94 protein-coding genes and 1 pseudogene (1 of these 95 running past the window's edge) are annotated in these 114,131 nt (G+C 67.8%); 51 read left to right on the top strand and 44 right to left on the bottom strand.

The features are described 5' to 3' along the window. Together ACFPN9_RS22770 and ACFPN9_RS22765 are read right to left on the bottom strand one after the other, a co-directional pair. Positions 1-61, bottom strand: partial view of a thiamine pyrophosphate-binding protein gene (locus ACFPN9_RS22770; protein WP_197426658.1) — the 5' portion only. The gene continues 1,583 nt to the left of window position 1, outside the view; only the first 61 of its 1,644 coding nucleotides appear in the window; it begins with the start codon at positions 59-61; its stop codon lies beyond the left edge, outside the window. A 73-nt stretch (positions 62-134) separates the two neighbouring features. After that, positions 135-986: a CE1 family esterase gene (locus tag ACFPN9_RS22765; RefSeq protein WP_066722506.1), complete on the bottom strand. Its 852-nt coding sequence runs from the start codon at positions 984-986 to the stop codon at positions 135-137. Positions 987-1,145: 159 nt separating this feature from the next. Between ACFPN9_RS22765 and ACFPN9_RS22760 the strand changes: the two genes are divergently transcribed. Continuing rightward, positions 1,146-1,718, top strand: a complete 573-nt coding sequence (locus tag ACFPN9_RS22760) for a sigma-70 family RNA polymerase sigma factor (protein WP_245282273.1) — start codon at positions 1,146-1,148, stop codon at positions 1,716-1,718. A gap of 88 nt (positions 1,719-1,806) precedes the next feature. After that, positions 1,807-2,448 (top strand): NrsF family protein, encoded by a 642-nt coding sequence (locus ACFPN9_RS22755; protein WP_377817657.1) that lies wholly within the window; start codon positions 1,807-1,809, stop codon positions 2,446-2,448. Between the two features lie 10 nt (positions 2,449-2,458). On the opposite strand, the gene ACFPN9_RS22750 is transcribed toward ACFPN9_RS22755, so the two are convergent. Continuing rightward, positions 2,459-3,241 (bottom strand): class I SAM-dependent methyltransferase, encoded by a 783-nt coding sequence (locus ACFPN9_RS22750; RefSeq protein WP_066722513.1) that lies wholly within the window; start codon positions 3,239-3,241, stop codon positions 2,459-2,461. Positions 3,242-3,448: 207 nt separating this feature from the next. On the opposite strand from ACFPN9_RS22750, the gene ACFPN9_RS22745 reads away from it, so the two are divergent. The 3 genes from ACFPN9_RS22745 to ACFPN9_RS22735 are packed head-to-tail and all read left to right on the top strand — an operon-like array spanning position 3,449 to position 6,433. Next, on the top strand, positions 3,449-4,588 hold the full coding sequence (locus tag ACFPN9_RS22745; protein ID WP_377817656.1) for an ABC transporter substrate-binding protein: 1,140 nt from the start codon (positions 3,449-3,451) through the stop codon (positions 4,586-4,588). Continuing rightward, entirely contained in the window at positions 4,585-5,649 is a 1,065-nt protein-coding gene (locus ACFPN9_RS22740; protein WP_066722516.1) for a FecCD family ABC transporter permease, read from the top strand. The genes ACFPN9_RS22745 and ACFPN9_RS22740 overlap by 4 nt, the downstream gene beginning before the upstream one ends. A 7-nt stretch (positions 5,650-5,656) precedes the next feature. Continuing rightward, positions 5,657-6,433 carry an ABC transporter ATP-binding protein gene (locus tag ACFPN9_RS22735; protein WP_066722528.1) on the top strand — a complete coding sequence of 259 codons (777 nt, stop codon included), beginning with the start codon at positions 5,657-5,659 and terminating at the stop codon, positions 6,431-6,433. 15 nt (positions 6,434-6,448) lie between these two features. Here the strand turns inward: ACFPN9_RS22735 and ACFPN9_RS22730 are convergent, their stop codons facing one another. The 5 genes from ACFPN9_RS22730 to ACFPN9_RS22710 all read right to left on the bottom strand — a co-directional run bounded on the left by ACFPN9_RS22730 (position 6,449) and on the right by ACFPN9_RS22710 (position 12,180). Next, the gene (locus ACFPN9_RS22730; RefSeq protein ID WP_066722531.1) at positions 6,449-6,853 is read right to left on the bottom strand and encodes a DUF983 domain-containing protein; all 405 of its coding nucleotides are present in this window, start codon (positions 6,851-6,853) and stop codon (positions 6,449-6,451) included. Positions 6,854-7,047: 194 nt separating this feature from the next. After that, complete coding sequence (gene lpdA, locus ACFPN9_RS22725) at positions 7,048-8,445, bottom strand: dihydrolipoyl dehydrogenase (RefSeq protein WP_066722533.1); 1,398 nt, start codon at positions 8,443-8,445, stop codon at positions 7,048-7,050. A 165-nt stretch (positions 8,446-8,610) separates the two neighbouring features. Beyond that, on the bottom strand, positions 8,611-9,930 hold the full coding sequence (locus ACFPN9_RS22720; RefSeq protein ID WP_066722535.1) for a dihydrolipoamide acetyltransferase family protein: 1,320 nt from the start codon (positions 9,928-9,930) through the stop codon (positions 8,611-8,613). Further along, complete coding sequence (locus ACFPN9_RS22715) at positions 9,930-10,946, bottom strand: alpha-ketoacid dehydrogenase subunit beta (RefSeq protein ID WP_066722688.1); 1,017 nt, start codon at positions 10,944-10,946, stop codon at positions 9,930-9,932. Before ACFPN9_RS22715 ends, ACFPN9_RS22720 begins: the two co-directional genes overlap by 1 nt. Before the next feature lie 4 nt (positions 10,947-10,950). After that, entirely contained in the window at positions 10,951-12,180 is a 1,230-nt protein-coding gene (locus tag ACFPN9_RS22710; protein WP_066722537.1) for a 3-methyl-2-oxobutanoate dehydrogenase (2-methylpropanoyl-transferring) subunit alpha, read from the bottom strand. A 227-nt stretch (positions 12,181-12,407) separates the two neighbouring features. On the opposite strand from ACFPN9_RS22710, the gene ACFPN9_RS22705 reads away from it, so the two are divergent. Then, a complete protein-coding gene (locus ACFPN9_RS22705) occupies positions 12,408-12,908 on the top strand; it encodes an Lrp/AsnC family transcriptional regulator (protein ID WP_066722539.1) in 501 nt (166 codons plus the stop codon). A 152-nt stretch (positions 12,909-13,060) separates the two neighbouring features. On the opposite strand, the gene phnN is transcribed toward ACFPN9_RS22705, so the two are convergent. Both phnN and nadC read right to left on the bottom strand, forming a co-directional pair. Then, the gene (phnN, locus tag ACFPN9_RS22700; RefSeq protein ID WP_066722541.1) at positions 13,061-15,115 is read right to left on the bottom strand and encodes a phosphonate metabolism protein/1,5-bisphosphokinase (PRPP-forming) PhnN; all 2,055 of its coding nucleotides are present in this window, start codon (positions 15,113-15,115) and stop codon (positions 13,061-13,063) included. 16 nt (positions 15,116-15,131) lie between these two features. Beyond that, positions 15,132-15,965 (bottom strand): carboxylating nicotinate-nucleotide diphosphorylase, encoded by an 834-nt coding sequence (gene nadC, locus ACFPN9_RS22695; protein ID WP_066722544.1) that lies wholly within the window; start codon positions 15,963-15,965, stop codon positions 15,132-15,134. A gap of 449 nt (positions 15,966-16,414) precedes the next feature. On the opposite strand from nadC, the gene ACFPN9_RS22690 reads away from it, so the two are divergent. Together ACFPN9_RS22690 and ACFPN9_RS22685 are read left to right on the top strand one after the other, a co-directional pair. Beyond that, positions 16,415-17,398 carry a TAXI family TRAP transporter solute-binding subunit gene (locus ACFPN9_RS22690; RefSeq protein WP_197426659.1) on the top strand — a complete coding sequence of 328 codons (984 nt, stop codon included), beginning with the start codon at positions 16,415-16,417 and terminating at the stop codon, positions 17,396-17,398. A gap of 49 nt (positions 17,399-17,447) precedes the next feature. Beyond that, complete coding sequence (locus ACFPN9_RS22685; RefSeq protein WP_066722555.1) at positions 17,448-19,361, top strand: TRAP transporter permease; 1,914 nt, start codon at positions 17,448-17,450, stop codon at positions 19,359-19,361. A gap of 9 nt (positions 19,362-19,370) precedes the next feature. Here ACFPN9_RS22685 and ACFPN9_RS22680 read toward each other — a convergent pair whose 3' ends face one another. The 5 genes from ACFPN9_RS22680 to ACFPN9_RS22660 form a co-directional block, all read right to left on the bottom strand. Beyond that, positions 19,371-20,516 carry a formylglycine-generating enzyme family protein gene (locus ACFPN9_RS22680; RefSeq protein WP_377817655.1) on the bottom strand — a complete coding sequence of 382 codons (1,146 nt, stop codon included), beginning with the start codon at positions 20,514-20,516 and terminating at the stop codon, positions 19,371-19,373. Continuing rightward, positions 20,513-21,703: an OmpA family protein gene (locus ACFPN9_RS22675; RefSeq protein WP_066722562.1), complete on the bottom strand. Its 1,191-nt coding sequence runs from the start codon at positions 21,701-21,703 to the stop codon at positions 20,513-20,515. The genes ACFPN9_RS22680 and ACFPN9_RS22675 overlap by 4 nt, the downstream gene beginning before the upstream one ends. A gap of 211 nt (positions 21,704-21,914) precedes the next feature. Next, complete coding sequence (locus tag ACFPN9_RS22670; RefSeq protein WP_066722565.1) at positions 21,915-23,840, bottom strand: adenylate/guanylate cyclase domain-containing protein; 1,926 nt, start codon at positions 23,838-23,840, stop codon at positions 21,915-21,917. Continuing rightward, entirely contained in the window at positions 23,833-24,531 is a 699-nt protein-coding gene (locus ACFPN9_RS22665) for a Crp/Fnr family transcriptional regulator (RefSeq protein ID WP_066722568.1), read from the bottom strand. The genes ACFPN9_RS22670 and ACFPN9_RS22665 overlap by 8 nt, the downstream gene beginning before the upstream one ends. 2 nt (positions 24,532-24,533) lie before the next feature. Beyond that, positions 24,534-25,133 (bottom strand): FecR family protein, encoded by a 600-nt coding sequence (locus ACFPN9_RS22660; RefSeq protein ID WP_066722570.1) that lies wholly within the window; start codon positions 25,131-25,133, stop codon positions 24,534-24,536. Positions 25,134-25,439: 306 nt separating this feature from the next. Between ACFPN9_RS22660 and ACFPN9_RS22655 the strand changes: the two genes are divergently transcribed. The 8 genes from ACFPN9_RS22655 (at position 25,440) to ACFPN9_RS22620 (ending at position 34,394) form a co-directional block, all read left to right on the top strand. After that, on the top strand, positions 25,440-26,270 hold the full coding sequence (locus ACFPN9_RS22655) for an alpha/beta fold hydrolase (protein ID WP_066722572.1): 831 nt from the start codon (positions 25,440-25,442) through the stop codon (positions 26,268-26,270). Positions 26,271-26,384: 114 nt separating this feature from the next. Next, complete coding sequence (locus ACFPN9_RS22650) at positions 26,385-26,783, top strand: c-type cytochrome (protein ID WP_066722574.1); 399 nt, start codon at positions 26,385-26,387, stop codon at positions 26,781-26,783. A 304-nt stretch (positions 26,784-27,087) separates the two neighbouring features. Further along, entirely contained in the window at positions 27,088-28,674 is a 1,587-nt protein-coding gene (locus ACFPN9_RS22645) for an ABC transporter substrate-binding protein (protein WP_066722576.1), read from the top strand. Positions 28,675-28,834: 160 nt separating this feature from the next. Further along, positions 28,835-29,812, top strand: a complete 978-nt coding sequence (locus ACFPN9_RS22640; RefSeq protein WP_377817654.1) for an ABC transporter permease — start codon at positions 28,835-28,837, stop codon at positions 29,810-29,812. A 121-nt stretch (positions 29,813-29,933) separates the two neighbouring features. After that, positions 29,934-30,770 carry an ABC transporter permease gene (locus ACFPN9_RS22635; RefSeq protein ID WP_377817653.1) on the top strand — a complete coding sequence of 279 codons (837 nt, stop codon included), beginning with the start codon at positions 29,934-29,936 and terminating at the stop codon, positions 30,768-30,770. Then, complete coding sequence (locus ACFPN9_RS22630; protein WP_066722582.1) at positions 30,767-32,407, top strand: ABC transporter ATP-binding protein; 1,641 nt, start codon at positions 30,767-30,769, stop codon at positions 32,405-32,407. The genes ACFPN9_RS22635 and ACFPN9_RS22630 overlap by 4 nt, the downstream gene beginning before the upstream one ends. A gap of 81 nt (positions 32,408-32,488) precedes the next feature. Continuing rightward, a complete protein-coding gene (locus ACFPN9_RS22625; RefSeq protein ID WP_066722692.1) occupies positions 32,489-33,778 on the top strand; it encodes an ArgE/DapE family deacylase in 1,290 nt (429 codons plus the stop codon). A 172-nt stretch (positions 33,779-33,950) separates the two neighbouring features. Further along, the gene (locus tag ACFPN9_RS22620; RefSeq protein ID WP_066722589.1) at positions 33,951-34,394 is read left to right on the top strand and encodes an NUDIX hydrolase; all 444 of its coding nucleotides are present in this window, start codon (positions 33,951-33,953) and stop codon (positions 34,392-34,394) included. Between the two features lie 21 nt (positions 34,395-34,415). On the opposite strand, the gene ACFPN9_RS22615 is transcribed toward ACFPN9_RS22620, so the two are convergent. From ACFPN9_RS22615 to ACFPN9_RS22585, 7 genes are all read right to left on the bottom strand, one after another. Next, positions 34,416-36,140 carry a Na/Pi cotransporter family protein gene (locus ACFPN9_RS22615; protein ID WP_066722591.1) on the bottom strand — a complete coding sequence of 575 codons (1,725 nt, stop codon included), beginning with the start codon at positions 36,138-36,140 and terminating at the stop codon, positions 34,416-34,418. Between the two features lie 145 nt (positions 36,141-36,285). Then, a complete protein-coding gene (locus ACFPN9_RS22610; protein WP_066722694.1) occupies positions 36,286-37,353 on the bottom strand; it encodes an ABC transporter ATP-binding protein in 1,068 nt (355 codons plus the stop codon). Between the two features lie 15 nt (positions 37,354-37,368). Next, on the bottom strand, positions 37,369-39,576 hold the full coding sequence (locus ACFPN9_RS22605; protein ID WP_066722593.1) for an ABC transporter permease: 2,208 nt from the start codon (positions 39,574-39,576) through the stop codon (positions 37,369-37,371). A 148-nt stretch (positions 39,577-39,724) separates the two neighbouring features. Then, positions 39,725-40,762 carry an ABC transporter substrate-binding protein gene (locus ACFPN9_RS22600; RefSeq protein WP_066722596.1) on the bottom strand — a complete coding sequence of 346 codons (1,038 nt, stop codon included), beginning with the start codon at positions 40,760-40,762 and terminating at the stop codon, positions 39,725-39,727. A 90-nt stretch (positions 40,763-40,852) separates the two neighbouring features. Beyond that, positions 40,853-41,635, bottom strand: a complete 783-nt coding sequence (locus tag ACFPN9_RS22595; RefSeq protein WP_066722599.1) for an inositol monophosphatase family protein — start codon at positions 41,633-41,635, stop codon at positions 40,853-40,855. After that, positions 41,632-42,654: an inositol 2-dehydrogenase gene (iolG, locus tag ACFPN9_RS22590; RefSeq protein ID WP_245282274.1), complete on the bottom strand. Its 1,023-nt coding sequence runs from the start codon at positions 42,652-42,654 to the stop codon at positions 41,632-41,634. The genes ACFPN9_RS22595 and iolG overlap by 4 nt, the downstream gene beginning before the upstream one ends. Positions 42,655-42,709: 55 nt before the next feature. Next, entirely contained in the window at positions 42,710-43,501 is a 792-nt protein-coding gene (locus ACFPN9_RS22585) for an SDR family oxidoreductase (RefSeq protein ID WP_377817763.1), read from the bottom strand. Positions 43,502-43,890: 389 nt separating this feature from the next. Between ACFPN9_RS22585 and purU the strand changes: the two genes are divergently transcribed. The 5 genes from purU to ACFPN9_RS22560 all read left to right on the top strand — a co-directional run bounded on the left by purU (position 43,891) and on the right by ACFPN9_RS22560 (position 50,644). Continuing rightward, a complete protein-coding gene (gene purU / locus ACFPN9_RS22580) occupies positions 43,891-44,754 on the top strand; it encodes a formyltetrahydrofolate deformylase (RefSeq protein ID WP_066722602.1) in 864 nt (287 codons plus the stop codon). Positions 44,755-44,965: 211 nt separating this feature from the next. Next, on the top strand, positions 44,966-46,753 hold the full coding sequence (locus tag ACFPN9_RS22575; protein WP_066722605.1) for a peptide ABC transporter substrate-binding protein: 1,788 nt from the start codon (positions 44,966-44,968) through the stop codon (positions 46,751-46,753). A gap of 151 nt (positions 46,754-46,904) precedes the next feature. Next, complete coding sequence (locus ACFPN9_RS22570; protein ID WP_066722608.1) at positions 46,905-47,864, top strand: ABC transporter permease; 960 nt, start codon at positions 46,905-46,907, stop codon at positions 47,862-47,864. Further along, positions 47,830-48,768 carry an ABC transporter permease gene (locus tag ACFPN9_RS22565; protein ID WP_377817652.1) on the top strand — a complete coding sequence of 313 codons (939 nt, stop codon included), beginning with the start codon at positions 47,830-47,832 and terminating at the stop codon, positions 48,766-48,768. The genes ACFPN9_RS22570 and ACFPN9_RS22565 overlap by 35 nt, the downstream gene beginning before the upstream one ends. A 25-nt stretch (positions 48,769-48,793) precedes the next feature. Next, entirely contained in the window at positions 48,794-50,644 is a 1,851-nt protein-coding gene (locus tag ACFPN9_RS22560) for an ABC transporter ATP-binding protein (protein WP_156450770.1), read from the top strand. A 238-nt stretch (positions 50,645-50,882) separates the two neighbouring features. Here the strand turns inward: ACFPN9_RS22560 and ACFPN9_RS22555 are convergent, their stop codons facing one another. Beyond that, positions 50,883-51,350 carry an Lrp/AsnC family transcriptional regulator gene (locus tag ACFPN9_RS22555; protein WP_082732760.1) on the bottom strand — a complete coding sequence of 156 codons (468 nt, stop codon included), beginning with the start codon at positions 51,348-51,350 and terminating at the stop codon, positions 50,883-50,885. Positions 51,351-51,511: 161 nt separating this feature from the next. Here ACFPN9_RS22555 and ACFPN9_RS22550 point away from each other — a divergent pair, with 161 nt between their 5' ends. Genes ACFPN9_RS22550 through ACFPN9_RS22540 form a run of 3 tightly spaced genes read left to right on the top strand, consistent with a single transcriptional unit; the run spans position 51,512 to position 54,064 of the window. Beyond that, a complete protein-coding gene (locus ACFPN9_RS22550; protein WP_377817651.1) occupies positions 51,512-52,540 on the top strand; it encodes an ABC transporter substrate-binding protein in 1,029 nt (342 codons plus the stop codon). Between the two features lie 4 nt (positions 52,541-52,544). Then, positions 52,545-53,297, top strand: coding sequence for an ABC transporter permease (locus ACFPN9_RS22545; RefSeq protein ID WP_377817650.1), 753 nt, complete (start codon positions 52,545-52,547; stop codon positions 53,295-53,297). Then, positions 53,273-54,064, top strand: coding sequence for an ABC transporter ATP-binding protein (locus ACFPN9_RS22540; RefSeq protein ID WP_377817649.1), 792 nt, complete (start codon positions 53,273-53,275; stop codon positions 54,062-54,064). Before ACFPN9_RS22545 ends, ACFPN9_RS22540 begins: the two co-directional genes overlap by 25 nt. Positions 54,065-54,315: 251 nt before the next feature. Here the strand turns inward: ACFPN9_RS22540 and ACFPN9_RS22535 are convergent, their stop codons facing one another. The 3 genes from ACFPN9_RS22535 to ACFPN9_RS22525 form a co-directional block, all read right to left on the bottom strand. Next, positions 54,316-55,323 (bottom strand): Lnb N-terminal periplasmic domain-containing protein, encoded by a 1,008-nt coding sequence (locus tag ACFPN9_RS22535; RefSeq protein WP_377817648.1) that lies wholly within the window; start codon positions 55,321-55,323, stop codon positions 54,316-54,318. Between the two features lie 96 nt (positions 55,324-55,419). Then, a complete protein-coding gene (locus ACFPN9_RS22530; protein WP_377817647.1) occupies positions 55,420-57,030 on the bottom strand; it encodes a phosphoenolpyruvate carboxykinase in 1,611 nt (536 codons plus the stop codon). Between the two features lie 207 nt (positions 57,031-57,237). Continuing rightward, the gene (locus ACFPN9_RS22525; protein WP_377817646.1) at positions 57,238-58,047 is read right to left on the bottom strand and encodes a HugZ family pyridoxamine 5'-phosphate oxidase; all 810 of its coding nucleotides are present in this window, start codon (positions 58,045-58,047) and stop codon (positions 57,238-57,240) included. Between the two features lie 131 nt (positions 58,048-58,178). Here ACFPN9_RS22525 and ACFPN9_RS22520 point away from each other — a divergent pair, with 131 nt between their 5' ends. From ACFPN9_RS22520 to trxA, 13 genes are all read left to right on the top strand, one after another. Continuing rightward, positions 58,179-58,880, top strand: a complete 702-nt coding sequence (locus ACFPN9_RS22520) for a response regulator transcription factor (protein WP_066722635.1) — start codon at positions 58,179-58,181, stop codon at positions 58,878-58,880. A 75-nt stretch (positions 58,881-58,955) separates the two neighbouring features. Next, complete coding sequence (locus ACFPN9_RS22515; RefSeq protein ID WP_377817645.1) at positions 58,956-60,755, top strand: stimulus-sensing domain-containing protein; 1,800 nt, start codon at positions 58,956-58,958, stop codon at positions 60,753-60,755. Between the two features lie 7 nt (positions 60,756-60,762). Continuing rightward, complete coding sequence (locus tag ACFPN9_RS22510; RefSeq protein ID WP_067988346.1) at positions 60,763-61,206, top strand: HPr kinase/phosphorylase; 444 nt, start codon at positions 60,763-60,765, stop codon at positions 61,204-61,206. A gap of 109 nt (positions 61,207-61,315) precedes the next feature. Further along, positions 61,316-61,717 carry a PTS sugar transporter subunit IIA gene (locus tag ACFPN9_RS22505; protein ID WP_066722644.1) on the top strand — a complete coding sequence of 134 codons (402 nt, stop codon included), beginning with the start codon at positions 61,316-61,318 and terminating at the stop codon, positions 61,715-61,717. 12 nt (positions 61,718-61,729) lie between these two features. Continuing rightward, entirely contained in the window at positions 61,730-62,059 is a 330-nt protein-coding gene (locus tag ACFPN9_RS22500) for an HPr family phosphocarrier protein (protein WP_377817644.1), read from the top strand. A gap of 227 nt (positions 62,060-62,286) precedes the next feature. After that, on the top strand, positions 62,287-63,687 hold the full coding sequence (gene ahcY, locus ACFPN9_RS22495; protein WP_377817643.1) for an adenosylhomocysteinase: 1,401 nt from the start codon (positions 62,287-62,289) through the stop codon (positions 63,685-63,687). A 409-nt stretch (positions 63,688-64,096) separates the two neighbouring features. Next, entirely contained in the window at positions 64,097-66,577 is a 2,481-nt protein-coding gene (locus ACFPN9_RS22490; RefSeq protein WP_377817642.1) for an ATP-binding protein, read from the top strand. Next, positions 66,574-68,118, top strand: a complete 1,545-nt coding sequence (gene tsaE / locus ACFPN9_RS22485; protein WP_377817641.1) for a tRNA (adenosine(37)-N6)-threonylcarbamoyltransferase complex ATPase subunit type 1 TsaE — start codon at positions 66,574-66,576, stop codon at positions 68,116-68,118. The genes ACFPN9_RS22490 and tsaE overlap by 4 nt, the downstream gene beginning before the upstream one ends. Positions 68,119-68,300: 182 nt before the next feature. Next, positions 68,301-69,020: a nucleotidyltransferase family protein gene (locus ACFPN9_RS22480; protein ID WP_377817762.1), complete on the top strand. Its 720-nt coding sequence runs from the start codon at positions 68,301-68,303 to the stop codon at positions 69,018-69,020. Continuing rightward, a complete protein-coding gene (gene addB, locus ACFPN9_RS22475; protein ID WP_377817640.1) occupies positions 69,013-72,120 on the top strand; it encodes a double-strand break repair protein AddB in 3,108 nt (1,035 codons plus the stop codon). The genes ACFPN9_RS22480 and addB overlap by 8 nt, the downstream gene beginning before the upstream one ends. Then, complete coding sequence (gene addA / locus ACFPN9_RS22470; protein ID WP_377817639.1) at positions 72,117-75,587, top strand: double-strand break repair helicase AddA; 3,471 nt, start codon at positions 72,117-72,119, stop codon at positions 75,585-75,587. The genes addB and addA overlap by 4 nt, the downstream gene beginning before the upstream one ends. After that, complete coding sequence (locus ACFPN9_RS22465; RefSeq protein WP_377817638.1) at positions 75,584-76,240, top strand: DUF1345 domain-containing protein; 657 nt, start codon at positions 75,584-75,586, stop codon at positions 76,238-76,240. Before addA ends, ACFPN9_RS22465 begins: the two co-directional genes overlap by 4 nt. 128 nt (positions 76,241-76,368) lie before the next feature. Beyond that, positions 76,369-76,689 (top strand): thioredoxin, encoded by a 321-nt coding sequence (gene trxA / locus ACFPN9_RS22460; RefSeq protein WP_069053501.1) that lies wholly within the window; start codon positions 76,369-76,371, stop codon positions 76,687-76,689. A gap of 74 nt (positions 76,690-76,763) precedes the next feature. On the opposite strand, the gene ACFPN9_RS22455 is transcribed toward trxA, so the two are convergent. Beyond that, entirely contained in the window at positions 76,764-77,156 is a 393-nt protein-coding gene (locus ACFPN9_RS22455; RefSeq protein ID WP_066722665.1) for a DoxX family protein, read from the bottom strand. A 300-nt stretch (positions 77,157-77,456) separates the two neighbouring features. On the opposite strand from ACFPN9_RS22455, the gene ACFPN9_RS22450 reads away from it, so the two are divergent. After that, the gene (locus ACFPN9_RS22450; RefSeq protein WP_377817637.1) at positions 77,457-79,604 is read left to right on the top strand and encodes a transglycosylase domain-containing protein; all 2,148 of its coding nucleotides are present in this window, start codon (positions 77,457-77,459) and stop codon (positions 79,602-79,604) included. A gap of 4 nt (positions 79,605-79,608) precedes the next feature. Here the strand turns inward: ACFPN9_RS22450 and ACFPN9_RS22445 are convergent, their stop codons facing one another. Continuing rightward, positions 79,609-80,805, bottom strand: coding sequence for a multidrug effflux MFS transporter (locus ACFPN9_RS22445; RefSeq protein WP_377817636.1), 1,197 nt, complete (start codon positions 80,803-80,805; stop codon positions 79,609-79,611). Between the two features lie 128 nt (positions 80,806-80,933). Between ACFPN9_RS22445 and ACFPN9_RS22440 the strand changes: the two genes are divergently transcribed. Beyond that, complete coding sequence (locus tag ACFPN9_RS22440; protein ID WP_377817635.1) at positions 80,934-81,236, top strand: type II toxin-antitoxin system TacA family antitoxin; 303 nt, start codon at positions 80,934-80,936, stop codon at positions 81,234-81,236. A 1-nt stretch (position 81,237) separates the two neighbouring features. Beyond that, the gene (locus ACFPN9_RS22435) at positions 81,238-81,747 is read left to right on the top strand and encodes a GNAT family N-acetyltransferase (protein ID WP_377817634.1); all 510 of its coding nucleotides are present in this window, start codon (positions 81,238-81,240) and stop codon (positions 81,745-81,747) included. 42 nt (positions 81,748-81,789) lie between these two features. Here ACFPN9_RS22435 and ACFPN9_RS22430 read toward each other — a convergent pair whose 3' ends face one another. The 8 genes from ACFPN9_RS22430 to ACFPN9_RS22395 all read right to left on the bottom strand — a co-directional run bounded on the left by ACFPN9_RS22430 (position 81,790) and on the right by ACFPN9_RS22395 (position 90,301). Continuing rightward, entirely contained in the window at positions 81,790-82,533 is a 744-nt protein-coding gene (locus ACFPN9_RS22430; RefSeq protein ID WP_377817633.1) for a M48 family metallopeptidase, read from the bottom strand. Between the two features lie 50 nt (positions 82,534-82,583). Beyond that, positions 82,584-82,781: a hypothetical protein gene (locus tag ACFPN9_RS22425; RefSeq protein ID WP_377817632.1), complete on the bottom strand. Its 198-nt coding sequence runs from the start codon at positions 82,779-82,781 to the stop codon at positions 82,584-82,586. Between the two features lie 137 nt (positions 82,782-82,918). Further along, on the bottom strand, positions 82,919-84,775 hold the full coding sequence (locus ACFPN9_RS22420; protein ID WP_377817631.1) for an OmpA family protein: 1,857 nt from the start codon (positions 84,773-84,775) through the stop codon (positions 82,919-82,921). A gap of 117 nt (positions 84,776-84,892) precedes the next feature. Beyond that, positions 84,893-85,792 carry a polysaccharide deacetylase family protein gene (locus ACFPN9_RS22415; RefSeq protein ID WP_377817630.1) on the bottom strand — a complete coding sequence of 300 codons (900 nt, stop codon included), beginning with the start codon at positions 85,790-85,792 and terminating at the stop codon, positions 84,893-84,895. A gap of 109 nt (positions 85,793-85,901) precedes the next feature. Continuing rightward, positions 85,902-87,614, bottom strand: a complete 1,713-nt coding sequence (locus ACFPN9_RS22410; protein ID WP_377817629.1) for a dipeptide ABC transporter ATP-binding protein — start codon at positions 87,612-87,614, stop codon at positions 85,902-85,904. Next, positions 87,611-88,507 (bottom strand): ABC transporter permease, encoded by an 897-nt coding sequence (locus tag ACFPN9_RS22405; protein WP_066724306.1) that lies wholly within the window; start codon positions 88,505-88,507, stop codon positions 87,611-87,613. The genes ACFPN9_RS22410 and ACFPN9_RS22405 overlap by 4 nt, the downstream gene beginning before the upstream one ends. Continuing rightward, positions 88,504-89,478, bottom strand: a complete 975-nt coding sequence (locus tag ACFPN9_RS22400; RefSeq protein ID WP_377817628.1) for an ABC transporter permease — start codon at positions 89,476-89,478, stop codon at positions 88,504-88,506. The genes ACFPN9_RS22405 and ACFPN9_RS22400 overlap by 4 nt, the downstream gene beginning before the upstream one ends. A gap of 121 nt (positions 89,479-89,599) precedes the next feature. Beyond that, on the bottom strand, positions 89,600-90,301 hold the full coding sequence (locus ACFPN9_RS22395) for a creatininase family protein (protein ID WP_377817627.1): 702 nt from the start codon (positions 90,299-90,301) through the stop codon (positions 89,600-89,602). Between the two features lie 153 nt (positions 90,302-90,454). On the opposite strand from ACFPN9_RS22395, the gene ACFPN9_RS22390 reads away from it, so the two are divergent. The 5 genes from ACFPN9_RS22390 (at position 90,455) to ACFPN9_RS22370 (ending at position 95,607) form a co-directional block, all read left to right on the top strand. Further along, complete coding sequence (locus ACFPN9_RS22390; RefSeq protein ID WP_377817626.1) at positions 90,455-91,006, top strand: MarR family winged helix-turn-helix transcriptional regulator; 552 nt, start codon at positions 90,455-90,457, stop codon at positions 91,004-91,006. Further along, positions 91,003-92,592, top strand: a complete 1,590-nt coding sequence (locus tag ACFPN9_RS22385; RefSeq protein WP_067997514.1) for an ABC transporter substrate-binding protein — start codon at positions 91,003-91,005, stop codon at positions 92,590-92,592. Before ACFPN9_RS22390 ends, ACFPN9_RS22385 begins: the two co-directional genes overlap by 4 nt. Positions 92,593-92,730: 138 nt before the next feature. Continuing rightward, positions 92,731-93,678, top strand: a complete 948-nt coding sequence (locus ACFPN9_RS22380; RefSeq protein ID WP_377817625.1) for an isoaspartyl peptidase/L-asparaginase family protein — start codon at positions 92,731-92,733, stop codon at positions 93,676-93,678. 160 nt (positions 93,679-93,838) lie between these two features. Further along, a complete protein-coding gene (locus tag ACFPN9_RS22375) occupies positions 93,839-94,879 on the top strand; it encodes a ketopantoate reductase family protein (protein ID WP_377817624.1) in 1,041 nt (346 codons plus the stop codon). Beyond that, the gene (locus ACFPN9_RS22370) at positions 94,852-95,607 is read left to right on the top strand and encodes an SDR family NAD(P)-dependent oxidoreductase (protein WP_377817623.1); all 756 of its coding nucleotides are present in this window, start codon (positions 94,852-94,854) and stop codon (positions 95,605-95,607) included. Before ACFPN9_RS22375 ends, ACFPN9_RS22370 begins: the two co-directional genes overlap by 28 nt. Positions 95,608-95,616: 9 nt before the next feature. Here ACFPN9_RS22370 and ACFPN9_RS22365 read toward each other — a convergent pair whose 3' ends face one another. The 3 genes from ACFPN9_RS22365 to ACFPN9_RS22355 all read right to left on the bottom strand — a co-directional run bounded on the left by ACFPN9_RS22365 (position 95,617) and on the right by ACFPN9_RS22355 (position 100,067). Further along, positions 95,617-97,656 carry an NAD(+) synthase gene (locus ACFPN9_RS22365; protein WP_377817622.1) on the bottom strand — a complete coding sequence of 680 codons (2,040 nt, stop codon included), beginning with the start codon at positions 97,654-97,656 and terminating at the stop codon, positions 95,617-95,619. Between the two features lie 77 nt (positions 97,657-97,733). After that, a complete protein-coding gene (locus ACFPN9_RS22360; RefSeq protein WP_377817621.1) occupies positions 97,734-99,074 on the bottom strand; it encodes a UDP-glucose dehydrogenase family protein in 1,341 nt (446 codons plus the stop codon). A 42-nt stretch (positions 99,075-99,116) separates the two neighbouring features. Beyond that, positions 99,117-100,067, bottom strand: a complete 951-nt coding sequence (locus ACFPN9_RS22355) for a UDP-glucuronic acid decarboxylase family protein (protein ID WP_377817620.1) — start codon at positions 100,065-100,067, stop codon at positions 99,117-99,119. 382 nt (positions 100,068-100,449) lie between these two features. On the opposite strand from ACFPN9_RS22355, the gene ACFPN9_RS22350 reads away from it, so the two are divergent. From ACFPN9_RS22350 to ACFPN9_RS22325, 6 genes are all read left to right on the top strand, one after another. Then, positions 100,450-103,464: a glycosyltransferase family 4 protein gene (locus tag ACFPN9_RS22350; protein ID WP_377817619.1), complete on the top strand. Its 3,015-nt coding sequence runs from the start codon at positions 100,450-100,452 to the stop codon at positions 103,462-103,464. A gap of 87 nt (positions 103,465-103,551) precedes the next feature. Further along, entirely contained in the window at positions 103,552-104,544 is a 993-nt protein-coding gene (locus ACFPN9_RS22345; RefSeq protein WP_377817618.1) for an FkbM family methyltransferase, read from the top strand. Position 104,545: 1 nt separating this feature from the next. Next, on the top strand, positions 104,546-105,379 hold the full coding sequence (locus ACFPN9_RS22340) for an ABC transporter permease (protein WP_377817617.1): 834 nt from the start codon (positions 104,546-104,548) through the stop codon (positions 105,377-105,379). Further along, complete coding sequence (locus tag ACFPN9_RS22335; RefSeq protein WP_377817616.1) at positions 105,376-106,677, top strand: ABC transporter ATP-binding protein; 1,302 nt, start codon at positions 105,376-105,378, stop codon at positions 106,675-106,677. The genes ACFPN9_RS22340 and ACFPN9_RS22335 overlap by 4 nt, the downstream gene beginning before the upstream one ends. Next, complete coding sequence (locus ACFPN9_RS22330; protein WP_377817615.1) at positions 106,677-107,972, top strand: ABC transporter ATP-binding protein; 1,296 nt, start codon at positions 106,677-106,679, stop codon at positions 107,970-107,972. Before ACFPN9_RS22335 ends, ACFPN9_RS22330 begins: the two co-directional genes overlap by 1 nt. 303 nt (positions 107,973-108,275) lie before the next feature. Next, entirely contained in the window at positions 108,276-109,259 is a 984-nt protein-coding gene (locus ACFPN9_RS22325; RefSeq protein WP_377817614.1) for a GDP-mannose 4,6-dehydratase, read from the top strand. A gap of 23 nt (positions 109,260-109,282) precedes the next feature. Here the strand turns inward: ACFPN9_RS22325 and ACFPN9_RS22320 are convergent, their stop codons facing one another. The 5 genes and pseudogenes from ACFPN9_RS22320 to ACFPN9_RS22300 all read right to left on the bottom strand — a co-directional run. Further along, the gene (locus tag ACFPN9_RS22320; RefSeq protein ID WP_377817613.1) at positions 109,283-110,188 is read right to left on the bottom strand and encodes a glycosyltransferase family 2 protein; all 906 of its coding nucleotides are present in this window, start codon (positions 110,186-110,188) and stop codon (positions 109,283-109,285) included. Next, positions 110,185-111,108, bottom strand: a complete 924-nt coding sequence (locus ACFPN9_RS22315; RefSeq protein ID WP_377817612.1) for a glycosyltransferase — start codon at positions 111,106-111,108, stop codon at positions 110,185-110,187. The genes ACFPN9_RS22320 and ACFPN9_RS22315 overlap by 4 nt, the downstream gene beginning before the upstream one ends. Before the next feature lie 363 nt (positions 111,109-111,471). After that, positions 111,472-112,803: a glycosyltransferase family 4 protein gene (locus tag ACFPN9_RS22310; protein WP_377817611.1), complete on the bottom strand. Its 1,332-nt coding sequence runs from the start codon at positions 112,801-112,803 to the stop codon at positions 111,472-111,474. Positions 112,804-112,826: 23 nt separating this feature from the next. Next, complete coding sequence (locus tag ACFPN9_RS22305; RefSeq protein WP_377817610.1) at positions 112,827-113,732, bottom strand: glycosyltransferase family 2 protein; 906 nt, start codon at positions 113,730-113,732, stop codon at positions 112,827-112,829. 28 nt (positions 113,733-113,760) lie between these two features. Continuing rightward, a pseudogene (locus tag ACFPN9_RS22300) lies at positions 113,761-114,131 on the bottom strand (hypothetical protein); the annotation flags it as partial.

Here is a 114,131-nt window from a genome sequence, read left to right as displayed (position 1 = left end):
CGCCCGTCAGGCCGGCCGCGCCGGCCGAGGTAGGAACGGGCGGCGGGGTCTGGATCGTCATGCAGGCAACTCCTCGCGGGCGACACGCCCAGGGCGGCGGTTCAGGCTGACAATCGTGGCGCAGCCTCCCGGGGTTACCGCTTCACGGAAAGGTGATCGGGTCGCGGCCCCTCGCCGCCCATCGTCAGCCGCCAGGCCCGCTCGATCCAGGCGGGATCGACGACATGGCCGCCCGGATGCAGGCAGAGTTCGAGAGGCGCCGTTCCTGCCGCATTCAGCGGCAGGCAGGCGAGCGCGTCCGGGCCGGTGGCGAAGTCCGCCACCGCGACCGCCCTCGCCTGCGGATCGAGAATGGCGAGGCTGCGGAAGACATCCCCCTGGCGGTAGCCGCCGCGCAGGGCCCGGCCGGCGAGCGGCACGGTTGCGTCGGCCGTACCGTGGGTGTGGATCAGCGCCGGCCGCGGCCCGGCGCAGGAGGCGGGCAGCGGCTCCCAGAAGGCGCCGGCGACGGGCGCGAAGGCCCGGAAACGCTCGGGCATGCGGCAGGCGAGATACCAGACCATCGAGCCGCCCTGCGAGAAGCCGCTAGCCATGATCCGGCGGGGATCGATCGGGAAACGCGCGGCGACGTCGTCGAGTACGCGGCCGACAAAGGCGAATTCGTCGCGATGACGGCCCGGCGAGCCGGGATAGGACCAGGTGCGCCCGGCGCCGTCGGGCGCGATCAGGGCGACGCCGAGCCGCGTCGCGAGCGCCCGCAGGCCGGGATCGGCCGCCGTCTCCTCGGCCGAGCCCTGCCAGCCATGGAAGTACATCAGCGCCGCGAGAGGAGCCGCAGGAGCCGCATCGGGCAGGACCAGCCGGTAATGCCCGCCCTCGACCTGGCAGCCCTGCTCGCCCGGGCAGGCCTCGACCGGATCGGCCCGTCCGGGGCCGGCCAGAACAAGGCCGGCGAGAACGAGCCAGAGCGGCCAGCGGCTGATCATCGATCGGCTCCATGGCCGGCCCGCCGATCGCCGGCCGCGCCCGAAACCGACGCTAGCGGCGTTCGGGAGCGACCGCGAGGCCCGCTCGCCGGCTTGTGAGCGGTGGAAAAGCCGTGCAAGGAGAAGATCTGCCTCCCCGTTCCGGACCCCTCACCGCCCGTGTCGCTCGACGATTTCGAAGCCGTGCTGCACCCCGCCTTCATGGCCGGGCTTGAGGGCGACGCCGGCGCCTATCGCCGCTTTCTCGACCTGATCGGAGGGCGCCTGCGCGGCTTCCTCCGCGGCCATCTGGCCCGGGCCGGCCTCGCCGGCGCCGAAGAGGCGGAAGACGTGCTGCAGGAGACGCTGCTGGCGCTGCACCTCTCGCGGCATACCTACGACCCGGCCGTGCCGGTCTCGGCCTGGGCCCATGCGATCGCGCGCTACAAGCTGATCGACCATCTGCGGCGCTCCGGCCGGCATCGCGGTCATCTGCCGATCGACGACGAGGCGCTCGCGCAGCCGGAACCCGGAGGCGCCGCCAGCGACGCGAAACTCGATGTCGAGCGTGCGCTCGCCGCCCTGCCGGAACGCACGCGGACGCTGATCGACCGCGTCAAGCTGCAGGGCGGCAGCCTCGCCGAGGCGGCGCAGGCCACCGGCATGACCGAAAACGCCGCCAAGGTCGCGCTTCATCGCGGTCTCAAGGCGATGGCGAAGGTGCTCAGCCGCCGCGGCACGCGGACCCCATGATCTTTCTTCCCCTGAGCCGCGTAACTTTCTTGTTCCCGCCTTCGAACTCCTTGAACCGCAGCAGGCCCCCGCAGGTTTCGACAGCGCCATGAAAACCGACGATCTCGTCACCCTTCTCGCCAGCGATGCCGGCCCCGTCGCCAGGGCAGGCTTTGCTCGCGCGACGGGTTTGACCGCGCTGGCCGGGCTCGCCGCCTGCTCCGCCGCCGTGCTCTGGATGTTCGGACCGCGGCTCGACCTGGCGGCGGCCGTGATGACGCTGCCCGTTCTCGCCAAATTCGCCCTGGGCGCCTCGGTGGCAGGGCTCTCGCTCATCGCCTTCCAGCGCAGCCTGCGGCCGGGGCGGGCGGCGGGAGGCCTGCTCGGGCTCGTCCTGCTGCCGGTCGCGGCCGTGCTCGCCTGGGCGATTGCCGTGCTGGCGACCCAGCCGATGCCGGCCTGGCCGGCGCTCCTGCTCGGGCGCACCTGGTCCGCCTGCCTTGTGCTGGTCCCGCTCTATGCGCTGCTGCCGCTGGCCGGGCTGTTCGCCCTCGCCCGCCGCGGCGCGCCCGTCCGGCCGCGGCTGACCGGTCTCGCAGCCGGTATCGGCGCGGCGGGGCTGGCCACGGTCGCCTATGCGCTGCACTGCCCGGAGGATGCGGTGCCTTTCCTCGCCACCTGGTATCCGCTCGCGATGGCCGTGGCCGGGGGGCTCGGGGCGCTCGCCGGGCCTCGCCTGCTGCGTTGGTGAGCCCTGCGCCTCAGGGCTTGCGGGCGGAGACGATGAACCGGTCCTGGCTGGCGCGCTCCAGCCGCTGATGCAGCGGCATGAAGCGCCCCTGCGCCCGGTGGATGGCGCGCAGGTCGCGGTCGATCACGACATCGACGAAGCCGGCCTCCACCAGCAGCCGCGCGATCTCCTCCGGCCGGCACCCTCCCGAGAAATAGACGCGCGAGACGATGTCGTCATGCGTCGCCTTGTAAGGCGGCGGCGGCTTCGGTGCCGAGACCATGCGGGCGAGCTTCGCCAGCAGGCGCAGCACCTTGCCGTTACCGGGGCGCGGATTGGTCATGTCGACATCGACGATGGCGACGCGGCCACCGGGCTTCAGCACGCGATGCCATTCGCGGAAGGCGGCCGGCGGGTCGGGCAGCGTCCAGACGAGATGGCGTGTCGCCACCGCGTCGTAGCTGTCGGAGGCCTCCAGCGTGTCCTCGGCGTCGCCCGCATAGAGGCGGATCGGCTTGCCGACCGTCTTGGCCCGGGCACGGGCGAGCATGGCCTCGGACAGGTCGAGCCCGGTGACGGCATAGCCGAGATCGGCCAGCAGCAGGGAGATGACGCCGGTGCCGCTGGCGAGGTCGAGCGCCTTCGCGCCCTGGGGCGGAAGGCCGAGATGGCGCGCGAACAAGGCGAGCCAGGCCTGGCGCTCCGCGACCGAGAAAATCTCGTGGCCGGGCATGGTGTCGAAGGTTTCGGACCGCATCGACCAGAAGTCGCGGATCTCGTCCTTGAGGCTGAGATTATGGTGCAGGGTCGTCATGGCCGGCACGTCCGATGCAGGGCTGTCGGCTGCGAAAACCACGGAAACCCGGGCACCGCAAGCTGTTTCGGCGAAATCAGCCAACTCCAATACGATTACTGCCGAAAACGCTATCGCCGATTTTGTTTGCAATAATTCTAAAAGATAAGACTTGACCCTTTACTGGCGCGGACATACGGACCCGGCCACTTTTCCCGGAGAACGCCCATGTCCCTGCTGCGCGTCCTGCTCGCTGCCGCTACGGTCGCCACCTCGCTATTGGCCGGCGGCGCGCCCGCCCTCGCCGACAAGGTCATGGTCACCGACGTGCTCGGCCGCAAGGTCGAAGTCGAGGCGCCGGTGCAGCGCGTCATCCTCGGCGAGGGGCGCCAGATGTATGTCGTCGCCGCGCTCGACAAGGACGATCCCTTCAAGCGCGTCGTCGCCTGGCGCGACGACCTACCCAAGGCCGATCCCGACAGCTACAAGCAGTATCTGGCGCGCTATCCGCAGGTCGCGAAGCTCCCGAGCTTCGGCGGCATGAAGGAAGGCGCCTTCGACATCGAGCAGGCGATCGCGCTCAAGCCCGATGTGCTGTTCCTCAACATCGAGGCTAAGGTCGCCAGCGACGAGGCGAGCCTGGTCGAGAAGTTGGCCGCAGTCGGCATCCCGGTGGTCTATGTCGACTTCCGCGAGAAGCCCTTCCAGAACACCGAGCCGTCGCTGCGGCTGATGGGCAAGCTCTTCGGCCGGGAGACGGTCGCCGAGGACTTCATCGCCTTCCGGGCCGCCGAGATCGCCCGCGTCACCGACCGTCTCGCCAAGGTCCAGGGGCTGAAGCGCCCGCTGGTGATGATGGAGCGGGCCGGCGGCTACAGCGACGATTGCTGCATGTCCTTCGGCAACGAGAATTTCGGCAAGATGGTCGACATCGCCGGCGGCAAGAACTTCGCCTCGGACCTGATCCCGGGCACCTTCGGCACGGTCAATCCCGAGGCCGTCGTCGCCGCCAACCCCGACGTCGTGGTCATCACCGGCGGCAACTGGGGCGCCTATGTGCCGGGCGGGGCCTGGGTCGGCCTGGGGCCGGGCAGCGACCTCACCGAAGCGCGCCGCAAGCTGGCGGGCCTCGCCAGGCGGCCGGCCTTCAGCCAGACCAAGGCGGTGAAGGACGGGCGCGTGCACGCCATCTGGCACCAGTTCTACAACAGCCCCTACCAGTTCGTGGCGATCCAGGAGATCGCGACCTGGCTGCATCCAGAGCTGTTCAAGGATCTCGATGCCGAGGCGACGCTGAAGACCCTGCATGAGCGCTTCCTGCCGCTGCCCTACCAGCCGGGCTACTGGGTGACGGTGGAGCGCAAGTGAGCGCGGCCGTCGCAGCCACGGCCCGGCCGGCCCGGCTCGCCTATCGCGCGCTGACGCTGCGGCGGCGGCTGATCCTGCTGGCCATGTTCGGCCTGCTGCTGGCGAGCTTCGTCGTCGATCTGATGCTGGGCCCGGCGCGCTACGACGCCGGCCAGGTGCTGCGCACACTGATGAATCCCTCCGAGGCTCCGGCCGCGTTGCGGGTGGTGATCTGGGACATCCGGCTGCCGGTCGCGCTGATGGCGGTCGTCACCGGGGCGGCGCTCGCGATCGCGGGCGCGCAGATGCAGACGATCCTGAACAACCCTCTCGCCAGCCCCTTCACGCTCGGCATCTCGGCGGCCGCCTCCTTCGGGGCGGCGCTGGCGCTGGTCTTCGGCGTGGCGCTGGTGCCCTTCGCGATCGACTACATCGTGCCGATCAACGCCTTCATCATGGCCATGGGCGCGGCGATGCTGATCCATGTGCTGAGCCAGCAGCGCGGCGTGACGACCGAGACGGTGATCCTGCTCGGCATCGCGCTGGTCTTCACCTTCAACGCGCTGCTCTCGCTGCTGCAGTTCTTCGCCTCCGAGCAGGCGCTGGGCGCCGTCGTGTTCTGGACGATGGGCTCCCTGACCAAGGCGAACTGGCACAAGCTCGGCATCACCACGGCGGTTCTGCTCTTCACCCTGCCCTTCTTCCTGCGCCGGGCGTGGGCGCTGACGACGCTGCGGCTGGGCGACGACAAGGCGGCGAGCTTCGGCATCGATGTGCGCCGCTTACGGCTCGAGATCATGTTGCTGGTCAGCCTGCTCGCCGCCGTCCCGGTTTCCTTCGTCGGCACGATCGGCTTCATCGGGCTCGTCGGCCCGCATATCGCGCGCATGGTGATCGGCGAGGACCAGCGCTTCTTCCTGCCGGCCTCGGCGCTGGCGGGGGCGGCGATCCTCTCGGCCTCCTCGGTGGTCTCGAAGTCGCTGATCCCGGGGCTGATCTTCCCGATCAGCATCGTCACCGCGCTGATCGGCGTGCCGTTCTTCTTCAGCCTGATCATGGCGAGCCGGAAGCGCTCCTGGTGAGGTCCTGATGGTCCAGCTCTCCCTCAGCGGCGTCGGCGTCGCCTATGGCAAGCGCCGCGTCCTCAGCGACGTCGATGCCGCCGATCTGCGCGGCGGCGAGGTTGTGGCGCTGATCGGCGCCAATGCCGCCGGCAAGTCGAGCCTGTTCCGGCGCATCGCGGGGCTCGCCGCCGGGGACGGTACGGTCACGCTCGGCGGAACCAGCCGCGTCGCCGGCCGGACCACGCCGCAATGCTGCTACCTGCCGCAGGACACGGCGGTGAACGCCGTGCTCACGGTCTATGAATCGATCCTGCTCGCGCTCAAGCAGGGCGGGGCCTGGTCGGTCAGCGACGAGGAACTGCGGCGCATCGACGGCGTGCTGCGCGACCTTGAGATCGAGGACCTCGCCTTCCGGGGCCTGGGCGAGCTCTCCGGCGGGCAGCGCCAGCTCGTCTCGATCGCGCAGACGCTGGTGCGCGAGCCGGACGTCCTGCTGCTCGACGAGCCGACCAGCGCGCTCGACCTGCACCGGCAGTTCGAGGTCCTGAGCCTGGTGCGCCGGCTGGCGCGCGAGCGCGGCATGCTGGTGCTGATCTCGATCCACGATCTCAACCAGGCGCTGCGCTTCGCCGACCGGGTGATGGTGCTGGCGCATGCCCGGCTCGTCGCGATGGGCGATCCGCGCGCCATCGTGACGCCGGCCCTGCTCGACGAGGTCTACGGCGTGCGCGCCCGCGTCGAGACACTGCCGGGCGGCGAGCCCTATGTGCTGGTCGAGGGCTCGAGCCGGCAGGCGGCTTGAAGCGGCCCTCGCGCGTCAGGTCCGCGACGGCGGCAGCGGCTCATCCGGCCGGGCGAGGCGACCCTCTTCCGCCTTGTGGACATATTGCGACGCCACCAGCCAGCCCTTGAGCGGTTGCAGCGGCGGAATGCAGGTCAGCAGGATCAGCGGCAGCGTCGTGACCAGATGCACCCAGGTCGGCGGCTGGTAGGCGAGTTCGAGCCAGAGCGGGAAGGCCACAGCCGGCACGCAGACAAACATCATCACAAAGAAGGCCGGACCATCGGCCGGATCGGCGAAGGAATAGTCCAGCCCACAGACCTCGCAGGACGGCCTGATCTTCAGGAAGCCGTCGAAGAGATGGCCCTTGCCGCAGCGCGGACAGCGGCCGCGCAGACCGGTCTGCAGCGGCGACAGGGTCGGCCAATGTTCGCCGGACATCTCGTTCTCCTACGCAGTGCCGCAAAAATGGGCATAGACCCGAGATGGGCGCCATCGCCGCCGAAGGCAATCGTCGTGCGCGCATCGCGGGGCTGCATCATGCAGGTCAGACCGTCGAGATCACGGGAATTGACCACGAAGGGGCCCAAGATGGCCCCTGACGCATGCAAACGAGACGGTTTGCCGCAGCCGGCTCAGATGTGGATGGCGTGGCCGAGCGCCTTGAGCGCCGCCTCCTGGAAGCCCTCGCCCTGCGTCGGATGGGCGTGGATCGTGCCGGCGACATCCTCCAGCGTCGCCGCCATTTCCAGCGCGAGCCCGAAAGCGGTGGCGAGCTCGGAGACGCCGCAGCCGACGGCCTGGATGCCGAGCACCAGCCCGTTCTGCGCCTGGGCGACGATGCGGACGAAACCCTGCTCGCCGTCGCGGGTCATGGCCCGGCCATTGGCGGCGAAGGGGAACTGGCCGATCCGTACCTCCTGCCCTGTGCGCCGCGCCTCCTCGGGCGAGAGGCCGACCGAGACGATCTCGGGGTCGGTGAAGCAGACGGCGGGGATGGCGCGCTTGTCCCAGGCGCGCGGCAGGCCGGCGGCGATCTCGGCCACCATCTCGCCCTGTGCCATGGCACGGTGCGCCAGCATCGGCTCGCCGGTGACGTCGCCGATGGCGAAGATGCCACGCATCGAGGTCTCGCAGCGGTCGTTGATGCGGATGAAGCGGCCGTCCCGATCCAGCACCAGCTCCTCCAGCCCGAGGCCTTCGGTGGCCGGCGCCCGGCCGACGGTGACGAGGATTTTGTCGGCGGGGATGCGGCGCTCCTGCCCGTCGGCGGTCTCGACCAGCAGCGCGTCGCCCGCGGGCGCGATGCCGCGCGCCTTGGCGCCGAGCAGGACCTCGATGCCGAGCGCGGTCAGCCGCTTCGCGACGGGCGCGGTCAGCTCCGCATCGTAGAGCGGCAGGATGCGGGCTTGCGCCTCGACGATGGTGACCTTGCTGCCGAGCTTGGCGAAGGCGATGCCGAGTTCGAGCCCGATATAGCCGCCGCCGACGACGGCGAGACGCTGCGGGACTTCCGCAAGGGACAGCGCCTCGGTCGAGGAGATCACCGCCCCCCCGAAGGGCAGGAAGGGCAGCTCCACCGGCACGGAGCCGGTGGCGATGACGACGCGCTCGGCACGGATCACCTTCGGGCCGGTTTCGGTCTCGACCACGACGGTCTTGCCGTCGCGGAAGCGGGCGCGGCCTTGGACGATCTTGACCTTGGCCTTGCGCAACAGGCCGCCGACGCCGTTGTTGAGGCGGCCGACGATGCCGTCCTTCCAGGCGACAGCCTTGGCGAAGTCGAGCGCGGGCGCACCCCCCGTCAGGCCGAAGGGCGTCCGGCCGGCGGCGGCGTGGGCGGCCTTCTCGTACTCCTCGGCGACATGGATCATCGCCTTGGAGGGGATGCAGCCGACATTGAGGCAGGTGCCGCCGAGCTTGCCGGCCTCGACGATGACGGTGTCGAGGCCGAGCTGCCCGGCGCGGATGGCGCAGACATAGCCGCCGGGCCCGGCGCCGATGACGAGCAGCTTGCAGGTGATCTCGGTCATGGGCGGCCTCTCCGGTGCCGGGTCCCGGCGTCATTCGATGCTCCGTCCGTCATTGCGAGCGAAGCGAAGCAATCCAGGAGCGGCAGCACTCGACGCCCCCCTGGATTGCTTCGCTGACGCTCGCAATGACGGGGAGCGGAGTGCTTGACGAACATCCGCACCGCATCAGACATCGATGAACAGCGTCGCCGGGTTCTCCAGCAGCTCCTTCAGCCGCTGGACGAAAACCGCCGCGTCCCAGCCGTCGACGACGCGGTGGTCGAAGCTCGACGACAGGTTCATCATCTTGCGCGGGACGAAGGTCGTGCCGTCCCAGACCGGGCGGACCATCATCTTGTTGACGCCGACGATGGCGACCTCCGGGTGGTTGATCACCGGCGTCGTGGCGATGCCGCCCATCGCGCCGAGCGAGGTGATGGTGATGGTCGAGCCGGTGAGCTCGTCGCGGGTGGCGGTGCCGTCGCGGGCGCGCTCGGCGATGCGGTTCAGCTCCAGCGCGCAGCCGAAGATGTCGCGCGCCTCGGCATGCTTCACCACGGGCACCATCAACCCGCCCGGCGTCTGCGTCGCGATGCCGAGATGGATGCCGGCATGCTGGCGCACGATGCCGGCCTCGTCGTCATAGAGCGCGTTGAGATTGGGCTGCTCGGCCAGCGCCTTGACCATGGCGCGCATCAGGAAGGGTAAAAGCGTCAGCTTCGGGCGCTCGGGCGTCGGCTTTCTGTTGAGGACGGCGCGCAGATCCTCCAGCGCCTGGACGTCGACCTCCTCGACGATGGTGATGTGCGGGATGCGCGCTTTCGACAGCGCCATCTTCTCGGCGATCTTGCGCCGGAGGCCGACGACCTTGACCTCGCTGACGGCGCTCTTCTCCGCGAGGCCGGGCTTGCGCTCGGTCTCCGGTCCGCGCAGCAGGAAGGCGTCGAGATCCTCGTGCAGGATGCGTCCGGCCGGGCCGGTGCCTGCGACCTGGCGCAGATCGACGCCGGCCTCGCGGGCCTTGAGCCGCACCGCCGGAGACGCCAGCGGCGTTTCGCCCGGCGCGCGTCGCGGCAGGGCCGGAGCGGAGGCGGAGGCGCCCGCCAGCGCCTTGGCGGGGCGGGGCACGGTCATGGCCTGAGGGGGAGCGTCCGCCGTCTCGGGCTGGCGGGGCGCCGGCGCGGCCGGCGCCTGTGCTGCGGGGGCCTCCGCAGTCTGTTCCGGAGCGGCGTCCTCGGCCGCCGTTTCAGTCGCCCCGCCCTCGCCCGCGACTTCGAGCCGGACCAGCGCCGAGCCGATCGCGACCGTGTCGCCGATCTCGGCGCCGATCCAGGTGACCTTGCCGTCGACGGGGGCCGGGATCTCGACGGTCGCCTTGTCGGTCATCACGGCGGCGATGAGATCGTCCTCGCGGATGATGTCGCCGATCTTGACGTGCCACTCGACCAGCTCGGCCTCGGCGATGCCCTCCCCGACATCGGGGAGCTTGATGATGCGCTCGGCCATCAGCGGCTCTCCATGATCTCGCGCAGCGCCTGGCCGACGCGGGCGGGGCCGGGGAAATAGGCCCATTCCTGGGCATGGGGATAGGGCGTGTCCCAGCCGGCGACGCGGCGCACCGGCGCCTCGAGATGGTAGAAGCAGGTTTCCTGGACGAGCGCGGCCAGCTCGGCGCCGAAACCCGAGGTCAGCGTCGCCTCGTGCAGCACCATGCAGCGGCCGGTCTTGGCGACGGAGGCCGTGATGGCGTCGAGGTCGAGCGGGACGAGGGTGCGCAGATCGATGACCTCGGCATCGATGCCGGTCTCCTCCGCGACGGCTTCCGCGACATGGACCATCGTGCCGTAGGTGAGAATCGTGCAGGCGGAGCCCTCGCGGCGGATCGCGGCCTTGCCGAGCGGGAGGACAAAATGCCCCTCGGGCACCTCGCCGAGCTCATGCTTCGACCAGGGCGTGACGGGGCGGTCGTGGTGGCCGTCGAAGGGGCCGTTGTAGAGGCGCTTGGGCTCGAGGAAGATCACCGGGTCGGGGTCCTCGATCGCGGCAATCAGCAGGCCCTTGGCGTCGTAGGGGTTGGACGGCACCACGGTCTTCAGGCCCGAGACATGGGTGAAGAGGGCTTCCGGGCTCTGGCTGTGGGTCTGGCCGCCGAAGATACCGCCGCCGGTCGGCATGCGGATCACGATCGGGCAGGTGAAATCGCCATTCGAGCGGTAGCGCAGGCGCGCCGCTTCCGAGACGATCTGGTCATAGGCCGGATACATGTAGTCGGCGAACTGGATCTCGATGCAGGGGCGCAGGCCATAGGCCGCCATGCCGATCGCCGTGCCGACGATGCCGGCCTCGCTAATGGGCGCATCGAAGCAGCGGCTGACGCCGTATTTCTGCTGGAGCCCATGAGTGCAGCGGAAGACGCCGCCGAAGAAACCGACATCCTCGCCATAGACGACGACGTTCTCGTCGCGACCCATCGAGACGTCCATGGCGGAGCGGATCGACTCGATCATCGTCATGCGCGGCATGGCGTCAGACTCCGAGTTGCTGGCGCTGGCGGCGCAGATGCGGCGGCAGCTCGGCATAGACGCCCTCGAACATGTCGCGCGCCGAGGGCTTGCCGCCGGAATGCAGCGTGCCGAAGCGCTCGGCCTCCTTCTGCGCCGCGATCACCGTCTCCAGGATCTCGGCCTCGGTCTGCTTGTGGCGCTCCTCGCTCCAGGCGCCGATCGCGATCAGATGCTCCTTCAGCCGCAGCAGCGGGTCGCCGAGCGGCCAGCCGTCCGACTCCTGCTTGGGGCGATAGGCGGAGGGGTCGTCCGAGGTCGAATGCGCGCCGGCGCGGTAGGTGACGTATTCGATCAGCGTCGGGCCGAGATTGCGGCGGGCCCGCTCGATCGCCCATTGCGCCACGGCATAGGTGGCGAGGTAGTCGTTGCCGTCGACGCGCAGGGCCGGAATGCCGAAACCGAGGCCCCGCGCCGCGAAGGTGCCGGAGCCGCCGCGCGCGATGCCCTGGAAGGTCGAGATCGCCCACTGGTTGTTGACGACGTTGAGGACGACGGGGGCCTTGTAGGTCGAGGCGAAGACGAGCGCGGCGTGGAAATCCGATTCCGCCGTCGAGCCATCGCCGACCCAGGCGGCGGCGATCTTCGTGTCGCCCTTGATCGCCGAGGCCATCGCCCAGCCGACGGCCTGGACGAATTGCGTGGCGAGATTGCCGGAGATCGAGAAGAAGCCGTGCTGCTTCGAGGAATACATGATCGGGAGCTGCCGCCCCTTCAGCGGGTCGCGCTCGTTGGAGTAGATCTGGCACATCATGTCGACGAGCGGGTACTCGTCGGCGATGAGAAGCCCCGCCTGGCGGTAGGTCGGGAAGTTCATGTCGCCGGGCCGAAGTGCGATCCGGAAGGCGCAGCTCACCGCCTCCTCGCCGGTGTGCTGCATGTAGAAGGAGGTCTTGCCCTGGCGCTGGGCCATCTGCATGCGGGCGTCGAAGCTGCGCAGCGTCATCATGTGACGCAGGCCCCGGATCAGATCCTCCTGGCTGAGATCGGGCACCCAAGGGCCGACCGCCTGCCCCTCGCGATTCAGCACGCGGATGATCGAATAGGCGAGGTCCCGGATCGCCTTCGGATCGACGTCGACCGGCGGGCGCTCGACCGAGCCGGCCTTGGGGATCACGACATGGGAGAAATCCGGCTGCTCGCCCGGGCGGGAGGCCGGCTGCGGCACGTGAAAGCGAAGGGGTGTGTCGGTCATGCGCTCCGTCCCTGATCCGCCATATCGTCCGGTCGGCCAGCATTCCGCCGTCCGGCCCGGACGGCAAGCCGTCCGTGTTGGCGGGGCTTTGGTCGCGAGCGGCGACGCATCCCTCTTGGCGTCAGGCTAGCGCGGGGCTCGCGGAGATTCCTGTCGAAATCAGTTGCGTCCGGAACCGTCTGCGGAAATATCTTCCGACTTCTACCCACAGTGCAGGATGATGTTCCGTGATACCGCGCAACCGCCGGAGCGATGAACCGGACGCCACCGATCTGCGGATTCTCTCCGCCCTGCAGGAGGATGGCCGTCTGACCGTCAATGCGCTGGCGGAGAAGGTTGGGCTGTCGCCCTCGCCCTGCTGGACGCGGGTGAAGCGGCTGGAGGAGAGCGGGGCAATCGAGAAATATGTCGCCGTGCTCGACCAGAAGGCGCTGGGTTTCGGCAATGTCGTCTTCGTCGAGATCACGCTCGACAAGCATGACGACAAGATCCTCGATCATTTCGGCGAAGCGCTGACACGGATTCCGGAGGTGGTCGAGGCCTATCTCGTCACCGGCGAATACGATTACCTCGTCAAGGTCGTGGTCAGCGGCACCGACCATTACGAGCGCTTCCTGCGCGAGATGCTCTACCGCATCCCCGGCATCCGCCAGACGCGCACGACCTTCGGCCTGCGCACGCTCAAGCGCGCGATCTCGATCGATCCGTTGAAGATGCCGCGGACTTGAGGGGATTGAACCCGCCCCGACCCGCCAGGTCGTCCCGGGCTTGACCCGGACCCATTCCGGAACCTCTCCGTCAGCGCTCCGGAATGGATCCCGGATCTCCGCTGCGCTGCGTCCGGGATGACGCGCGTTCGGGTCGGACAAGAACGTGCCCGCTATCCCAGCACGAACCCCTCATCCGCAGCCGCCAGCGCCACCGCCGCTTCGAGGTCCGGCGCGGCGGCGGCATGGATGGTGAAGAGCCCCTCGCCCGCCGTCACATCGTCGCCCACAGCGCGCAGCAGGTCGATGCCGGCGCTCTTGTCGAAGGGCGCGCCGGCGCGGCGCGCGATGCCGGCGATGCGCCAGCCGTCGATCTCGCTGATGCGCCCGGCGCGGGTGGCGCGCATGGTGTGGCTCAGGGCGGCGGGCTTCGCGACGATGTCGCGGCGTCCCTGCGCCGCGACGATGCCGTCCAGCGCCGCGCGCGCCGCGCCCGAGGCCAGGAGTTCGGCCGCCCGGGCGCGACCCGCTACCGCTGAGCCGATCGCCGGGTCCCAGGCCAGGATGCGGCCGGCGAAGTCGAGCGCCTTCTCGCGCAGATCGGCCGGGGCCTGCGCATCGCCCTCCAGCACCCAGAGCACGTCGCGGACCTCGAGCGCCGGCCCGATGCCCCGCCCGATCGGCCCGGCGCCGCAGGTGGCGACCGCCTCGACCTGCAGGCCGACGGAACGCCCGACGCTCTCAAACAGCGCGCCGAGTTCGCGTGCCTCCGCCTCGCTGTGGAGCTTAGCGCGGCGGCCATAGGGCAGGTCGACCACGACATGGGTCGAGCCGGCGGTCAGCTTCTTCGAGATGATCGAGGCGACCGACCAGCGGTTGGAATCGATGCCCAGCGGGCGCGTGATCGCGTTCATCACGTCGTCGACGGCGGAGTGGTTGAGGCGGCCATTCCAGGCGATGCAGGCGCGCGCCTGGGCCACCGTGCGGCGGACATCGTCCTCCGTCAGGTCGACCCTGGCCAGAACCTCCATCGCGTCGGCGGTGCCCGCGGCCGAGGTGATGGCGCGCGAGGAGGTCTTGGGCATGGCGAGCCCATGGGCGGCGACGATCGGCGCGACGATCAGCGTGATGCGGCTGCCCGGAATGCCGCCCATCGAGTGCTTGTCGACGACGATCGGCTCGTCCCAGCGCAGCGGCGTCGAGAAGCCGGCGCGGACGCTCGCCAGCGCCGCGACCTCGGCATCGCTGAGCGAGCGCGTCGCAGCGACGAGGAAGGCGGAGATCTCGCCCTCCGGGTAGCGACCCTCGACGATGTCCCGAAGCAGCATGGCGTAGTCGGCGGCGCCGAGTTCGGCGCCCTGGATCTTGGCGCGCAGCGCATCGCGGCTGTGCTGCGGCGGGGTGCGTGTCAGCGTGATCTCGCTGCCTTCGGACAGGCCAAGCTGCGCGAAGGCCTCGCGCGACAGCCCGATCTCGTGAGGCTCCAGCAGCCAGCCGGCCTCCACGACGTTGACCCGCGCGCGGATGCTGCGGCGTGTCCCGTCCGCGGCGATCGGCCCGGCGACGTCGACCTTGCCCGGCCCGTCGAAGTCCGCGACGCCGATCACGCTGTCGCGCGGCAGATAGGCGATGCTGTCGCGCCAGCCGTCGATCGGGACGGGCTTCAGGGACAGGCGGCGTGTGGCGGCGTCGATGGCAGCGAGGAAATGCTCGATGCCCTCCTCGACGGTGCCATCGTTGGAGACGGTGATGGTCTCGATGCCGTCCGGCCATTGCGGCGGCTTGCGGGCGAGCCGCGCGGCGATGTCGTCCGCCGTCTCGCGTCCTCGGGAGGCGAGACGACGGGCGAGCGTCTCGGGGGAGGCGGTGACGTTGATGATGATCAGCCGCGGCACGGCGCCGGCGAGCGTCTCCAGCACCCCGCGCGAGCCATTGGCGACGATGTGCCGGCCGGCGGCGAGTTCGTCCCGCAGCGAAGCGCGCAGCCCGTAATGCAGACCATGCGCCTGCCAGGACACTAGAAGGCCGCCGGCAGCCGCGAGCGCCGCGAAGCCGGCCTCGTCGATCGCCTCGTGATCCTCACCGCCGGCATCGGCCGGACGGGTGATCAGGCGCCGCGCGAAGCCGAAGCGCTCGCCCTGCACCAGGACCCGCCTCGCCCCGTCCATCAGGGTATCCTTGCCGGCCCCGCTCGGCCCGACGACGACGAAGAGGATGCCTGGCCGCATGGAGGTTTCGTCGCCTTCAGGCCTCGTCGAGGCCGATATCGACGGCGGGCGCCGACTGGGTGATCTTGCTGGTCGAGATGTAGTCGACGCCCGTCTCGGCGATGGCGCGGATGGTCTCGTAGCGGATTCCACCCGAGGCTTCGAGCTTGGCGCGGCCGGCGACATAGGCGACCGCCTCCTTCATCTCCGGCACCGGCATGTTGTCGAGCATGATCACGTCGGCACCGGCGGCGACGGCCTCGCGGACCTGCTCCAAACGGTCGCACTCGACCTCGAGCTTGGTCAGGACGGGCAGCTTGCGCCGCGCGCGCTCGACCGCCTGGGCGATGCCGCCGCAGACGGCGATGTGGTTGTCCTTGATCATCACGCCGTTATCGAGCCCGAGGCGGTGATTCAGCCCGCCACCGCAGGCGACCGCATGCTTCTCCAACATGCGCAGGCCGGGCGTGGTCTTGCGGGTGTCGATCAGCCGGGCGTTCGTGCCCTTGATGATGTCGACATAGCGGGCCGTCTCGGTCGCGATGCCGGAGAGCCTCTGGACGATGTTGAGCGCCGTGCGCTCGGCGGTGAGGATGCCCTGGGCCGGCCCCTCGACGAGGATCAGCGTCGCGCCCTTCTCGACGCGGTCGCCATCGGCGGCCTCGACCTTGACCGAAAGCCGGGGCTCGTAGCGGGAAAAGACGCTGGCGGCGACGTCGATGCCGGCCAGCACCATCGGTTCACGGGCGTTCATGCGGAAGGCGCCGGTCTCGTCCGGCTCGATCATGAGCTGGACCGTGAGGTCGCAGGCGCCGATATCCTCGCTCAGCCAGAGGTCGATCAGCCGCTGCGTGGTGAAACGGTCATACATGCTCAGCCCCTGCCGCGCGCTCCGCCCGCCTTCGCGGGCATCGCCATGGGAGCGAATAGCATGGATGGCCCGATCTCATGACTGTTTGCACACCAACGATGCGAAGTGGGTTCCGACGTGTCAAGCAGGGATTCGGTGACAGGCTGATGACGGCAGGGGGCTTGATGGGTGAGCCCGCGAATTCGGCGTACCAAGCCCAGTTTTCGTCTGAGAGTTGCAAATTTTTGCTGCAGCGCACGCCCTGTTTTCGATCGTCGGACAGCATTGACAAGCCATATGCACACCAACAAACTCATCCTCGTGCTACGCAAGACAGCATTCGACAAGGCGGCTTGAAGCCGCCGGGGAACGGCAGCTACGTCAGATCGTCGGCCGATCCGATCGGCCGGCACCATGCGGTTGCGCGGCCCGCCTGCGGGCGCGCCCGACACGAGGCCGGGAGGGTGACCATGAAGAGACTGGGATTGGCATCGCTGGTGGCGGGTGCGCTCGCCCTTGGCGCGGGTCTTGCGGCGGCACAGACCGCTCCGGCGAAGAAGATCACCCTGACCGGCGGCTCGGTCGGCGGCGCCTGGAGCGCGATCGGCAACGCCATCGGCGAGACGATCCGGCGGGAATCCCCCGGCGTCGCCTTTGGTTACGAGCCCGGCCGCGAGGCAGCCAACATCCAGCTCGTCTCGACCGGCAAGGTCGAGCTCGGCATCGCCCACGCCCAGCTGGTGAAGCGCGCGCAGGCCGGTGAGGAGCCTTTCAAGGCGCCGGTCACGAACCTCCGCGCGATCGCCCTGATCGACCCGCAGGCGGCGGTGCAGATCCTCGTCCGCGAAGATGCCGGCATCGAGAGCTTCGAGAGCATCCTCGCCGCCAAGAAGCCGGTCCGCGTCGCGCTCAACCAGCGCGGCACGCTGATGGCGGTGACCGGCGAAGAGGTGTTCAAGGCCTATGGCATCAGCGCCAAGGACATCGAGTCCTGGGGCGGGCGCATCCACCATGTCGACTACAATGCCGGCCTGGAGATGATGAAGAACGGCCAGGCCGACATCATCATCAACATGCTCGCCTTCCCGTCGGGGCAGATCAACAGCGCCACCCGCGAGATGAAGGTCAAGATGCTCGGCATTTCGCCGGAGGCCAGCGCCAAGCTCGGCGCGCTGCTCGGCACGGCGCCGATCACCGTGCCGGCCGGGACCTACGCCTTCCAGCCCGCGGCGGTGTCGACCATCACCGGCAGCGTCGTGCTCTTCGCCTCGGCCGAGATGAAGAACGAGGATGCCGCCCTGATCGCCGACGGGATGATCAAGCATTTCGACTATCTGCGGCAGGCGCATGCGATGATGGCCCGGCTCGAGCCGGTCAACCTGACGCAGACCGCGCCGCTGGCGCTGCATCCCGGCGCCGAGGCCGCCTATCGGAAAGCCGGCCTGCTGAAGTGAGGCCCGCAGCGTCGCTCCCGTTCCACCGCCGAGAGAACGAGGTGTCGCCATGCTCGCCCTGCTGAAGCTGATCGCACCGGGACGGTCCCGCCAGCTCGGCACGCCGGAGCAGTGGACGGTGCACGTCATCGGCGTGTCGGCGGCGGTGCTGCTGATCGCAATTTCCTTCGGCTGGTACATCAAACGCGAGATCGCCCTGTTCCTCTTCCTCGGCGCGGTGCTGTCGCTGGCCTTCCTGACGACGACGGCCAATCCGCTGCGGCCGACCGGACGCTCCACCCCCTCCTGGTGTCTGGTCGCGCTCTCGCTAGGGTCCTGCGGCTATTTCGTCTGGATGCAGCCGGTGCACGAGATGCGGCTGCCGATGATCGACGAACTCTCGACCGCCGACATCGCCGCCTCGATCGTGCTGATCGCGCTGGTGATGGAGGCGACGCGGCGCTGCATCGGCATGATCCTCGTCGTGCTGGTCGCGACCTTCCTGGCCTATGCGATCTTCGGCAACCGACTCACGGGCTCCTTCGCGCATCGCGGCTTCAGCACGCAGGAGATCGTCGACCATCTCGTCTTCTCGACCAACGGGCTGTTCGGCCCGGCGCTCGAGGTCGCGGCCTTTCTCGTCGTCGTCTTCGTCGTCTTCGGCGCGTTGCTGGACCGCATCGGCGGGGCCGACTTTTTCTACGACATCGCCAACAGCCTCGTCGGCAAGCAGGTCGGCGGGGCGAGCAAGGTCGCCGTGGTCTCGTCGGGCCTCTACGGCTCGATCTCGGGCTCGCCGACGGCCGACGTCGTCACCACGGGATCGTTCAGCATCCCGCTGATGATCCGCACCGGCACGAGCCGGACCTATGCGGGCGCCATCGAATCGGCGGCCTCGACGGGCGGCGCCCTGTTGCCGCCGGTGATGGGCTCGGCCGCCTTCCTGATGACGGACTTCACCGGCATTCCCTATGCCACGATCGCGCTGTCGGCGCTCATCCCGGCCCTGCTCTACTACCAGTCGGTGTTTCTCGCGGCGCATTTCAAGGCGCATCGCGACGGGCTCCAGCCGATGTCGGAGGGCGAGACGCCGTCGATCCTCGCCGTCTTGCGGCGCGACTGGGCCTATCTCGTGCCGATCGGCCTGCTCGTCTGGGGCGTGCTGAGCCTGAACCGGCCCGCCTTCGCGGGCGCGCTCGCCTGCGCCGCCCTCGTGCCGGTCGCCGTGCTGCGTCACCCTGATCCGGTCCGGCTCGTCAAGACGCTGTTCTTCGGCCTGAGCGACGGCATGCGCGGGATGATCGGCGTCGGGGTCGCCTGCGCCATCGCCGGTCTCGTCGTCGGAACGCTCTCGATGACGGACCTCACCGGCAAGATCAGCTCCGGCCTGTTCCACATGTCCGGCGGCAGCCCGATCCTGACCATCCTCGTCTCCGCCTTCGTGATCATCGTGCTCGGCATGGGCATGCCGACCCCGGCGGTCTATGCGCTCTCGGCGGTGCTGGCGGCGCCGGCGCTGATCGCGCTCGGCGTCGCGGTGCTGCCGGCGCATCTCTTCATCGTCTACATCGCCTCGATGTCCGCGATCACGCCGCCGGTGGCGGTGGCGGCCTTCGCGGCGGCCTCGATCGCCAAGGCCAATCCGGTGCTGATCGCGGTGGTCGCCTGCCGGATCGCGATGGTCGCCTTCCTCCTGCCCTTCGTCTTCATGTACCAGCCGGCCCTGCTGCTGATCGGATCACCCGCCCAGATCCTGATTTCGGTCGGCACCGCGATCCTCGGTGTGCTGGCGCTCAACGCGGCGATCGAGGGCTACTTCATGATCAGGCTGGACGGGCTGAAGCGGGTGCTGCTGTTTCTCGCCGGCGTCGGCCTGTTCCTGCCCATCCCGAGCACCGAGATCGCAGGCGCGCTGCTGCTGTCGGCGACCACCGCGTGGCTCTGGTCGACTCGCCGGTCGGCGCCGCGCGCCCGTCCCGCGTGACCGTCGCGCTCAATGGCCGAGGTCGCGCGCGACGCGAAATCCGGCGACCTGATCGCGGATGCCGGGCTCGCTGACGATCCTTGAATCGAGCCTCCGCGCCGCCGGCGGATCGGCCCAGGAGCCGCCGCGCAGGATGCGCCCCTCCTCCTCGCGGCAGACCGGCGGCGGGAAGGGCTGGCCCGGCACCGAAGGGTCGGGCGGGCAGGTGTCGACCCATTCCCAGAGATTGCCGCTGAGATCGGACAGGCCCCAGGGGCTCGCCGCGAAGCGGCCGACCGGCGCCGTGGTGCGGAAGCCGTCACGGCAGGGGGCAACCGTCCAGGAGGGCATCGCCTGCTTCGCGGTCTCGTCGGCGCCATTACCGATGGCGCAAAGGCGCGCCGGATCGGCCATGTCCTTCGCCGAGGAAGCCGCGACATGGTGCCATTCGGGGTCGGTCAGCAGCCGGTAGCGCTGGCCGGTGCGCTTGGACAGCCACGCGACATAGGCTTTGGCATCGCCATGGCTGACGCAGGCCACGGGCTCGTCGTCGCCCTGCGGGTAGCCGGGATCCTGCCAGGACAGGGTCGGATCCAGCTTCCAGACCGGCGCCCGGACATGGCAGCCGAGATCGACGACATGGCCGGATTGCTGCATGAAGGCCTTATATTGCGCCCGCGTCACCTCGAAGCGGCCGACGGCGAAGGGCTGGGCCAGCGCGACCTCGACGATCCGCGGCGTCGTGCCCGTCCGGAGCTCCATGCGGACATCGCCTTCGGGCACCGGCACCAACTCCGGACAATCCGCGCAATCGCGGAAGCCCTCGCCGCCGCCCGGCTTCAGCCAGATCCGCTGGCCGCCCGCGGCGAGATCGACGAAGCCGAGCTGCGCCAGCCGCGCCGTGATCCGGGCCTTCTCGACGCCAGCCGCCAGAAGCTCGAGCAAGGCGGCCCGGTCGGTGGTGGCCGCGATGCGCGCGGCCATGTCGGCGCCGGCATCGCGGGGCGGGGCCACAGGCGCCAGCTTCAGCGTGGGCAGGGCCGAGGCGGGGCCGGGCTGAGGGCCCGTCTGCGCCGCGACCGGAGCCGCCAGTGCCAGGCCCGCCGCAGCGACTGCGACTTCGAGAAGGGCCCGCCGGCCTGCCGCCGGCGCTGGGGCGGAGGGCCGGGCGGTCATGCGCAGGGCGCGGTCTTGAACTCGACGCGGCGGTCGACCGCCGTGCTGGCATCGTCCCGCGGCAGGCCGACCAGCGTCTCGCGGAAGCCGACACCGGTGGCCCGCAGCCGCTGCGACATGCCCGGCGCCTGGGAACTCATCAGCCCGGCGATGCGCTCCGCCCGCTCGCGGGAGAGCCTGTCGTTGAGGGTCTCGGGGCCGGTGCGGCTGGCATGGCCGACGACCTCGAGGCAGACGCCGGCCCGCGTCGCCCGCATCGCGATCTCGCGCAGCCAGGCGGGGTAGCTCGCCGAGAGCTTGCGGTCGGCGTTGAAGGCGGTGGAGTTCGGCTCGAACAGGAACTTCACGCCGAGCCGGCCGAGGCTGAAGCCGCGCTCGACCATCTGGCCGAAGGTCTCATCCGCCGCGCCGGTCTCGCCGAGCGCGGCGTAGGAGAGGTAGAGCCCGTTCAGCACGCGCAGCTGGTCGCCGCCGGGCTGGGCCTGCGCCTCGCGGTAGAGATCGCGGGCGCGGCGATGGTCGCCGGCCTCGTAGGCCGCGCCGGCCTCGCGGATGCGGGCGGCCGCACCGAGCTGGTCGAGATAGGCCGGCGAGACCGGCGTACCCGGCTGCGAGCGCTGGCAGGCCTCGATATAGGCGCGCGTGGCGGCATCCAGCCCCCAGACCGGCGAGTCGGCATGGGAAGCGGCCGGTGCGATATCGACATCGCCGACGGTGGAGCGGGCGACGCTGCGGGCATAGACCGTCTTGGCCTCGCGCTCGACCAGGGCGAAGCAGATCCAGAAGGCGTCGCGATCACCGCCGGGCTGGCCGGCATTGTTGATGGTGTTGAAGGTGCCGATGAAGACGAAGCGGGCCTTGGCGACATTCTCGGGCGTGAAGGCGAGGACCTTCACATGGGGATAACGCTCGGCCACCAGTTCGGCGATGCGCCGGTCGAAGCCGCGCGTTGCCGCCGACTGGATGCCGGTGATACCGTCGATGAGGGGGTCGATGACCATCGTGACCTCGCCGCCGCCGGCGGGGAGTTTGGCGAAGAGATCGGTCGCCGCCTTCATGAACGCCTGTTCGAGCGGCAGCAGAGCCGGCGCCCGCGCCGCGGCGACGGGGTGGGCGATGGCGGCAGGGGCGCTGCCGACCGCGGCGAGCCCGAGCATGACGGCGGTGGTGACGGAACGCAGGGTCATGCGGCGGCTCCGGCGAGGCCTGTCGCCGCCCTGCTCCCCAGCCGGATCGCGACGAAGGTCGATCGAGTGCTGAACCATAGCGTCAACTCCTTTTTCGGGACAATCCTCTCCATGCGGTGAGGATCGGCATGAGCTGATCCTGCGCCACTCTCGGTCCGATGACTGTTCCAGGCGGAACAGCGACCGGGCGGACGCTGCGGCAGCCGCCCCGTCAGGCCGGCGAAAACACCGGGACGGGGCCTATTCCCCGCAGATCGACCTCGGCGAGCCGCCGCAGCCGGACGGGATCGCAGCGTGCCGCCGCGGCCGGACCGACGCAGATCGACGAGCCGAGCTCCTTGTTGAGCGCCTCGAGCCGCGCGGCCATGTTCACCGCCTCGCCATGGGCGGTGTAGTCGAGCTTGGCGCCGAAGCCGACGTCGCCGACGATGGCGAAGCCGGTCTCCAGCCCCTGCCGCGTGCGGCCGAGGCCGATCGCGGCGGCGGGACCGCTCGCCCGGTACGCTTCCGTCCAGGCGAGAATCGCGACGGCACAGTCCAGTGCGCGGCGCGGATGGTCCTCGAGGTCGAGCGGCGCGTTGAAGAGTGCGTGGACCGCGTCGCCGACGAGCTTGTCGACCATGCCGCCATGCTCGCCGACGATGCGGGTGACGCCCTCGAAATAACCGTCCAACACCGCGACGAGCTGTTCCGGCCCGGCCTCGCGGGTGGTGCGGGTGAAGCCCTCGATGTCCGTGAAGAGGGCGGTGACCTCGCGTCGCTCGCCGCTCAGCCTGAGGCTGTTCGGGCTCGCGACGATGCGCTCGACCACGCCCGGCGCCAGATGCTGCTCGAAACGGCGGCGCAAGCGGCTCTCGCGCCAGCGCGCTTCGGAAAATCCCGCGAGCGAGGCGGCGAGAAAGGCCAGCAGCGCCGCCGCCACAGCCGGCGTCGGATCGATCAGCCAGTCGGCGCGGGCGAGAAGAGCGCTGCCGAGGATGAGTGCGGCAACCAGCATCGCCATCGCGAGGGCTGCCGGCAGCGGGCCGAGGCGACGGGCGACGACGACCGCGCCTGCGATGGACAGCACCGCCAGCGCCATCTCCCAGAGGGTGGCCCCGGCCGGCCGTAAGGGGACGATGCCGGCGGCGAGCTGGCGCAGGGCCTGGAGCTGGAGAAGGGCGGAAGGGGTGAGCGGATCCTGCGCGCTCGCCCGCAGCGCCCCGAGTTCGGGCGCGCTGCCGCCGATGACGACGACGGCTCCGGCGAGCGAGGCGAGATCGGCCCCGCCCTGCAGCAGGGCCGAGGCGGGGATGACGGGAAGCGGGGCTGCCACAGGCAGCAGCCGCAGCATCCCGTCCGGCGGCAGGGGCCGGCTGACCGCGCCGAAGGTCAACCGCGGCGGATCCGCCGAGAGCAGATAGCCCGAGGCGCCTGCCGCCACGCGTGCGGCTTCCAAGGCCAGCCCGGGCCGCAGCTCGCCGCCCGCTCCAACGAAGAGCGGGACGCGCCGCACCAGACCATCCGCGTCGCCCGGCAGGGACAGCGTGCCCGCGCCCGCCGCGGCCGCCGCGAGCCTCGGTGGCGGGCCGCTCGCGCCGGCCTCTCGCCAGAGCCCATCCAGCGACACGCCTTCGCGCAGCAGCACCGGCACCGGCGCGAGCGCATCGGCGCCGCGTGGATCGAGCACCCAGCCGAGGACGACCGGGCCCGCGGCGATGGCGGTGGCGAGAGCCCGATCTCCGTCCGTCAGGGTGGGGGCGAGCGCGGCGATCTCGGCGCGGCCGGTGGCTTCGGCGAGCCGGCGGGCGAGTGCCGCCGGCGAGCGCTCGTCCTCCCCCGCCAGCAGGATGTCGATAGCGACGGCGGCGGGCCTGGCGGCCGTGACTTCCGCGACCAGTCGCGCCAGCGTCTCGCGGGGCCAGGGCCAGGGGCCGACCGCATCCAGGCTCGTGTCGTCGATGGCGACGAAGGCTATACGGGTCTCGGGCGTGGCCGGGCGCCACGGGGCACTCGCGTCCAGCGTCAGGTCGAAGACGCGCTCCCGCAAGCCGTCGCGCCAGGCGGAAGGCGCCGTCTGCGCCAGCAGGAGCACGGCCAATCCCGCCAGCAGGCCGGCGAAGACGGGCCTGGACGGCCGCAGCCGGCTCTCAGCCATCGCCCGTTCCGGCCGCTCGGGCGAGAAGATCGGGGTCGCAGAAGAGACGGTCGGCCGTGCGGCGGATGGCGCCGGCCTGTTCGAGCGCGCCGAGCGCCGCATTCACCTTGGGCCGGCTGGCACCGAGCAGCTGCGCCAGCTCGCCCTGCGAGAACGCCACGTCGAGCGGCACGCGCTTGCCGGGCGCGGCACGGCGCCCGGCGAGCCCCACCAGCAGGAAGCGCGCGAGCCGCGCCTCGATCGGGTAGAGCGCGATGCCTTCCAGCTGGTCGGTGGTCTGGCGCAGGCGGCGGCAGAGGAAGGCGATGATCCCGGCCGAGAGTTCGGGATGGCGCGCCCTGAGCTGGTCGAGCGCCGCCCGGCGCAGGGACAGGGCCAGGACCGGCGTGATCGCCACGGCGTCGGCGCTGCGGGTTCCGCCATCGAGAACCGCGATCTCGCCGAGCAGTTCGCCGCGCGCGGCGTGGCGCATGCTGAGCTCGCGGCCTTCCTCGGTCGTGACGGACAGGCGCACGCGTCCCTCCGCAACGAGGAGAAGACGGTCCCCCGGCTCGCCGCGGGCGAACAGCATCTGGCCGGCCTCGAAGCGCTGCTCGCGGAACTCGGCGGCGCAGTCGAGCAGCGCCTGCGGCGGCAGCCCGGCAAAGAAGCCGGCCTCGCCCAGCATGGCCGCGATGGCGGAGGACTCCATCGTCAGGCGATCTGGGCGAGCGCGGCCGCGATGCGCGCCTCACCCCAGCGCCGGGCGGGCGTCGGCGCGGCGCCGCGGCGGGCGATGTCCGTGCCCTCGCCCGCCGTCAGCACGACCTCCCGGCCAGCGGCCCGCACGGCAACCTCGCCGCGCTCGACGAAGACGCCGAAAACGCCGTTGCTCGGGCCAGCGAAGAAGCGCGTGCCACGCACCGCGATCAAGCCATAGGAGGAGCGGATGCGGATCCGCCCGGCCTCGCTGCCGGGTGCCTTGTCGACCAGGAGCGCACCCGCGCCCAGGCTGATGGTGCCGCCGGCATCGACGATGAAACGGTCGATGGTGATGCGGGTGTTCTCGCCGAGGCGCAGATCGGTGGCCCGGCCGAGGCGAAAACCGGCGCGGGCGCCCTCGCCCGTCTCGACCCGGTCGCCGACGAAAACGGGGCCGTCGGTCGCGAGTCTGCGCCGCGTCTCGCGGAGCTGGGCCATCGCGTCCCCCCGCAGATCGGTCACCAGCCCGGCGGTCGGCGCGCGCTCCGCCGTGGTCTGCGCCAGGGCAGCCAGCGGCAGGCCGCCGAGGCCGAGCAGGGTGGCGGCGCGCATGAGTCGGCGGCGGTCCAGAGCCCCTTCACCCGACCCCGTCGCTCCATCCCTGATCCCAGCCATGACGCCCGCCTTTCCCGCCCGCGATGCAGTTGCCCATGCCCGATGCTCCACGGTCAAGCGGAGGAGCATGGGACTGACCGATATCCTATCGGTCGCCGGGGGGCGAAGGCTGGTTCATGCGGCACTGTCCTGCGCCGACCGCGTCTCGCCCCTGCCGTCGCGACCATGGCGGTGCCCGGTCGGCTGCGCCATCCTTGGCGCAATGCCGGGCCGCAACGCACCGGTCGAGAAGGAGGTTGCCCCATGACCGCTCACCAGAGCGACCTGCCCGCCCCGGCCGGCTTCGATGTCCGCACCTCGGATGGCGCCGTGCTGAGCGCCTTTGTGGAAGGCCGCGGCCAGCCCCTGCTCCTGGTCACCGGGTTGGGCGGCGGCGCGGCCTTCTGGGCGAGCATCGCCGAGACGCTGGCTCGCTCCTTCCGCGTCATCCGCTTCGATCAGCGCGGCATCGGCGCCAGCACGCGCGGCAGCGACGCCTGCAGCATCGAGACCCTCGCGCGGGACTGTCTGGCCGTACTCAACGAGGCCGGGATCGACCGGGCCGTGGTGCTCGGCCACTCGACCGGCGGCTGCATCGCTCAGACGCTCGCGCATCTCGCCCCCGAGCGGGTCGGCGGGCTGATCCTGAGCGGGAGCTGGCTAAGGCCGAACCACTATATGGCCGGCTATTTCGGCGCGCGGCGCGAGATCATCGGAACGAACCCGGAAGCATACGCTGCCACCTCGGTGCTCTGCGCCTATCCGCCGGCCTGGATCGAGGCCAACTGGCATGTCTACGAGGCGGCACTGGCGGCCGCGCCGCTGACCGCCGTGCAGCAGGAGGTGATGCGCGAGCGGATCGATGCGCTGCTGGCCTTCGACGGCCGCGATCAGATGGCGGCTCTGACCGTTCCGGTGCTGGTGCTGGGCGCCCGCGACGACATGATCGTGCCCGCCTTCCTCCAGGAGGAGATCGTCGCTGCCCTGCCCGGCTGCGCCAAGACGATGCTCGATACCGGCGGGCACCTCTTCCCGGTGTCGCGGCCGGATGCCTTCACCGCGACGGTGGCGGACTGGATCAGCCGTCTCGCCTGAGGGAACCGGATGCTCCGCGTCGAATTGGCCCCTTAGCCGAGCGCCCTCTTTGGATTATGCCAGTTCCAGGGTTCGGCCGCTCGCCGACCCGCGCCGCAAGCCAAGGATACCCGCATGCACGCTCTCGCCCGCCTCGCCGCCCTGTCCGCGCTGTTTTCGCCCGTCCTCCTCGCCGCCCCGGCTTCAGCGCAGGATGTCGCCGCCGGCGAGCGCTCCTGGAACAAGTGCCGCGCCTGCCACCAGATCGGCGAGGGCGCCAAGAACATTGTCGGCCCGCAGCTGAACGGGCTGTTCGGACGGACCGCGGGCACGGTCGATGGCTACAGCTATTCGGCGGCGAACAAGAACTCCGGCATCACCTGGGACGAGGCGGTCTTCGCCGAATACATCAAGGACCCGCGCGCCAAGATCCCGGGCACGAAGATGGTGTTCGCCGGCATCAAGAACGACAAGGAAATCGCCGATCTGACGGCCTTCCTCAAGCAGTTCGGCAAGGACGGCAAAAAGCTCTGAGACACGCTTCGCGGCCGGCGATCCGCTCGCCGGCCCCCGCATCCTGCGCCCGGCGGCCATGTGCCGGGCGCAGTGCCCGGCACGGTCCTTTCCCCGATTGTTTTCCCTCCGGGCCGTCGCGCGCAACATCGTGCGAAAGCGGCCGCACGCGCCCCATCATGGCCCGTAACTTGAAAGCTCTCCCGCGCCACCGCACGGGCCGATGGCCTGTGCGACGGCTGCATGCTGTGTTCTAGTCGGCGCCGGACGGAGTCTGAGGGGGCTCCGCCACGCGCGACGGCGTGACGTACAAAGGGAGAGATCCATGACGACTTCATCAGTCCTTCGGGGGCGGCTGGCGGCCGCCACGGCGCTCGGCCTCATCGGCCTCGTGAGCGCGGGCCTGCCGGCCCTGGCTCAGACACCGAAACAGGGCGGGACCGTGCATGTCGTCGTCCAGCCCGAGCCGCCGATGCTGATGCAGGGCCTCAACCAGAACGGCCCGACCAACATGGTCGCCGGCAACATCTACGAGTCGCTGCTGCGCTATGACGAGAAGCTGCAGCCGCAGCCTTCGCTCGCCAAAAGCTGGGAGATCTCGGCCGATTCGAAGGTCTACACCTTCAAGCTCCAGGAAGGCGTGAAGTGGCATGACGGCAAGCCGTTCACGGCCGACGATGTCGTCTTCTCGCTCGACAAGTTCCTGCGCGAGGTGCATCCGCGCTGGCGCCCGATCGCCAACAACCAGGTCGAGAAGATCGAGAAGGTCGACGATCTGACGGTGCGGATCACGCTGAAGCAGCCCTTCGGCCCGCTCCTGCTCTCGCAGGAAGCCGCCGGCGCGCCGATGATCCCCAAGCACATCTATGACGGCACCGACTATCGCGCCAATCCGGCCAACAACACGCCGATCGGCACCGGCCCCTTCAAGCTCAAGGAGTGGAAGAAGGGCTCCTATATTCACCTCGTGAAGAACGAGGACTACTGGCAGAAGGGCAAGCCGAACCTCGCCGAGATCTACTGGCAGATCATCCCCGACGCGGCTGCGCGCGCCGTCGCCTACGAGACCGGCAAGGTCGATGTGCTGACCGGCGGCTCCGTCGACGTCTATGACGTCGCCCGCCTCTCCAAGCTGCCCAACACCTGCGTCACCACCAAGGGCTGGGAGATGTTCGCGCCCCATGCCTGGGTGACCCCGAACATCGCGCGCGGCGGCCCGCTCGCCAACAAGCAGTTCCGCCAGGCGATGATGTTCGCGATCGACCGCGAATTCGGCCGCGAGGTCGTCTGGGGCGGCCTCGGCAAGCTGCCGACCGGGCCGATCTCCTCCAAGACGAAGTTCTACTCGCCCGACGTGCCGAAATACGGATTCGACCCGGCCAAGGCGAAGGAACTGGTCAAGGCCTCCGGCTACAAGGGCGAGCCGCTCAAGATCCTGGCGCTGCCCTATGGCGAGGTCTGGAGCCGCTGGGCGGAAGCCATCAAGCAGAACCTGACCGATGTCGGCATCAATGTCTCGATCGAGACCACCGATGTGCCGGGCTGGACGCAGAAGGCCAGCAACGGCGATTTCGATCTGACCTTCAACTTCCTCTACCAGCTCGGCGACCCGGCGACCGGCGTGGCGCGCAACTACATCTCGACCAACATCGTCAAGGGCAACCCCTTCGGCAACCAGGGCGCCTATGTGAACCCGGAGGTCGACAAGCTCTTCGCCGAAGCCGCGATCGCGCCCACGGATGCGGCCCGCCAGGAGCTCTACACCAAGGTGCAGAAGCTGCTCGTCGACGAGGTGCCGGTGCTCTGGCTGCTGGAGATGGATTTCCCGACGATCTATCGCTGCAACGTCAAGAACCTCGTCACCACCGCGATCGGCGTGAACGACGGCTTCAAGGACGCGTGGAAAGAGTGATCGGGGTCGCCCCCTATCGGGTGATCACGCGCATCTCGTCATGGTCGGGCTCGTCCCGACCAACCACGGCTTCGTCGACCGAGGATGGTGTTCAAGGCGTGGATGCTCGCCACGAGGGCAAGCATGACGGCGAGAGCCTATCCGTCCGGACCATGACTGCATGAACCTCCTGCACTTCCTTTCCAGCCGGCTGGCCAAGGGCGTCCTGACGCTGCTCGCGATCGCCGTGCTCAACTTCTTCCTGATCCGTGCCGCGCCGGGCGATCCGGCGCAGGTGCTGGCCGGCGAGGCGGGGGCGGCCGATGCGCAGCTCCTGGAACAGCTGCGCGAGCGCTTCGGCCTGAACGAGCCGCTGCTGACCCAGCTCTGGATCTATCTCAAGGGCTATCTGACCTTCGATCTCGGCTTCAGCTACCGGCAGCAGCAGCCGGTGCTGACGCTGGTGCTCGACCGGCTGCCGGCGACGCTGCTTTTGACCGGCGCGGCCTTCCTGATCTCGCTCGGGCTCGGCGTGGTGATGGGCGCGCTGGCCGCGCGGCGGGCCGGGCGCTGGTCGGACAGCCTGATCACGACGCTCTCGCTCGTCTTCTATGCGACGCCGCTGTTCTGGATCGCGCTGATGAGCCAGATCGTCTTCGCGCTGAAGCTCGGCCTCGTCCCCAATGTCGGCTACGAGACGATCGGCGCGAACCATACCGGCCTGGCGCGGGCGCTCGACATCGGCCACCACCTGATCCTGCCGGCGCTGACGCTCGGCCTGTTCTTCACCGCGCTCTATGCGCGGATGATGCGGGCGTCGATGCTGGAGGTGGCGGGCGCCGATTTCGTCAAGACCGCGCGCGCAAAGGGGCTTTCGCCCGGCATCGTCTCGCGCCGCCATGTGGCGCGCAACGCCATCCTGCCCGTGGTTACGCTGGCGGGGCTGCAGGCGGGCCAGCTCGTCGGCGGCGCCGTGCTCACCGAGACGGTCTTTGCCTGGCCGGGCATCGGCCGGCTGATGTTCGATGCGCTGGTGCAGCGCGACTATTCCGTGCTGCTCGGTGTCTTCTTCATGTCCTCGGCCATGGTCGTCGGCTTCAACATCCTGACCGATCTCATCTACCGGATCGCCGATCCGCGCATCGAGGCCGCGTCGTGATGGCGCCGGCCTCTCCGTCATGGTTGGGCTTGTCCCGACCATCCACGCCTTCGCTCGTCGAGGCCTGTGTTCAAGACGTGGATGCTCGCCACAAGGGCGAGCATGACGGCGAGGGCTGCCCATGAACTTCCTCAAGCGGTTCTGCCGCAATCGTGGCGCCGTATTCGGCCTCGTCATCCTGCTCGCGGTCGTCGCCTTCGCGCTGCTGGCGCCGACGCTCTATCCGCAGTCGCCCTGGCGCCCGGTCGGCCGGCCCTTCCTGGCGCCCTTCGTGATGGAGCGCTTCCCGCTGGGCACCGACACGCTGGGGCGCAACCTCGCCGCCGGCCTCGTTCATGGCGCGCGGGTCTCGCTGATGATCGGCGTGGTCTCGACGCTGGTGGCACTGCTGATCGGCGTGCCGCTGGGTGCGGCGGCGGGCTATGCCGGCGGCTTCGTCGACGACGCGCTGATGCGCTTCACCGAGTTCTTCCAGACCATCCCCTCCTTCGCTTTGGCGATCGTGCTGGTGGCGATCCTGCAGCCGGCGCTGGGCTCGATCGTGATCGCGATCGGCGTCGTCTCATGGCCGCCGGTGGCGCGGCTGGTGCGGGGCGAGGTGCTGTCGCTGAAGACGCGAGAATATGTCCAGGCTGCCGTCACCATCGGCCAGTCGACGCCCCGCATCATCTTCAGCCAGGTCCTGCCGAACACCATCGCGCCGATCATCGTGATGGGCTCGCTGATGATCGGCTCGGCCATCCTGCTCGAATCCTCGCTCTCCTTCCTCGGGCTGGGCGATCCGAACCTGATGAGCTGGGGCTATATGGTCGGCGCCGGGCGCACGCGCCTGCTCGACGCCTGGTGGATCTCGTTCTTTCCCGGATTCGCGATCTTCCTGACGGTGCTTGCGCTCAACCTCGCCGGCGAGGGCCTGAACGACGCGCTGAACCCGCGCCTCGCCAGGGGGCGCGAATGAGCGAGGTCATGGCCAAGCCGGCCCCCGTCCTTGCCATCGAGACGCTGACGCTGGCTTTGCCGGCGCTGGCCGACCGGCCCCATGCGGTCGCCGACGTTTCGCTGACGATCGGGGCCGGCGAGACGCTCTGTGTCGTCGGCGAGTCCGGCTCCGGCAAGTCGATGATCGCCCATGCGGTGATGGGGCTCCTGCCCAAGGCGGTGAAGCCGGCCGGCGGCGCGATCCGCCTTGCCGGGCGCGATCTGCTGCAGCTCGACGAGGCGGCGATGCAGGATCTGCGCGGCCGCGAGGTCGGCATGATCTTCCAGGAGCCGATGACCTCGCTCAACCCGGTGATGCGGGTGGCGGATCAGATCGTCGAGACCTTCGAGGCGCATGGGCTGCACAGCCGTTCCGAGCGGCAGCGTCGCGCCGTCGAGCTGCTCGCCGAGGTCGGCCTGCCCGATCCGCCGCGGCTGGCGCGGGCCTATCCGCATGAGCTCTCGGGAGGGCAACGCCAGCGCGTGATGATCGCGATGGCGCTCGCGCTCGAGCCCAAGCTCCTGATCGCCGACGAGCCGACGACCGCGCTCGACGTGACGACGCAAGCGCAGATCCTCAAGCTGATCGACAACCTCCGCCACAAGCACGGCACCGCCGTGCTGTTCATCACCCATGACATGGGCGTCGTCGCCGAGATCGCCGACCGCATCGCGGTTCTGGAAAAGGGCGTCCTGGTCGAGGAGGGCACGGTCGATCAGGTGCTCGGCGCGCCGAACCACCCCTATACGCAGAAGCTCTTGGCCGCCGTGCCCTCGCTGACGCCGCCGGAGCGGGCGCCGCTGCCGGACTCGGCGCCGGTGCTGACGGTGGAAGGCTTGGGCAAGGTCTATCGCAAGCGCAGCTTGTTCGGCACCGCGCGCGAGGTCAGGGCGGCCGACGACATCAGCTTCTCGCTCCGGCGCGGCGAGACGCTGGGGCTGGTCGGCGAATCGGGCTCGGGCAAATCGACCGTCGGGCGCTGCTGCCTGCGGCTGATCGAGCCCGATGCCGGCCAAATCCGCCTGAGCAGCGCAGCGGCGGGCGATCTCGTGCTGAGCGATCTCAAGCCGGCGGCGCTGCGTGCCCAGCGCAAGCGCATCCAGATGGTGTTCCAGGACCCATTCGCCTCGCTCAATCCGCGCCAGACGGTAGGGCGCATCATTTCGGACGGGCCGGTGGCGCATGGCACCTTGCGGTCCGAGGCGCTGGCGAAGGCGGCCGAGCTGCTCGAACTGGTCGGCCTCTCGGCCAATGCGATCGACCGCTATCCGCATGAATTCTCGGGCGGCCAGCGCCAGCGCATCGGCATCGCGCGCGCGCTGGCGCTGGAACCGGACGTGCTGGTCGCCGACGAGGCGGTCTCGGCGCTCGACGTCTCGGTCCAGGCGCAGATCCTGACGCTGATCAAGGACATCCAGCAGCGGCTCGGGCTCGCCATCCTGTTCGTGACGCATGACCTGCGCGTTGCGGCCCAGATCTGCGACCGTATCGCGGTGATGCAGCGTGGCCGGATCGTCGAGGCGGGGCCGACGGCGGCACTCTTCGCCGCGCCGAGCCACGACTATACGCGGGCGCTGCTGGCCGCCGTGCCGGGCGCCGGGCGGTTCGGGCATTGATGACGTAACGAGACGACACTGGTTTCCGAGATGGTCGGGTCGAGCCCGACCATGACGCCCTCTCCCAGGAGCCCTATGACCATGCCTCTCGATCCCGCCCTTCGCGACCAAATCCTGGCTTCCGTCGAGGCCGGCTTCGCCGAGCAGATCGCCTTCACGCAGGAGCTGATCCGCTTTCCCTCGCTGCGCGGCGAGGAGCACGCCTGCCAGGACTTCGTCTACCGGGCGCTGCGGGAGCGCGGCTTCACGGTCGACCGCTTCAAGATGGACGAGGCCGCGATCAAGGCCCATCCCGGCGGCGGGCCGTTCTCCGAGCATCATTCCGACGCGCCGATCCTCGTCGGCATCCACCATCCGCGCGAGGAGAAGGGCCGTTCCCTGATCCTGCAGGCGCATGTCGATGTGGTGCCGACCGGGCCGGTCGAGCAGTGGACCCATGCGCCCTTCGACCCCGTGATCGAGGGCGACTGGCTCTATGGCCGCGGCGGCGCCGACATGAAGGCCGGGCACGGCGCCAATTTCGCCTGCCTCGACGCTCTCCGGCGCATCGGCCTGCAGCCGGCGGCGACGCTCTATCTCGGGTCGGTCGTCGAGGAGGAATCGACCGGCAACGGCGCGCTGATGACGCATCTGCGCGGCTACCGCGCCGATGCGGCGCTGATTCCCGAGCCTGAATACGAGATGCTGTGCCGCGCCAATGCCGGCGTGATCTGGTTCCAGTTCGAGGTACGGGGCGTGCCTGTCCATGTCCGCGAGATGGGCGCGGGCGCCAATGCGATCGATGCCGCCTATCGGGTGATCGCGGCGCTGCGCAAGCTCGAGGAAGAGTTCAACGCCGAGAAGGTCGGCCGGGAGCATTTCGAGGACCAGGCCCACCCGATCAACCTCAATATCGGCAAGATCGAGGGCGGCGACTGGGCCTCCTCCGTGCCCTGCTGGTGCCGCGTCGATTGCCGCGTCGGGCTCTATCCCGGCGTCGCCGCTCAGGAGATCGCCCAGCGCATCGAGGACTGCATCAGGACCGCGTCGCGCAGCGACAGCTTCCTCGCCAACAACCCTCCCAAGGTGACCTTCAACGGCTTCTGGGCCGAGGGCTATGTGCTGGAGCCCGGCAGCGAGGCGGAAGCGGTGCTGGGCCGCGCGCATGAGGCCGCCATGGGGCGGCCGCTCCAGTCCTTCATGACGCCGGCCTATCTCGATGCCCGCGTCCATGCGCTCTACGACAAGATCCCGGCGCTCTGCTACGGCCCGATGGGCGAGAACATCCACGCCTTCGACGAGCGCGTCAGCCTCGCCTCGGTGAAGCGCATCACCGGTTCCATGGCCCTGTTCGTGGCCGAATGGTGCGGAGTCGAACCGGTCTCCGGCTGAGCGGCCGCGACCGTCGCGCGCAGCCCCTTGTCTGCGCGCCAGGCGCCCCCAAATGCGATGGGCGGAGATGTGGAATGGTCTTTCCATCTCCGGCCTTTGGCGCAATATTTGAATCGCCGACAGAGCAGCGCGAATCGCGCGCGCTGCGCCAGGCGAGGGGCGACACCGATCGATGAAGAAGACCAAGGCCTCGGCTGGAGTGCCGCGCGCGCAGATCGCTGCGATGCCGGTACGGCGCCTGCCCAATGGCAGGCTCGAGGTCATGCTCGTCACATCGCGCACGACGCGCCGCTGGATCGTGCCCAAGGGCTGGCCGATCAAGGGCCTGACAGCTCCCGAGGCGGCGGCGCGCGAGGCCTATGAAGAGGCCGGCGTCGTCGGGCGCATCGTCAAGGAGCCGGCCGGCCGCTACACCTACTGGAAGCGCAAATCGGACCATTTCGTGCTCTGCGAGGTGACGCTGTTCCTGCTCGAGGTCGAGCGCCAGTTGCCGGTCTGGGCCGAGCAGGGCCAGCGCGAGAGCCGCTGGTTCAGCCCCGAGGACGCTGCCGATCTCGTCGACGAACCGGAGCTCGCCACCGCGATCCGCCAGGCGACGATGGCGCTCGCCGCCTGAGAGGATCGGCCGCTGCCGGGCTCAGCGCCCCGGCTGCGCGGCGGACATCAGGCTGTCGCGCTCCTGACGGGCGCGCGCCTCCTTGGTCTCCATCAGACGGCTCTCGCGCAGGGCATTGGCGCTTTCCAGGATCGGATAGCCGATCGAGGCGACATGGCCGTGGATGCGCTTGAGATCGCGGATGATGTCGAGATGGATCGCGCTGGTCTCGATCGATTCCGGGCGCCCGTCGCGCAGCCGCTCGAAATGGCTTTCGGTGGCGCGGCGTTCGGCATCGCGCATCGTCGCCTTCTCGGCGAAGAGCTGCCGCGCCAAAGCGAGATCGCGCGTGGCGAAGACGTTGAGGGCGAGACCCAGGCCCGAGGCCACGCGCTGGTGGAAATCGCGGATCTCCGCCAGCCCCTCCGGTGAGAAGGCATAGCGCTTGCGGATCTTCTTCTCGGCGAGTTCGCGCAGGTTCTTGTCGATGATGTCGCCGATATGCTCGAGATTGGTGATCAGGGTGATGATCTCGAGCAGCCGGCGGCCTTCCTCGTCGCTCAGTTCGTTGCGCGAGACGCGCACCAGATAGAGCTTGATCGCCTCGTGGATCGAATCGACGCCGTCATCGGCCTGGGCGATCGCGCGCGAGAGCTTGAGCTCGTCCCTCTCCAGCAGGGTCATGGTGTCGCGCAGCATGCGCTCGACGCGGTCGCCGAGATGGAGCGCCTCGCGCATCGCGCAGGCGAGCGCCTCGGTCGGGCTGTCGAGGGCGTTCGGATCGAGATAGCGCGGGGCGACCTCGGCCTCGGCGGTGTCGCGATCCGGCATCAGGCGCTCGACCAGAGCGGCCACCGGGGTCACGAAGGGCAGGAAGAGCACGGCCCCGACCATGTTGAGCGCGACATGGAACTCGATGGCGACCCGCGCATCCGCCGAAGGCAGGGCCAGCAGCCAGCCGGAGAGCGGCGCCACGAAGGGCAGCACGGCGGCGGCCAGGAGCAACCGGGTCGCGAAATTGGCGATGGCGGCGCGGCGCTGCGCCACGGGCGAGCCGAGCTGATCCAGCACCGGGATCAGAGCATTGCCGAGATTGGCGCCGATCACCAGCGTCAGCGCGGTTGCCGGCGGGAACAGGCCGGAGGCGGCGAAGGTCGCGATCAGCAGGATGACCGCGATGCTGGAATGGGTCAGCCAAGTGGCCGCGACAGCGACCAGAACGGCCAGCAGCGGCTCGCTGGCGAGCGCCGAAAGCAAGGTGCGGAAGGTGGGCGACTGGGCGAGCGGCGCGGCGGCCGCGTTCAGCTCGATCAGCGACAGCAGGATCAGCCCGATCCCGACGAGGATGCGCCCGATATTGCGGGCCCGGTCCATCGCCTCATGGCCGAGATAGAGCGCGACGCCGATCGCCAGACACAGGCCCCAGAGCCAGCCGAGATCCATCGAGATCACGAAGGCGGCGAGGGACGTGCCGAGATTGGCGCCGAGCAGCACGGCGAGCGCCATGGCCGGCGCGATCAGCTTGCGGCCGGCGAAGGAGGAAACGAGCAGCGTCGTCGCGGTCGAACTCTGCAGGACGATGGTGACGAGCGCGCCACTGCCGAAGGCTGCGAAGCGGTTGCGCGTGAAGCTCTGCAAGGCCTGCCTGAGCGAGCCGCCGAAGGCGCGCATCGCCCCGGTGCGGACCAGTCGAACGGACCAGATCAGCAGCGCGACGCCCCCGGCGAGGTGAAGCAGGATCATGGTCGCGCTGTCGTTCGTGGTCATCGCCGCCGGGTCTTTCTCCGATTCAGGGCGCGAGGATACGCCACAATCGCTGCTTTTTCATTAGCCAACTTAGCACTGATGCATGCAAAACGTGCTCATAATGCGGCTGTGAGAGCGAAACTGCCTGTCTAGGCGGCGGTTCCGCTCAGTTGGGCGGGATCAGCGTTACGCCCGAGCCGGCGAGCGTGAGATTCACCGGTGTCCCGGCTGCCAGCATCGGATGGTGGCCATACTGCACGACGAAGAGTTCGCCGACCTGTGTCTCGACCATCAGGTCGAGATGGTTGCCGAGATAGGCGCATTTGCGCACCGTTCCGGGCAGTGAGCCCGGGCCGGCCTGCCCGGTCAGCAGCAGGCTTTCGGGGCGGATCGCGACGCGGGCGGGACCCGCGGGAAGCCCCCGGGCCGGCAGGCTGACGCTGGCCGGGCCGATCGCGACGGTGGCCCGCCCGTCCGCGACGGCGGTCACGGTCACGTCGATCAGGTTCGCATCGCCGATGAAGTCGGCGACGAAGGCGTTGGCCGGCTCCTCATAGAGCTCGCGCGGGGCGCCCTGTTGGGCGATCTTCGCGTTCGACATGACGATGATCTTGTCGGAGACGGCCAACGCCTCCTCCTGGTCATGGGTGACATAGGCCACGGTCAGGTTGAGGTCCTGTTGCAGTTCGCGGATTTCCTCGCGGACCCGGCGGCGCAGCTTGGCGTCGAGATTGGACAGAGGTTCGTCGAAGAGCAGCACCTGCGGCTCGAGCACGAGGGCACGCGCCACGGCGACGCGCTGCTGCTGGCCGCCCGACAATTCGGAGGGATAGCGGTTCTCGAAGCCCTTGAGGCCGACGAGCGCCAGCTTCTCCAGCGCCATTTCGCGGGATTTCTCCTTGCCGAGCCCCTTCACGGTCGGCCCATAGGCGGCGTTCTCCAGCACGCTCATATGCGGAAACAGCGCATAGGACTGGAAGACCATGCTGACGTCGCGGTCCGCGGCCGAGAGTTTGGTGACGTCCTGTCCGCCGATCAGGATCTGCCCGTCGCTGGCGATCTCGAGGCCCGCGATCATGCGCAGGGTCGTGGTCTTGCCGCAGCCGGAGGGGCCGAGCAGCGTCACCAGCTTGCCCGCCTCGACGGTGAAGCTGACATTGTCGACGGCCGTCACCGCGCCATAGCGCATGGAGACGTTGCGGAATTCGACGGATGCGGGGCCGGCCTTCGCCATGATCTGCAAAAATCCTTATCCGATGGCGGGAGCGGGCGCGGGCGCCGCGGAGGCCGCCACGCGGGCGCGCCGGCCGAGCTTGCGCTCGCCGACGCCGAGCTGGATCAGGCCGATTCCCAGCGCCATGAAGACGATCAGCACCGAGGAATAGGCGATGGCGAGGCCGAATTCGCCGGCTTCGACGCGCCCGACGATATAGGCGGTGGCGAGGTTGTACTCGGCCGAGACCAGGAAGATCACCGCGCTGACCGCGGTCATCGAGCGCACGAAGGAATAGACCAGGGCCGAGACCAGCGCCGGCCGCAGCAGCGGCAGCACGACGCGCCAGAGCGTGGTGAAGCTGCGGGCGCGCAGCGTGGTCGAGGCCTCGTCCAGGCTCTTGTCGATCTGCGACAGGCCGGCGATGCCGGAGCGGACGCCGACGGGCATGTTGCGGAAGACGAAGGCGATGACGAGGATCAGCCCTGTGCCGGTGATCTCGATCGGCGGCACGTTGAAGGCGAGGATATAGGCCACGCCCAGCACCGTGCCGGGAATGGCGAAGGAGAGCATCGTCGCGAATTCGAGCGTGCCACGCCCGGCGAAGCGCTGGCGGGTCAGCAGATAGGCCGTGAGCAGGCCGATGATCGCAGTCAGGGGCGCCGAGATCGCCGCGACCTTGACGGTCGTGAAGAAGGAGTTCCAGGCCGAGCCCTGGAAATAGATGCCGTTGCTGAAGTCGATCGCGAAGCCGGTGGCATAGTGCTCCAGCGTCGGGGTGTGGTTGCGGCCCATCGATTTCACAAAGCCGCCGACGAGAATGACGAGATAGATCACGAAGGTCAGCGCGACCCAGGGCACGATCGCGGCCGCCGCGAGCCAGGTGATGCGGCGCGGCAGCGGGGTCGGCAGGCCGGCATCGCCCTTGCCGGTGACGGTCGTGTAGGATTTGCCGCCGAGCCAGCGCTGCTGCACCCAGAAGGCGCCGAGCGTGAAGGCGAGCAGGATGATGGCGAGCACCGCCGCCTGGCCCTGGTTGTAGGCCGCGCCGACCACCGCGAAGAAGATCTTGGTCGAGAGGACCTCGAAATTGCCGCCGAGCACGAGCGGATTGCCGAAATCCGCCATGCTCTCGACGAAGCCGAGCAGGAAGGCATTGGCGATGCCGGGCTTCAGCAGCGGCCAGGTCACGGTGCGGAAGGTCTGCCAGCGCTTGGCGCCGAGCGTCTGCGAGGCCTCCTCGAGGCTGGGGGAGATGCCCTGCACCACGCCGATCAGGACGAGGAAGGCGATCGGCGCGAAGGCCAGAACCTGCGCCAGCAGCACGCCGGGCAGGCCATAGAGCCAGCGCGAGCGCGGCACGTCGAACCATTCGTAGAGGAAGGTCGAGACCACGCCGGCACGGCCGAAGAGCAGGATCAGGGCGAGGCCGATGACGAAGGGCGGGGTGATGATCGGCAGCACCGTCAACGCCCGCATGACGCGCTTGCCGGGCATGCCCGTGCGCAGGATCAGGAGGGCGCAGGCGAGGCCGAGCAGGGTGGTGATGACGCCGCAGAGCACCGCCAGCACCAGCGTGTTCCAGGCGACGCCGCAATTGACGTTGGCCGTGAGGCAGCCCAGCCCCCAGATCGAGGAATCGAAGAAACGCGCGAGGAAGGCGGCCGGAGCGAAGGCGCCCGCCTGATCGAGCAGGGCGCTGCGCAGGATGGTCGAGACCGGGTAGAAGATGAACAGCCCGATCAGCAGGATGACGATGCCGATCGAGGAGGTGGTGAACAGGTCGCCGCGGCAGATGCCGCGATAGGCGAGGCCGTGGCAGAGCAGCAGCAACAGCGCCACGATGGTGATGAAGGCGCCGCCGCCCATGCCGCGCTGGATGCCGCCGGCCCCGCCGAGCAGCGAGGCGAGCCAGGGCATGCCCTGGCCCTGGAGGCCGATGGCGAAGCCCTGCGCGAAGAGAAGGGCGAGGCCGAGGGCCCCGGCCCAGACGAGCGCGGTCGCGGTGCGTGCCGCATCGCGGCTGGCGACGAAAGCGGTCGCGCCCGCCAGCGCCGCACCGATCCAGAGCAGCCAGGGCGCCTGACCCGACAGGCCGAGCGCAAGCGCGCTGCCGGCCTTGCCGAAGGGATAGCCGGCCGCCCAGCCCAGCCGCGTCAGGCTCATGCCCTCGACGAAATACCAGGGCAGCACGGCATAGCCGAGCCAGCCGAGCAGGAGCACGAGCTTCGTGGTGGCGCGCATCCTTGCCAAGTCCCCTCACCCCAATCGGCCTGACCGGCTCGCCCGGCTCTTTTTGGCCCTGTTTGTCGTTTGGCTCCGGACCTCACCGTGATCCCGGGTCTGCCCGGGATCACGGCGATGGTTCAGGACATCGAGCTGCAGAAGCGACTTACTTCGGCAGCGCCTTCACTTCCTTGTCCCATTTGGCGAGCAGGCGCGTGCGCTCGGCCGAGGAGCCGTATTTCACGAAGTCGTAGTTGATGAGCTTCATCTCGCTCATCTTCGGCGACTGCGGCGGCACGGGGGCGTTCTTGTTGGACGGCACCTGGTAGGACTTGGCCGGGGCGGCGAGCGCCTGGGCGGCCGGGGTCAGGGCCCAGTCATAGAACTTCTTGGCGTTCTCGAGATTGCGCGCGCCCTTGACGATCGACATCGAGCCGATCTCGTATCCGGTGCCCTCGCAGGGGGCGACCGGCTTGATCGGATCGCCCTGGACCGCGAAGACGACCGCGTCGTGGATGAAGACGATGCCGACCGCGGTCTCGCCGAGGCTCGCCGCCTTGGCGGGGGCGGCGCCGGACTTGGTGTACTGGCTGACGTTCTTGTGCAGGGCCTTGAGATATTCGAAGCCCTTGTCCTCGCCCATCAGCTGGATGACGGTGGCGAGCAGATTATAGGCCGTGCCCGAGGAATTGGGATCGGCGACCTGCACGTCGTCCTTGAGCTTGGCATTGAGCAGATCGGCCCAGCATTTCGGCTCGGGAATGCCCTTCGACTTGATCTGCTCGGTGTTGAAGCCGAAGCCCAGCGCGCCGGCATAGATCCCGATGGAGCGCTGCTTGGCGGCCGTCCACTGGTTCAGCGCCCAGTCGTGCAGATCCTTGTTCGCCGGCGAGGCGTATTCCTGCGTCAGCCCCTCCTCGGCGGCCTGGAGATGCGGGTCGCCCGTGCCGCCCCACCAGATGTCGCCGCGCGGATTGGACGATTCCGCCTTGAGCTGGGCATAGATCTCGCCCGCCGATTTGCGGGTCATCGCGACCTTGATGCCGGTCTCCTTCTCGAAGGCGTTCGACATGGCGCGGCACCATTCCTCCTGAACGCCGCAATACATGACGAGCGAACCCTGCGCCTGTGCGGCGCCCGCCGACAGGGCGACACCCGCCGCCGCGGCGAAAAGCCCCGTCTTGAACCATGACCTGATCTTCATGATGACCTCCCTGGATGGTGTCCGGCTTTTTGCCGGTTATCGTGAAACTGAGACGACTTGGGTGCAAAGATCAATCGCATTGACCGCCGGCTAAGCGATTCCGGTGATGTCCCTTAGCGGCGCCACCAGTCCGGGCGTGCAGCAGAGGATGGGATTGCCCTTCGACAATCCCTCGCCGGCGAAGAAGTCGTTGATCTGCGCGCCCGCCTCGCCCGCGATGACGATGCCGGCGGCGACGTCCCAGGCGTTGATGTGCAGCTCGGCATAGGCGTCGCTCGCGCCATTGGCGACATGGCAGAGCCCGAGCGTGCCGGAGCCGGCCCGCCGCACGGCGGCCCCGGCCCCGTAGCAGCGCCCGATGATCTCGACATAGCGCTCGGCGGGAACGCGGGTCGACCAGCCGAGCTCGACCGAGGCCCGGGCGATGTCGCTGCCGCCCGAGACCTTGATCGGCTCGCCGTTCAGCGTCACCCCGGCGCCGCGGCGCGCGGCGTAGAGCTCGCCGAGAGCAGGCGCCGCGACGACGCCGATCTCGGGGCGGCGGTCGACGAGGAAGCCGATCGAGATGCACCAGTTGCGGTCGCCATGGGCGAAATTGGCGGTGCCGTCGATCGGATCGAGGATCCACACGGCGTCGGAGGCCTCGCCGCCGGCTTCCTCGCCGATGACCGTGTCCTGCGGAAAGAGCTGCGACAGGCGCTCGCGCAGGAAGGCCTCGACCTTGCCGTCCGCGACGGTCAGCCAGTCCTGCGCGCCCTTCATGGTGGTGCCGAGGGTTTCGCGGCGATTGAAGTAGCCCTGGGCGAGGTGGCTCGCCTCGGCGGCGAGGCCGAGCGCGGCGTAATAACGGAGATCGCGTTCGGCCGGCGTCATCGGGCGGCCTCCAGATCGACCATGACGGGCTTGCCGGTGCGGGCCGATTCCGTCGCCGCATCGGCGAGGATCTGCGCTTTCAGCCCGTCGAGGCCGGACGGTGTCGGCGCGACGCCGCCGCGGCAGGCGGTGAAGAAGGCGTCGAGCTCCGCGCGGTAGGCGCTCGCGTAGCGCTCCAGAAAGAAGTTCTGGACCGGATCGGCGCGGAAACCGTTGCCGGTTGCGCTTTCGACGGTCGTCTCGTGGATGTTGCCGGCGCGCAGCATGCCCTGGGAACCATGGACCTCGATGCGCTGGTCGTAGCCGTAGGTGGCGCGGCGCGAATTCGAGATCTGCGCGATCCTGCCGGACGCGGTCTTCATCAGCACGGCGGCGGTGTCGACATCGCCGGCCTTCCCGATGGCGGGATCGACCAGCGCCGAACCCAGCGCGAAGACCTCGACCGGCTCCTCGGCCAGGAGGAAGCGGGCCATGTCGAAATCATGAATCATCATGTCGCGGAAGAGACCGCCCGAGCGCTTCACATACTCCACCGGCGGCGGCGAGGGATCGCGCGAGATCACGCTGACGATCTCGACGGCCCCGGCCTCGCCGGCCCGCAGGCGGCGCTCGAGGGCGGCGAAGCTCGGATCGAAGCGGCGGTTGAAACCGATCATCAGCGGCCGGCCGGAGGCCTCCACCGTGGCGAGGCAGCGGCGGATGCGGGCGGCGTCGAGATCGACCGGCTTCTCGCAGAACACGGCCTTGCCGGCAGATACAGCGGCCTCGATCAGATCGGCATGGGTGTCGGTCGGGGTGCAGATCAGGATGGCGTCGATGCCGGCATCCGAGAGGATGGCCTCCGTGCTCGTCGCCTTCGCGCCCGTCTCGGCAGCCAGCGCGGCGGCGGCCGCCGGCACGGCATCCGTCACCGCCACGAGTTCCGCATCGGCCCGTGCCGCCACGTTCAGCCCATGGATGCGGCCGATCCGGCCCGCCCCCAGCAATCCCACCCGCATCGTCGGCACTCGCGTCGTCATCTCGTCTGTCGTCCTGTCAGGCCCCGAGCGGGCCGTAGTCCCATCGGCGGCGATGTCAATTATGGGCGCCGAGAATCGTCTGGTCGAAATCGATGTTGGAGCCGGTCATCAGCCCGGACTCGTCCGAGGCCAGATAGGCCACCGCACGCGCCACCTCGCGCGGATCGACCAGGCGGCCGAAAGGCTGGCCCGCGGCGGCCTGCTCCAGCCAGCCATCCTGCGCGCCATGGTGGCGGCGCATCACCGCATCCTCGCCCGGCGTCGCCATCCAGCCGATATTGAGGCCGTTGACGCGGATGCGGTGCGGCAGCAGCCCATAGGCCGCGTTGCGGGTCAGCGTCGCGAGCGCGCCCTTCGAGACGCTGTAGGCGCTCAGGAATGGCTGGCCGCCATGGGCCGACATCGACTGGATGTTGACGATCGACCCCGTGATGCCCTGGCGCCGCATCAGCTCGGCGGCGTCCTGGATGAGAAAGAAGGGCGCGCGCAGATTGACCGCCATCACCCGCTCGTAGAGTTCGGGCGAGGTGTCGAAGATCGTGCCGCGGTCGGTGTCGCCCGCCGCATTGACGAGGATGTCGAGCCGGCCAAAGGCGCGCTCCGCCGCCGGGACGATGCCCTTTACCGCCGCGAGTTCGGCGAGGTCGGCCGCGTGGAAGCGGACGTCGCAGCCGGCCGCCTTCAGGCTGGCCGCCACGGCGTCGCCGCGCTCGCCGTTGCGGCCGGTGAGGATCAGGCCCGAAAGCCCGCGCGCCACCAGTTCGCGCGCGACCGCCTCGCCCAACCCCTGGCTGGCGCCGGTGACGATGGCGACCTTGCCGGTGAGAGCGCCGCTATGCGACTGGATTTCCGGCACCTCGAACGCTCCCCGACGTCAATGGCACGTTTTTTTGATTTATCGCCTCTTATGGAACATGCATTCCATTTTTGAGCCTGCGTCGTCAAGCGTGTGCAGCGGGAGGGCCGGGCCGCGGCATGGCCGCCGCTTGACAAGAGCAGCGGCTTTCGAGCGTGCTGACCATCCGACACACGGATCCGAAAGACGGCGATTGCGCCCGATGCCAGCCTGCATCACCAGACTCGGCTTCATGCCCGTGGCGGTGCCCGTTCGCCAGCGGCCGACCGCGGCTTCGCGCATCTCCGGCCGAGGTTGACGGCAGCGCGTCGCGCGCCCGTCCGATCCGCCATCCCGTTCCCGTCTTGATCCGAGAGGGCCGCCAGCCGGCGGCATCCGCCATGTCCGATCGCACCGCCATCCTGACCCTGTCCTGCCCCGACCGCCCCGGCATCGTCGCCGCCGTTTCGACCCTGCTGTTCGAGGCGAACTGCAACATCCTCGACGCCCAGCAGTTCGATGATGTCGAAACCGGCCGCTTCTTCATGCGCGTCGTTTTCGCCAGGCTGGAGGTGAGCCCGCCGCACGACGCCATCGCCGCCTCAGTCGCCGATCTCGCCCAGCGCTTCGGCATGAAGGTCTCGTTGCGGGAGCGTGCGACGAAAAAGCGCGTGATGCTGCTGGTCTCGAAATTCGACCACTGCCTGAGCGATCTGCTCTATCGCTGGCGGATCGGCGAATTGCCGATGGAGGTGACGGCCATCGTCTCGAACCATGGGCGCGAGCACATCGCCTCCACCGACATCGGCGACCTGCCGTTCCTCCACATGCCGGTGACGCGCGAGACCAAGATGGAGCAGGAGGCCGAGATCTGGCGCCTGATCCAGGAGACCCGCACCGACCTCGTCGTGCTGGCGCGCTACATGCAAATCCTGTCGGACGGTTTTTCGGCCAAGCTGCAGGGCCGCTGCATCAATATTCATCACTCCTTCCTGCCCGGTTTCAAGGGCGCCAAGCCCTATCACCAGGCCCATGAGCGCGGCGTGAAACTGATCGGTGCGACCGCCCATTACGTGACGCCCGACCTCGATGAGGGGCCGATTATCGAGCAGGACGTCGAACGCATCTCGCATCGCGACAGGCCGGAGGATCTGGTGCGCAAGGGTCGCGACATCGAGCGGCGCGTGCTGGCGCGTGCCGTGCTGCATCATCTGGAGGATCGGGTTATCCTCAATGGAAAGAAAACCGTCGTCTTCCCCGATTAGTCCGCATAAACTTGCGAGCAAGAGGTCGCCGAGGACACAATCGATCAAATGTGTTCGGGCTGAGAAGCCGGCCCTGCGGCGCACGCAGATTCGCCCTGCGCTGCACAGTTGACGCTTTCGTTGGCACATGGCTTGCTGAGGGCCGACCGAGAGGGAGAACGGCGCAAAAAGCGTTGAACGGCCGTCAACGCGCTACGAGTGGAGACTTCGCATGAAAGACCAGGATCTGGGCCATCTGATCGCCCGCGTGAAGGAAGGTGCCCTGTCGCGGCGCTCCTTCCTGAAGAAAGCGGCAGCGGTCGGCGTGGCCGCGCCCTTCGCCAATCAGCTGCTGGCCTTCAACGGCGTCGCCATGGCGAACGCCACCCTGCCCTACAAGCCGACCAAGGCCGGCGGCGGCGGCCCGCTGAAGGTGCTGCTCTGGCAGGCACCGACGCTGCTGAACCCGCATTTCGCCTCGGGCACCAAGGACCAGATCGCCTCGCGCGTCTTCTTCGAGCCGCTCGCCGGCTGGGACAAGGAAGGCAACCTCATCCCCTGCCTCGCGGCCGAGGTTCCCTCGAAGGCCAATGGCGGCCTCTCGGCTGACGGCAAGGAAGTGACCTGGAAGCTGAAGCCGAACGTCAAGTGGCATGACGGCAAGCCCTTCACCGCCGACGACGTCGTCTTCACCTGGGAATATGCCGCCGATCCGGCGACCGCCGCCTACACAACCGGTTCCTACAAGGACATCAAGGTCGAGAAGGTCAACGACCTGACGGTCAAGGTGATCTTCAAGGAGCCGACGCCGTTCTGGGCCGACCCCTTCGTCGGCACCGTCGGCCAGATCCTCCCGAAGCACCATTTCGCCGAGTACAAGGGCGCCAAGTCGCGCGAGGCTCCGGCCAACCTCAAGCCGGTCGGCACCGGCCCCTACAAGTTCACCGAGTTCAAGCCGGGCGACATCCTGACCGGCGAGCGCAATCCCGATTACCACATCGCCAACCAGCCGCATTTCGACACGCTCGAGATCAAGGGCGGTGGTGACGCCGTCTCGGCGGCGCGTGCCGTGCTGCAGACCGGCGAATACGACTACGCCTGGAACCTCCAGGTCGAGGACGAGGTCCTCAAGCGCATGGAGACCGGCGGCCGCGGCAAGATCAGCGCCGTGGTGTCGGGCGACATCGAGTTCATCATTCTCAACACCACCGATCCGTGGACCGAGGTCGATGGCGAGCGCTCCAGCGTCAAGACCAAGCATCCGACCCTGTCGGACCCGAAGGTGCGCGAGGCGATCAACCTGCTGATCGACCGCGACTCGATCCAGAAGTTCATCTATGGCCGCGGCGGCATTGCCACGGCGAGCTTCGTGAATCAGCCGGCCAAGTTCAAGTCGACCAAGCTCAAATACGAGTTCAACATCGACAAGGCGAACAAGATCCTGGACGAGGCCGGCTACAAGCGCGGCTCCGACGGCATCCGCGAGAAGGACGGCAAGAAGCTCAAATACGTCTACCAGACGTCGATCAACGCGCCGCGCCAGAAGACCCAGCAGATCATCAAGCAGGCCTGCCAGCGCGCCGGCATCGACCTCGAGCTGAAGTCGGTCACCGCCTCGGTGTTCTTCTCCTCCGACGTGGCCAACCCCGACACCTACACCAAGCTCTATGTCGACATGGAGATGTACACGACCACGCAGCCGCAGCCCGATCCGGAGCGCTTCCTCAACCAGTTCGTGTCGTGGGAGATCGCCAACAAGGAGAACAAGTGGCTCGGCCGCAACGTCTCGCGCTACTCCGACCCGGCGGCGGACGAGGCCTACCGGGCGGCCCAGAAGGAACTTGACCCCGACAAGCGCGCCGCGCTGCTGATCAAGGTCAACGAGATCTTCTGCGAGGCGCATGTCATTCTGCCGCTGCTCTCGCGCACCCGCGTCGCCGCTGCGGCGACCAACCTGATGCACGACCACAGCGGCTGGGACGTCGACAGCTGGAACATCGCGGCCTGGTACCGGGCCTGATCCTGCCGGGAGCAGAGCCTCCGTCGCGGCCCAGGTCGCGCCGGGGGCCTGCTCCCTCTTCTTTTGGACTGTAAGACAGGCCGCCGCCCTTCCAGGGACGTGCGGCCCTCGTCCATGGCGGCACCAGACCGCGTAGAAAAGAGTTTTGCCGATGGGCGCTTATCTGTTGAGGCGACTGCTGATCGCGATTCCGAGCCTGCTCGGCATCAGCCTCATCCTGTTCACCGTGCTCGCCCTGGCGCCGGGCGATCCCTTCTCGGAAATGGCGACCAACCCCAACGTGCCGCCGGAGGTCCGCGAAGCGCTGCGCGCGAGCTTCGGGCTCAACGATCCGATCATGGTGCGCTATCTGCGCTGGCTGTCGAACATGGTGCAGGGCGACTGGGGCTTTTCCTTCGCCAGCCGCATCAATGTCGACACGCTGATCATGCAGCGCGTGCCGACCACGCTCTTCGTCGTCGGCTCCTCGCAGATTCTCGCCCTGATGATCGCACTGCCGGTCGGCATCTACGCCGCGACGCGGCCCTATTCGGTGTTCGACCAGATCGCCAACACGCTCGCCTTCGTCGGCTTCTCGCTGCCGACCTTCTTCACCGGCCTGCTGCTGATCCTGATCTTCTCGGTGACGCTCGACTGGTTCCCCTTCGTCTACCGCTCCGACCTCGCTGCGACGGGCTGGCGCTGGTACTGGGAGATGTTCCGCCAGGCGATCATGCCGATCACCGTGCTCGGCCTGTTCCAGGCGGCGTCCTATACCCGCTATGTGCGCTCGGCCGTGCTCGACGTGATCCGGCTCGACTATGTCACCACGGCGCGTGCCAAGGGCCTGAGCGGCAAGACCGTGACCCTGCGCCACGTCACGCGCAACGCGCTGATCCCGGTCGTGACGCTCGTCGCGCTGCAGATGCCGGCGGTGTTCGGCGGCGCCATCGTCACCGAGCAGATCTTCCGAATTCCCGGCATCGGCTCGCTCCTCATCGACGCGATCCTGGCCAACGACACGCCGGTCATCATGGCCGTGACCTTCGTCTTCGCCTGCCTCGTCGTCCTGTTCAATCTCATCGCGGATATTCTTTATGGCTGGCTCGACCCTCGCATCTCCTTCAGCTGAGCCGGTGTCCGGCGCAGCCCAGACGAGCGCCGCGACCTCCCCTGGCCGCGAGACGTGGAAGCGCTTCCGCCGCCACAAGCTGGCGATGGCGAGCAGCTTCGTGCTCGGCACGATGATCCTCGGCGTCATCGTCGGTCCCTGGCTCTGGCCGGTGCCGATCAACGAGATCGACTTCTCGGCTCAGCTCCAGACGCCGTCCCTGAAGCACCCCTTCGGCACCGACGATCTCGGCCAGGACCTGCTGGCGCGGATGATCTATGGCGGGCGGATCTCGCTCGCGGTGGGCCTCGCCGCGATGGTCGTCGCGACCTTCGTCGGCATCCTGATCGGCGCGATCGCGGGCATGTCGCGCGGCTATGTCGACAATTTCCTGATGTGGGTGACGGACCTGTTCCTCTCCCTGCCGCAGCTCCCGCTGCTGCTGGTGATCTATTTCTTCCGCGAGCAGCTGAAGGCGGTGTTCGGAGTCGAGGGCGGCGTCTTCATCCTCATCGTCATCGTCATCGGCGGGCTGAAATGGATGCCCGTGGCACGACTTGTGCGTGCCCAGTTCATGTCGTTGCGCGAGAAGGAGTTCGTCGAGGCCGCCCGGGCGCATGGCGCCACCAAGTTCCGGCAGATGGTCCACCACATCCTTCCCAATGCGATCGGGCCGGTGATCGTGGCCGCGACGATCGAGGTGTCCTCGGCGATCATCGCCGAATCGACGCTCTCCTTCCTCGGCCTCGGCTTCCCGCCGGACATCCCGACCTGGGGCCGGCTCCTGTTCGATGCGAAGGACCATCTCGACTCGGCGCCGCATTGGGCGCTGTTCCCGGGGGCCGCGATCTTCCTGACCGTGCTTTCGATCAACTTCATCGGCGACGGACTGCGCGACGCCCTCGATCCGCGCCGCGTCATCTGACACCCATCACCAGGAAGGCATCCGCATGACCACTCCCATCCTGTCCGTTAGCAACCTCAGCACCTCCTTCCGGGTCGAGGGCGCCTGGAAGCAGGTCGTCCGGAACGTCTCCTTCGACATCGCGCCGAAGGAGACGGTTGCGGTGGTCGGCGAATCCGGCTCGGGCAAGAGCGTTTCGGCGCTCTCGATCATGCGGCTGACCCCGCCCGGCTCGAGCAAGATCGAGGGCTCGATCAAGCTCAACGGCAAGGAACTCCTGACCCTGCCGGAGCCGCAGATGCGCGACATCCGCGGCAACGAGGTCGCGATGATCTTCCAGGAGCCGATGACCTCGCTGAACCCGGTGCTGACGATCGGTTTCCAGATCGCCGAGGCGCTGATCCTGCACCGCGGCATGTCGCGCTCGGAGGCGGAAGCCGAGACGGTGCGCCTGCTCGAGAAGGTCCGCATCCCGGCCGCGAAGTCGCGCTTCCACGAATATCCGCACCGCTTCTCGGGCGGCATGCGCCAGCGCGTGATGATCGCCATGGCGCTGGCCTGCAAGCCGAAGCTGCTGATCGCCGACGAGCCGACGACTGCGCTCGACGTGACCATCCAGGCGCAGATCCTGCAGCTCATCAAGCTGCTGCAGGAGGAGGAGGGCATGTCCGTCCTCTTCATCACCCACGACATGGGCGTGGTCGCCGAAATCGCCGACCGCACGGTCGTGATGTACAATGGCCAGGCGGTCGAGACCGGCCCGACGGAGGACATCTTCGCCCGCGCCCAGCACCCCTATACGCGCTCGCTGCTCTCGGCGGTGCCGAAGCTGGGCTCGATGGAAGGCCGCAAGCGGCCGATGCGCTTCCCGGTCGTCGACCGCGCCACCGGCGAGTCCGACATTCCGGAAGAGACGCCGGACACGGTGAAGGAGGCCGAGCGGCCCGTGCTCGAGGTCTCGAACCTCACCACCCGCTTCGAGATCCGCTCCGGCCTGCTGAGCTCGGTCACGGGCCGCGTCCATGCCGTCGAGAACGTCTCCTTCAGCGTGAAGGCCGGCGAGACGCTGGCGCTCGTCGGCGAATCCGGCTGCGGCAAATCCACGACCGGCCGCTCGGTGATGCGCCTGATCGAGCCGCTGGCCGGCTCGGTGCTGCTCGACGGCGTCGACGTGCTGAAGCTCAACCAGACCGATCTGCGCGAGCAGCGCAAGCGCATGCAGATGATCTTCCAGGATCCCTTCGCTTCGCTGAACCCGCGCATGAATGTCGGCGCGGCCATCGCCGAGCCGCTGCTGATCAACAAGCTCGCCACCCGCTCCGAAGCGCGCGACCAGATCGCCGAGCTGCTTCGTCGCGTCGGCCTGCAGCCGGACATGGCGAGCCGCTTCCCGCACGAGTTCTCGGGCGGCCAGCGCCAGCGCATCTGCATCGCGCGCGCGCTCGCGGTCGAGCCGCGGCTGATCGTGGCCGACGAGGCCGTCTCGGCGCTCGACGTCTCGGTGAAGGCGCAGGTCGTCAACCTGATGCTCGAGCTGCAGGCCCGCATGGGGCTGGCCTATCTCTTCATCTCGCACGACATGGCGGTGGTGGAGCGCGTCAGCCATCGCGTGGCGGTGATGTATCTCGGCGAGATCGTCGAGATCGGTCCGCGCGAGGCGATCTTCGGCAATCCGCAGCACCCCTACACCAAGCGCCTGCTCGCGGCGGTGCCGATCGCCGATCCGACGCGCCGGCACGAGAAGACCCCGCCCTCCAACGACGAGATCAAGAGCCCGGTGCGTGCGCCGGACTATGTCCCGCCGGTTCGCCAGTTCCGCGAAGTCTCGCCGGGCCATGCCGTGATGGTCTGGGGCGAGGAGTGGGAGAAGAAGACGATCGAGGCCGTCGCGGCCTGATCGGGCGACGCAACGGTCGCTCGTGAGAGCGCCAGCCTGCATATTATGCTAGGGGGCTTCGGCAGCGGGGCCCCCTAATGGTTCAACCAGACCCCGTCATCCTGGACCAGCAGCGAAGCGGCGCAGGCCGGGATCCATCATAGGGCGATGTCGCACCTCATGATGGATCCCGGTCGGCCTGCGGCCGCCCAGGATGACGGTGGTGGTTGAGACTGACTCGAACGACCAGACGCGTCCCTCACACCTTCGGCAGGTCCGGCACGCGATAGGCCGTGGTCGACTTGATCCGCTCCATGGCGAAGCGCGAGGTGACGTTCTTGAGCGGGATCGTCTCGATCAGCCGCTTGTAGAAGCCGTCATAGGCGGCCATGTCCGCGACGACGACGCGCAGCATGTAGTCGACATCCCCCGCCATCCGGTAGAACTCCATGACCTCGGGCATGGCGGAGACCAGCTGCGCGAATTTTTCCAGCCAGGGCCCGGAATGGTCGGCGGTTTCGATCTGGACGAAGACGGTCAACCCCAGCCCGATCCTCTCCGGAGCGATCAGCGCGACGCGCTTGAGGATGACGCCCGCCTGTTCGAGCTTCTGGATCCGCTTCCAGCAGGGGGTCTGGGACAGGCCAACGCGATCGGCCAGTTCGGCGATCGAGATGTTGGCGTCACCCTGCAGCACGGTGAGGATTTTTCGGTCGATCGCGTCCATTCTCTGATCCCAGCCCGACAGGATAATTTCTACTCGTGACAGCCGCCAATGGAGATCGATTTTCTTTTTTGGCGGACACTCTTGTGCCGCGATAGAAAATCCTTTTCTCAGACTGTCAAGAGGCGCCCTTCGGGCCGCTGTTGCTGAGAGGATCTTCGACCATGGACCGCCGTCAGTTCCTGCTCGCAGGCTCCGCGCTCGCCGCGACCGCCGCGCTTCCTCACACCGCCGCGGCCCAAGGCGCAGTCCCGGCCCGGATCGGTTACATCCCGATCATCGGGACCGCTCCGGTCTTCGTCGCCCAGGGCGAGGGCTGGCTCAAGGAAGCGGGGATTGCCGCGAGCTTCACCGTGTTCGAGTCGGGCCCGAACATGATCCAGGCCTTCGCCTCGGGGACAATCGATTTCTATCTCGCCGGAATCGCGCCGCTGGCGGTGGCGCGCTCGCGCGGCGTCGATGTGCGGGTGGTGGCGGCGACCGCCGTCGCCGAGAACGTCTTCGTCGCAGCGCCGGCGCTGGCGAAGTTCTTCACGCCGGGCACGAGCGCCGCAGCGGCTTTCAAGGCGCACCGGGCGGCGACAGGCAAGGCAGCGCGCCTCGCCACCCAGCCGGCCGGCTCGGTGCCCAACACGACGCTGCAATACTGGCTCTGGGAGGTCGTCAAGGCCGACCGGGCCGATATCGAAATCGTGCCGATGGGCATCGACGCGACGCAGCAGGCCGTGCTGGCCGGGGCCGTCGAGGGCGGCATCGTGCGCGAGCCGGCATTGACCATCGTACAGACCCGCAACCCAGGCATCAGGCTGATTGCCGGCGGCGAGGAGCTGTTTCCAGGCCAGCCGGGTACGGTGCTCGCCGGCTCCGGCGCCTTCGTGACGAAGCATCCCGAGGCGGTGGAGCGCACGGTCGGCGCCCTGATCCGTGCGGCCGCCCTGATCGCGTCGAACCCGGACAAGGCCGCGCCCCATGTCGGCGCGGCACTCGGCAAGGGCATCGTCGATCCAGCCCTGATCCGGAAGGGTCTGACCTCGCCTGCAAGCAAGTTCGAGATCGACCCGCGCAAGATCATCGAGCCCTCGCGCGCCATGCAGGCCTATCAGGTGAAGCTCGGCTCGCTCGAAAAGGAGCTGCCCTTCGACGGGCTGTTCGAGACGCAGTTCTACGAGCGCGCCCTGAAGGCGGCCGGCTGAGCGCATGGCCTCGCTGCGGGCGACCGCCCTCGCCATTCTGGGGCTCGTGGGCTTCCTGCTGCTGTGGGAGGCCCTGCCCTTCTTCGGCTGGGTCAACCCGGCCTTCCTGCCCGGGCCGAGCGCACTGCCGCGCGCCTTCCTGGCGGAGATCCGGTCCGGCGCCTGGCTGTCGGCGATCCTGGGTTCGCTCGGGCACTACTTCACCGGGCTGATCACCGGCTCGGCTCTGGGCGTGGCGCTGGGCGTTCTGGTCGGCATGTCGCGCATCGCGGAAGAGGCGACGGCGTGGGTGGTGCGGGTGCTGCGGCCGATTCCCGGCCTCGCCTGGGTGCCCTTCGCCATCATCTGGTTCGGTGTGAATCCTTCGGCGGCCGTCTTCATCATCGCGATCGGCGTGTTCTGGATCGTGTTCTTCGCAGCCCAGGGCGCGATCCGCGGCGTCGACCGCGACCTGATCGAGGTGGCGGATGCCTTCGGTTTCACGTCGTCCTGGCAGCGGCTGACCAAGATCCTGCTGCCGGCCGCCATGCCCGGCATCCTCGTCGGCGTCCGGACGGCTCTGGGACAGGCCTGGATGGCGGTGGTGGCGGCTGAGATCTTCGGCGTGGCCGGGGTGGGGCAGCGGATGATGCAGGCCTCCAGCCTGCTCGCGACCGACATCGTGGTGGTCTACATGCTGACCATGGCCGGGCTCTACGGCTTCCTCGACACCCTGTTCGTCGCCTTCCAGAAATGGGTGCTGCGTTGGAAAGCGTGACCGACAAGCCCGTCATCGAGATCCGGGGCCTCTCGCTGACCTTCACCCGCGACGGGGAGGCGACGCAGGTGCTGCGCCAGCTCGACCTCTCGGTTGCGCGCGGCGAGTTCCTCGCCATCGTCGGCCCGTCGGGCGTCGGGAAGTCGACGCTGCTGCGGGTCATCGCAGGCCTCGCCAAGCCGAGCGCCGGCGAGGTCGCGATCCACGCCGCCGACAGCACGCGGCGGCCGGTGGCGCTGGTCTTCCAGGACTCGCGACTGCTGCCCTGGCGCAAGGTGATCGCCAATGTCGGCTTCGGGCTGGAGGGCCAGGCGCCCCGCGCCGAGCGGCTGGCGCGGTCCCAGGCGATGCTCGATCTCGTCGGCCTCGGCGCGCTGGCGCAGCGCTGGCCGCATCAGCTCTCGGGCGGACAGCGCCAGCGCGTCTCGCTGGCGCGGGCGCTCGCGGTCGAACCCGAGATCCTGCTGATGGACGAACCGTTCTCGGCGCTCGATGCGTTGACCCGCGAGAGCCTGCAGGACGAGCTGGTCCGCGTCTGGCAGCGCACGGGCAAGACCATCCTGTTCGTCACCCACGACATCGACGAGGCCGCCTATCTGGCCGACCGGGTGGTGATCCTGTCGGGCGCTCCAGGGCAGATCATCGCCGAGCACCGCATCCGCGAGCCGCATCCGCGCAAGCGCGGCGGGGCGGCGGAGGCCGATATCGTGCGCTCGATCCGTCTCGGGCTCGGTGCCGAGACGGTCAGCGACGGCGCGGCGATCTGAGCGGCGCCGTCGAACCGCATCAGCCCTCATCCTGAGGAGCCGCGGAACGCGGCGTCTCGAAGGATGGTCGGTAGCTTCGGAACCATCCGGAGCATCCTTCGAGACGCAGCCTGCGGCTGCTCCTCAGGATGAGAGCTGAGAGCCCCGAAGGCGAGACACCGTCATTGCGAGCGTAGCGAAGCAATCCAGGCGCCGTAGAGCTCTGCTGCCTCTGGATTGCTTCGTCGCTGACGCTTCTCGCAATGACGCCTTCAAGGCCGGACCGTCGGCACGCCCTCGCGGATCTTTGTCGAGAAGTCGGGATCGTCCAGCGAGATCGCCCGGGCACGCTCGCCGATCCGGGCCTGACGGACCAGTTCGTCGAGCGGAATGTCGCTGCGGACGGCGCCGATGCGCTGGAGATAGCCGGGCAGATAGCCAGAAAGCAGCACGCGCGGATCGAGCGGCAGCGAGAATTTCCAGGCTGGCGCGACCGAGCCGACCAGGGTGTAGACGACCGTGGTGCAGTTGGTCGTCAGCGTGTTGTACCAGCGCGGCCGGCCCGCCAGCTCGTTGACGTCGGCGACATAGGCCAGCAGCACGTCGCGCGCCTGGGCGGGCGTGACGGCGATGCGGAAGAGCCGGACGTCCTCCTTGCGGGCATGGCTGCGCAGGCCGACGAGATCGCGCTCGGGCGCCGCGACATAGGCCATCTCGTAGCTGCGGAAGAAGCCCGCCAGCGCCGACCATTCTTCGCCCTTCTCGCGGCGGACCTCGATCGAGAAGGTCAGGGGCGGCTGATCGGCGAAGGGGAAGCTGACGAGGAGATGCGCGATCGCCTCGCCCGACCAATAGGAGAGATAGAGGTCGATGCCCTCGACCTTGCTGAGATCGTAGCGGCGCGTCTCCCAGCGCTCGTCGTAATCCGTCTCCGTGCGCCAGTTGAAGTTGCGGAGGTTGGAGACGGTCAGGATGTCGCCCTCGCGGGCGATCGAGGGCAGGCGCGCCAGCTCGGGAATCCAGGCCCGGTCATGCGACGGCATCAGCCCGTTCCACCAGCCGAGCAGGCCGAGGAAGAGCACCGCGAAGGAGAGCGGCAGGCGCGCCGCGCCGCTCCACAGGCCGACAGCACCGGCGAGCCCGGCGACGCCGAAGCCGACCGCCGCGAGGGTCCCGGTCGTCCCGGGCAGGCGGAAGATCAGCAGGCCGGCGGCCCAGGTGGTGGCGCCGAGGATGCCCAGCGTGGCGAGGAGGCGGAGGGCGATGAGGAGGATGGCCACAGCGTCACCGCCCCGGGATGTGAGATGCGAAGCGCGGGCCGCCTTCCCCCTAAGGACGAGAGATGGCCCGCACCCCGATGATAGGACGCGATGGCCTCACGCCGCCAGCGAGTTGACCGGCGCCGCCGCCTTCACCGCGTCGTCGACATGGGCCTCGAACTTCTCGAAGTTCTTGGCGAACATGCCGATCAGGTTCTTGGCGGTCTCGGCGAAGGCCGCCTTATCGGCCCAGGTCTTGACCGGGTAGAGGATGTGCGGCTCGACGCCGGGAACCGAGGTCGGCACCGCGAAGCCGAAATAGGGGTCGCGGCGGAAATCGGCGCGGTTGAGCGAGCCGTCCAGCGCCGCCGACAGGAGACGGCGCGTCACGCGGATCGGCATGCGCCGCCCGGTGCCGTACTGACCGCCGGTCCAGCCCGTGTTGACCAGCCAGCAGTCGACATGGTGCTTGGCGATGAAATCGCGCAGGAGATTGGCATATTCAGACGGGTGGCGCGGCAGAAAGGGCGAGCCGAAGCAGGTCGAGAATTCCGGCTCGACACCGACGAGGCCGCGCTCCGTGCCGGCCACCTTGGCGGTGTAGCCGGAGAGGAAGTGGTACATCGCCTCCGCCGGGGTGAGCTTGGCGATCGGCGGCATCACGCCGAAGGCATCCGCCGTCAGCATGACGATGTTCTTCGGCACGCCGGCGCGGCCGGTCCGCGAGGCGTTGGGGATGAAGTCGAGCGGATAGGCCGAGCGGGTGTTCTCGGTCTTGCTGCCGTCGTCGAAATCGACCTCGCGGGTGATCTCGTCCATGACGACGTTTTCCAGCACCGTGCCGAAGCGCAGCGAGGCGGCGTGGATCTGTGGCTCGGCCTCGGCCGAGAGCTTGATCGTCTTGGCGTAGCAGCCGCCCTCGAAGTTGAAGATGCCGTCCTTCGACCAACCATGCTCGTCATCGCCGATCAGCGTGCGGTCGGGATCGGCCGAGAGCGTCGTCTTGCCGGTGCCGGAGAGGCCGAAGAAGATGGCGGAATCGTTGTTCGGGCCGACATTGGCCGAGCAGTGCATCGGCACCACGCCCTTCGTCGGCAGGACGAAGTTGAGATAGGTGAAAACCGACTTCTTCATCTCGCCGGCATAGGCCGAGCCGCCGATCAGCACGATCTTGCGGGTGAAGTCGATGGCGATGACGGTCTCGCTACGGCAGCCATGGCGGCCCGGGTCGGCCTTGAAGCTCGGCAGATCGACGATCGTCATCTCGGGGACGTAGTCGGCGAGTTCCTCGCGCGCCGGCCGGATCAGCAGGTTGCGGATGAAGAGCGAGTGCCAGGCCATCTCGGTGTAGACCCGGGCCTTGACGCGGTGAACCGGGTCGGCGCCGCCATAGAGATCCTGCGCGAAGAGGTCCTTGCCCTTGGCATGGGCGATGAAGTCGGCGAGCAGCGTCTCGAAATGCTCCGGGGACATCGCGTTGTTGTTGTCCCACCAGACGCTCTTGTCGGTGAGCGCGTCGCGGACGGTGAACTTGTCCTTGGGCGAGCGGCCGGTATGGGTGCCGGTGTCGGCGGTGATAGCGCCGTGGCGCGAGAGCTGGGATTCGCCGCGGGCGAGCGATTGCTCATAGAGCCGGGCGGCCTCGAGGTTCCAGTAGACGCTCTTCAGGTCGCGAAAGCCGAAGGACTCCGCCCCCTGCGCGGCATTGAACTGACCGATGGATTTCAACGGAACCTCCCGAGGCAGGCTGGCCCCGAGGAGCCGCCTGATCTGCAGACATGCGCGAACGGAGAAACGCGCGCGGGCGACCTTTGTGCCGGCCGGTGCCGGTCCCCTTAAGGCCATGTTGGACCCGGCTCAAGAGACGGCAAAGCCCCCGCCGGCAACATTCTCATCTAAATCGATTGAATCGAATCGACGTGGTAAATCAGGGCGCTAGCCGGCAGCGCGGGCCGCGGCGGCGAGCTCGACCAAGGTCCTCCGCATCGCGGCGGCATCGCTGACGGGCGCCGGGAAGGGCAGGCGCAGGACGGCATCGCCGCGGGCGAGATCGGCCCCGTCCGGATCGAGCCCGGTGAGACGCCAGTCGCCGTCCTCAGCCTTCAGCAGACCGGTGGCATAGGCGCGGATGGCGTCGGCGTGATCGGCGTTCATGTGCTCGACCGCCCCCTCCTCCATGGCGGCGATGGCGCTCGAGGCTTCGGCATCGCTGAGCAGGTCAGCCGGCACGAGTTCATAGGCCCGTCCAAAACCGCCGTTCAGGCTCGCGCCCTGGAGGTCGAGGGCAAAGAAGGAGAAATCGCCGAAATCGACATAGAGCGCCGCCTTGGGCTGGCGGGCGAGGAAGCGCCGCCGGACGCGCTCGCCTTCCGCGCCCTCGCGCGCCACCTTCCTCGCCCTAAGCTTCAACGTGATCCGGGCATGGGCGAGCGGATCTCCCTTGCCGCCCGGCGCCAGCAGCAGCGAACAGCGCGGGTCGGTCTCCAGATGGGCCGTGTGGGCGGACAGGGCCGAGACCAGGATCAGAGGGGTGCCGTCGCCGTCGGTCGCCAGACTGACGAGGCTCGACGAGGGGTGACCGTCGCGTCCCAGCGTCGCCAGCGCCCCGGAGCGGGCGCCGCGCAGGAGCTGCCGGCCGAGGGCGCGGGCCTCGTCGTCGGTCGAGCGGATCGAGTCCTTGCGGAGGGCGGACGGCCCAGGCTCATCGACGGAACCGGCGGACGCTGCGATGGAACCTGCGGACATTTCGGGACTTTCCGTATCGGGGTCATAGGCAAGCCGCCATGCGACCGCTAGATTGCGGCCACGGTTTGGCCCTTCTCTCGCGAGAGTGGACCCTGCGTCATTGCAACACGGCCAAAAGAGACAAACGACTTATGCCAACCATTGCGCTGGTCGACGACGACCGCAACATCCTGACCTCGGTGTCCATTGCGCTCGAAGCCGAGGGCTACCGCATCATGACCTATACCGACGGCGCCTCGGCGCTCGACGGGCTGAAGCAGAACCCGCCCGACCTCGCCATCTTCGACATCAAGATGCCGCGCATGGACGGGATGGAGCTGCTGCGCCGCCTGCGCCAGAAGTCCGACCTGCCGGTGATCTTCCTGACCTCGAAGGACGAGGAGATCGACGAGCTGTTCGGGCTCAAGATGGGCGCCGACGACTTCATCCGGAAGCCGTTCTCGCAGCGCCTGCTGGTCGAGCGGGTGAAGGCGATCCTGCGTCGCGCCGGCGCCAAGGATCCCGCCGCGACGCCCCGCAACGAGGATGCCAAGGCGCTGGAACGTGGCCTGCTGCGGATGGACCCCGAGCGCCACACCTGCACCTGGAAGGGCGAGCCGGTGACGCTGACCGTGACCGAGTTCCTGATCCTGCAGTCGCTGGCGCAGCGGCCGGGCGTGGTGAAGAGCCGCAACGCCCTGATGGACGCCGCCTATGACGACGAAGTCTATGTCGACGACCGCACCATCGACAGCCACATCAAGCGGCTGCGCAAGAAGTTCAACCAGGTCGATGCCGATTTCGACATGATCGAGACCTTGTACGGCGTCGGCTACCGGTTCAAGGAAAGCTGAGCGTCCGGCCCATCCGGGCGGGCTGGGGCGGCAGGCGCATGACGCCGCCGCCGGCTTGGACGCACGGCGGAGACCATGGCGACGATCGAGCAGGAACGCAGGGCTGAATCCGGCCAAGGCGCGGCGAAGCCCACGCTGCGGGCCCGGCTGCGCGGGTTCCTGCGGCGCGGCCTGCGCGCGATCTCCTCGGGCGCCGCGTCCAGCCTGACGCGCCGCATCGTCGTGCTCAATCTCGGCGGGCTCTGCGCCCTCCTCGTCGGCTTTCTCTATCTCAACCAGTTCCGCGAGGGGCTGATCGAATCGCGCGTGCAGAGCCTTCTCACGCAGGGGGAGATCATCGCGGGTGCGATCGCCGCCTCGGCGACGGTCGAGACGGATGCGATCACCATCGATCCCGACAAGCTGCTGCAGCTCCAGGCCGGCGAGAGCGCGGGCATCGCCGAGGATCCGCTCGACTTCTCGATCAATCCCGAGAAGGTCGCGCCGCTGCTGCGCCGCCTGGTGACGCCGACCAAGACGCGCGCCCGCATCTACGACCGGGACGGGCTGCTGACGCTGGATTCCCGCAGCCTCTACTCGCGCGGCGACGTGCTGCGGCTCGACCTGCCGCGCGTCGGCGAGCCCGACGAGGCGCCGCTGCTGGAGCGGACCTGGAACCTGTTCCGCAACCGGCTCGGCCGAGCCGACGTGCCCGCCTACGACGATTTCGACAACGCCAACGGCAAATCCTATCCGGAGGTGGCGCGGGCGCTGAGCGGGACGCCGGCCAGCGTGGTCCGCGTCAACGCGCGGGGGCAGACGATTGTCTCGGTGGCGGTGCCGGTGCAGCGCTTCCGGGCGGTGAAGGGCGCGCTGCTGCTCTCGACGCAGGGCGGCGACATCGACGCGGTCATCATCTCGGAGCGCTACGGCATCTTCCAGGTCTTCGCGGTTTCGGCGGCGGTCATGATCCTGTTGTCCGTGCTGCTGGCCGGCACGATCGCCGAGCCGATCCGCAAGCTCGCCGATGCGGCGCAGCGGGTGCGGCGGGGGGTGAAGTCGCGCGAGCAGATCCCCGATTTCGGCAACCGGCATGACGAGATCGGCCATCTCTCCGGTTCGCTGCGGGACATGACCAAGGCGCTCTACAGCCGCATCGAGGCGATCGAGAGCTTCGCGGCCGATGTCGCGCATGAGCTGAAAAATCCCCTGACCTCGCTGCGCAGCGCGGTCGAGACCTTGCCACGGGCGAAATCGGACGAGTCGCGCGGGCGGCTGCTCGAGGTGATCCAGCACGATGTGCGCCGGCTCGACCGGCTGATCTCCGATATCTCCGACGCCTCGCGCCTCGACGCCGAGCTCGCCCGCAACGATGCCGGGCCGGTCGATCTCACCCAGGTCCTGGAGGCGGTGGTCTCGGTCCAGAACGAGATGCGCCGCGAGGGACGCGCGAAGATCGAGCTCGTCACCGAGCGGCGCGGCCAGCGGCCCGGCGGGCGCGACGGCTTCATCGTGCTGGGCCATGATTCCCGGCTGGGGCAGGTGCTCGTCAACCTGATCGACAACGCCCGCTCCTTCTCGCCCCCGGACAAGCCGGTGCGCGTGCTGCTGTCGCGCTCGGGCGACGAGGTGCTGGTCACGGTGGAGGATGAAGGGCCCGGCATCGAGCCGCATGCGCTGGAGCGCATCTTCGAGCGTTTCTACACCGACCGCCCCAATGAGGGCTTCGGCCAGAATTCCGGGCTCGGTCTGTCGATCTCGCGCCAGATCGTCGAGGCGCATCGCGGCACGATCCGCGCCGAGAACCGGCTCGGCCCGACCGGGCCCGATGGCGAGCGGCCGCGGCTGGGGGCGCGCTTCATCGTCTGCCTGCCGGCGCTGCCGCAGAGCGCCTGAGGCGACCGTGACGGGCCAGACCATCCATGCCACGACGGTGGTGCTGGGCGAACTCGGCGTGCTGATCCGGGGCGCCTCGGGCGCCGGCAAGTCCAGCCTCGCGCTGGCGCTGATCGCGCTGGCGGGAAGCCAGGGCCGCTTCGCCCGGCTGGTCGCCGACGACCGGACCGCGCTGGGCGCCAGGGGCGGGCGGCTGCTGGCGCGGCCGGTGGCGCCGCTGGAGGGGCTGATCGAGCGCCGCGGGCTCGGGCTGACGCCGGAACCGCACCAGCCGGCCGTGGTGGTGCGGCTGATCGTCGACCTCAGCGGCGAGGAGCCCACCCGCATGCCGGAGCCGGAGGACCTGGTCGAGCGGATCGAGGGCATCGACCTGCCGCGGCTGACCGTCGCGGGGCGGGCCGGCGACGAGCGGCTGGTGCTGGCGGCGCTGCGGCTCTTCACCGAAGGCTGATCTCGAAAATTTGTCGAGTTCGAAGCGGGCCGCTTGCCTATCCTTCGCACCTGCCGCATAAACCGCGACCTTGTCCGGGCGCCGAAAGCGCTCTCCGGTGCCATAGTGAATGATCGGACTGGTCCTCGTGACGCATGGGCATCTGGCCACGGAGTTCCGTGCCGCGCTCGAACACGTCGTCGGCCCCCAACAGCATCTCGCCACCATCGCCATCGCCCCCGATGACGACATGGAAGGCCGTCGCCGCGACATCATCGCGGCGGTCGAAGAGGTCGAGACCGGCAAGGGCGTGATCGTCTTGACCGACATGTTCGGCGGCACGCCCTCCAACCTCGCCATCTCGGTGATGGAGCCCGGCCGGATCGATGTCGTCGCCGGCATCAATCTGCCGATGCTCATCAAGCTCGCCAGCGTGCGCGAGGAAAAGAGCCTCGACGAGGCGGTCACCTGCGCGCAGGATGCCGGCCGCAAATACATCACCGTCGCCAGCCGGGTCCTGGCCGGGAAGTAAGGAAACGCTGCCGTGGACGACAGGCAGGAGATCGACGACTGCGATTGCCCTGAGGTCGAGATTCCCGCAGGCGCCGTCTATGGCGAGTTCCAGATCGTCAACAAGAAGGGACTGCACGCCCGCGCCACGGCGAAATTCGTGCAATGCGCCTCGTCCTTCGACGCCGACATCACCGTCACCCGCTGCGGCGAGACGGTCGGCGCGACCTCGATCATGGGCATCCTGACGCTCGGCGCCGGCATCGGCTCGACGATCACCGTGGTGGCGAAGGGTCCGCAGGCGAGCGAAGCGCTGAAGGCGCTGGAAGCTCTGGTCGCCGACCGGTTCGGCGAGAGCGAATAGGCCCGCTCTGCTGCCGCGGTCACGGCCGCCTCCCCTCTCGCATCGATCCCTTCATGAGCGCTCAACGAGGCCCAATCCGGCCCCGGTAATGACCTTACGTCACAAAATCGACAGACCGCTCCCTTTCGACCAATCACATAAAGACATCTTTATATCTTTGATTGCCTTTGGGCGTGGGCGCTGCTATGGACCCGCCCATCATTCGAAGACCAGCTGGAGCACGCCCCGTGTCGACAACCGATTACATCGTCAAGGACATCAGCCTCGCGGATTACGGCCGCAAGGAAATCAACATGGCCCAGGACGAGATGCCGGGCCTGATGGCCATCCGCGAGGAGCACAAGGGCAAGTTCCCGCTCAAGGGCGCGCGCATCGCCGGCTGCCTGCACATGACCATCCAGACCGCCGTGCTGATCGAGACCCTGAAGGAACTCGGCGCCGATGTGCGCTGGTCGTCCTGCAACATCTTCTCGACCCAGGACCACGCTGCCGCCGCGATCGCCGCGAGCGGCACACCCGTCTTCGCCATCAAGGGCGAGACGCTGGAGGAGTACTGGGAGTACGTCCTCAAGACCGCGACCTGGGGTGACGGCGGCACGCCGAACATGATCCTCGACGACGGCGGCGACCTGACCATGCTGATCATCCTCGGCGCCGAGGCCGAGGCCGGCAAGACCGAATTCCTCGACAAGCCGGGCAATGAGGAAGAAACCATCTTCTTCGCGCTGATCAAGCGCCAGCTCAAGGCCAATCCGGGCTGGTTCACCAAGACCCGCGACGCGATCAAGGGCGTCTCGGAGGAGACCACCACCGGCGTCCACCGCCTCTACGAGCTCGCCAAGGCGAACCGCCTGCCCTTCCCGGCGATCAACGTCAACGACTCGGTCACCAAGTCGAAGTTCGACAACCTCTATGGCTGCCGCGAGTCGCTGGTCGACGCCATCCGCCGCGGCACGGACGTGATGATGTCCGGCAAGGTCGCGGTCGTCGCCGGCTATGGCGACGTCGGCAAGGGCTCGGCCGCCTCGCTGCGCCAGGCCGGCTGCCGCGTCATGGTCACCGAGATCGACCCGATCTGCGCGCTGCAGGCGGCGATGGAGGGCTACGAGGTCGTGACGATGGATGACGCCGCCCCGCGCGCCGACATCTTCGTGACCGCGACCGGCAATCTCGACGTCATCACCGTCGACCATATGCGCGCGATGAAGCACCGCGCCATCGTCTGCAACATCGGCCACTTCGACTCGGAGATCCAGGTCGCCGGGCTGAAGAACTTCAAGTGGGACAACGTCAAGCCGCAGGTGGACGAGATCGAGTTCCCCGATGGTAAGCGCATCATCCTGCTCTCGGAAGGCCGCCTGGTGAACCTCGGCAACGCCACGGGTCACCCGTCCTTCGTGATGTCCTGCTCGTTCTCGAACCAGACGCTGGCCCAGGTCGAGCTCTGGAACCATCACGCCAAGTACGAGAACAAGGTCTACACGCTGCCGAAGCACCTGGACGAGAAGGTCGCCGCGCTGCACCTCGCCAAGGTCGGCGCCAAGCTGACCGTGCTGAACGACCAGCAGGCCAAGTATATCGGCGTTCCGCAGACCGGGCCGTTCAAGCCCGAGCTGTATCGCTACTGACATCCGGCACCGCCCGGACGGCAGGAGGCCCGGCGCTCGCGCCGGGCCTTTTTCATTTGCCGAGGGCAACGTCGCTCAGCCCGATGACGCTACTAATGGGCCCCGAGCCGGCGCAAGCCGCTAGGTCTTGGGTCGGCTCCGTTTCCTGCCGCCGGCCCGGCAAATCCGCCCGATTTACCGCTCATTAAGCACTTCCTGCCGGACTCCACCGGTGATTAGAGTGGGGCTGATTCGGCCTCCGGCGCTTGGCGCGGGGGCGGGTCGACACGCAGTGATCGGTGTGGTGGCAGGCGTGCGTCAGGGGTCCGGCAAAAGCGGGCCGGGGGGCGGCGGGCCGCCGTTCGGCGCCCGGCCGGACGGATATCAGGATGGGGCGGCCGGCGCCGCCCCCGGAGCAGACGGACGCGGAATGACCAGGTCGAGCCGACAGGAACGAAGCCGCCGGCACTGGCGCCGCCATGCGCTTCTGCCGGGTCTCGCCGCCAGTCAGGCTCCCTCCGCCGCGCTCGCCCAGGGCGCCTGGCTGGGGCCGTTGCGCCCGGATCTGTTCAGCACCGGCGCGCTCTCGATCGTGCTTGCGGGCCTCGCCGTCTTCGCCGCCACCACCTCGCTGGTCTATGTCCGCGAGCGCGGGCGCTGGCACCGGCGCGAGGCGGCGCTGGCCGGCGAACTCGAGGCCACGCGCGGCCAGCACGACCGGCTGACCGCCCTGCTCGCCACCGATCCCCAGGTCGTGGTCAGCTGGACCGGGCGGCAGGCCGACCCCGTCTTCGAAGGCGACAGCGGCTTTCTCGGCGCCCCCGGCGCAACGCTCGCCCTCGCCTATGGCGCCTGGGCGCCGCCGGCCGACGCCAAGCGGCTCGAACTCGCCACCGACGCGCTGAAGGAGCGCGGCGAATCCTTCGGCATGACCCTGCGAAGCAAGGCGGGGCCCTTCATCGACGTCGAGGGCCGGCCCGTGGCCGGGCGCGCCGTGATCCGCTTCCGCGAGGTCACCGGCGAGCGGGCGCGGGTGATGGCGCTGCAGGGCGAACTCGACCGGCTGAACAGCGAGCACGAGGCTCTGGCCGGCCTGCTGGACGGGCTGCCGCAACCGGCCTGGACACGGACGCCGGACGGGCGGCTGAGCTGGTGCAACGCCGCCTATGCGCGCGCCGTCGAGGTGGCGGATGACGGCGCTGCGGTGAAGGGCGGCATCGAACTGCTCGACCGGACGGAGCGTGAGGCCGCCGCCAAGGCCCGGCGCGAGGGCCAGGTCTTCTCCGCCCGCGCGCCGGCCGTCATCGCCGGGCAGCGGCGCACGCTCGACATTCTCGAACTGCCGACGCCGACCGGCTTTGCCGGCATCGCCACCGACATGAGCGAGCTGGAAGCCGTCCGCACCGATCTCCAGCGCCAGATGGACGCGCATGTGCGCACCCTCGACCGGCTGAAGACCGCGGTCGCGGTGTTCGACGCCTCGCAGCGGCTGGTCTACCGAAATTCCGGCTTCGACGCGCTCTGGTCGCTCGATCCCGCCTTCCTCGACGGCCACCCCAGCGACGGCGAGATCCTCGACCGGCTCCGCGCCGAGCGCCGCCTGCCCGAGCTCGGCGACTATCGCAGCTGGAAGGCGGGCGTCCAGGCCGCCTATACCGCGACCCGCGCGAACGAGGACTGGTGGTACCTGCCCGACGGGCGCACCATCCATGTCGTGGCGAGCCCGAACCCGCAGGGCGGCGTCACCTATCTGCTCGACGACGTGACCGAGCGCTTCACCCTCGAATCGCGCTTCAACGCGCTGTCGCGGACGCAGCGCGAGACGCTGGATTCGCTGCGCGAGGGCGTCGCCGTGTTCGGCTCGGACGGGCGCCTCAAGCTCTCGAACCCGGCTTTCGCCCAGGCCTGGCGGATCAAGGCGGACCTTGCCGCCGCGGCGCCGCATATCGACGAGGTGGTGCGGCTCTGCCAGCCGCTCTTCCCGCAGGACGAGATCTGGGGCGAGTTGCAGAGCGCCGTCACCGGCGTGCGCGACGCGCGCGAGGACTATGTCTGCCGGATGCAGCGGCGCGACGGCACGGTGCTGGACTGCGCGGCCGCTCCGCTGCCCGACGGCGCGACGCTGATCACCTTCGCCGACGTCACCGCCAGCGTGAATGTCGAGCGCGCGCTGACCGAGAAGAACGAGGCGCTGGAGAAGGTCTCGCGGCTGCGCGAGGATTTCGTCCACCACGTCTCCTACGAGCTGCGCTCGCCGCTGACCAACATCATCGGCTTCGCGCAACTGCTCGGCACCGAGGCCGTCGGCGCGCTGAACGAGAAGCAGCGCGACTACACCTCGCATATCGTGCGCTCTTCCGGCGCGCTGCTCGCCATCATCAACGACATTCTCGACCTCGCCACGATCGACAACGGCGCGCTGCAGCTTGATCTCGAGGAGGTCGACGTCGCCGACACCATCGCCCAGGCGGCGGCGGGGCTGCATGACCGCCTCACCGACAGCAAGCTCGAACTCAAGGTCGAGATCGCGCCGGAGGCCGGCCCGCTGCGGGCGGACGGCAAGCGGCTGCGCCAGGTGCTGTTCAACCTGATCTCCAACGCGATCGGCTTCTCCTCGCCGGGCCAGACGATCACCGTCAGCGCAGCGCGCAGCGAGGGCCATGTCCGCATCACCGTCGCCGACCAGGGCCGCGGCATTCCGGCCGAGGTGAAGGAGAAGGTCTTCGACCGTTTCGAGAGCCACTCGCTCGGCTCCAGCCATCGCGGCGTGGGCCTGGGTCTCTCGATCGTGCGCTCCATCGTCGAGCTGCATGGCGGACGGGTCGAACTCGATTCGGCGCCGGGCCGCGGCACGCGCGTCACCGCGGTCTTCCCCTCCGCGGGCGTGCCGCTCTCGGACGCCGCGGAATGACGGACGAGGCGCGCAAATCCGGCCCGCACCGTCTGGTGCTGGCCGACGAGGCCGCGACGCTGCGGCTGGCCGCCGATCTGGCGGCGATCCTGAAGCCCGGCGACATCGTCGCGCTCTCCGGTCAGCTCGGGGCGGGCAAGTCGCTGCTGGCGCGGGCGATCCTGCGCGAACTCGCCGACGATCCCCGTCTGGAGGCGCCGAGCCCGACCTTCACCCTCGTCCAGAACTACGAGACGCCGCGCGGGAGCGTGCTCCATGCCGATCTCTACCGCGTGCGCTCGCCCGAGGAGCTGGACGATATCGGACTGACCGAGGATCTCGACCGGGTGATCCTGCTGGTCGAGTGGCCGGATCGGGCGGGCACGCGCCTGCCGGGCGGGCGCCGCCTCGACATCGTCCTCGACGTCGACCCCGACCATCCCGAGACCGGCCGCATCGCGGATCTCTCCGGCGGCGTGCTCTGGCGGCAGCGTCTTTCGATCGCGATCGCGTCGCGCCGGCTCATCGACGAGGCAGGCTGGGACGATGCCCGCCGCGACTTCATGCAGGGCGACGCCTCGAGCCGCGCCTATGAGCGCCTGACGCGCCCCAATGGCGACAGCGCCGTGCTGATGATCTCGCCGCCGCGCCCGGATGGGCCGGCGATCCGGCTCGGCAAGCCCTACAGCGCGATCGCCCATCTCGCCGAGAACGTCGACGCTTTCGTCGCGATGGATCGCGGGCTGCATTCGCTCGGCTATTCGGCGCCGGAGATCTATGCGCAGGATCTCGAGACCGGGCTTCTGCTGATCGAGGATCTCGGCCAGAAGGGTGTGGTCGACGGCGACGGCCCGATCGCCGAGCGCTACGAGGCGGCGGCGCGGCTGCTGGCGGACCTGCATCGCCATACGCTGCCGACGATCCTGCCGGTGGCCGAGGGGCGCGACCATGTCCTGCCGGATTACGACCGCGCCGCGCTCGCCATCGAGACCGAACTGATCCTGGAATGGTACGCCCCGCATATCGCGGGGGTGACCCTGCCCGCGGTGACGCAGGCGGAGTTCGCGCGGATCTGGAACCGGCTCTTCGACGAGATCCTGGAGGCGCCCGGCACCTGGACGCTGCGGGATTTCCACTCCCCCAACCTGATCTGGCTGCCGGCCCGGGAAGGCCATGCCAAGCTCGGGCTGATCGACTTCCAGGACGCGGTCCTCGGCCATCCGGCCTATGATCTCGCCTCGCTCGGGCAGGATGCGCGCATCGACGTGCCGGCGGCGCTGGAATTGCGGCTGCTGGCCGCTTACGGCCAGGCGCGCCGCGCCGACGATCCCGATTTCGACCTCGCCGGCTTCGCCCGCGCCTATGCGATCCTCGGCACGCAGCGCAACACCAAAATCGCCGGCATTTTCGCGAGGCTCGACAAGCGCGACGGCAAGCCGGCCTATCTCAAGCATCTGCCGCGCATCGAGGGCTATCTGCGCCGCAACCTCGAGCATCCGGCGCTGGCGGAGCTGAAGGACTGGTACCAGGCGCATCTGCCGCGGTTGTTCGAGGTGGGGTGACGGCTGGCAGAGCCGTCATGCTCGCCCTTGTGGCGAGCATCCACGTCTCGAACACCGGCCTCTACGACGGAAGACGTGGATGGTCGGGACAAGCCCGACCATGACGCGCTATGGATCGCCGGACCGACCCTGCTCTGGAGATTCGCGTGACGCAGGCCCATTCCCAACCGATCCGCCGCGCCATGGTGCTGGCGGCGGGGCTCGGCAAGCGGATGCGGCCGATCACCGACACGCTGCCCAAGCCGCTCGTCAGCATCGGCGGCAAGCCGATGCTGGACCATGCGCTCGACCGGCTGGCTGAAGCCGGCGTCGAGGAGGCGGTGGTCAACGTCCATCATCTGGCAGCCCTCATCGAGGCGCATCTGGCCGGCCGCAGCGCGCCGCGCATCACCATCTCGGACGAGCGGGCGCTGCTGCTGGAGACCGGCGGCGGGGTGAAGAAGGCGCTGCCGCTGCTCGGAAGCGAACCCTTCTTCCATGTGAACTCGGATTCGCTCTGGAGCGAGAGCGGCGGCTCGGCGATGCAGGTCATGGCGCGAAGCTGGGACGCCGCGCGAATGGACATGCTGCTGCTGCTGGCGCAGCGCGAGGGCAGCGTCGGCTTCGACGGACGCGGAGATTTCTTCAAGGCTGCGGACGGGCTGCTGACACGGCGCGGCAGCGCCGAGAGCGCACCCTTCGTCTATGCCGGTGTCGCCATCATGAAGCCTGACCTCTTCGCGGACACCCCCGAGGGACCGTTCTCGCTGAACCTGCTGTTCGACCGCGCCATCGCGGCGGGCCGGCTGCACGGGCTCGTGCTCGCCGGGCAATGGCTGCATGTCGGCACGCCCGAGGCGATCGCGCCGGCGGAGGCCGCCTTCGCGGCGGCGCAGACCGCGCCCGCGCGAGCCGATGGCTGACCTCAACCTGTTCACGATACCCGCCGGCGCGCCCTTTCTCGAGGTGCTGGCCCAGGCGATGCTGGAGGGTCGCTTCGGGCGCGTCCATGACCCTGAGGACCCCGCCGCGCTGGCGCGCGTGACGCTCTATCTGCCGACGCGGCGGGCGGCGCGGGCCTTCGCCGCCTGCCTCTCCGACAAGCTCGGCGGCGCGCCGCTGCTGCTGCCGCGCATCCTGCCGCTGGGCGATGTCGACGAAGCCGAGACGGCGCTGATCGGCGCCGGCGCGCTGGCCGATGACCGTATCACGCCGATCGACCCGCTGGCGCGGAGAATGATCCTGACCCGCCTCGTCGACGCCTGGGGGCGCAGCGCCAATCGCAGCCATCTGCGGCTCGATCCCGCAGAGCCCTCGCTGGTGCCGGCGACGCTGGCCGAGGCCTATGGGCTGGCCGGCGACCTCGCCGCGCTGCTCGATCAGATGCAGACGGAGGATATCGCCGTCGAACGGCTCGGGCGGCTCGATGCGGCCCGTTTCGACAAGGTCTGGCAGCTCAATGCCGAGTTCCTCTCGATCCTGGGCGGCGCCTGGCCGACCATCCTGAGCGAGCGCGGCGCCTGCGACCCCGCCACCTTCCGCAACCGCATGCTGGCCGCCGAGCGCGAGCGGCTGCTGTCGGGCGCGGTGACGGGGCCGATCATCGCGGCCGGCTCCACCGGCACGGTCCCGGCCACAGCGCGGCTGCTCGCGGCGATCGCAAGGCTTCCCAACGGCGCGGTGGTGCTGCCCGGGCTCGATCTCGACCTCTCCGACGCGGCGTGGCGGGCGATCGCCGAGGAGCCTGCGCCCTCGCATCCACAGGCGGCGCTGCATCATTTGCTGGACACGCTGCAGGCGGTGCGGGCCGATGTGCGCGCGCTCGCCGAACCCGATGCCACGCATGGCGCCCGCTCGCGTCTGCTGCGCGAGGCGATGCTGCCGGCCACGGTGACGCAGAGCTGGGCCGATTTGCGCGAGCGCCTTCCCGCCGAGGAGGCGGAATTGGCCTTCCGCGACCTGCGCCTCGTCGAGGCGGCCGACGAGCGCGAGGAGGCGCTGGCGGTGGCGGTCGCGCTGCGCGAGACGCTGGAGACGCCCGGCCGGCAGGCGGCGCTGATCACGCCCGATCGCGGCCTCGCCGAACGCGTGACGGTCGAGCTCCGGCGCTGGGACATCGCGGTCGACGATTCGGCCGGCCTGCCGCTGGCGCGCTGGCCGGCGGGCTCGCTGCTGCGGCTCGTGCTGGAGGCGGCCCTGGCGCAGATGACGCCGGGAAGCCTCGTGCCGCTGCTCGCCCACCCGCTCTGCCGGCTCGGGCTGCCGCGCGAGGAGACGGCACGCGGCGCCTCGGCGCTGGAAATCGGGCTGTGGCGGGGCGAGAGCGTAGGCCGAGGACTGGCGGGCCTCAACGAACAGCTCGAACGCTGGAACGAATTGCGCGAAGTCCGCCATGCGCCGGGTCCGCGCAAGCGCCTGGGTGACGCGGATGCTGCTGCGGCGGCCAAAGTGCTGGCGGCGCTCGGCACCGCCTTCTCGCCGCTGCTGGAGGCGCTGTTCCTGCAGGCGCCGTCGCTGGCGGTGATGACGGCCGCGGCCCGCGCCACCGTCGAGGCTGTCAGCCTGAGCGAAGACGGGCAGGCCTGCGCCTTTCGTGATGCCGATGGCGAGGCTCTGGCCGGGCTCTTCGACGATCTCGCCGCCGCGCAGCCCGACATGCCCGAAGGCGGCCGGCCCGCCGATGTCGTCGCGATCCTGGACGGTCTGCTGGCCGAGCGCGTCGTCAGGCGCGGTGGCGGCGGCCATCCGCGCGTGCGGATCTGGGGCCTGCTGGAAGCCCGCCTGCTCGAGGCCGACCATGTCGTGCTCGGCGGGCTCAACGAATCCGTCTGGCCGCCGCAGACCACGACCGACGCCTTCATCAACCGGCCGATGCGCGCCGAACTCGGCCTGTCGCCGCCGGAGCGCCGCGTCGGCCAGACCGCGCATGACTTCGCCATGGCGTTGGCGGCGCCCTGCGTGACGCTGACGCGCGCGCGCAAGGCCGGCGAGTCCGAGACGATCGCCTCGCGCTTCTGGCAGCGGCTGCAGGCGGTGACGCCGGCTCCCGTCTGGGGCGAGGCGCTGGCGCAAGGGAAGCGGCTGACGGCGCTGGCCGGGCGGCTCTCGGCCCCGGCACCGGTGCACCCGGTCGGGCGGCCGGCGCCGAGGCCGCCGCGCGCGCTGCAGCCGCTCTCGCTCAGCGTGACCGATGTCGAGACGCTCTATCGCGACCCCTACCAGATCCATGCCCGCAAGATCCTGAAGCTCGACGCGCTGGCCGGTCTGGTCGAGGATCCGAGCGCGCAGGATCGCGGCAGCCTGCTGCACGAGATCGTCGAGACCTTCGCCGCGACCTATCCGGAGCAATTGCCGGCGGATGCCCATGGCCGGCTGATCGCGATCGGCGAAGAGGCGTTCCGGCGCTTCGCCGATGCGCCGGAGGTGCGGGCCTTCTGGTGGCCGCGCTTCCTGCTGACGGCCGGGCATTTCATCGACTGGGAGCAGCGGCGGCGCAGCGCGCTCGCCCGCGTGGCCGTCGAGGTCTACACGGGATCGCGCTTCCCGCTTGCCGACGGGCACACGCTATGGCTCAGCGGCAAGGCGGACCGGGTCGAGATCACGCGGGAGCCGAAGCTCCGCATCATCGACTTCAAGACCGGGGCGCCGCCGAGCCAGGCGCAGGTCGAGAAGGGCTTTGCGCCACAGCTGACGCTGGAGGCGGAGCTGGCGGCGCGGGCCGGCTTCGAGGGCGCGGTCGGCCCCACGCCGGTCGAGGCCGTGCTCTACATGAAGCTGCATCACGACCCGAAAAACTGGGCGAAGGACAAGCCGCTGGCGTTCGACGACGGCAGCCTGGCGGATGTGGCGAGCCGCCATCTCGAACGCCTGCTGGCGCATGTCGAGGCGCTGCGCAGCGGCCGCGAGGCCTTCGTCTCGCGCCGGGCGCCCGACTACATCAAATTCGCCTCGCCCTATGACCATCTCGCGCGGGTCAAGGAATGGGCCGCCGCCTCCGAGGGTGGCGAGGAGGACGGGGCATGAAGCCCGGCTGGATCGTCCCGCCCCTCACCCAGCAGAACCAGGCCCTGGCGGCCGATCCGCGGCTCAGCGCCTGGGTCTCGGCCAATGCCGGCTCGGGCAAGACCTATGTGCTGGTCAACCGCGTGCTGCGGCTCTTGCTCGACGGCGTGGCGCCGGGCCGTCTGCTCTGCATCACCTACACCAAGGCCGCCGCCGCCAATATGGCGAACCGCCTCTTCGCCGCGCTGAGCGCCTGGGCGACGCTGCCGGAGACGGAGCTGGCCGCGGTACTGAGCCGGCTGACCGGCAAGCCGCCCTCGCGCGACAGCCTCGCCGCGGCGCGGCGCCTGTTCGCGCAGGCGCTGGAGACGCCGGGCGGGCTGAAGATCGAGACGATCCACGCCTTCTGCACGCGGGTGCTGCAATCGGCGCCCTTCGAAGCCAATGTCACGCCGCGCTTCGAGGTCGCGGATGACCTCGCCCAGGCCGAGATGCTGCGCGAGGCGCGGCGCGAGCTGTTGCGGCTGGTGGCTGCCGAACCCGATGGCGCTGAGGCGCAGGCGCTCGACCTGCTCGCCCGACAGGCGGCGCAGGACACGTTCGATGCGATGATGCAGGAGGCGCTGCGCCAGCGCACCCTGTTCAACGACGCGGAGGGCCGCGCCCGCGATGCCGGCGAGATGCGGCAGGGCATCGCCGCCGTGCTCGGGATCGCGCCGGACCTCTCGGCGGAAACCGTGCGGCAGGATTTCCGGCAGGACCTCGCCGGAATGTCCGGCCTCGCGGCGCTGATCGCGGCGCTGGAGGCGGGCAGTCCCACACGACAGGGTTTCGCAGTGACGCTGCGGACCCTGCTCGCCGGGGCCGATGACGGCGATCCGGTGTCCTTCTGCCGGAAGGGGTTCCTGACCGAGGCCGGGAGCGTCAACAGCAACATCAGCGGCCGCGGCAAATCCGCCTTCGAGGGCGCTCTCGCCACTACGGTGGAGGATCTGGCCGCGCGGCTGTGCCAGGCCATCGACCGCCTCAACTCGATCGCGATCCGCGACCGCAGCCATGCGCTCGCGCTGCTGGTGACGCGGATGCTCGCCTCCTACCAGCGCCAGAAGAGCGAGCGCTCGCTGCTCGACTATGACGACCTGATCGCCCGGACGCGCTCGCTGCTGACGCGGGTCGAGGCGGCCTGGGTGCTCTACAAGCTCGATGCCGGCATCGACCACATCCTGCTCGACGAAGCGCAGGACACCAGCGACGCGCAATGGGCGATCCTGCGCCAGCTCGCCGACGAGTTCAGCGCGGGGGGCCGCGAGGCCGGCCCGCGCCCCCGCACCGTCTTCGTGGTGGGGGACGAGAAGCAGTCGATCTACGGCTTCCAGGGGGCCGCGCCCGCCGCCTTCAACACGCAGCGCCGGCAGCTTGGCCTGCGCATCACGGAGGCCGAACAGCGTTTCGAGGCGATCAGCCTCAACACCTCCTTCCGCTCGGCGCCCGACATCATGGAAGCGGTCGACGCCGTCTTCGCCCTGCCGGAACATGCGCGCGGCCTCGTCTTCGACGGCTCGGAACGGCCCGAAATCCATGACACGGTGCGCCGCAGCGACCCCGGCTGCGTCGATCTCTGGCCGCTCTGCGCCAATGATTCCGGCGAGCCGCCCGATGCCTGGACAACCCCGGTCGACGCGCCCGAGCGGCGCAGCGGCACGGCCAAGCTCGCCCAGCGCATCGCCACGACGCTCGCTGCCTGGACGCGCCGGGGCGTGGACGATCTCGGCCAGCCCTTTGCGCCCGGCGACGTGATGATCCTGCTGCGCCAGCGCGGCGCGCTGTTCGAGACGATCGTCAAGGCGCTGAAGGATGCTGGCGTGCCCGTCACCGGCCGCGACCGGCTGACGCTCGCCACCCATCCGGCGGTCGAGGACCTCGTCGTGCTCGGCCGCACGCTGCTGCTGCCGGAAGACGACCTGACGCTCGCCACCGCGCTGAAGACGCCGCTGATCGGGCTCGACGACGACGACCTCATGCGCATCGCGCCGGGCCGCAGCGGCTCGCTGCGGGCGGCGCTGCGCGAGGCGGCGGCGAGCGAGCCGCGTTATGCGGCTGTCGAGGCGCGACTGGCGGAGCTCGCGGCAGAGGCCGGGCGATGCGGGCCGTTCCGCTTCTTCGCCGGCCTGCTCGGGCCGGGTGGCGGGCGCAATCTCGCCTTGGCGCGTCTGGGGGCCGAGGCCGGAGACGCGCTCGACGCCTTCCTGTCTGCGGCGCTCGACCATGAGCGGCGCTACGGCCCCTCGCTCGCCGGCTTCCTCGACCATGTCTGCGGCGCCGCGACCGATGTGAAGCGCGACCTCTCCTCCAGCCGCGGCGAGGTCCGCGTCATGACGGTGCATGGCGCCAAGGGGCTCGAGGCGGGGATCGTGATCCTCGCCGATCTCGCCCCGCCGCCCGGCGCCAAGAGGTTGCCGAAGATCCTGGCGGTCGAGCCGCCGCGGCGGCAGGCGGTGCCGATCTGGCCACCCGGCAGCGCCGAGGACGCGCAGGCGACGGCGCAGGCCAAGGCCCGCGTCGTCGAGCAGATGGTCGAGGAGCATCACCGCCTGCTCTATGTCGCGATGACGCGGGCGGAGAACCGGCTGATCGTCTGCGGTGCGCAGGCCAAGGGCGAGGCCCCGGCCGGGAGCTGGTATGCCATGGTCGAGGCCGGCCTCGCCGCCTCCGAACCGGGGCTCGCCGAGATCGGCGAGGGCGAGAGCGCGATCCGTCGCTTCATGATCTCGCGGCCGCAGCCGGTGGCCGTGGAGGCCTCCGCGAGCCCGGCGCCGCCCGAGACCGCACCCGACTGGCTCCTGCGCCCGCCGCCGCGCGAGGCGGAGCCCGCGCCGCCGCTGAAGCCCTCCAGCGCGCTCACCGCCGCGGATGCGCCCGAACGGCCGGTCGACGGACCCTTCCTGGCGGAGGCCGCCGCGGCCGGGCGCTTCGCCCATCTCCTGCTGCAGATGCTGCCGGACATCGCGCCCGAGCGGCGCGAGGCGGTGGCGGCGGCGCTCGCCGCTTCGCGCGGCGCCGCGCTGCCGGAGGCGCGTCGCGAGGCGATCGTCCGCGACGCGCTGGCGCTGCTGGCCGATCCGGCGCTCGCCGCGCTGTTCGGGCCGGGCTCGCTCGCCGAGGTGCCGATCACCGGCCTGCTCGCCTGGGGCACGGGCGAGAGGCGGCCCGTCTCGGGACAGATCGACCGGCTCGCCATCCTCCCCGACGAGGTCATCATCGCCGATTTCAAGACGACGGCCCGGCCGCCACGCGATCTCGCGGCGATCGCGCCGACCACGCTGGCGCAACTCGCCGTCTACCGGGCACTGGTCGGCCAGATCTATCCCGCCCGAAAGGTGCGGGCGCTGCTGGTCTACACGGCGACGCTGACGCGGCTGGAGCCCGCGGCCGCCGTGCTCGACGCGCTGCTCGCCCAGCTTGGCGCAAAGGGGATGGACGCGGCATGAGACTGGTCCTGCGCGCCCTTCGCGTTCGGCCGCGGCTGTTCCTGGCCCTCGCGGCGATGGCCGGCCTCGCGCTGGCCCTGCCCTCGGGCTGGAGCTGGACCACGAGGCTGCTGATCGCCTGGGATGCGGGCGCTGTGCTCTATCTCGCCATGCTCGCGGCGACGCTGCTGAACGAGACCGTTCCCCAGATCCGCGCCCGCGCCGCGCGGCAGGACGAGGGCGGGGCAGCCATTCTGGTCATCGCCTGCCTGGCGGCCACGGCCAGCATCGCGGCGATCGGTCTGCAGCTCGCAGGGATCGGTGGCCTGCCACCGGGCGAGCGCGGGCTGCATCTGGCGCTCGGCGGCATCACGATCCTGTGCTCCTGGACGCTGCTGCACGCCTTCTTCACGCTGCACTATGCCGGGGCCTACTATGCCGGCGAGGACGGGCCCTGCCTCGATTTTCCGGGCGAGCGCGACCCCGACTATGTCGATTTCCTGTATTTCGCCTACACGATCGGCTGCACCTCGCAGACCTCGGACGTCGCCGTGACGACGCGGGCTGCGCGCGGCCTCGTTCTGGTGCACTCCATCCTGGCCTTCGTCTTCAACACCAGCATCCTGGCGCTCGCCATCAATGTCGGGGCGAGTCTTGTGTCCGGCGGCTCCTGAGGCGGCGGCATGATCCGTGGACAGGGCTGCCCTTGCGGTGGCAGCGCCTTGACCCCGAGGGGGCGCGTTCCTAGCTTGCCCAACGAAGGCGGCGCTCCCGCCACCCCTCTTTGAAAGGCGAAACGCCCATGGCTACGAGCAAAGTCACCGATGCGAGCTTCGAGGCGGACGTCCTCAAGTCGACCGAGCCGGTCGTCGTCGATTTCTGGGCCGAGTGGTGCGGCCCCTGCCGCATGATCGGCCCGGCGCTCGAGGAGATCGCCGGCGAAATGGACGGCAAGGTCAAGATCGTGAAGATGAATGTCGACGAGAACCAGGCGATCCCCGCCCAGTTCGGCATCCGCTCGATCCCGACCCTGATGCTGTTCAAGGACGGCAAGCTGGCCTCCCAGAAGGTCGGCGCCGCGCCGAAGAGCGACCTCTCGCGCTGGATCGCCGGCGCCGTGTGAGTCAGACGCCGTCGCCAACGCAAAAGGCCCGCCCTCCTTCCGGATGGCGGGCCTTTTCTGTTCGTAGGGCCTGATCAGCCGCGGCGCGCGCCGTCGACGCTGAAGGCGCCGGGGCCGGCGGTGAAGATGTAGAGGAAGATGAAGCAGAACAGCATGGCCGCCTCGCCGCCGTTCAGGATCGGATAGAAGCCCTTCGAGCCATGGGCCATCCAGTAGGCCACCGCCATCAGGCCCGACAGGATGAAGGCGGCTGGACGGGTCAGGAAGCCGATCAGCACCAGCGCGCCGCCGACGATCTCCAGCACGCCCGCGGTCCAGGGCAGGGAGAAGGCGGCCGGCATGCCCCAGGACGGTGCAGCCGGGAAGGCGAGCAGCTTCTGCGTGCCATGGGAGATGAAGCTGAGGGAGGTGAAGATCCGCAGAAGTGCAAGGGCGTAGGGCTGGAAGCGCTGGGCTGATGCGAGCATGGATGTGTCTCTCTGAGGCAGTTCGCCGGCAGGACCCTGAGTCCCCGGCCAGGATGGGGGTTGTCCCGGCGTTTCCCTCGCGATTTTTGCCGAGGTGATGGCGGAATGTCGCAGGCTCCGCAAGGCAGGGCGGCCGCCAGGCCGGTCTTGCATTCGCGCAACATCTTCACGTTACCGCGACAAGGAGGCTATGCGCGGGGGGCGGCAGGCTTAACCACCCCTTAAAAGCGCCATGTTTAACTCCTGTGTGAGCATCCGGCCGGCCGTGACCTCCGGCGGCCTTCGGCGTGACGGGGCAGGATGAACGACCGGACGAAACGGGCCGAGCGGCGTGAGCCCTCCTTCGAATCAGGGCGGGGCGGAAGCCGCGACGACTTCGACATGCGCCTTTCCGACGACGACCGCCCTGTCAGGGGCCATCGCGCCCCGCCCCGCAGCGAGGCCCGCCAGCCGCCGCGTCGCGACAAGCGCAGCGGTGGCGGCGGAGGGCGCCGGCGCGGGCGGCGCGGACGGTCCTTCCTCGGCGGGCTGTTCTACTGGACGCTGGTGCTCGGGCTCTGGTGCGCGATCGGGCTCGGCGGGCTCATCGCCTATCACGCCGCGCAGCTGCCGCCGATCAACCAGCTCACCGTCCCGAAGCGGCCGCCCAATATCGCGATCCTGGCCGCCGACGGCTCGCTGCTGGCCAATCGCGGCGAGACCGGCGGGCGCACCATCACCATCGGCGAGGTGCCGCCCTATCTGCCCAAGGCGTTCGTCGCGATCGAGGACCGGCGCTTCTACGAGCATTTCGGCATCGACCCGATCGGCCTCGGCCGCGCGCTGGTCAATAATCTGCGCCGCAGCGGCGGGGTGCAGGGCGGCTCGACGCTGACCCAGCAGCTCGCCAAGAACCTGTTCCTGACCCAGGAACGCACGGCGGCGCGCAAGATCCAGGAGGCCATCTTGGCGCTCTGGCTGGAGCGGACCTACAGCAAGGACCAGATCCTCGAGCTCTATCTCAACCGCGTCTATTTCGGCTCGGGCGCCTATGGCGTCGAGGCTGCGGCGCAGCGCTATTTCAACAAATCGGCGCGTTCGGTGACGATCGCGGAGGCGGCGATGCTGGCCGGCCTCGTCCAGGCGCCGTCGCGACTCGCGCCCAACCGCAATCCGGAAGCGGCCGAGAAGCGCGCCCAGCTCGTCATCGCCGCGATGGCCGACCAGGGGCTGATCTCGCAGAACGCCGCCAAGACCGCGCTCGTCGCCCCGGCGGAAGCCGCCGAGCGCATCGGCGCGGGCTCGGTGAACTACGCCGCCGACTATGTGATGGACGTGCTCGACGACTTCATCGGCGCGGTCGATGGCGACGTCACCGTGTTGACCACGATCGACACCAAGCTGCAGTCCTCGGCCGAGACCATCCTGGTCGAGGCGCTGGCGGCGCAGGGCGCCAAGCAGGGGGTGAGCCAGGGTGCCGTCGTCTCGATGGCGACCGATGGCGGCATCCGTGCGCTGATCGGCGGGCGCGACTACACCAAGAGCCAGTTCAACCGCGCCACGGCGGCGAAGCGCCAGCCGGGCTCGGCCTTCAAGCCCTTCGTCTATCTCGCTGCGCTGGAGAAGGGCCTGACGCCCGACACGATCCGCGACGACAGCCCGGTCTCGTTCAAGGGCTGGGAGCCGGAGAACTACTCCCGGACCTATCGCGGCCCGGTCACCCTCCAGACCGCGCTGGCGCATTCGCTGAACACGATCGCGGCGCGGCTGATCAATGAAGTGACGCCCAAGGAGGTCATCCGCACCGCCCAGCGCCTCGGCATCAACTCCGCTCTGCAGCCGAACCTCTCGCTGGCGCTCGGGACCTCGGAGGTGACGCCGGTCGAGCTGACGGCGGCCTATGCCACCTTCGCCAATGGCGGCCAGAGCGTGCTTCCCTATGTCATCCGGGAGGTGAAATCCTCCTCCGGCAAGGTGATCTATGCGCGGGCGGCGGCGAGCTTCGGCCCGGTCATCCAGCCGCCGACGCTGTCGATGATGAACGCCATGCTACATGAGGTCATGGTCAGCGGCACGGGCGCCAAGGCCAACATCCCCGGCTGGGAGGTGGGTGGCAAGTCCGGCACCACGCAGGATTTCCGCGACGCCTGGTTCGTCGGCTACACGGCAAGGCTCGTCACCTCTGTCTGGCTCGGCAATGACGACAACAGCGCGATGAAGCGCGTCGCCGGCAGCGGGCTGCCGGCCGAGATCTGGGGCAAGTACATGAAGGCCGCCCATGCCGGGGCGCAGCCCGCGCCGCTGCCCGGCGGTCTCTGGCAGGGTACCCCGCGCTCGATCTTCGACGGCGGTGCTCCCGTGGCCGGAGCGCGCCCGCCCGCCAACACCCAGACCGCCGACAGCGACCGCGCCTGGGTGCCCCCGGCACCGCAGGAAAAGAACTTCCTGGAGCGGCTCTTCGGCGGCTGAGCCGTCAGGCTTTCGCAGCCCGTATGGCGGCGCTCGCCTTGAACAGCACCAGCGCGGCGACACCGATCGCCGACATCACCAGCGGCAGCGGCAGCGCGCCGCTCTTCAGCGCGTGGCCGACGAGCAGCCCGACGCAGGCCGAGAACAGCATCTGGCAGAGCCCGGTGAAGGAGGAGGCGGCGCCCGCCCGGTCCGGGAAGGGCATCATCGCCGAGGCCTGGGCCTGCGGCATGGTCAGCCCGACGCCGCAGGCATAGAGCGCCATCGGCACGATCACGCCGAAGGGGCCGGCGAAGCCGGTCAGCACGCAGAGCAGCATGGCGAGCCCGCCGCCGGCGAGGCAGGCGACGCCGAGCGCGATGACACCATCCATGCCGCGGCGCCCGACGAGCCTCTGCGCGAGGATGGTGCCGAGGATGAAGCCGAGCACGCCGAAGCCGAAGGACAGGCCATATTGCGCCGGCGTCAGGCCATGGATGCCGATCAGGACGAAGGACGAGCCCGAGATGAAGGCGAAGAGGCCGCCATAGGCCAGCGCCGTCAGCCCGACATAGACCCGGTAGGCGCGGTTCTGCAGCAGCGTGCCGAAGCCCTTGATGATGGCGAGCAGGGACAAGGGCTCGCGCGAACGGGCCTTCAGGGTTTCGGGCAACAGGAGACCGACCACGACGGCGAGCACGGCGGCGAAGGCGAGCGAGGCGACGAAGGTCGAGCGCCAGCCGAAGGCCTGCTGGAGCACGCCGCCGAGCACCGGCGCGACCGCCGGCACCAGCCCCATGATCATGCCCATCCGGGCGAGTTCGCGGCCGGCGCGCGGCCCTTCATAGAGATCGCGCACCATGGCGCGGCCCAGCACGATCGGCCCGGAGGCCCCCAGCGCCTGGACGGCGCGGGCCACGGTCAGCGCCTCGATCGAAGGCGCCAGCGCGCAGGCCAGGGTCGCGAGCGTGAACAGGGCGAGCCCCGTCAGCAGGACCGGGCGGCGGCCGAGCCGGTCGGAGAGCGGCCCCCAGAGAATCTGCCCGCCCGCGAAGCCGAACAGGAAGGCCGACAGCGTCGCCTGCGCCCCGGCCACGTCGGTCTCCATGACGCGGACGATGTCGGGCAGCGAGGGCAGGTAGAAATCGGTCGAGAGCGGACCCAGCGCCGTCAGCATGGCGAGAACGGCGGTCATCGCCAGGGTGTCGGGGCGGAGCGTCATGGCAGCCGGCGTGAGCGGAACGGAGGATCCTTGTGGAGCGCGACGCAGGCAGGATCAAGCGCCGATCCCTCTGGTCGCGTAGTGCAAAACGCGCTACCTTCCCGGCCGATACCAACGAGGATCGTCCGATGACGCGCGCGGCGACACGCAAGGATCATCCCCTGTCGATGCGGCTTCCCGAAGCCGATATCGCCCTCATCGACAGGGCGGCGAAGCTGCGCGGCCATTCGCGGACGCAGTTCGTGCGCGATTCGGCGGTGCGCGCGGCCGAGGAAGCGGTGATGGACAGCCTGTCGATCCGCCTGAGCCCGGCCGATTTCGAGGCCTTCGTCGCCATGCTGGCCAAACCGGCGGAACGCGTGCCCGCGATGGCCGAACTGCTGCGCCGGCGGGCGCCCTGGGAGACGACCGACAACGCCGACCGGGCCTAGCGTGACGATCTCGCCGCCGGAGCCGCTGACCGAGGCCCATGACCTCTCGGCCTTCGATTCCGGCCAGCCCGCCCTCGACCTGTGGCTGAAGCAGCGGGCGCTCTCGAACCATCGCAAGGGCTTCACCGCCGTCATGGTGGTTCAGGCCGACAACCGCGTGATCGCCTATTACGGGCTCGCGCCGACGGCGATCACGCCGAGCGCGCTGCCGCGCTCGATCCGGACCGGCCAGCCGCCTGATCCGATTCCCTGCCTGTTGCTGGGCCAACTCGCGACGGACCGTCGCTGGATCGGACGCGGGATCGGCACGGGGCTCGTCGTGCACGCGCTGGAACGCTGTGTCCAGGTCTCCGGCCTGATCGGCGGCCGGGCGCTGCTGGTGCGGGCAATCGATGATGAGGCGCAGCGCTTCTGGCTCCGGCGCGGCTTCATCGCCTCGCCCGGCGACCCGCTGATGCTGTTTCGGTCCCTGCAGGACATCGCCCTGTCGCTGCGCGACGAGGGCGCTTAACGCGCGAGCCCGATCGCGGCACGGACGCCAAACACGCGGGGTTCACGCACCATAGGCATGCAGCCCGGCGCCGTGGCGCTTGAGCCAGGCCTCCGCCTCCTCCGTCCGCGGGCAGAGCTTGTGGGTCAGCGCCCAGAAGCGGTGCGAATGGTTCATCTCCTTGAGATGGGCGACCTCATGGGCGGCGAGATAGTCCAGCACCAGCGGCGGAGCCAGGATCAGCCGCCAGGAGAAATTCAGGTGCCCCTGCGAGGAGCAGGAGCCCCAGCGGCTGGTGGTATCGCGGATGGTGATCCGGCGGGCGGGGATGCCGAGCGCGGCGGTGTGGCGGGCGACCGCCGCCTCGAGGTCCTCCAGAGCGGCGCGGCGCAGGAAATCTCTGATGCGGCGCGGCACATGGGCGCTCTCGCCGGCGACGGCGAGGATCGGCGCGCCGTCCTGGTCGGTCGTGGCGCGGGTCAGGCCACGCGCCTTCGACCAGTGGACGATGCGGTGCGGCGTGCCGCGGAACGGAATCGTCCGGCCCGGTTCGAAGGGAGTGAGCTGGGGCCGCTTGGCGAGGCGCGCGGCGATCCAGCCGCCATGGTTCTCGGCGAAGAGCCGGCCCGCGGCGAAATCGGCCCGCTCTGGCAAGGTCAGCGTGATCTCGCCGCTGGCCTGCGAGACGCGCAGCGTCATCCGCCGCGCGCTCGCCCGCCGCTTGATCTGCACGGGATAGAGCACCCCGGCATGGGAGACCTCGATCCGCTCCGGATCGGGCTTGCGCTTGAAGAGGGAGAGCCGCATCGCCCGCGATTGTGCGGGATTCGCGGCCGTTCCGGAAGGGGGCGCGGGCCTCAGGCGGTGATGTCGACAGTCTGGCCCTGGCCGGCGGGGAGCACCGCCTGCATCTGCTCGGCGCTCTGCTGCAGCAGGGCGACGATCGCCTGGTCGCCCTGGGTCTGCTGGCGCAGCATCTCGGTCCGCAGCGCCTGCTGCGTCGAGGCCGCCTGCATGGCGGCAAAGCTCTGCGCGATGGCCATGGAGTCGCTCATCGGGGATCCTCCCTTGCTCCGGTGATAGGCCCGGTGGGTTGAGCCTTCGTGAATGCGAGGGCGCGAATGCGGGACTCTTCCAAATGAGAAGGCCGCCTCGTGGCGGCCTTCCGTAGCGAGCGTAACGGCTGCGGTGGTCAGTTGCCCTGCCCCGCCAGCAGCGGGGTGATCCGCCGCAGGGTGACGCGACGGTTCTCGCGCGCGGCCTCCTGCGTGTTCACCTTGAGATACTGCTCGCCATAGCCCTGCGTCGTCAGGTTCTCGGGCGGCACGCCGAAATCCTTGGTCAGGATCTCGGCGACCGATTGGGCGCGGCGGTCCGACAGCGAGAGATTGTCGATGTCGGAGCCGACGGCATCGGTATGCCCCTCGACCAGGAAGACCTCGTTGGGCGAGCGTTGCAGCGCCCGGCGGATCGAGTCGGCGATGACCGAGAGCCGCTGCGCCTGACCCGGCGCGACGTCCCAGGAGCCGGTCTCGAAGGTGACACTGTCGATGTCGACGCTGCGCATCTGGGCGCGCAGATCCGGCGAGTAGCGCACCTCGTCGAGGGTGTAGCGACGCGGCAGCGGCGCCAGCGGCGGCGCGACGATCGTCTCGTAGATCAGATCCTCGTCCGCCCGCTCTGCGTCGACGATGTAGCGCTCGCGCGGGATGCGCAGGGCCGGGCGCTCCAGCACCACGATCTCGTCCGAGAAACGGTCGCGCGGCCGGTCGCGGCGGGTGTTGTCGATGATGACGACCTCCCGGCCGTCACGGTCGAGCCGCGTGCGGCGGATCAGCCGGCCCTCCTCGTCGGTGACGGTGACGATGCGGGTGCCGTCGGGCCGCTCGAAGATCGTGCGGTTCTCGTCGCCGCGCCGCTCGGTGCGGGCCTCCAGCCCGAGTTCCCGGAAGCGTTGCGTCTCATCGCGGCGGATGATCGTGCGGTCGTCGTCGCGAATGATGGTGCGGCCGGGCTCGCGGATGATGGTGACGTCACCCTCGCGCCGCTCCTCGCGGCGGCCGCGGACATCTTCCAGCCGCTCGGCGCCCTGCGTCGCCATGATGCCGCCAAGGACACCGGCGCCTAACCCAATAGCCGCCGCGCCACCGGGCCCGATGCCGCCGCGGCGACCCTGGCGTTGATCGGTGGCCTGCCCCGGCGCGGATGGCGCAGCCGGCGGGGTGGCTTGGGTCTGGCCGTCACGCAGCGTTGGCGCAGCCGGAGCCGGTGGCGGCGCAGCCGGAGCGGGCGGCGGCGCGGAGGGGGTCGCCTGCGGCGCGGGAGCCGGCGCTGGCGCGGGGGCCGGGGCTGGAGCCGTTGCGGGCGGGGCCACAGAGGGCTGGGCCGGAGCCGTGCGGCTCTGCGGTGCGACAGGCGGCGTCGGCGGCGTCGGCGCGCTCGGAACCGCCGAGGGGGCCGGGGCAGCGGGCGCCGGCGCGGCGCGGTTTGGCGGCGCAGCCGGTGTCTCGGGTGCGCGACGCTCCTCGGAAGACGGGCGCTCGGCCGGAGCGCGACGCTCCGGGGCCGCTGCGGGCGGGCGCGGCGGCGTCGGCCGGACGGCCGGTTCGGCGTCGGCGGGCGGCACCGGGACTGGGCGCGCACTGGGCTGGCCGGCGGGCGGGGCGGTGATCTGCGGCGCCGGGCGGGGCATCGGCGGGTCGCGTCGCGGTTCCGGCGACGCCTCGGCCGGAGCCGGGGCGCGGGGCGCAGCCGGCGGGGCGGCGCTGGGAGCCTGCGGGGCGTTCGGCCGCTGGGCGGCGGGAGGCGCGCCAGGCCCGCGCGGCGCCGCGGGGCCTTCCGCCCCCGGAGCGACCGGGCCCCCCGGAGCGCGCGGCACGCCGGGCGCCCGCTCGCGACGCGGCGGACCCTCGGGGGCGTCGGCCGGCGGCGGCGCCTGGGCGAGTTCGGGGAAGCCGCCCGGAGCGGCGGCGATGCCTCCGCCGGCCTGCGACAGAACGAGGGCGGGGAGGATGGTGCCGACCAGAAGCCAGTGCTTGGTACGCGTCATGAAATCCGTTTCCGTTTTCGACTGCGAGCGAGAACGCGCCGGATGCGCTGAACCCGTCCTGAACCAAAAACGGCGGAAATCTGGCCCGGTTCCGCGCAGACCGGGCCGTCTCCTCCCTCAGATGCCGGCCTGCTCCTTCACGAAGGCGGCGATTTCGGCATGGCTGGCGAACCAGACACCCGGCATCTCCTTGATGTGGGCGATCAGCTTCTCGAGGATCCAGATGCGCGAGCGATAGGTGATGACATGCGGGTGCATCGTCAGAAGGAAGAGCCCGCCCTCCTCATAGGCGCGGTCGAATTCGCGCCGGAAGATGTCGAAGACGGCCTCGGGCGGCGTGTAGGGCCGTAGGGCCTGGAAGCGGTTCATGTTGAAATAGACCGCGTCGTCGCGGATCCATTCGACCGGCAGTTCGACCATGCCGGTCGGCTCGCCCTTCTCGATGATCTCGTAGGGGTCGTCATCGGCGAAGAGCGAGGAATCGTAGAGCAGGCCGAGTTCGCGCTCGACCGACAGCGTCACCTCGGAGAAGTCCCAGGAGGGGGTGCGCATGCCGACCGGGCGGACGCCGGTGATCTTCTCCAGCGTGTCGGCGGAGCGCAGATGCAGTTCGCGCTCGGCGTCCGGCGGAACCGCCGTGTTGACCTCGTGGATCCAGCCATGCAGGCCGATCTCGTGGCCCTCGGCGATGACGCGGCGCTGCTCGTCGGGATAGAGCAGCGCGGTGACGGCGGGCACGAAGAAGGTCGCCTGGATGTCCTCCTTCTTCATCAGTTCGAGGATGCGGGGCATGCCGACGCGGTTGCCGTATTGCCCCCAGGACAGCCGCCCGACCGACTTGCCGCCGTCGCGCAGTTCATTGGTCTCGTGATCGACGTCGAAGGAGAGCGCGACCACGCAGCGCGCCCCGCCCTTCCACTGAGCCGGCTTCAGGTTGCGGCCGGCGCGCACGCGCTCGACCTTGGCGCGCCAGGTTTCCTCGGGCCACTGCCAGGGCAGGAGTTCGGGTTCGGACATGGGGTCTCTCCTTTTGTCGAGGCACGTCATGCTCGGGCTCGACCCGAGCATCTCTGGCCGGAGATTCTCGGGTCTGCGCTGCGCTTCGCCCGAGAATGACGGAAGAGCGTCACGCCACCGGCAGCACCGGCACCGCCGCCAGCAGGCGCTGCGTGTAGGGGTCGCGCGGGTTGTCGTAGACCTCGCCGGCCGCGCCGCTCTCGACGATCCTGCCGCGATGCATGATCGCGACGCGGTCGCAGAGATGGCGGACGACCGAGAGGTCGTGGGAAATGAAGAGCAGCGTCAGGCCAAGCTCCTGCCGCAGCCGCAGCAGCAGATTGATGATCTGCGCCTGGATCGAGACGTCGAGCGAGGCGACCGGCTCGTCGCAGACCACGACATCGGGCTGCATGGCGAGGGCCCGGGCGATGGCGACGCGCTGGCGCTGGCCGCCCGAGAACTGGTGCGGGTAACGCGCGGCGAAGGCGGGATCGAGCCCGACCGCGGCGAGCCATTGCGCGACATAGGTACCGGCCTCGGCGCGGGAGATCAGACCGTGGGCGAGCGGCCCCTCGGCGATGCTGTCGCCGATCCGCATGCGCGGGTTCAGCGAGGCGAAGGGGTCCTGGAAGATCGTCTGGATGCGGGTGGTGATCTTGTGCGGGCGCTCGCCGTCGCTCATCACCGGCTCGCCGTCGAGCAGGATACGGCCGCTGTCGGGCGCATAGATGCCGGCGACGATCCGGCCGAGCGTCGACTTGCCGCTGCCAGATTCGCCGACGAGGCCCAGCGCCTCGCCACGGGCGATCGAGAGCGTGACATGATCCACCGCCTGCACCGCCGGCAGCGGACGGGCGAAGCCGGCCTTCTGGGCAAGCAGGCGCAGGATACCGGATTTGCGCTGGAAGCGCTTGGCGACCCCTTCCGCGACGATAGAGGGCAGGTCGGCGGCGCGGCGGCCGGTCTCGGCCTGGCGCGGCAGGCGGGGCGGCGGCGCGGCATCGGTGCCGGCGCCGCGTGCCAGCAGCGTGCCGGGCTTGGCGCGCGAGGGCAGCGAGTCGAGCAGGCCCTGCGTATAGGGGTGCTGCGGCCGGGTCAGGACCTGGAGCACGGGCCCCGCCTCGACGATCTTGCCGTAGCGCATCACGCAGACATGGTCGGCGATCGAGGCGACGGTCGCGAGGTCGTGGCTGATCCAGATCAGCGCGGTGCCGAGTTCGGCGACCAGCTCCTTCATCTCCGCCAGGATCTCGGCCTGGATCGACACGTCGAGCGCCGTCGTCGGCTCGTCGCAGATGATCAGCCGCGGCCGGTGCAGCAGCGCGATCGCGATGGCGACGCGCTGGCGCATGCCGCCGGAGAACTGGTGCGGATAGAAGTCGATCTTGGCTTCGGGCTCGGGAATGCGGACCTGGGCGAGCGCGGCGATGCCGCGCCGGCGGCGCTCCGCCCCCGAGACGGATTCATGCGCCTCCAGCGCGAGCCCGATCTGGTCGCCGATGGTGAGCATCGGGTTCAGCGTCATCATCGGGTCCTGGAAGACCATCGAGATCGCCTTGCCTCGGATGGCGCGCAGCTCGTCCGCCGGCAGGCCGACGAGTTCGCGCCCCTCCAGCCTGACCGAGCCGCGCTCGATGCGCCCCTGCGGATCGAGCAGGCCGATGATCGAGAAGCCGGTGATGCTCTTGCCCGAGCCGGATTCGCCGACGAGGCCCATGACCTCGCCGCGCTTCAGGCTGAAGGAGACGCCGTCGACCGCCTTCACCACGCCGGCACGGGCGTGGAAATGGGTGGCGAGGTCTGTGACTTCGAGGAGAGGAGGCTGCTGGGCGTCGCTCATCGCTTCAGCCTCGGATTGACCTGGTCGCGGATGCGGTCGCCGACGAGGTTGATGGCGACGATCAGCACGATCAGGGCGATGCCGGGATAGATCGAGATCCAGTAGCGGCCCGACAGCATGTACTGGAAGCCGTTGGAGATCAGCATGCCGAGCGAGGGCTCGGTCACGGGGAGCCCGACGCCGAGGAAGGAGAGCGTCGCCTCCAGCGCGATGGCGCTCGCCACCTGCACGGTCGCGACCACGATCAGCGGCGGCAGGCAGTTCGGGAAAATGTGCTTCACCACCACGCGCCAGGCCGGCAGCGGCGTCGAGAGCACCGCCTCGACATAGTCTTTGCCGCGCTCGGCGGAGGCCGCGCCATGGGCGGTGCGGGCGAAATAGGCGTATTGTGCGGCGGCGAGGGCCGCGATCAGCTGCATCTTGCCCTGGCCGAGCAGGGCCGAGAGGACGAGCGCCAGCAGGATCGCCGGGAAGGCGAGCTGGAGATCGACGACGCGCATGATGAAGGCTTCCCAGCGCCCGCCGAGATAGGCGGCGCCGACGCCCAGCGCCACACCGATCACGAAGGCGAGCGAACCGGCGATCAGCCCCATCTGGAGCGAGATGCGCAGACCGTAGAGGATGGCCGAGAACAGGTCGCGCCCCTGCGCATCGGTGCCGAGGATATGGGTGTAGCCGGCCGAGCCGACATAGCCCGGCGGCCGGCGCGCATCCATCAGCACGAGATTGGCGAGATCATAAGGGTTCTGCGGAGCGACCAGCGGCGCGAAGATCGCGACGCCGAGCATCAGCAGCACGACGACGAGCGCCGCGACCGCGACCTTGCTCTCCCGGAACTCGGCCCAGAAGCGCGCGACCGGTGAAATCTCTCTGGCGGGAAGCGGCTGTTTCATCGCGAGCCCGCCCGGCGCAGCCGCGGATCGAGCCCGACATAGGCGAGATCGACGAGGAAGTTGATCATGATGAAGACGAAGGAGACCAGCATCAGATAGGCGACCATCACCGGCCGATCGAGCGAGGTAATCGAGTCGATGATCAGCTTGCCGATGCCGGGCCAGGAGAAGATCGTCTCGGTGACGACGGCGAAGGCCAGCGTCGAGGCGAATTCGAGCCCGAAGACGGTGACGAGCGGGATCGCGATCAGCCGCAGCACATGCCGGCGCAGCACCGTCCATTCGGACAGGCCGGCGGCGCGGGCGAATTTCACCGTGTCCGACAGCATCGCCTCGCGGGTGCCGGCGCGGGCGAGACGGGTCATCAGCGCGAGCTTGAAGAAGGCCAGATTGCACGCCGGCAACAGGAGATGGCTCAGGCCGTTGGCGGTGAGGAAGCTCCACTCGACGCCGAAAAGCGGAAGGGTCGCGCCGCGCCCGCCGGCCGGCAGCCATTGCAGCTCGACCGCGAAGGCCATGATCAGGACGAGGCCGATCCAGAAGGTCGGCACCGAGAAGCCGAGGATCGAGATCGTCATGATCGCCTTGGCGGCGAAGCCGTCCGGTCGATAGCCGGCATAGATGCCGGCGGGAATGCCGATCAGGGCCGCGCCGACGACGGCCGCCAGCGTCAGCTCCAGCGTCGCCGGCAGACGCGACAGGATGAGGTCGAGCACCGGCATGCCGAAGACGAAAGAGCGGCCGAAATCGCCCTGCAGGATCCGTCCGAGGAAGGTGAAGTACTGGACGTAAAGCGGCTGATCGAGACCGTAGCGCGCGATCGTCTCCAGCCGGATGTCCTGGCTGACATCGGGGCCGATCAGCACGTCGATCGGGTTGCCGATGGCGTAGACACCGACGAAGACCAGCGCCGACATCACGAGCATGACGACGAGCGCCTGCCCCAGCCTGCCGAGGATATGGGCTAGCATGGCGCGACAGCCACGTGAGGGCCGAAGCTATTCGTCATTGCGAGCGCAGCGAAGCAATCCAGAAGGGCTCGCTCGACGTTGCGTGGGTTGCTTCGCTGCGCTCGCAATGACGTGATGGCGCTCACGGCCAGCTCTCCACCATCGCGGCGCGCGTCTCCTCGACGCCGACCTGCCAGAGGGCGAGCATCTCGTTGTCGGAGCGCTGGTAGCGGCCGTGAAAATTGCCGTCGCCGAGGATCTCGCGTTTTTTCGGCGGCGAGGCGGCCTGATAGGCCGGGGCGTCGAAGGGCGGCTTGACGGCATCAGGCATGGCGACGCCCTCAAGCCGCGTCCAAGGGAAGTTCTCCATCCAGGACGCGTGGGAAGCGGCCGGGTCGACCTCGCGGACCGCTGCCTGGAAGCGCGGCCCCGCCCACCAGTTGTGCAGCCGCACGCTGGCGTCGGCATGCTTTCCCATCCACTCGGTCGCCAGCGTCATGATCGGCGAATTGCCGCCATGGCCATTGACGAGAACGATGCGGCGGAAGCCGGAGCGATAGAAGCCCTCCAGCAAATCCTCCATCACCGCGACATAGGTGCTCATGCGCAGGGAGACGGTGCCGGGATAGGCGGCAAAGCCAGGCGTCATGCCATAGGCCAGCACCGGGAAGACCGGCAGGCCGAGCGGCTCGGCCGCTTCGCCCGCTACGCGCTCGGCGAGGATCGCGTCCGTCGCGAGGCTGAGATAGGCGTGCTGCTCGACGCAACCCAGCGGCAGTACGCAGCGATCGTCGCGCTGCGCCTGCGCCTCGATCTGCATCCAGTTCATTTCGGCGACACGCACGGCCCGGTCCTTGCTTCAGCGTCTTTGCGCCGCGCCCCGCAAGAATCGCGTTGCCCGCGCGACAAGGCTCCACCATCCTCGTCTTTCTCATCCTTGACTCTGGCGTCGGACAGCGTCAAGTTCCATTTGGAACTAAGTGGTGGGGAGGTGGCCATGCGGCGTGCGCCGACGGCTGTTTCGCAGGTCGGCACGGCGCGCGAGAAGGCGCTGAGCGAGCTCGACCCGCTGACGGTGACCAAGCTCTGGGACAATCCCTGCTGGCTGTCCTTCCGGCTCAACTTCGTTGCGTTCCGCTTCAACGACCCCGTCTATCGCTGGATCGAGACCCGTTACGGCCTCGTGCGCCCGGAATTCGTGGCGCTCTATGCCGTCGGTCTGCGCGACGGGGTCGCCGCCAAGAACATCGTCGCCTCCTCCGGCCTGCCCAAGAATACGCTCAGCCGCGCGATCCAGCGGCTGCTGCAGCGGCGCCTGCTGCGGCGGGAGACCGACCCGGAGGATCTGCGCAGCTTCGTGCTCTATCTGACGGGACCGGGCCGCGCGATCTTCGAGGAGACGATGCCGCTGATGATCCAGCAACAGACGGCGATGCTGTCTGCGCTGACCGACGCCGAGCAGCGCCAGCTCTGCGAACTCATGGACAAGCTGGTGATCGCCTCACCGACCTGGCCCAACGATCTCGAAAAAGAGGGAACCGCATCATGAACATCCATATCGCCCGCGTCGCCGCCCTGGCCCTGGTGCTCGGGGCCTCGGTCTCGACGGCCGCGCTCGCGCAGAACCTGACCATCGGCGTCCGCGCCGGCCCGGATTCGATCGACCCGCATTTCACCGCGACCGGCACCCATGCGGAGTCGCTGAAGCACATCTTCGACACGCTGACCTGGTCGGGCGACAAGCTGCAGATCGAGCCGCGCCTCGCCACCAGCTGGAAGGCGATCAAGCCCGACACCTGGGAGTTCAAGCTGCGCTCAGGCGTCAAATTCCATGACGGTTCGGACTTCACCGCCGAGGACGTCAAGTTCTCGATCGAGCGCATCCCGGTCGTCTCGGGCCCCAATCCGACGACGATCTACACGCGCCGCGTCAAGGAGGTGAAGATCATCGACCCGCTGACGGTCCACATCGTCACCGACGGGCCGGCGCCGAACCTGCCCAACGACTTCATCCGCCTGTTCATCGTCTCGTCCAAGGCCGCCGCCGGCCTGACCAAGGACAATGCCAACGAGACCTTCAACTCCGGCAAGGCCGCGATCGGCACCGGCCCCTACAAGTTCGTGTCCTGGACGCCGAAGGACCAGCTCGTGCTGGAGCGCTTCGACGGCTACTGGGGCCCGAAGGAGCCCTGGGCGCGCGTCGTGCGCAAGGAGCTGCCCAATGACGCCGCCCGTGTCGCCCAGCTGAAAGCCGGCCAGGTCGATATCATCGTGCGCGCGCCGGCCTCCGACGTCGCGACGCTGAAGCGCGACCCGAAGCTCTCGGTCGCCACGATCGACACGGTCTATGTCTTCAACATGGAAATCGACATGCGGGACAAGTCCCCGCAGGTCAGCGCCAAGGACGGCTCACCCCTGCCGAAGAACCCGCTGCAGGACCCCCGCGTGCGCGAGGCGATCGATCTAGCCATCGACCGGCCGGCGCTCGTCGAGATCGCGATGGAAGGCCTCGGCGCGCCGGTGAACCAGCTCGTCACCTCCAGCATCGCCGGCTTCAACAAGAGCCTGCCGCCGCTGAAGGTCGATCTCGCCCGCGCCAAGAAGCTGCTCGAGGAGGCCGGCTACCCGAACGGCTTCAAGACCACCTTCTCCTTCACCAATGACCGCCTGCCGGGTGACCGCCAGGTCGGCACCTCGGTGGCGCAGATGCTGGCGCGCATCGGCCTCGACGTCACCGCCAATGCCCAGACGGCGGCCGTCTTCTTCCCGGCCCGGACGCGCGGCGAGTTCTCGCTCGCCATGTCCGGCTGGGGCACGCTGACCGGCGAGGCGAACTACACGCTGTCCTCGGTGGTCCATTCCAACGACCCGGCCAAGAAGCTCGGCGCCTTCAACGTGCTCGGCTACAAGAACCCCGATCTCGACAAGCTGATCCAGGACGCTTCGGTCGAGCTCGACGAGGCCAAGCGCAACGACCTGCTCGCGCAGGCCAACGCCATCGTCGCCAAGGACCGGCCGCGCCTGCCGATCGTCGCGGTCGGCTCGGCCTGGGCGATGCAGAAGGACAAGGTGACGATCGCCCCGCGCGTCGACGAGGACACGCTGGCGATGGACATCAAGCCCGCCAAGAAGTGAGGCGAGCCACTGCCGTCATGGTCGGGCTCGTCCCGACCATCCACGCCTCCGCGCATCGCGCTTGGCGCAGACGTGGATGCTCGCCACAAGGGCGAGCATGACGGGCCCGGTTCTCGCGCCGTTCCAGAAAGACCCGTCATGACCATCGCCCTCGCAATCCATGGCGGCTGCGGCACGCTGCCGAAATCCGAAATGAGCGAGGCGGAATGGGCCGAGGCCCGGGCCGATCTCGCCGCCTCGCTGCGGGCCGGCTGGGCCATTCTCAGCCAGGGCGGCACGGCGGTCGATGCCGTCGAGGCAGCCGTGCGGGTGATGGAGGATTCGCCGCATTTCAACGCCGGCTACGGTGCCGCCTTCAACGCCGAGGGCGAGCACGAGCTCGATGCCTCGATCATGGACGGGGCGACGCTCGCGGCCGGCGCGGTCGCCGCCGCCAAGCGCATCCGCAATCCGGTCAGCGCCGCCAAGGCGCTGATGCAGCGCGGCGACCCGCTGCTGCTGGTCGGCCCCGCGGCCGATACCTTTGCCGCCCATGAGGGGCTCGACACGGTCGAGAACGGGCATTTCTCGACCGAGCGGCGCCGCAAGAACCTGTCCTCGATGAAGATCCGCGAACTGGTCGGCACCGCCGGCGAGGCGAGCGAGGCCGAGAAGCACGGCACCGTCGGCGCCGTCGCGCTCGATGCGGCCGGGCATCTGGCGGCGGCGACCTCGACCGGTGGCTACACCAACAAGCCGGTCGGCCGCGTCGGCGATTCCCCGATCATCGGCGCGGGCACCTATGCTCGCGACGGGCGTTGCGCGGTCTCGGGCACCGGCAAAGGCGAGTTCTTCATCCGCTACTGCGTCGGCCACGAGCTGGCCTCGCTGATCGGCTACAAGGGTCTCGACCTCGAGGAGGCGAGCGCCACCGTGCTCGGCGAACTCACGACGCATAAGATCGGCGCCGGGCTGGTGGCGATCGACGCTCAAGGAACCATCGTCGCGCCCTACAATACGCAGGGCATGTATCGCGGCTGGGTGACGCCGGACGGGACCGTCCATGTCGCGACCCATACGGATGTCGAGATTGCGGGTCAGGCGTGATGGCTGGCCCGCTGCCCCACCCTTTCCCGGTCATCCCGGACAAGCTGCGCAGCAGCGCTGATCCGGGATCCATTCCGGAGCCTGTCCGAATTAACGTTCCGGCATGGATCCCGGGTCTCCGCTGCGCTGCGCCCGGGATGACAGCGGAGGATAATGTCCCATGACCACCGAACCGATCCTGATCTGGGGCGCCGGCGCGATCGGCGGGACGCTCGGCGCCTACTGGGCCCGCGCCGGCATCCCCGTGCTGCTGGTCGATATCGTGCCCGATCATGTCGAGGCCTGCCGGACGACAGGGCTTTCGATCACGGGGCCGATCGACACTTTCACGCAGGTCATCCCCGCCGTCACCCCGGCCGAGCTGACCGGGACCTACAAGCGCATCGTGCTCGCCGTGAAGGCCGGCGCCACCGACGAGGCGGTCGCGGCGCTAGAGCCCCATCTCGCGCCGGACGGTTACGTCCTCTCGGCTCAGAACGGCCTGAACGAGATCGCCATCGCGGCCGTCGTCGGAGCGGGGCGGACGATGGGCTGCTTCGTCAATTTCGGTGCCGACTGGCATGGGCCGGGCGAGATTCTCTACGGCAATGAAGGGGCCGTCGTCGTCGGCGAGATCGACGGGCAGATCACGCCGCGCGCGATCGAGATGCACAAGCTGCTGCTCGTCTTCGAGCAGAAGTCGATCCTGACGACCAATATCTGGGGCTATCTCTGGGGCAAGCTCTCCTATGGCGCGATGCTGTTCGGCACCGCGCTGACGGGCGATTCGATGTCGGCGAACTTCGCCGATCCGGAGCGCCTCGTGGTCTGGCTGGCGCTCGGCCAGGAGGTCGCGGCGGTGGCGGCGGCGCGCGGCGTCAAGACGCTGGGCTTCGGCGAGTTCGACCCGATGGTGTTCGCGCCGGGCCAGCCGGAATATCCGCAGATCGAGACCATCGCCTGGCTCGCCGACTACACCTCCAAGACCGCCAAGACCCATTCCGGCATCTGGCGCGACCTCGCGGTGCGCAAGCGCAAGACCGAGGTCGATCCGCAGATCGGCATCATCGCCGCGCTCGGGCGCGAGGCCGGCGTGCCGACGCCGGCGGTCGAGACGCTGGTGACCCTGATCCACGACATCGAGGACGGCCAGCGGCCGCAATCCTTCGAGACCCTGAAAGTGCTGATCGACCGATGCAAATCCGTTTTGACGACCGCGTAGCCCTCGTCACCGGCGCCGCCCAGGGCATCGGGCGCGCCATCGCCACCGCCCTGGTCGAGGCCGGCGCCACCGTCCATCTCGCCGACATCGACGTCGAGGGCGTCGCGGCCACGGCGGCCGCGATCGGCGCCGTTCCCCATGCGGTCGATCTCGGCTCGGCCGAGGCCGCGGCCAAGCTCGTCGCCGACATCGTCGCGCAAAGCGGCCGGCTGGAGCTTCTGGTCCATGCGGCGGGAGGCGTGCGCGGCCAGGTCGGGCGTCCGATCGAGGCGATCTCGGAAGCCGACTGGCGGGTGATCTTCGCGGCCAATGTCGATTCCGCCTTCTTCCTGGCGCAGGCGGCGGCCCCGGCGATGAAGGCCTCCGGCCATGGGCGGATCGTCACGATCTCCTCGGGCGCGGGCCTGCGGCCGAGCCTGACCGGCATCCAGGCCTATTCCTCCGCCAAGCATGCGCTGGTCGGGCTGACCAAGCAGCTTGCCTGGGAGTTCGGGCCGCATGGCATCACGGTGAATTCGGTGGCGCCCGGCTTCGTGCGCTCCAACCCCGCGACCGAGCGGCAATGGGAGAGCTATGGGCCCGAAGGCCAGAAGCGGCTGATCGAGGGCATCCACACCCGCCGCCTCGGCACGCCCGCCGACATCGCGGCCGCCAGCCTGTTCTTCCTGAGCGAGCAGGCGGGCTGGATCACCGGGCAGGTGCTGTCGGTGGATGGCGGGCGGTCCTGAGACCGACCCTCAATCCGGAATGCGCGCCAGATCCGCCAGCCAGGCGGCGCCCGAGGCGTCGCTGGGAGCGCGCCAGTCGCCGCGTGGCGAGAGCGAGCCGCCCGAGGAGACCTTCGGCCCGTTGGGCATGGCCGAGCGCTTGAACTGGCTGGTCTCGAAGAAGCGGCGGACGAACACAGTCAGCCATTTCTTGATCGTCGGCAGATCGTAGGCGAGCTGCTTGGCCGCCTCCATATGCGGCGGCCAGCCGCCGCGCGCCGCATCCGCCCAGGCATGGTGCGAGAGGAAGGCGATCTTGCTCGGACAGAAGCCGTAGCGTGTCGTGTAGAACAGGTTGAAATCCTGCAGCGCGTAGGGGCCGACGAAATCCTCGGTCTTCTGGCTCGGTCCCTCGCCCTCCCCCGGCACCAGCTCAGGCGAGATCTCGGTGGCGAGGATGGCCTCCAGCGTCGCTGATGCCTCGGCGCCGAAGCGCTCCGTGCGGGCGACCCAGCGAATGAGATGCTGGATCAGCGTCTTCGAGACCGAGCCGTTGACGTTGTAATGGGACATCTGGTCGCCGACGCCATAGGTGCACCAGCCCAGCGCCAGTTCCGAGAGATCGCCCGTGCCGAGCACGAGGCCGTTGTTCTTGTTGGCGAGGCGGAACAGCAGCGAGGTGCGCGCGCCCGCCTGCACGTTTTCAAAAGTGATGTCGTAGACCGGATGCCCCTCCGCAAAGGGGTGGCCGATATCGACCAGCATCTGCCGGCAGGCCGGGGTCATGTCGATCTCGGCGGCGGTGACGCCGAGCGCCTTCATCAGCCGCCATGCATTGGTCTTGGTGCCCGCACTCGTGGCGAAGGCCGGCAGCGTGTAGGCGAGGATGTTCTCGCGGGGCAGTCCGAGCGCATCCATCGTGTCGGCCGCGACCAGCAGCGCCTGCGTCGAATCGAGCCCGCCGGAGACGCCGATGACGATCTTGTCGACGCGGGTGCTCGCCAGCCGCTGGCGCAGGCCATGCGACTGGATGTTGTAGGCTTCAAAACAGAGCTCGTTCAGCCTGGCATCGTCCGACGGGACGAAGGGAAAGCGCTCGATCTCGCGGCGCAGGCCGAGATCGCGCTCGCGGTCCGGCTCCAGCGCGAAGGCGATGCGGCGGAAAGCGAGCCGGTCGCGCAGCGCGTCGGCATTGTCGCCGAAGGTGTTCATGCGCAGCCGGTCAAGCGCCAGCCGCTCGAGATCGATATCGGCCAGGATCAGCTGTGGCTCCGCGGCGAAGCGCTCGGTCTCGGCCAGCAACGCGCCGTTCTCGTAGATCATGGCCTGTCCGTCCCAGGCGAGATCGGTGGTCGATTCGCCGGTGCCTGCCGCAGAATAGGCATAGGCCGCGATACAGCGGCCGGAATGCGCTTTACAAAGCGTGTGGCGCCAGTCCGACTTGCCGATGGTGACGTTGGAGGCCGAGAGGTTCAGCAGCACCGTCGCGCCGGCGAGCGCCGCGAAGGAGCTCGGCGGCACCGGCATCCAGACATCCTCGCAGATCTCCATATGGAGCGTGAGATCAGGGACGTCGGACGCGGTCAGCAGGATGTCGGTGCCGAAGGGCACTTCCTGGCCGCAGAGCCGGATCGACGTGACGCCCGCGCGCTCGCCCGAGGCGAACTGGCGACGCTCGTAGAACTCGCGATAATTCGGCAGATAGGTCTTCGGCACGATGGCGAGAATGCGTCCGCGATGGATCGCGACCGCGCAGTTGAACAGCCGTCCCTCGATACGCAGCGGCGCGCCGACGACGGCAACCGCGCGCAGATTGCGGCTTTCCTCGACCAGTGCCGCTACCGCCGTCAGAACCGCCTCGAGCAGCGCGCTCTGCAGCAGCAGATCGTCGATCGCATAGGCGCTGAGGCCGAGTTCGGGGAACAGCACGATCGAGGCCCCGCCCTCATCCGCCCGGCGCAGCAGCTGCAACGTCTCGTCCAGATTGAAGGCTGGATCGGCTACCTTAAGGCGCGGCGCGGCGCAGGCGAGGCGGATGAAGCCGTGGCTGTGGAGGTTGTGGAAAGCCATCTCAGTCCCAACCCCCTAATCATGCTCATCGACGCCGCAACCAAGCGCCTCGGGACAGGAGCTAGCCATTGATCGCGTCAGTCATCCGCGGGCGCAATAACCGGTGCGCGTCCAATCGGATAATACCTCTTGAACCCCGCAGCCAGCACGGCCGCGCCATCATACATGTTGCGGGTATCGATCAGGATCGGCTGCGCCATTCGCTTCGCAACCGCGCTCATCTCATAGCTCCGGAATTCCGGCCAATCGGTCAGGATGACGAGTGCCTCGGCGCCGTCGACGGCTTCCAATGGATCCACATGGTGGATCAAATCCGGCAGATCAGTGCTCAAGCTACGCGGATTGGAGGGATCGTGCCCGTGGACACGTGCACCGAGCGCCTGCAACAACGGCACAATGTCAAGGCTGGGGCTTTCGCGCATGTCGTCCGTGCCACCCTTGAAGGTCAAGCCGAAGATGGCGAGCTTCTTGCCTGCCAGGTTTCCGCCGCACAGGCTGGCAATTCGCCCCGCCATCGCACGCTTGCGCGCATCGTTCGCCGACACCGCCGACTCCACGGTCCGAACTTGGGAACCGAAATCCTGAGCCGTTGCGATCAGGGCCTTCGTATCCTTCGGAAAGCAGGAACCTCCCCAACCAGGACCGGCCTTCAGGAAGGCTTTGCCAATGCGCGCGTCGAGCCCCACGCCCGTCGCGAGCACCTCGACATCAGCGCCAACCTTTTCGCAAAGATCCGCAATTTCGTTGATGAAAGTCACCTTCACCGCGAGGAAGGCATTGGCTGCGTACTTGATCAGCTCCGCGGTCTCAAGCCCGGTCACCAAGGCCTTGGCGCCCTTGTCGGTCAACGGCTTGTAGATACGCTCCAGCACCTCGATCGCCGACGCATCGTCGGAACCGAAAACGATGCGATCCGGCTCCATGAAATCGGAAATGGCCGCCCCTTCGCGCATGAACTCGGGGTTGGAGGCGACGCTCACGCGATGGCGAGGCTGCAAGTCGGTGGCCATGAGGTTAGCGAGCTTGCGGTTCGTCCCGACAGGAACTGTCGACTTCGTGACGATAACCGTCGGCTTGTCCACCTCCATCGCCACGTCAAAAGCAGCTTTGAATACGAACCGCAGATCCGCGCGCCCGCTGCCTGTCTCCGAAGGCGTACCGACGGCAAGGAACACGGCGTCACGCCCCTTCACACTCGCAGACACATCCGTGCTGAAGCGGAGCTGGCCCGCGGCGACATTCGCACTGACCAACTCGGCGAGGCCCGGCTCGTAGATCGGCATCACGTTGCGCCGCAGGAGCTCGACCTTGGCTTCATCGCGATCCACGCAAATGACGTCGTGCCCCATCTCAGCGAAGCACGCGCCAGTAACCAGGCCGACATAGCCCGTGCCAATCATCGTGATTGCAACGCTCATCGTGGAGTTCCCGATATCCAAATGCGAGCCAGAACGCCGCGGTTAGGCCGCCAGCCGCTCGATAAAATGCTCAATCGTTCGTGATAGCCCCTCGCGCAGGCTTATCTTCGGCTCCCAGCCCAACAGCTCTCGCGCCAGCGAGATATCGGGTTGACGCATCTTGGGATCGTCGACCGGCATGGGCTTGTTGACGAAGACAGATTTCGATCCCGTCATCGACAGCACCAACTCGCCGAGCTCCCGGATCGTGAACTCGCCCGGGTTGCCGAGGTTGATCGGTCCCGTCACCTCGGCAGGGCTCCGCATCAACCGGAAGAACCCTTCAACGAGGTCGTCGCGATAACAGAATGACCGCGTCTGCACGCCGTCGCCATAGAGCTGCAATGGCAAGCCGCGAAGCGCATTCACGACGAAGTTGGAAACGACACGACCGTCCATCGGGTCCATGCAGGGCCCGTATGTGTTGAAGATGCGCGCAACCTTGATCGAAACCCCATGCATGCGCGCATAGTCGAAACACAGGGTTTCCGCCGCTCGCTTGCCTTCGTCATAACACGCGCGCGGGCCGATCGTGCTCACGGCGCCGCGGTAGCTTTCGATCTGGGGATGAACTTCCGGATCCCCATAAACTTCGCTCGTCGACGCTTGGAAAACGCGCGCTCCAGTCACTCGCGCTTTCTCCAGCACAGCCTGCATGCCGACGACGTTGATCAGCATGGTTCCGATCGGGTCAGCCTGGTACTGCGGGGGCGAGGCAGGGCATGCGAGGTTCCAAATCTCGTCGGCCGGCCCGTCAGGCAGAGCCGACCTAACATCGCCCTCGATGAACCTGAAATCGGGATTGCCTGTCATATGCGCGATATTGGCGACGCGACCCGTCAGCAAATTATCCAGGCAAACGACCGACCTGCCCTCTCCAAGCAGCCGCTCACACACGAGGCTTCCGAGAAACCCCGCGCCGCCAGCGACGATCGCGATTGATTTTGCAGGCATTCCGCCCCCTAAGAAGCTCGCATCACGCCGGCTTCATAGTCACGCGACTTGTCGATGTAAAGCTCCACCCCTCTCGCGCAAAAAATTCTCGCTCCATTTGAATTTACGTAGCATCTAAACACTAATTACTATGTACAACCCCATAGCGATTATGTCTTCATTACAATTTCTGAAATTCAAATAAGAAATCGCCCAGGACAACGCTTTAGTCAACCATGGGAGCCATTCTCTTGACAGGAGTGGCCGATCATCGCAAAGCAGCGCATTATCTTTCAGTGCCTTCGTTGCGCCGGCCCCTGCGACGTAGCAGGGCACTGCGATGCAGGTAGCGTCCCAATTGTGCCACGCGTGGTCATGATCGATGGTGGCCGAGGTGAGTTTGATGAGCGACATGAACCAAGGCGTTGATGCACTCGAGATTTCCAAGATCATCGCCCCCGAGATCAAGTTCGATGAATTTTACCAGATCATCGAGAGCCTCGCCGCATCAGAGAATCTGACTCACGTCCTCGAAATCGGCTCTTCGGCGGGCGGAGGAAGCACCGAGGCTTTCGTGCGGGGCCTGTCCAGGAACCCTCATCATCCGAACCTCTATTGCATCGAGATATCGAAGCCGCGCTTCAAAGTGCTCAAGGAGACCTACGCGGACAAGGTTTTCGTGCATTGCTACAACCGCTCGACGGTAACGGTTGAGGATTTCCCACCGCCGGAAGCGATCAGCGCCTTCTATGAGGCGGAGGATTCCGGCCTTAAGAAGTTCCCCCTGGAACTCGTCCAGAGCTGGCGCCTGCAAGATATCCAGTACGTCCGCGACGCAGGCGTGGAGGCCGGCGCCATCGAACAGATCAAGCTCGATCATGGCGTCGACAAGTTTGACATGGTGCTTATCGACGGATCGGAATTCACCGGCACGGTCGAGTATGAGAAGGTCCGCGGCGCGCGCCTGATCCTTCTCGACGACACCCACACTTTCAAATGCTGGGATGTCCGTCGCCAGCTGCTGGCGGATCCCGCATACGAGATCATCGCCGACAATCAGATGCTGCGAAACGGCTTTTCGGCCTTCCGCCGCCGCCCGCTCGGCAAAGTCCCCTGCGAGAGCCTACCGATCCACTTCTTTACGATCGTGCTCAACGGTGAGCCGTTCATCCGTTACCACGAGCATGTCTTCAGCGAACTGCCGTTCGGTTGGCACTGGCATATCGTCGAGGGCGTCGCCGATCTGAAGCACGACACGGCGTGGAGCATTGCCGGTGGCGGCAAAATCTCGGCGAGCATTCACGACAATGGCCGCAGCAATGACGGGACGTCGGCCTATCTCGATGACCTCGCGCGGCGTTTTCCGGAGAACGTGACCATTTACCGTAAACCACCCGGCGTGTTCTGGGACGGCAAGAAGGAAATGGTGAACGCGCCGCTGCCGAATATCGACCAGGCGTGCCTGCTCTGGCAGGTCGATAATGACGAGCTCTGGACCCTTGAGCAGATCAAGACCGTGCATCGCATGTTTGCCGACAACCCAGACCGTCACGCTGCGCGCTACTGGTGCTGGTATTATGTCGGGCCGGACAAGATCATCAGCACCCGCTACAACTACGCACAGAACCCCGAACAGGAATGGCTGCGGACTTGGCGCTTCGTACCCGGCGCGATATGGGACGCGCACGAGCCGCCGATCCTGGTCAGGACCGAAGGCGAAGGCGCCGAAGCCCGCAAGCTCGATATCGCCGGCCAGAACCCGTTCACGCATGACGAGATGGAGCGCGCCGGCGTCGTGTTCCATCATTTCGCCTACGCGACGCCGGCGCAGCTGTCCTTCAAGGAACAGTATTACGGCTACAAGGGCGCCACGGAGATGTGGCGCAACCTGAACGAGCAGACCGGCCCGGTCCTGCTGAAGCATTATTTCGCCTGGGTCAGCGACAACACGATGGTCGACTCGCCTGCCTTCTACGGCGTGGAGCCCCTGGCGCGACCAGATGCAGCGACCGGCGCTTGGCATTTCGATGGCCGCGGCGTCGTGAATCCCAAAGCCGGAAAGAACGCCCGCATCGTCGTGGACGGAATTTTCTGGCAATACCTCTCGTCGGGGATCGGCCGCGTCTGGGAGAACATGCTCTCCGAGTGGGTGAAGTCCGGCTACATAGACAATGTGGTCGTGCTCGACAGAGCCGGCACAGCGCCCCGCCTTCCCGGTGTGCATTATTGGTCGATCGCGCGTCATGACTATGCGCACACCGCGCGCGACAGCCAGTACCTGGAACAAGTTTGCCGCCAGCTCGGCGCCGACCTCTTCGTCTCGACCTACTACTCGTCGCCGCTGGAGACGCCTTCGTTCTTCAGCGGCTACGACATGATCCCCGAGATGCTGAAATACCCGATGGATGACGAGACCTGGGAGGAGAAGCGACGCTCCATCCTTCACGCCTCGGCGCATTCCATGATCTCGTCGAACTCGGCGAAGGACCTAGAGCATCTCTATCCCGAGATCGCGCGAGGCTCTACGCATGTCGTCTACGTCGGCGCGGCCGACGTCTTCGCGCCGCCGGCAGAGGAGACGATCGAGGCGTTCAAGATGGCCCATGACCTGGTGGGCAAGCCATATGTCGTCATGGTCGGCGAGCGGCTCGGTTATCACGGCCACAAGAACGGACTTCTCGCGGTCAAGGCGCTCGCTCAAATTCCAGCCGCGCAGCGCCCCATCCTGGTCTGCGTCGGGGGCCATGAAATGATCGAGCCGGCGTTGCTCCAGGCAGGAGCGGGCGTCGAATTCCGGCGTATGAAGCTCTCTGACGCCGACTTGGTCGCGTGCTACGGCGGTGCTCACGCCGTGCTCTATCCCTCTCTATACGAAGGGTTCGGCATGCCGCCCCTCGAAGGCATGGCGTGCGGCACTCCCGCGATCGTTTGCCGCAACTCGTCGCTGCCAGAGGTCGTCGGTGAGGCGGGCATCTATGTCGACGAGAACGACCCGTCGGACATGGCCCGTACAATCCTATCGCTCTACGATAGCGGCGTCAGAGCCGACTTGATCCAGAAGGGCAAGGCTCAGGCCGCCTCGTTCAGCTTCCACAGAATGGCCGAGGAAATGGCCAAGGCCCTGGATGAAACCATCGTCAAGCTCGACAGGCGCGAGGTGCCGCGGCCAGGCCCGGCATGGAAGGAGCTCCGCGCGATGCAACGCGCGATGCAGGAACAAGGACTTTCGATCGCCTCCGCGCGTGTTGACACAAGCGCCGATGGCGCGAACTCCCGTGCGGGAGCGATGCATGTTGCCCATAGCCAGGCCCTTCAGAACGCGTTGTCCGAAATGGCGGCAATGAGGAATAGCCCGTTCTGGAAGCTGCGCGACGTGATTGTTGCCGCGTTGCGCAAAGCTGGCCTGAGAAACCGCTGATAACGATTCGTTCCACGCCGTCGAGCATGTGAGAGATTGAAATTGCTATCGGCATTGAAGAAAAAGCTAACCGGTTGGGAAGACCAGTTGGCGACCGTCGTGCAGCAGACCGCAGCGATCTCGGAGCGGGTGGAAGCACTTGGCCAGAAGGTTGCCGCTGTTTCCATCAGGGCGGATGAGCAAAGCGGTGAGTTGAAGCAGATTGCGGCCACCATGTCGCGAATCCAACGAAGCGTCACCCACCTACAGCAGTCACTGAATCGGCAGAACGAGGCGGTGAATCTGGCCTTCAAAAGGATCATTCCTCCCGACGGCAGTCAATGGGATCGCGGCATGAAATATCGCGAGGGCCTGCGAGCGGTCGGTGTACTGAATTACGAGAATTCTGATATCAGTGGCGAAAGCCGCTTTTTGAACAGGTTTTTCGGTGAATTTCCACGAGCGCTCGTTATAGATGTGGGGGCTAACAGCGGGCAGTTCTGCGAGCTGGCGCGCGGCATCGGCGCCGATGCGACGATTCATTCCCTCGAGCCGCATCCGGTGTCGTTCGCCACTCTGAAGGACGTCGCCGGCCGTTTCGATGTAACTGCGCATCAACTCGCGCTGGGAGACCGCGATGGCGAGATCGAAATCTTCGACTATGAGGACGAGCAGGGCTCACAGCACGCGTCTCTCTATCGAGAAGTCATCGAAGGCGTGCACCACCGCAAAGCAGCGCCGACGATGGTGCGGTGTCTGACGCTCGACAATTTCGCCGCTGCTCAGGGCTTGAACCATATCGGCCTGCTCAAGATCGACACCGAAGGGCATGAGCTCGCCGTGCTGCGCGGTGCCAAGGCGCTGCTCGAGGCTGGCAAGGTCGATGTCATTCAGTTCGAGTTCAATGAAATGAACGTCATCGCCCGAGTGTTCATGAAAGATTTCTTCGAAATGCTGCCGAACTATCGTATCTTCCGGCTTCTTCCGGATTCGGTACTAGAGTTCGCCACCTACGATCCGACCTTCATGGAAGTTTTCGCGTACCAGAATATCGTCTGCGTACGCAGAGACATTGATACGAACTGGCTCCAGTCGCAATAAAATGCAAGGTACAACGATCAACCGAGCGGAAGCCCAATCTCTTCCATCCTGGCGGCTTCTGCTCCAATATCGCAGCTATATCCAGAGCAACGCTCTGCAGGACTTCGTATATAAATACGCCGGCACCAGCCTGGGTCTGATGTGGAACGTCATCCACCCCATCATGCTCGTCGCCGTGTTCAGCTTCGTCTTCACGGTCATCATGCCCGCCCGCTTCCAACCCAGCGGCGGGCAAACGATCCCGTTCATCCTTTTCCTATGTTCGGGCCTGCTGCCCTGGCTGAGCTTCGTTGACGCGCTTCTACGTGGAACAGGGGCGTTCGTCGACAATGCAGGCTACCTGCGCAAACTGTCGATCCCCGAGGAGGTCTTCCTAGCACGGACGCTGGTCGGCTCGTGCATCCTGCTTTGCATCAACCTCGTGGTACTGATCGCCGCGGCGTTCCTCTACGGCTTCTGGCCACGCTGGACCTGGCTCCTCGTGCCCGTCGTCGGACTGCTGATGATGCTGTTCGCGTTCGGCATGGGGGCCCTGCTCGGCACGATCAACGTCTTCGCACGGGACGCGCACCAGATCGTCACGATCTCGACCCAAGCCTGGCTCTGGCTGACGCCGATCACCTATGCCAGTACGGCGATGCCGTCATGGCTGCATTCTGCACAGTACGCCAACCCGGCTTTTCCGTATATCGAGCTCATCCGAGAACAGTTCATCTACGGCCGCCCCGGCCCCATCAGTCTCTGGATCGCAGCGCTGCTCTGGGCTGTCGCTGCGCTGGCTGCAGGCAATCTTGTGCTCAGCCGCTTCCGGACCGACGTTAGAGATGTGCTGTGACGCAGACAGTCGTGCGCGGCGACGGTATCGGCAAGCTCTATCGCGTTTACCGCAGCGCGATCGACAGGCTCGTGCCGTCCTTTCTCAATCCCGGCCGGCGGCCGCCCATCGAAATCTGGTCGCTGCGCGATATCGATCTCTCCGTGCCCAAGGGAGCCTGCCTCGGGGTGATCGGGCGCAACGGGGCTGGCAAGTCGACCTTGTTGAAGGTGCTGACCGGCGTGACGCGCCCCACCGAGGGTGAGCTCGTTCTCGACGGCAGCGTGCTCGCGCTGCTCGAGCTCGGCGCAGGGTTCAATGCGGAACTGACGGGCCGCGAGAATGTCGTCGTCAGCGCCACGCTTCTCGGCGTCGCGCCGGCGACCATCCAAGCGAAGTTGGCCGAGATCGAGGCGTTTGCCGACATCGGCGCCTACTTCGAAAAACCCGTGAAAACCTATTCGTCGGGAATGTTCGTCCGCCTCGCCTTCTCGCTCTATGTCAATCTGGAGCCGGATGTGCTGATCGTCGACGAGGCACTCAGCGTCGGTGACTTCTTCTTCCAGCAAAAATGCGCCAAACGCATTCGCGAAATCAAGGAGCGCGGGACGACGATCGTGTTCGTCAGTCACGATACGTCAGCCGTGCAGGAGCTTTGCGAGGAGGTGATCATCCTCGAAAAAGGCAAGGTGGTGATGCGCGGGACCGCAAGTGATATGGTCTCGCATTACCATACTTGCGACGGTTACGACGATTCGGCCGTGGACGGAGCGATATCGGTTATCAAGGCTGAACCTAACATTGCGTCCGAGGAATTCATGGCGCAAGCCGCGCTCATAAAGGCGGACGATGTGATCGCTACGGCGCCATCCACAGGTGGCACGGCGCTGCGACTGCTCGGTTTGCGTATGACCGACACAGAGGGCCAGTCGGCTCAGACCTTCAAGACGGGCGACCAGCTAATCATTCAGGCACTGATACGTGGACAGCGGACCGTGCGATTCGCAAACTTCGGCGTTCAGATCGCAGACAGCGACGGTCGTGCCATCTGGGCGGCCAGCACTACGAACCAAAAGCTACGCTTTGGCGAGGTGAATGTCGGCGACGAGATGATCGTCGATCTGTCGCTCGAACTCCAGCTTCCTCCGGGCCGCTACGTGTTCAATTTTGCGGCCGGCGAAGCCGATCCAGACGATGCAAGCAATCCGGTCTGGCACGATACGCGCGTGAACGCTGCGACCATCTCAATCGTTGACAATCCCATTTTCGCCCACCGGCGTGGCATCGTGTTCACGCCCATGTCCTGCAGGGCACTGTGATGGCCCCGCCCACCAATCTGCTCGACGCGGGGGAACATCACGCCCAACCGGCGGTGAAGGTCGAGAACGTCAGCAAGTGCTTCCGAGTTTGGCCTGGTCCGGGCGCGCGCATCGCTCACGGGCTCTTCGGCGCCCCACAAGACAAATCGACGGCATCCTGGGCGCTTCGGGACGTCAGTTTCGAGGTGAAGCCCGGTTCGGCTTATGGTGTGGTAGGCCGTAACGGCTCGGGCAAGAGCACTCTGCTGAAGATCGTCTGCGGCGTGATGCAGCCGACAACCGGCTTCACCGAGACGCGCGGGCGCGTGCTCGGATTGCTCGAACTCGGGGCCGGGTTGAATCTCGATTTGACAGGTCGGACCAATGTCCATGTCTCGTCAGCATTGCTCGGTTTCCCGCCAGACTATGCGCGCGACCGCATGAGGGACATCGAGGCCTTCGCCGACATCGGCGAATTCTTCGATGTCCCGATGAAATTCTACTCCTCCGGCATGTTGGTCCGGGTCGCGTTCGCGCTCTACGCGTTTCTGGAACCGGATGTCCTGATCATCGACGAGGCTCTCAGCGTCGGCGACTACTTCTTCCAGCAGAAATGCATCGCGGCGATCAACCGATTGCGGGACGGCGGCGCGACCATGCTTTTCGTGTCCCATAGCATCGGAACCGTAAAAACGATTTGCGATCGTGCCATCGCGCTCGACGGCGGACAGGTGATCGCCGAGGGAAATGTCGATGCCGTCGCCGATCTTTATCTGCGGCGTGAGCACGGACCCACTCCAGCGGCTCCTGGCGACGAAGCTCCTGCCGCGACGAGAACGGCCGCCGCCATCGTCGGCAACGCCCTGAGCGGAATGGTGCTACCTCCTCCCGATACCTGGTCAGTCGTGGCTGCGCGTTTTCTCGACGCGAAAGGACATTCTGCCTCGCTCTTCGAGATGCGGGCTCCGGCGCAGATTGAGGCCGTGATCTATGGCCCGCCGAAGACCGGCCTGCCACGGCTACAGGTCGACATTGTCGATCGGCTGGACCGGGTGGTATCGGGGCAGGTCTTCGAGCTGGAACATGCGACCCGCGTCCCGCTGGCGGGCGCCGAGGCAGTGGCTTTGCACATCGACCTGCCGATGGAGTTCGAGCATGGCGCTTATGCCGCGCGCATCGCGCCACTTACCGAGGCCGGAGACCTGCTTGGCGAGAGCTGCCAGACCGAGACTGTCCAGGTCTTTCATCGAGGCGTGTACCCGGAGTACTACTGTATCGCGAACTTGCCTGCGCGCTACGGCATGAGACGATCTTGAAGCGTTGGGGAGTCTCCGCAACCATAGCACGCCCTCCGCGATGGGAGCCTTGCGCAAACGCCACAGCTGATCCGGATCGTGGCACGACATAGCAGCCAATTGATCCCTGTGGGGCGCCTGCTCGTCAGCCCCGCCAAGAAGACAGGGGCTCTCCCGCGTGCCCCGGCCCGGATGGGCTTCGGCGCCGGACATTGGCCGCAGCGACGGACAGCGCATTGCGCGACATCCCTTCGGATCGCTGATACTGACTGGGTGACCTTTCCGGCCCCGGGGCCACAGCCTGGACACGAACAGGACCTGAGAATGCAGATCGACCAAAGCGCTGCGCTGATCATCGGCGTTTCAGGCCAGGATGGGGCCTATTTGGCCGACCTTCTCCTAGCGCGCGGCCTGTCCGTCCACGGCTCCTCCCGCGACAAGGAAAGCGCAAGCTTCGCCAGCCTCAAGGCGATGGGCATTTTTGAGGGGGTACGCCTTCACTCGGTCGCCCCCGATGATTTCCGCAGCGTGGCCGCCATTCTCAAGGCGGTCAGGCCACGTTACATCTTCAACCTCGCCGCTCAATCGTCGGTCGGCCTCTCCTTCGAGCAGCCGGTCGAGACGATCGACAGCATCATGCATGCGACGATCACCATCATGGAAGCCGTGCGCTTCCTCGGCCTGGATTCCCGCATCTACAACGCCTCATCCAGCGAGTGCTTCGGCAACACCAACGACAAGCCGGCCGACGAAACGACGTCGTTCAGCCCGCGCAGTCCTTATGCCGTCGGCAAAGCCGCGGCCTTCTGGGCTGTCGCGAATTACCGCGAGGCGTACGGCCTTTTCACCTGCTCAGGCATACTGTTCAATCACGAGTCGCCGATGCGCCCGAAGCGCTATGTGACCCAGAAGATCGTCCATGGAGTTCTGGACATCCGTGACCGGAAGACGGACATCCTGGAACTCGGCTCCCTCGATATGTCGCGGGACTGGGGATGGGCGCCGGAATATGTCGATGCCATGTGGCGGATGGTCGACAGGGATGTACCGGAGGATTTCGTCATCGCCACTGGTGAGACGCATTCGCTGCAGGACTTCGTTGCTGCGGCATTTTCCGCCGTCGGCTTGGACTGGCGCGAGCATGTGCGGATCAGCGATGCATTCCGCCGCCCCACGGATATCATAATCAGCCGCGCCAATCCCGATAAGGCGAAGCGGCTGCTTGGCTGGACCGCAGAAACACGGATGTTCGATGTCGTTGAGAAGTTGCTCGCGGCGGAATCTGCCCGCCGCGCCGCCGCACGGTGACGCCGAAGCGGAAGATGCTTCCCCTATAGCCCCAGCCTGAGACGCGCCTCCGCGCCAGGAAGCCGGGGGCTGCGAATTGTCCACCAGTCGTCCATCTGGACGAGGTGGCGTCGCGGCCAACGGATTTGGGACGATGCCATCATCATGGCTGCGGGAAAACGTTGCCACCACCGCTTCGTCGTCCAGAAGGCTCTGGCCCGCTCGACCTCAAGCCATGCACCGAGCCTTCGTTCAGCGATCGGATCGAGGACCCGCGTTCCGACAAATTTGGCATCGATCACTTGTGCGGCGCAGTCGACCGCCGGGAAATTGCTCCTGCGCTCCCAAGCGACCAGCGCACCGCAGACATCCGCGACCTCCAGCCGTCCGCCCGCGAGGGCGAAACGCAGGAACCAATCCAGGTCCTCCAGCCTGCGCAGCCGTCGATCGAAGGGACCGACTTTCTGGAAAAGATCGCGCGGCATAATCGCCGTCGACCCCGGACAGAACCAGCAGCCGCTAGCGAAGTCGGCCGGATCCGAAGAGGGCCGCGGAATGCGCGTCCTTGGCTCGCGTCCAGATCCGAGAGGAACGTCCTGCCAACCGCAAACCACGGCCAGCATCGGATCGCCTGCGCGCAATAACGGCAATTGTGCTGCGAGTTTGCCCGGCAGCCACGCATCGTCGGAATCGAGGAAAGCGACGAGGTCACTCCTGCTTTCGTCGACCCCTGCCTGGCGCGCCCCGGCGGCACCGAGGTTCGACGGCAAGCGCAGGCATTTCACCCGCCCAGCGAGGATATCGGGAATATCGAGCGCGATCGGCTCCGGCGAACAGTCATCCACCACGATGACCTCGTCGATCAGGGTGGCCTCGTCCGCGAGCGAAAGGAGAGCGTGATTGACCTGATGCTGCCGCCGGAAGACCGGGATCACAACCGACACCTTCATGCGTTGCAACTGTCCACCTTTCGCCCCCGCCGAGCCGCGCGCTCGTGGACATGCCGCCAGAGCTGGAGCGGCAAGCGTAGCGGCCAGATCGGGTCGCGTCGAAAGGCGCCGGTCGCGATTGGTATCGCGGCGCCGAAATTTCGCGCTCTCAAGACATGAACCATCGCATAGAAAACGGCCCATGCGTGCCAGCGCGCGTAAGCTTCTCGACGGACCTTGCCCGTGGCCGTCACAAGCCCGTCTGTGGCGGCAGCTAAGCAATCCGCTGTGAGGCGGCCTGTCGCGGAACGGCCTGACATTGTTAGCGACTGAGCGTGCTCTCGATAACGATAGAGCGGGTGATCGATCACCCGGTTCCTCGGCTTCAGCAGCAAAGCCCGAAGAAGGAAATCACGGTCGGCCACAAGCGGGAAGTGCTGGTTGAAGAGCCCGACCCGCGCCATCAGTTCGCGGCACATATAGCGGCCATTGATAATTGGAATGCCTGGCCCGATATCCTGCTCTCGCAATGCCAGAATTCGCGGGTCATCAACGATGCGCATCTCATTGTCCCATCCTTCGACCGCGAGCTCTACCGGTCCCGAAATCATATCGAGCGACGGAGCCTCTGCCAGCACATCACGCACTGCGGCGAAAGCTCCCAACGGAATCTCGTCGTCCGAATTCAGGATGCAGATAATCCTGCCACCCGCGCGGGCGACGCCCTTATTCCATGCATCGTAAAGGCCATCATCCGGCTCTCGGATGACGATCAGATGCGGGTAGGCAGCCAGCATTTCGACTGTGCCATCGGTAGACATGGCGTCGACGACGATGTGCTCGACGCCATTAAGCCCCTGTGCCAACACGCTGTCGATTGCGCGTCGCAGCATCTCGCGACGGTTGAGCGTAGCGGTAACAACTGAAATTTGCGCCGGCACGATTCGATGTACTCCTACGGTGCGGGCTTGCGGCGCGCTCACGGTTCAGCCTGTTCGTTCCCGTAGAGCGTTTCTTTGATCGGCAATCTTGAGATCGGCTCAAATCATCACTTAGGCAAGTCCCGCGAAATGTTGCTACGTCTCCGCCGGTGTTTCGTCTACGCCTTGAATGGGCCGTGAATGAAGATGTACATGTCGGTAAGGTAGGGATCGCGTGGATCGGTGCGCGCCGCCGTACGAACGATCCATTCACCATCCCCGCACCGCTTGACAGCCGTCGCGAACAAGGTGTTCTCCGTTTGCAGGAATAGTTGCGGGGCAAGAATGCCCTAAACGGCCCTACGGACCCCGACGGTGGCCGGATCAGCCCCTATCGCGCGCGCCGTAGAAGGACTTCCGCAAGCGCCGGATATGCATCAGCAGCTCCCGCCTCAGCTTCGGATAGATGCTCTCACTCAACCTCGCGGACAATGACGTGCCCAGCACCGGCAGAGAAAATTTGCCCGGGACGGTGGACCGCATCTGCAAATCCGGCGTCCCGCGCCCGTCGGCCCGCCAGAGCGCGGCTATTACATCCTCAAAATGCCGCTGCCATGAAAACTGCGCGACACGGCGTAACCCTTCCACAATAAGACGTGCCCGCAGCGCGTCATCTGTGCTGACCTGCCGGATCGCGGCTGCGATCGCGGTGGGGTCATCGCCCGACACGAGTATCGCCGCTCCGCCAGCGACCTCTGGAAGAGCCGAGCTGTTGGCAGCGATCACTGGGCAGCCCATTGCCATCGCCTCAACGACCGGCATCCCAAAGCCTTCATAGAGAGAGCAAAACACAAGTGCCCGAGCCCCAGCATACAGCGCCGGCTGATCTTCGCGAGGCACACGCCCCAGGAACCGAACATGCGCCGCCACAGGAGATTTGGCCGTGTCAGCCTTTAGTCGTTCGGCGAAACTGCCGCTATCTGCACCAGTACAGATGAGAAGAGGGGCATCTCCACCCTGCGCCAAAATGATCTCAAGCGCAGAAATAACGGCGGAATGGTTTTTGTGTTGCCAGAGCTGAGCGGGCAGCAGGCAGTAGGGCGTGTCACTGAGCCCATAGCGGGCCACAATTGCCTCTTCAGCAGATCTATCATTCTCCCTCTCGAAAACCGCGTCAGGGGCCAAATGCGCCACCAGGACCTGATCGGAAGGAATTTTCAAAATTCGGGCGATCTCGCTTCGACTAAAATCCGATATCGTTAAAAGCAATCTTGCGCAGCGCGCAGCCTCTATGCTGGCCTGCGCTCGGTCCTGCTGCTCCGCTAAGTCGAAGAGCTGTGGCAGGACGAAGTGCTGCAAGTCGGCCATCATAACGACGGTTGGGGTGCTCATCAGGTCCGGATGTATCCGGCCGTTCATGGCATATGCGATGTCAAAAATATCGCGATCGCAATCCCGTGCTTGACGTACTCCGATGCGCTGCAGGAGCCACGACATGTCCCACTGAAAGCTATCGCGCGACGTCAGACGGATATGTGCTGGCGCGATCATTCGCAACCGGCGCACAAGCTCGCCCGGAACGATCAACGTGATATCAGCGAATTCTCGGGCGCTAAATAAGCGCTCTAGAAAGCACCATGCCACGTTTTCCAGACCTCCCGCGGTCCCCGGTATCATCCACCGCAAATCGATGACCAGCCGCAGGGGCCTTGCCATTAGCCCATGTGTCTCCACACCATTCATCTTGGCACGAACCACCGCCATACGCGCCCCAAAGCGTATCGGCTGCGGGCGGGCAGCAGATTTAGAAGCCTGTCTCGCCAAGTCAGGCTTCTGATAAACCTGCCGATGCTGGAATTCTGAAGGTGTCCGCGTGACTGATCCAGCGCTGCACGCAGATGCCCGTTCTCGATTCGGGCGGCAAGCCAAGCCTCCTGCAGTAGCTCGATTCGTCGCTTGTCCCACTCGCGAGACGCATAGATCGGCGCAGATGCCTGAATTTGAAAAACCTCTGGCTGCCCCTTCTCCAATTGAGAAGAGGCACCGCCCTCTCGAAACGATCCAATTGCGCAATCAAGAGATTTTAATACTATATTATCGTCGCCTATTACCTTGATAAACCAATCGTAGTCCGCATGAAAACGATAAGAAAGATCAAATACACCGGTTTTTTCGAATACCGTTTTGCGCGCAAGGGTAGATTGGTGTGGAAGGCAGCCCGTAACCATGATTTCCGCAGCATGGCTGGGGCCCAGCGGTTTGTACACGACTGACGACCCCTTCAAAGGGCGAACCTCAAGCCAGCCATAATAAACGTCGCCCGCCGGATCTTTCTCAATCAAAGATACGGCGTCCGCCAATGCGCTGTCTGAGGCGAGAATGTCATCAGCGTTCAAAAAATAGATCAGGTCGCCAGTACTGAGCGCGATACCCTTGTTCATCGCATCGTAAATCCCACGGTCCGGCTCAGAGAGAATTCTCGCAACATGCGGGAATTGCCGAGCCACATCCACTGTTGCATCGGTGGAAGCGCCATCTACAATGATATGCTCGACATCGTGATAGGTCTGCCTCGCCACACTCTCGAGACACCCGCGCAACACATCGGAACAATTGTAGCACACAGTTATGATGCTAATTTTCATACAAATAATCCTCAACCGCGAATTTCAATCACCGCAGCATGATATTGCCGATTGAATTTATATCATTTCTATAATTATTTACAGTGATTACATTTTTATATACAGACAATTCTACTATAGATGGACGTTTCTTATAATTAAAATACCCATCGGAGCGCGCACAAAATCGAAAAATACATCTTCCGACGCAGCCAGGATGATTTCCGTTTTCACGCACATCGGAGAGCCGCCGCAATTGTGTTTTCAAAATTCGCTTCCGCGATGTCGAATTCCTGGTCAATGTAAGTGAATTCGTCTCCAGCCAGTTTTCGGTCTGTTCCTGTCGCAGCAGGTCGACATCGCTGCGGCCGGCCGTGACGATCTCGCAGTTCTCGCTCTGCAGGCGGCGCACCAGCGCCG

The sequence above is a fragment of the Allobosea massiliensis genome (genome assembly GCF_042655245.1).
Taxonomy (GTDB): domain Bacteria; phylum Pseudomonadota; class Alphaproteobacteria; order Rhizobiales; family Beijerinckiaceae; genus Allobosea; species Allobosea massiliensis.
The sequence above is the reverse complement of the archived record's forward strand: the minus strand, read 5'-3'. Positions and strand labels throughout refer to the sequence as shown.

What these genes read in the sequence shown, in the direction of transcription:
- ACFPN9_RS22320 (WP_377817613.1), bottom strand. Translation starts at nt 110,188, where the DNA reads ATGAAGGTGTCGGTTGTGATCCCGGTCTTCCGGCGGCAGCATCAGGTC.
- ACFPN9_RS22565 (WP_377817652.1), top strand. Translation starts at nt 47,830, where the DNA reads ATGGCTGGCTCGACCCTCGCATCTCCTTCAGCTGAGCCGGTGTCCGGC.
- ACFPN9_RS22455 (WP_066722665.1), bottom strand. Translation starts at nt 77,156, where the DNA reads ATGCTCGCATCAGCCCAGCGCTTCCAGCCCTACGCCCTTGCACTTCTG.
- ACFPN9_RS22380 (WP_377817625.1), top strand. Translation starts at nt 92,731, where the DNA reads ATGACCATCGCCCTCGCAATCCATGGCGGCTGCGGCACGCTGCCGAAA.
- ACFPN9_RS22605 (WP_066722593.1), bottom strand. Translation starts at nt 39,576, where the DNA reads ATGCGCGCCACCACGAAGCTCGTGCTCCTGCTCGGCTGGCTCGGCTAT.
- ACFPN9_RS22445 (WP_377817636.1), bottom strand. Translation starts at nt 80,805, where the DNA reads ATGACGCTCCGCCCCGACACCCTGGCGATGACCGCCGTTCTCGCCATG.
- ACFPN9_RS22550 (WP_377817651.1), top strand. Translation starts at nt 51,512, where the DNA reads ATGGACCGCCGTCAGTTCCTGCTCGCAGGCTCCGCGCTCGCCGCGACC.
- ACFPN9_RS22520 (WP_066722635.1), top strand. Translation starts at nt 58,179, where the DNA reads ATGCCAACCATTGCGCTGGTCGACGACGACCGCAACATCCTGACCTCG.
- ACFPN9_RS22680 (WP_377817655.1), bottom strand. Translation starts at nt 20,516, where the DNA reads ATGACCGCCCGGCCCTCCGCCCCAGCGCCGGCGGCAGGCCGGCGGGCC.
- ACFPN9_RS22425 (WP_377817632.1), bottom strand. Translation starts at nt 82,781, where the DNA reads ATGAGCGACTCCATGGCCATCGCGCAGAGCTTTGCCGCCATGCAGGCG.
- ACFPN9_RS22720 (WP_066722535.1), bottom strand. Translation starts at nt 9,930, where the DNA reads ATGGCCGAGCGCATCATCAAGCTCCCCGATGTCGGGGAGGGCATCGCC.
- ACFPN9_RS22540 (WP_377817649.1), top strand. Translation starts at nt 53,273, where the DNA reads ATGGGTGCTGCGTTGGAAAGCGTGACCGACAAGCCCGTCATCGAGATC.
- ACFPN9_RS22480 (WP_377817762.1), top strand. Translation starts at nt 68,301, where the DNA reads ATGGTGCTGGCGGCGGGGCTCGGCAAGCGGATGCGGCCGATCACCGAC.
- ACFPN9_RS22490 (WP_377817642.1), top strand. Translation starts at nt 64,097, where the DNA reads ATGACCAGGTCGAGCCGACAGGAACGAAGCCGCCGGCACTGGCGCCGC.
- phnN (WP_066722541.1), bottom strand. Translation starts at nt 15,115, where the DNA reads ATGCGGCCAGGCATCCTCTTCGTCGTCGTCGGGCCGAGCGGGGCCGGC.
- ACFPN9_RS22365 (WP_377817622.1), bottom strand. Translation starts at nt 97,656, where the DNA reads ATGGCTTTCCACAACCTCCACAGCCACGGCTTCATCCGCCTCGCCTGC.
- ACFPN9_RS22465 (WP_377817638.1), top strand. Translation starts at nt 75,584, where the DNA reads ATGAGACTGGTCCTGCGCGCCCTTCGCGTTCGGCCGCGGCTGTTCCTG.
- ACFPN9_RS22675 (WP_066722562.1), bottom strand. Translation starts at nt 21,703, where the DNA reads ATGACCCTGCGTTCCGTCACCACCGCCGTCATGCTCGGGCTCGCCGCG.
- ACFPN9_RS22410 (WP_377817629.1), bottom strand. Translation starts at nt 87,614, where the DNA reads ATGAGCGACGCCCAGCAGCCTCCTCTCCTCGAAGTCACAGACCTCGCC.
- ACFPN9_RS22765 (WP_066722506.1), bottom strand. Translation starts at nt 986, where the DNA reads ATGATCAGCCGCTGGCCGCTCTGGCTCGTTCTCGCCGGCCTTGTTCTG.
- tsaE (WP_377817641.1), top strand. Translation starts at nt 66,574, where the DNA reads ATGACGGACGAGGCGCGCAAATCCGGCCCGCACCGTCTGGTGCTGGCC.
- ACFPN9_RS22400 (WP_377817628.1), bottom strand. Translation starts at nt 89,478, where the DNA reads ATGCTAGCCCATATCCTCGGCAGGCTGGGGCAGGCGCTCGTCGTCATG.
- ACFPN9_RS22645 (WP_066722576.1), top strand. Translation starts at nt 27,088, where the DNA reads ATGACGACTTCATCAGTCCTTCGGGGGCGGCTGGCGGCCGCCACGGCG.
- ACFPN9_RS22305 (WP_377817610.1), bottom strand. Translation starts at nt 113,732, where the DNA reads ATGAAAATTAGCATCATAACTGTGTGCTACAATTGTTCCGATGTGTTG.
- ACFPN9_RS22710 (WP_066722537.1), bottom strand. Translation starts at nt 12,180, where the DNA reads ATGACCGACACACCCCTTCGCTTTCACGTGCCGCAGCCGGCCTCCCGC.
- ACFPN9_RS22360 (WP_377817621.1), bottom strand. Translation starts at nt 99,074, where the DNA reads ATGAGCGTTGCAATCACGATGATTGGCACGGGCTATGTCGGCCTGGTT.
- ACFPN9_RS22330 (WP_377817615.1), top strand. Translation starts at nt 106,677, where the DNA reads ATGGCCCCGCCCACCAATCTGCTCGACGCGGGGGAACATCACGCCCAA.
- ACFPN9_RS22560 (WP_156450770.1), top strand. Translation starts at nt 48,794, where the DNA reads ATGACCACTCCCATCCTGTCCGTTAGCAACCTCAGCACCTCCTTCCGG.
- ACFPN9_RS22755 (WP_377817657.1), top strand. Translation starts at nt 1,807, where the DNA reads ATGAAAACCGACGATCTCGTCACCCTTCTCGCCAGCGATGCCGGCCCC.
- ACFPN9_RS22615 (WP_066722591.1), bottom strand. Translation starts at nt 36,140, where the DNA reads ATGACCACGAACGACAGCGCGACCATGATCCTGCTTCACCTCGCCGGG.
- addB (WP_377817640.1), top strand. Translation starts at nt 69,013, where the DNA reads ATGGCTGACCTCAACCTGTTCACGATACCCGCCGGCGCGCCCTTTCTC.
- ACFPN9_RS22670 (WP_066722565.1), bottom strand. Translation starts at nt 23,840, where the DNA reads ATGGCTGAGAGCCGGCTGCGGCCGTCCAGGCCCGTCTTCGCCGGCCTG.
- ACFPN9_RS22730 (WP_066722531.1), bottom strand. Translation starts at nt 6,853, where the DNA reads ATGTCCGGCGAACATTGGCCGACCCTGTCGCCGCTGCAGACCGGTCTG.
- ACFPN9_RS22505 (WP_066722644.1), top strand. Translation starts at nt 61,316, where the DNA reads ATGATCGGACTGGTCCTCGTGACGCATGGGCATCTGGCCACGGAGTTC.
- ACFPN9_RS22355 (WP_377817620.1), bottom strand. Translation starts at nt 100,067, where the DNA reads ATGCCTGCAAAATCAATCGCGATCGTCGCTGGCGGCGCGGGGTTTCTC.
- nadC (WP_066722544.1), bottom strand. Translation starts at nt 15,965, where the DNA reads ATGTATGACCGTTTCACCACGCAGCGGCTGATCGACCTCTGGCTGAGC.
- ACFPN9_RS22715 (WP_066722688.1), bottom strand. Translation starts at nt 10,946, where the DNA reads ATGCCGCGCATGACGATGATCGAGTCGATCCGCTCCGCCATGGACGTC.
- ACFPN9_RS22745 (WP_377817656.1), top strand. Translation starts at nt 3,449, where the DNA reads ATGTCCCTGCTGCGCGTCCTGCTCGCTGCCGCTACGGTCGCCACCTCG.
- ACFPN9_RS22600 (WP_066722596.1), bottom strand. Translation starts at nt 40,762, where the DNA reads ATGAAGATCAGGTCATGGTTCAAGACGGGGCTTTTCGCCGCGGCGGCG.
- ACFPN9_RS22635 (WP_377817653.1), top strand. Translation starts at nt 29,934, where the DNA reads ATGAACTTCCTCAAGCGGTTCTGCCGCAATCGTGGCGCCGTATTCGGC.
- ACFPN9_RS22665 (WP_066722568.1), bottom strand. Translation starts at nt 24,531, where the DNA reads ATGGAGTCCTCCGCCATCGCGGCCATGCTGGGCGAGGCCGGCTTCTTT.
- ACFPN9_RS22640 (WP_377817654.1), top strand. Translation starts at nt 28,835, where the DNA reads ATGAACCTCCTGCACTTCCTTTCCAGCCGGCTGGCCAAGGGCGTCCTG.
- ACFPN9_RS22660 (WP_066722570.1), bottom strand. Translation starts at nt 25,133, where the DNA reads ATGCGCGCCGCCACCCTGCTCGGCCTCGGCGGCCTGCCGCTGGCTGCC.
- trxA (WP_069053501.1), top strand. Translation starts at nt 76,369, where the DNA reads ATGGCTACGAGCAAAGTCACCGATGCGAGCTTCGAGGCGGACGTCCTC.
- ACFPN9_RS22545 (WP_377817650.1), top strand. Translation starts at nt 52,545, where the DNA reads ATGGCCTCGCTGCGGGCGACCGCCCTCGCCATTCTGGGGCTCGTGGGC.
- ACFPN9_RS22650 (WP_066722574.1), top strand. Translation starts at nt 26,385, where the DNA reads ATGCACGCTCTCGCCCGCCTCGCCGCCCTGTCCGCGCTGTTTTCGCCC.
- ACFPN9_RS22375 (WP_377817624.1), top strand. Translation starts at nt 93,839, where the DNA reads ATGACCACCGAACCGATCCTGATCTGGGGCGCCGGCGCGATCGGCGGG.
- ACFPN9_RS22405 (WP_066724306.1), bottom strand. Translation starts at nt 88,507, where the DNA reads ATGAAACAGCCGCTTCCCGCCAGAGAGATTTCACCGGTCGCGCGCTTC.
- ACFPN9_RS22420 (WP_377817631.1), bottom strand. Translation starts at nt 84,775, where the DNA reads ATGACGCGTACCAAGCACTGGCTTCTGGTCGGCACCATCCTCCCCGCC.
- ACFPN9_RS22575 (WP_066722605.1), top strand. Translation starts at nt 44,966, where the DNA reads ATGAAAGACCAGGATCTGGGCCATCTGATCGCCCGCGTGAAGGAAGGT.
- lpdA (WP_066722533.1), bottom strand. Translation starts at nt 8,445, where the DNA reads ATGACCGAGATCACCTGCAAGCTGCTCGTCATCGGCGCCGGGCCCGGC.
- ACFPN9_RS22630 (WP_066722582.1), top strand. Translation starts at nt 30,767, where the DNA reads ATGAGCGAGGTCATGGCCAAGCCGGCCCCCGTCCTTGCCATCGAGACG.
- ACFPN9_RS22370 (WP_377817623.1), top strand. Translation starts at nt 94,852, where the DNA reads ATGCAAATCCGTTTTGACGACCGCGTAGCCCTCGTCACCGGCGCCGCC.
- purU (WP_066722602.1), top strand. Translation starts at nt 43,891, where the DNA reads ATGTCCGATCGCACCGCCATCCTGACCCTGTCCTGCCCCGACCGCCCC.
- ACFPN9_RS22515 (WP_377817645.1), top strand. Translation starts at nt 58,956, where the DNA reads ATGGCGACGATCGAGCAGGAACGCAGGGCTGAATCCGGCCAAGGCGCG.
- ACFPN9_RS22415 (WP_377817630.1), bottom strand. Translation starts at nt 85,792, where the DNA reads ATGTCCGAACCCGAACTCCTGCCCTGGCAGTGGCCCGAGGAAACCTGG.
- ACFPN9_RS22750 (WP_066722513.1), bottom strand. Translation starts at nt 3,241, where the DNA reads ATGACGACCCTGCACCATAATCTCAGCCTCAAGGACGAGATCCGCGAC.
- ACFPN9_RS22595 (WP_066722599.1), bottom strand. Translation starts at nt 41,635, where the DNA reads ATGACGCCGGCCGAACGCGATCTCCGTTATTACGCCGCGCTCGGCCTC.
- ACFPN9_RS22440 (WP_377817635.1), top strand. Translation starts at nt 80,934, where the DNA reads ATGACGCGCGCGGCGACACGCAAGGATCATCCCCTGTCGATGCGGCTT.
- ACFPN9_RS22325 (WP_377817614.1), top strand. Translation starts at nt 108,276, where the DNA reads ATGCAGATCGACCAAAGCGCTGCGCTGATCATCGGCGTTTCAGGCCAG.
- ACFPN9_RS22430 (WP_377817633.1), bottom strand. Translation starts at nt 82,533, where the DNA reads ATGCGGCTCTCCCTCTTCAAGCGCAAGCCCGATCCGGAGCGGATCGAG.
- ACFPN9_RS22685 (WP_066722555.1), top strand. Translation starts at nt 17,448, where the DNA reads ATGCTCGCCCTGCTGAAGCTGATCGCACCGGGACGGTCCCGCCAGCTC.
- ACFPN9_RS22390 (WP_377817626.1), top strand. Translation starts at nt 90,455, where the DNA reads ATGCGGCGTGCGCCGACGGCTGTTTCGCAGGTCGGCACGGCGCGCGAG.
- ACFPN9_RS22570 (WP_066722608.1), top strand. Translation starts at nt 46,905, where the DNA reads ATGGGCGCTTATCTGTTGAGGCGACTGCTGATCGCGATTCCGAGCCTG.
- ACFPN9_RS22340 (WP_377817617.1), top strand. Translation starts at nt 104,546, where the DNA reads ATGCAAGGTACAACGATCAACCGAGCGGAAGCCCAATCTCTTCCATCC.
- ACFPN9_RS22625 (WP_066722692.1), top strand. Translation starts at nt 32,489, where the DNA reads ATGCCTCTCGATCCCGCCCTTCGCGACCAAATCCTGGCTTCCGTCGAG.
- ACFPN9_RS22620 (WP_066722589.1), top strand. Translation starts at nt 33,951, where the DNA reads ATGAAGAAGACCAAGGCCTCGGCTGGAGTGCCGCGCGCGCAGATCGCT.
- ACFPN9_RS22385 (WP_067997514.1), top strand. Translation starts at nt 91,003, where the DNA reads ATGAACATCCATATCGCCCGCGTCGCCGCCCTGGCCCTGGTGCTCGGG.
- ACFPN9_RS22690 (WP_197426659.1), top strand. Translation starts at nt 16,415, where the DNA reads ATGAAGAGACTGGGATTGGCATCGCTGGTGGCGGGTGCGCTCGCCCTT.
- ACFPN9_RS22310 (WP_377817611.1), bottom strand. Translation starts at nt 112,803, where the DNA reads ATGGCAAGGCCCCTGCGGCTGGTCATCGATTTGCGGTGGATGATACCG.
- ACFPN9_RS22655 (WP_066722572.1), top strand. Translation starts at nt 25,440, where the DNA reads ATGACCGCTCACCAGAGCGACCTGCCCGCCCCGGCCGGCTTCGATGTC.
- ACFPN9_RS22350 (WP_377817619.1), top strand. Translation starts at nt 100,450, where the DNA reads ATGAGCGACATGAACCAAGGCGTTGATGCACTCGAGATTTCCAAGATC.
- ACFPN9_RS22525 (WP_377817646.1), bottom strand. Translation starts at nt 58,047, where the DNA reads ATGTCCGCAGGTTCCATCGCAGCGTCCGCCGGTTCCGTCGATGAGCCT.
- ACFPN9_RS22735 (WP_066722528.1), top strand. Translation starts at nt 5,657, where the DNA reads ATGGTCCAGCTCTCCCTCAGCGGCGTCGGCGTCGCCTATGGCAAGCGC.
- addA (WP_377817639.1), top strand. Translation starts at nt 72,117, where the DNA reads ATGAAGCCCGGCTGGATCGTCCCGCCCCTCACCCAGCAGAACCAGGCC.
- ACFPN9_RS22610 (WP_066722694.1), bottom strand. Translation starts at nt 37,353, where the DNA reads ATGGCGAAGGCCGGCCCCGCATCCGTCGAATTCCGCAACGTCTCCATG.
- ACFPN9_RS22450 (WP_377817637.1), top strand. Translation starts at nt 77,457, where the DNA reads ATGAACGACCGGACGAAACGGGCCGAGCGGCGTGAGCCCTCCTTCGAA.
- iolG (WP_245282274.1), bottom strand. Translation starts at nt 42,654, where the DNA reads ATGACGACGCGAGTGCCGACGATGCGGGTGGGATTGCTGGGGGCGGGC.
- ACFPN9_RS22555 (WP_082732760.1), bottom strand. Translation starts at nt 51,350, where the DNA reads ATGGACGCGATCGACCGAAAAATCCTCACCGTGCTGCAGGGTGACGCC.